104 protein-coding genes, 1 other RNA gene and 1 pseudogene (1 of these 106 running past the window's edge) are annotated in these 113,662 nt (G+C 59.4%); 70 read left to right on the top strand and 36 right to left on the bottom strand.

Annotation, left to right across the window (positions count from 1 at the left end; all coding sequences use genetic code 11):
* The 6 genes from ACP7E4_RS12350 to nadC all read right to left on the bottom strand — a co-directional run.
* Positions 1 to 1,211, bottom strand: the 5' portion of a protein-coding gene (locus ACP7E4_RS12350; protein WP_426113611.1) for a lipopolysaccharide biosynthesis protein. Its footprint begins 193 nt before the window's first position; only the first 1,211 of its 1,404 coding nucleotides appear in the window; its start codon is at positions 1,209 to 1,211; the stop codon falls past the left edge of the window.
* A 13-nt stretch (positions 1,212 to 1,224) separates the two neighbouring features.
* Complete coding sequence (locus ACP7E4_RS12345; RefSeq protein ID WP_426113613.1) at positions 1,225 to 2,610, bottom strand: undecaprenyl-phosphate glucose phosphotransferase; 1,386 nt, start codon at positions 2,608 to 2,610, stop codon at positions 1,225 to 1,227.
* A 148-nt stretch (positions 2,611 to 2,758) separates the two neighbouring features.
* Entirely contained in the window at positions 2,759 to 4,978 is a 2,220-nt protein-coding gene (locus ACP7E4_RS12340; protein ID WP_426113615.1) for a GumC family protein, read from the bottom strand.
* A gap of 1 nt (position 4,979) precedes the next feature.
* Entirely contained in the window at positions 4,980 to 5,507 is a 528-nt protein-coding gene (locus tag ACP7E4_RS12335; RefSeq protein ID WP_426113617.1) for a polysaccharide biosynthesis/export family protein, read from the bottom strand.
* 36 nt (positions 5,508 to 5,543) lie between these two features.
* Positions 5,544 to 6,698, bottom strand: coding sequence for an outer membrane beta-barrel protein (locus ACP7E4_RS12330; RefSeq protein ID WP_426113619.1), 1,155 nt, complete (start codon positions 6,696 to 6,698; stop codon positions 5,544 to 5,546).
* 506 nt (positions 6,699 to 7,204) lie between these two features.
* Complete coding sequence (nadC, locus tag ACP7E4_RS12325; RefSeq protein WP_426113621.1) at positions 7,205 to 8,053, bottom strand: carboxylating nicotinate-nucleotide diphosphorylase; 849 nt, start codon at positions 8,051 to 8,053, stop codon at positions 7,205 to 7,207.
* 345 nt (positions 8,054 to 8,398) lie between these two features.
* Between nadC and ACP7E4_RS12320 the strand changes: the two genes are divergently transcribed.
* The 3 genes from ACP7E4_RS12320 (at position 8,399) to ampE (ending at position 12,268) form a co-directional block, all read left to right on the top strand.
* A complete protein-coding gene (locus ACP7E4_RS12320; protein ID WP_426113623.1) occupies positions 8,399 to 10,645 on the top strand; it encodes a DUF1631 domain-containing protein in 2,247 nt (748 codons plus the stop codon).
* Between the two features lie 223 nt (positions 10,646 to 10,868).
* Positions 10,869 to 11,432: a 1,6-anhydro-N-acetylmuramyl-L-alanine amidase AmpD gene (gene ampD, locus ACP7E4_RS12315; RefSeq protein WP_426113939.1), complete on the top strand. Its 564-nt coding sequence runs from the start codon at positions 10,869 to 10,871 to the stop codon at positions 11,430 to 11,432.
* Positions 11,432 to 12,268 (top strand): regulatory signaling modulator protein AmpE, encoded by an 837-nt coding sequence (gene ampE, locus ACP7E4_RS12310; protein WP_426113625.1) that lies wholly within the window; start codon positions 11,432 to 11,434, stop codon positions 12,266 to 12,268. The genes ampD and ampE overlap by 1 nt, the downstream gene beginning before the upstream one ends.
* Positions 12,269 to 12,389: 121 nt before the next feature.
* On the opposite strand, the gene ACP7E4_RS12305 is transcribed toward ampE, so the two are convergent.
* Together ACP7E4_RS12305 and cra are read right to left on the bottom strand one after the other, a co-directional pair.
* Positions 12,390 to 13,169: a TatD family hydrolase gene (locus ACP7E4_RS12305; RefSeq protein ID WP_426113627.1), complete on the bottom strand. Its 780-nt coding sequence runs from the start codon at positions 13,167 to 13,169 to the stop codon at positions 12,390 to 12,392.
* A gap of 3 nt (positions 13,170 to 13,172) precedes the next feature.
* The gene (gene cra / locus ACP7E4_RS12300; RefSeq protein ID WP_426113629.1) at positions 13,173 to 14,168 is read right to left on the bottom strand and encodes a catabolite repressor/activator; all 996 of its coding nucleotides are present in this window, start codon (positions 14,166 to 14,168) and stop codon (positions 13,173 to 13,175) included.
* Positions 14,169 to 14,515: 347 nt separating this feature from the next.
* Here cra and ptsP point away from each other — a divergent pair, with 347 nt between their 5' ends.
* From ptsP to ACP7E4_RS12275, 5 genes are all read left to right on the top strand, one after another.
* Positions 14,516 to 17,383 carry a phosphoenolpyruvate--protein phosphotransferase gene (gene ptsP / locus ACP7E4_RS12295; RefSeq protein ID WP_426113631.1) on the top strand — a complete coding sequence of 956 codons (2,868 nt, stop codon included), beginning with the start codon at positions 14,516 to 14,518 and terminating at the stop codon, positions 17,381 to 17,383.
* Positions 17,383 to 18,324, top strand: a complete 942-nt coding sequence (gene pfkB / locus ACP7E4_RS12290) for a 1-phosphofructokinase (RefSeq protein WP_331150980.1) — start codon at positions 17,383 to 17,385, stop codon at positions 18,322 to 18,324. Before ptsP ends, pfkB begins: the two co-directional genes overlap by 1 nt.
* 13 nt (positions 18,325 to 18,337) lie before the next feature.
* Positions 18,338 to 20,080 carry a PTS fructose-like transporter subunit IIB gene (locus ACP7E4_RS12285; protein WP_426113633.1) on the top strand — a complete coding sequence of 581 codons (1,743 nt, stop codon included), beginning with the start codon at positions 18,338 to 18,340 and terminating at the stop codon, positions 20,078 to 20,080.
* Between the two features lie 180 nt (positions 20,081 to 20,260).
* Positions 20,261 to 21,826 carry an alkaline phosphatase D family protein gene (locus tag ACP7E4_RS12280; protein WP_426113635.1) on the top strand — a complete coding sequence of 522 codons (1,566 nt, stop codon included), beginning with the start codon at positions 20,261 to 20,263 and terminating at the stop codon, positions 21,824 to 21,826.
* 187 nt (positions 21,827 to 22,013) lie between these two features.
* Positions 22,014 to 22,955, top strand: a complete 942-nt coding sequence (locus ACP7E4_RS12275) for an AEC family transporter (protein ID WP_426113637.1) — start codon at positions 22,014 to 22,016, stop codon at positions 22,953 to 22,955.
* 3 nt (positions 22,956 to 22,958) lie between these two features.
* Here the strand turns inward: ACP7E4_RS12275 and ACP7E4_RS12270 are convergent, their stop codons facing one another.
* The 5 genes from ACP7E4_RS12270 to gatC form a co-directional block, all read right to left on the bottom strand.
* On the bottom strand, positions 22,959 to 24,011 hold the full coding sequence (locus ACP7E4_RS12270; RefSeq protein ID WP_426113941.1) for a calcium/sodium antiporter: 1,053 nt from the start codon (positions 24,009 to 24,011) through the stop codon (positions 22,959 to 22,961).
* A 44-nt stretch (positions 24,012 to 24,055) separates the two neighbouring features.
* A complete protein-coding gene (locus tag ACP7E4_RS12265; protein ID WP_426113639.1) occupies positions 24,056 to 24,424 on the bottom strand; it encodes a septal ring lytic transglycosylase RlpA family protein in 369 nt (122 codons plus the stop codon).
* A gap of 132 nt (positions 24,425 to 24,556) precedes the next feature.
* Positions 24,557 to 26,005, bottom strand: a complete 1,449-nt coding sequence (gene gatB / locus ACP7E4_RS12260; RefSeq protein ID WP_426113641.1) for an Asp-tRNA(Asn)/Glu-tRNA(Gln) amidotransferase subunit GatB — start codon at positions 26,003 to 26,005, stop codon at positions 24,557 to 24,559.
* 12 nt (positions 26,006 to 26,017) lie between these two features.
* Positions 26,018 to 27,469 (bottom strand): Asp-tRNA(Asn)/Glu-tRNA(Gln) amidotransferase subunit GatA, encoded by a 1,452-nt coding sequence (gene gatA / locus ACP7E4_RS12255; protein WP_426113643.1) that lies wholly within the window; start codon positions 27,467 to 27,469, stop codon positions 26,018 to 26,020.
* A 15-nt stretch (positions 27,470 to 27,484) separates the two neighbouring features.
* Positions 27,485 to 27,772 (bottom strand): Asp-tRNA(Asn)/Glu-tRNA(Gln) amidotransferase subunit GatC, encoded by a 288-nt coding sequence (gene gatC / locus ACP7E4_RS12250; protein ID WP_020292893.1) that lies wholly within the window; start codon positions 27,770 to 27,772, stop codon positions 27,485 to 27,487.
* Positions 27,773 to 27,980: 208 nt separating this feature from the next.
* Here gatC and mreB point away from each other — a divergent pair, with 208 nt between their 5' ends.
* From mreB to tldD, 8 genes are all read left to right on the top strand, one after another.
* Positions 27,981 to 29,018 (top strand): rod shape-determining protein MreB, encoded by a 1,038-nt coding sequence (gene mreB / locus ACP7E4_RS12245; RefSeq protein WP_020292894.1) that lies wholly within the window; start codon positions 27,981 to 27,983, stop codon positions 29,016 to 29,018.
* A 168-nt stretch (positions 29,019 to 29,186) separates the two neighbouring features.
* Positions 29,187 to 30,344 (top strand): rod shape-determining protein MreC, encoded by a 1,158-nt coding sequence (gene mreC / locus ACP7E4_RS12240; RefSeq protein WP_426113943.1) that lies wholly within the window; start codon positions 29,187 to 29,189, stop codon positions 30,342 to 30,344.
* Positions 30,337 to 30,828 carry a rod shape-determining protein MreD gene (gene mreD / locus ACP7E4_RS12235; protein ID WP_426113646.1) on the top strand — a complete coding sequence of 164 codons (492 nt, stop codon included), beginning with the start codon at positions 30,337 to 30,339 and terminating at the stop codon, positions 30,826 to 30,828. Before mreC ends, mreD begins: the two co-directional genes overlap by 8 nt.
* 66 nt (positions 30,829 to 30,894) lie before the next feature.
* Positions 30,895 to 31,509, top strand: coding sequence for a Maf family protein (locus ACP7E4_RS12230; protein ID WP_426113648.1), 615 nt, complete (start codon positions 30,895 to 30,897; stop codon positions 31,507 to 31,509).
* Complete coding sequence (rng, locus tag ACP7E4_RS12225; RefSeq protein ID WP_426113650.1) at positions 31,506 to 32,963, top strand: ribonuclease G; 1,458 nt, start codon at positions 31,506 to 31,508, stop codon at positions 32,961 to 32,963. Before ACP7E4_RS12230 ends, rng begins: the two co-directional genes overlap by 4 nt.
* 182 nt (positions 32,964 to 33,145) lie before the next feature.
* The gene (locus tag ACP7E4_RS12220) at positions 33,146 to 36,958 is read left to right on the top strand and encodes a YhdP family protein (RefSeq protein WP_426113652.1); all 3,813 of its coding nucleotides are present in this window, start codon (positions 33,146 to 33,148) and stop codon (positions 36,956 to 36,958) included.
* Between the two features lie 45 nt (positions 36,959 to 37,003).
* Complete coding sequence (locus ACP7E4_RS12215; protein WP_426113654.1) at positions 37,004 to 37,855, top strand: carbon-nitrogen hydrolase family protein; 852 nt, start codon at positions 37,004 to 37,006, stop codon at positions 37,853 to 37,855.
* Between the two features lie 2 nt (positions 37,856 to 37,857).
* The gene (tldD, locus tag ACP7E4_RS12210; protein WP_426113656.1) at positions 37,858 to 39,297 is read left to right on the top strand and encodes a metalloprotease TldD; all 1,440 of its coding nucleotides are present in this window, start codon (positions 37,858 to 37,860) and stop codon (positions 39,295 to 39,297) included.
* An 85-nt stretch (positions 39,298 to 39,382) separates the two neighbouring features.
* On the opposite strand, the gene yjgA is transcribed toward tldD, so the two are convergent.
* Positions 39,383 to 39,904, bottom strand: a complete 522-nt coding sequence (yjgA, locus tag ACP7E4_RS12205; protein WP_426113658.1) for a ribosome biogenesis factor YjgA — start codon at positions 39,902 to 39,904, stop codon at positions 39,383 to 39,385.
* 107 nt (positions 39,905 to 40,011) lie between these two features.
* Between yjgA and pmbA the strand changes: the two genes are divergently transcribed.
* The 7 genes from pmbA (at position 40,012) to ACP7E4_RS12170 (ending at position 45,870) form a co-directional block, all read left to right on the top strand.
* Entirely contained in the window at positions 40,012 to 41,358 is a 1,347-nt protein-coding gene (pmbA, locus tag ACP7E4_RS12200) for a metalloprotease PmbA (RefSeq protein WP_426113660.1), read from the top strand.
* Positions 41,359 to 41,645: 287 nt separating this feature from the next.
* Positions 41,646 to 42,044, top strand: a complete 399-nt coding sequence (locus ACP7E4_RS12195; protein WP_426113662.1) for a FagA protein — start codon at positions 41,646 to 41,648, stop codon at positions 42,042 to 42,044.
* Positions 42,037 to 43,413: a class II fumarate hydratase gene (locus ACP7E4_RS12190; RefSeq protein WP_426113664.1), complete on the top strand. Its 1,377-nt coding sequence runs from the start codon at positions 42,037 to 42,039 to the stop codon at positions 43,411 to 43,413. Before ACP7E4_RS12195 ends, ACP7E4_RS12190 begins: the two co-directional genes overlap by 8 nt.
* 32 nt (positions 43,414 to 43,445) lie before the next feature.
* On the top strand, positions 43,446 to 43,907 hold the full coding sequence (locus ACP7E4_RS12185; protein ID WP_426113666.1) for a hypothetical protein: 462 nt from the start codon (positions 43,446 to 43,448) through the stop codon (positions 43,905 to 43,907).
* Between the two features lies 1 nt (position 43,908).
* Complete coding sequence (locus ACP7E4_RS12180) at positions 43,909 to 44,520, top strand: superoxide dismutase (protein ID WP_426113668.1); 612 nt, start codon at positions 43,909 to 43,911, stop codon at positions 44,518 to 44,520.
* 27 nt (positions 44,521 to 44,547) lie between these two features.
* The gene (locus ACP7E4_RS12175) at positions 44,548 to 45,435 is read left to right on the top strand and encodes a ZIP family metal transporter (protein ID WP_426113670.1); all 888 of its coding nucleotides are present in this window, start codon (positions 44,548 to 44,550) and stop codon (positions 45,433 to 45,435) included.
* A 96-nt stretch (positions 45,436 to 45,531) separates the two neighbouring features.
* Positions 45,532 to 45,870, top strand: coding sequence for a zinc ribbon domain-containing protein YjdM (locus ACP7E4_RS12170; RefSeq protein WP_331150860.1), 339 nt, complete (start codon positions 45,532 to 45,534; stop codon positions 45,868 to 45,870).
* Positions 45,871 to 46,005: 135 nt separating this feature from the next.
* Here the strand turns inward: ACP7E4_RS12170 and ACP7E4_RS12165 are convergent, their stop codons facing one another.
* The 10 genes from ACP7E4_RS12165 to ACP7E4_RS12120 form a co-directional block, all read right to left on the bottom strand.
* Positions 46,006 to 46,278: an HPr family phosphocarrier protein gene (locus tag ACP7E4_RS12165; protein WP_426113672.1), complete on the bottom strand. Its 273-nt coding sequence runs from the start codon at positions 46,276 to 46,278 to the stop codon at positions 46,006 to 46,008.
* 16 nt (positions 46,279 to 46,294) lie between these two features.
* The gene (gene rapZ / locus ACP7E4_RS12160; protein WP_020292915.1) at positions 46,295 to 47,152 is read right to left on the bottom strand and encodes an RNase adapter RapZ; all 858 of its coding nucleotides are present in this window, start codon (positions 47,150 to 47,152) and stop codon (positions 46,295 to 46,297) included.
* A 2-nt stretch (positions 47,153 to 47,154) separates the two neighbouring features.
* Positions 47,155 to 47,619: a PTS IIA-like nitrogen regulatory protein PtsN gene (gene ptsN, locus ACP7E4_RS12155; RefSeq protein WP_426113674.1), complete on the bottom strand. Its 465-nt coding sequence runs from the start codon at positions 47,617 to 47,619 to the stop codon at positions 47,155 to 47,157.
* A gap of 11 nt (positions 47,620 to 47,630) precedes the next feature.
* Positions 47,631 to 47,939: a ribosome hibernation-promoting factor, HPF/YfiA family gene (hpf, locus tag ACP7E4_RS12150; RefSeq protein ID WP_426113676.1), complete on the bottom strand. Its 309-nt coding sequence runs from the start codon at positions 47,937 to 47,939 to the stop codon at positions 47,631 to 47,633.
* A gap of 131 nt (positions 47,940 to 48,070) precedes the next feature.
* The gene (locus ACP7E4_RS12145; RefSeq protein WP_426113678.1) at positions 48,071 to 49,564 is read right to left on the bottom strand and encodes an RNA polymerase factor sigma-54; all 1,494 of its coding nucleotides are present in this window, start codon (positions 49,562 to 49,564) and stop codon (positions 48,071 to 48,073) included.
* A gap of 184 nt (positions 49,565 to 49,748) precedes the next feature.
* A complete protein-coding gene (gene lptB / locus ACP7E4_RS12140) occupies positions 49,749 to 50,474 on the bottom strand; it encodes an LPS export ABC transporter ATP-binding protein (protein WP_426113680.1) in 726 nt (241 codons plus the stop codon).
* A complete protein-coding gene (gene lptA / locus ACP7E4_RS12135) occupies positions 50,475 to 51,017 on the bottom strand; it encodes a lipopolysaccharide transport periplasmic protein LptA (protein WP_331150856.1) in 543 nt (180 codons plus the stop codon). It lies immediately after the preceding gene.
* Complete coding sequence (gene lptC / locus ACP7E4_RS12130) at positions 51,004 to 51,576, bottom strand: LPS export ABC transporter periplasmic protein LptC (RefSeq protein WP_020292921.1); 573 nt, start codon at positions 51,574 to 51,576, stop codon at positions 51,004 to 51,006. Before lptC ends, lptA begins: the two co-directional genes overlap by 14 nt.
* Before the next feature lie 9 nt (positions 51,577 to 51,585).
* Positions 51,586 to 52,110, bottom strand: a complete 525-nt coding sequence (gene kdsC, locus ACP7E4_RS12125) for a 3-deoxy-manno-octulosonate-8-phosphatase KdsC (protein WP_426113683.1) — start codon at positions 52,108 to 52,110, stop codon at positions 51,586 to 51,588.
* A 14-nt stretch (positions 52,111 to 52,124) separates the two neighbouring features.
* Positions 52,125 to 53,099 carry a KpsF/GutQ family sugar-phosphate isomerase gene (locus tag ACP7E4_RS12120; RefSeq protein WP_341521244.1) on the bottom strand — a complete coding sequence of 325 codons (975 nt, stop codon included), beginning with the start codon at positions 53,097 to 53,099 and terminating at the stop codon, positions 52,125 to 52,127.
* Between the two features lie 290 nt (positions 53,100 to 53,389).
* Here ACP7E4_RS12120 and ACP7E4_RS12115 point away from each other — a divergent pair, with 290 nt between their 5' ends.
* The 10 genes from ACP7E4_RS12115 to hisC all read left to right on the top strand — a co-directional run bounded on the left by ACP7E4_RS12115 (position 53,390) and on the right by hisC (position 61,399).
* Positions 53,390 to 54,199, top strand: coding sequence for an ATP-binding cassette domain-containing protein (locus ACP7E4_RS12115; protein WP_426113685.1), 810 nt, complete (start codon positions 53,390 to 53,392; stop codon positions 54,197 to 54,199).
* Positions 54,199 to 54,996 carry a lipid asymmetry maintenance ABC transporter permease subunit MlaE gene (mlaE, locus tag ACP7E4_RS12110; protein WP_426113687.1) on the top strand — a complete coding sequence of 266 codons (798 nt, stop codon included), beginning with the start codon at positions 54,199 to 54,201 and terminating at the stop codon, positions 54,994 to 54,996. The genes ACP7E4_RS12115 and mlaE overlap by 1 nt, the downstream gene beginning before the upstream one ends.
* On the top strand, positions 54,996 to 55,463 hold the full coding sequence (gene mlaD, locus ACP7E4_RS12105) for an outer membrane lipid asymmetry maintenance protein MlaD (protein ID WP_020292926.1): 468 nt from the start codon (positions 54,996 to 54,998) through the stop codon (positions 55,461 to 55,463). Before mlaE ends, mlaD begins: the two co-directional genes overlap by 1 nt.
* Positions 55,464 to 55,474: 11 nt before the next feature.
* Complete coding sequence (locus tag ACP7E4_RS12100) at positions 55,475 to 56,128, top strand: MlaC/ttg2D family ABC transporter substrate-binding protein (protein ID WP_426113689.1); 654 nt, start codon at positions 55,475 to 55,477, stop codon at positions 56,126 to 56,128.
* Positions 56,125 to 56,430 carry an STAS domain-containing protein gene (locus tag ACP7E4_RS12095; RefSeq protein WP_426113691.1) on the top strand — a complete coding sequence of 102 codons (306 nt, stop codon included), beginning with the start codon at positions 56,125 to 56,127 and terminating at the stop codon, positions 56,428 to 56,430. Before ACP7E4_RS12100 ends, ACP7E4_RS12095 begins: the two co-directional genes overlap by 4 nt.
* A 115-nt stretch (positions 56,431 to 56,545) precedes the next feature.
* The gene (locus ACP7E4_RS12090; RefSeq protein ID WP_065832898.1) at positions 56,546 to 56,785 is read left to right on the top strand and encodes a BolA family protein; all 240 of its coding nucleotides are present in this window, start codon (positions 56,546 to 56,548) and stop codon (positions 56,783 to 56,785) included.
* 22 nt (positions 56,786 to 56,807) lie between these two features.
* Positions 56,808 to 58,073, top strand: a complete 1,266-nt coding sequence (gene murA, locus ACP7E4_RS12085; protein ID WP_065832899.1) for a UDP-N-acetylglucosamine 1-carboxyvinyltransferase — start codon at positions 56,808 to 56,810, stop codon at positions 58,071 to 58,073.
* Between the two features lie 179 nt (positions 58,074 to 58,252).
* Positions 58,253 to 58,888, top strand: coding sequence for an ATP phosphoribosyltransferase (hisG, locus tag ACP7E4_RS12080; protein WP_426113694.1), 636 nt, complete (start codon positions 58,253 to 58,255; stop codon positions 58,886 to 58,888).
* A 125-nt stretch (positions 58,889 to 59,013) separates the two neighbouring features.
* The gene (gene hisD, locus ACP7E4_RS12075) at positions 59,014 to 60,345 is read left to right on the top strand and encodes a histidinol dehydrogenase (protein ID WP_426113696.1); all 1,332 of its coding nucleotides are present in this window, start codon (positions 59,014 to 59,016) and stop codon (positions 60,343 to 60,345) included.
* A 1-nt stretch (position 60,346) separates the two neighbouring features.
* Entirely contained in the window at positions 60,347 to 61,399 is a 1,053-nt protein-coding gene (gene hisC, locus ACP7E4_RS12070; RefSeq protein WP_426113698.1) for a histidinol-phosphate transaminase, read from the top strand.
* Between the two features lie 157 nt (positions 61,400 to 61,556).
* On the opposite strand, the gene algW is transcribed toward hisC, so the two are convergent.
* Positions 61,557 to 62,714, bottom strand: coding sequence for a Do family serine endopeptidase AlgW (algW, locus tag ACP7E4_RS12065; RefSeq protein ID WP_426113701.1), 1,158 nt, complete (start codon positions 62,712 to 62,714; stop codon positions 61,557 to 61,559).
* Positions 62,715 to 62,884: 170 nt separating this feature from the next.
* On the opposite strand from algW, the gene ACP7E4_RS12060 reads away from it, so the two are divergent.
* The 4 genes and pseudogenes from ACP7E4_RS12060 (at position 62,885) to cysN (ending at position 67,069) form a co-directional block, all read left to right on the top strand.
* Positions 62,885 to 63,643 (top strand): Nif3-like dinuclear metal center hexameric protein, encoded by a 759-nt coding sequence (locus ACP7E4_RS12060; protein WP_426113703.1) that lies wholly within the window; start codon positions 62,885 to 62,887, stop codon positions 63,641 to 63,643.
* 154 nt (positions 63,644 to 63,797) lie between these two features.
* Positions 63,798 to 64,715, top strand: coding sequence for a sulfate adenylyltransferase subunit CysD (gene cysD, locus ACP7E4_RS12055; RefSeq protein ID WP_426113706.1), 918 nt, complete (start codon positions 63,798 to 63,800; stop codon positions 64,713 to 64,715).
* A 59-nt stretch (positions 64,716 to 64,774) separates the two neighbouring features.
* Positions 64,775 to 65,117, top strand: a pseudogene (locus ACP7E4_RS12050) (four helix bundle protein).
* Between the two features lie 53 nt (positions 65,118 to 65,170).
* A complete protein-coding gene (gene cysN / locus ACP7E4_RS12045) occupies positions 65,171 to 67,069 on the top strand; it encodes a sulfate adenylyltransferase subunit CysN (RefSeq protein WP_426113708.1) in 1,899 nt (632 codons plus the stop codon).
* 233 nt (positions 67,070 to 67,302) lie between these two features.
* On the opposite strand, the gene ACP7E4_RS12040 is transcribed toward cysN, so the two are convergent.
* Positions 67,303 to 67,740 carry a YhcB family protein gene (locus ACP7E4_RS12040; RefSeq protein WP_426113710.1) on the bottom strand — a complete coding sequence of 146 codons (438 nt, stop codon included), beginning with the start codon at positions 67,738 to 67,740 and terminating at the stop codon, positions 67,303 to 67,305.
* A 145-nt stretch (positions 67,741 to 67,885) separates the two neighbouring features.
* Here ACP7E4_RS12040 and ACP7E4_RS12035 point away from each other — a divergent pair, with 145 nt between their 5' ends.
* The 3 genes from ACP7E4_RS12035 (at position 67,886) to zapE (ending at position 71,045) form a co-directional block, all read left to right on the top strand.
* The gene (locus ACP7E4_RS12035) at positions 67,886 to 68,515 is read left to right on the top strand and encodes an alpha/beta hydrolase (RefSeq protein ID WP_426113712.1); all 630 of its coding nucleotides are present in this window, start codon (positions 67,886 to 67,888) and stop codon (positions 68,513 to 68,515) included.
* Positions 68,516 to 68,539: 24 nt separating this feature from the next.
* The gene (locus ACP7E4_RS12030; protein ID WP_426113714.1) at positions 68,540 to 69,889 is read left to right on the top strand and encodes a tryptophan--tRNA ligase; all 1,350 of its coding nucleotides are present in this window, start codon (positions 68,540 to 68,542) and stop codon (positions 69,887 to 69,889) included.
* Positions 69,890 to 69,950: 61 nt separating this feature from the next.
* A complete protein-coding gene (gene zapE / locus ACP7E4_RS12025) occupies positions 69,951 to 71,045 on the top strand; it encodes a cell division protein ZapE (protein WP_426113716.1) in 1,095 nt (364 codons plus the stop codon).
* A gap of 92 nt (positions 71,046 to 71,137) precedes the next feature.
* Here zapE and ACP7E4_RS12020 read toward each other — a convergent pair whose 3' ends face one another.
* Positions 71,138 to 72,058, bottom strand: a complete 921-nt coding sequence (locus ACP7E4_RS12020; protein WP_426113945.1) for a GlxA family transcriptional regulator — start codon at positions 72,056 to 72,058, stop codon at positions 71,138 to 71,140.
* Between the two features lie 217 nt (positions 72,059 to 72,275).
* Here ACP7E4_RS12020 and ACP7E4_RS12015 point away from each other — a divergent pair, with 217 nt between their 5' ends.
* Positions 72,276 to 73,412 carry an acyl-CoA dehydrogenase family protein gene (locus tag ACP7E4_RS12015; RefSeq protein ID WP_426113718.1) on the top strand — a complete coding sequence of 379 codons (1,137 nt, stop codon included), beginning with the start codon at positions 72,276 to 72,278 and terminating at the stop codon, positions 73,410 to 73,412.
* 150 nt (positions 73,413 to 73,562) lie between these two features.
* On the opposite strand, the gene ACP7E4_RS12010 is transcribed toward ACP7E4_RS12015, so the two are convergent.
* A complete protein-coding gene (locus ACP7E4_RS12010) occupies positions 73,563 to 74,600 on the bottom strand; it encodes an NADP(H)-dependent aldo-keto reductase (protein ID WP_426113720.1) in 1,038 nt (345 codons plus the stop codon).
* A 246-nt stretch (positions 74,601 to 74,846) separates the two neighbouring features.
* Here ACP7E4_RS12010 and rplM point away from each other — a divergent pair, with 246 nt between their 5' ends.
* The 7 genes from rplM (at position 74,847) to ACP7E4_RS11975 (ending at position 79,818) form a co-directional block, all read left to right on the top strand.
* Positions 74,847 to 75,275, top strand: a complete 429-nt coding sequence (gene rplM / locus ACP7E4_RS12005; RefSeq protein ID WP_020292945.1) for a 50S ribosomal protein L13 — start codon at positions 74,847 to 74,849, stop codon at positions 75,273 to 75,275.
* Positions 75,276 to 75,289: 14 nt separating this feature from the next.
* Positions 75,290 to 75,682, top strand: coding sequence for a 30S ribosomal protein S9 (rpsI, locus tag ACP7E4_RS12000; RefSeq protein ID WP_426113723.1), 393 nt, complete (start codon positions 75,290 to 75,292; stop codon positions 75,680 to 75,682).
* Between the two features lie 269 nt (positions 75,683 to 75,951).
* Positions 75,952 to 76,545 carry a ubiquinol-cytochrome c reductase iron-sulfur subunit gene (gene petA / locus ACP7E4_RS11995; protein WP_020292947.1) on the top strand — a complete coding sequence of 198 codons (594 nt, stop codon included), beginning with the start codon at positions 75,952 to 75,954 and terminating at the stop codon, positions 76,543 to 76,545.
* Positions 76,545 to 77,756 (top strand): cytochrome b, encoded by a 1,212-nt coding sequence (locus ACP7E4_RS11990; protein ID WP_426113725.1) that lies wholly within the window; start codon positions 76,545 to 76,547, stop codon positions 77,754 to 77,756. The genes petA and ACP7E4_RS11990 overlap by 1 nt, the downstream gene beginning before the upstream one ends.
* Complete coding sequence (locus tag ACP7E4_RS11985; protein WP_426113727.1) at positions 77,756 to 78,538, top strand: cytochrome c1; 783 nt, start codon at positions 77,756 to 77,758, stop codon at positions 78,536 to 78,538. The genes ACP7E4_RS11990 and ACP7E4_RS11985 overlap by 1 nt, the downstream gene beginning before the upstream one ends.
* Positions 78,539 to 78,769: 231 nt before the next feature.
* Positions 78,770 to 79,387, top strand: coding sequence for a glutathione S-transferase N-terminal domain-containing protein (locus tag ACP7E4_RS11980; protein WP_426113729.1), 618 nt, complete (start codon positions 78,770 to 78,772; stop codon positions 79,385 to 79,387).
* 17 nt (positions 79,388 to 79,404) lie between these two features.
* Entirely contained in the window at positions 79,405 to 79,818 is a 414-nt protein-coding gene (locus ACP7E4_RS11975) for a ClpXP protease specificity-enhancing factor (RefSeq protein ID WP_065832916.1), read from the top strand.
* A 60-nt stretch (positions 79,819 to 79,878) separates the two neighbouring features.
* On the opposite strand, the gene ACP7E4_RS11970 is transcribed toward ACP7E4_RS11975, so the two are convergent.
* The 4 genes from ACP7E4_RS11970 to ACP7E4_RS11955 form a co-directional block, all read right to left on the bottom strand.
* Positions 79,879 to 80,457: a BON domain-containing protein gene (locus ACP7E4_RS11970; RefSeq protein ID WP_426113731.1), complete on the bottom strand. Its 579-nt coding sequence runs from the start codon at positions 80,455 to 80,457 to the stop codon at positions 79,879 to 79,881.
* Positions 80,454 to 81,047, bottom strand: coding sequence for a phosphoheptose isomerase (locus tag ACP7E4_RS11965; protein WP_426113733.1), 594 nt, complete (start codon positions 81,045 to 81,047; stop codon positions 80,454 to 80,456). Before ACP7E4_RS11965 ends, ACP7E4_RS11970 begins: the two co-directional genes overlap by 4 nt.
* 160 nt (positions 81,048 to 81,207) lie before the next feature.
* A complete protein-coding gene (locus ACP7E4_RS11960; protein ID WP_426113734.1) occupies positions 81,208 to 81,579 on the bottom strand; it encodes a YraN family protein in 372 nt (123 codons plus the stop codon).
* Entirely contained in the window at positions 81,579 to 83,393 is a 1,815-nt protein-coding gene (locus ACP7E4_RS11955) for a penicillin-binding protein activator (RefSeq protein WP_426113735.1), read from the bottom strand. Before ACP7E4_RS11955 ends, ACP7E4_RS11960 begins: the two co-directional genes overlap by 1 nt.
* 284 nt (positions 83,394 to 83,677) lie before the next feature.
* Here ACP7E4_RS11955 and rsmI point away from each other — a divergent pair, with 284 nt between their 5' ends.
* The 18 genes from rsmI (at position 83,678) to lpxC (ending at position 103,096) form a co-directional block, all read left to right on the top strand.
* Positions 83,678 to 84,550, top strand: a complete 873-nt coding sequence (gene rsmI / locus ACP7E4_RS11950; RefSeq protein WP_426113737.1) for a 16S rRNA (cytidine(1402)-2'-O)-methyltransferase — start codon at positions 83,678 to 83,680, stop codon at positions 84,548 to 84,550.
* Positions 84,551 to 84,646: 96 nt separating this feature from the next.
* Positions 84,647 to 85,004, top strand: an RNA gene (gene rnpB, locus ACP7E4_RS11945) — RNase P RNA component class A.
* A 308-nt stretch (positions 85,005 to 85,312) separates the two neighbouring features.
* Positions 85,313 to 85,768: a division/cell wall cluster transcriptional repressor MraZ gene (mraZ, locus tag ACP7E4_RS11940; protein ID WP_003406034.1), complete on the top strand. Its 456-nt coding sequence runs from the start codon at positions 85,313 to 85,315 to the stop codon at positions 85,766 to 85,768.
* Positions 85,765 to 86,712, top strand: coding sequence for a 16S rRNA (cytosine(1402)-N(4))-methyltransferase RsmH (rsmH, locus tag ACP7E4_RS11935; protein ID WP_426113740.1), 948 nt, complete (start codon positions 85,765 to 85,767; stop codon positions 86,710 to 86,712). Before mraZ ends, rsmH begins: the two co-directional genes overlap by 4 nt.
* Positions 86,709 to 87,002 carry a cell division protein FtsL gene (gene ftsL, locus ACP7E4_RS11930; protein WP_426113742.1) on the top strand — a complete coding sequence of 98 codons (294 nt, stop codon included), beginning with the start codon at positions 86,709 to 86,711 and terminating at the stop codon, positions 87,000 to 87,002. Before rsmH ends, ftsL begins: the two co-directional genes overlap by 4 nt.
* Complete coding sequence (locus tag ACP7E4_RS11925) at positions 87,002 to 88,735, top strand: peptidoglycan D,D-transpeptidase FtsI family protein (protein ID WP_426113947.1); 1,734 nt, start codon at positions 87,002 to 87,004, stop codon at positions 88,733 to 88,735. Before ftsL ends, ACP7E4_RS11925 begins: the two co-directional genes overlap by 1 nt.
* Positions 88,735 to 90,198: a UDP-N-acetylmuramoyl-L-alanyl-D-glutamate--2,6-diaminopimelate ligase gene (locus ACP7E4_RS11920; RefSeq protein WP_426113744.1), complete on the top strand. Its 1,464-nt coding sequence runs from the start codon at positions 88,735 to 88,737 to the stop codon at positions 90,196 to 90,198. Before ACP7E4_RS11925 ends, ACP7E4_RS11920 begins: the two co-directional genes overlap by 1 nt.
* Positions 90,191 to 91,561 (top strand): UDP-N-acetylmuramoyl-tripeptide--D-alanyl-D-alanine ligase, encoded by a 1,371-nt coding sequence (locus tag ACP7E4_RS11915; protein WP_426113746.1) that lies wholly within the window; start codon positions 90,191 to 90,193, stop codon positions 91,559 to 91,561. Before ACP7E4_RS11920 ends, ACP7E4_RS11915 begins: the two co-directional genes overlap by 8 nt.
* Complete coding sequence (gene mraY, locus ACP7E4_RS11910; protein WP_426113748.1) at positions 91,561 to 92,643, top strand: phospho-N-acetylmuramoyl-pentapeptide-transferase; 1,083 nt, start codon at positions 91,561 to 91,563, stop codon at positions 92,641 to 92,643. Before ACP7E4_RS11915 ends, mraY begins: the two co-directional genes overlap by 1 nt.
* 5 nt (positions 92,644 to 92,648) lie before the next feature.
* Positions 92,649 to 93,995, top strand: a complete 1,347-nt coding sequence (gene murD / locus ACP7E4_RS11905) for a UDP-N-acetylmuramoyl-L-alanine--D-glutamate ligase (RefSeq protein WP_426113750.1) — start codon at positions 92,649 to 92,651, stop codon at positions 93,993 to 93,995.
* Positions 93,992 to 95,206: a putative lipid II flippase FtsW gene (ftsW, locus tag ACP7E4_RS11900; RefSeq protein ID WP_020292965.1), complete on the top strand. Its 1,215-nt coding sequence runs from the start codon at positions 93,992 to 93,994 to the stop codon at positions 95,204 to 95,206. Before murD ends, ftsW begins: the two co-directional genes overlap by 4 nt.
* The gene (murG, locus tag ACP7E4_RS11895; protein WP_331149144.1) at positions 95,196 to 96,266 is read left to right on the top strand and encodes an undecaprenyldiphospho-muramoylpentapeptide beta-N-acetylglucosaminyltransferase; all 1,071 of its coding nucleotides are present in this window, start codon (positions 95,196 to 95,198) and stop codon (positions 96,264 to 96,266) included. Before ftsW ends, murG begins: the two co-directional genes overlap by 11 nt.
* A complete protein-coding gene (murC, locus tag ACP7E4_RS11890; protein WP_331149145.1) occupies positions 96,259 to 97,719 on the top strand; it encodes a UDP-N-acetylmuramate--L-alanine ligase in 1,461 nt (486 codons plus the stop codon). The genes murG and murC overlap by 8 nt, the downstream gene beginning before the upstream one ends.
* Positions 97,716 to 98,675 carry a D-alanine--D-alanine ligase gene (locus ACP7E4_RS11885; RefSeq protein ID WP_426113753.1) on the top strand — a complete coding sequence of 320 codons (960 nt, stop codon included), beginning with the start codon at positions 97,716 to 97,718 and terminating at the stop codon, positions 98,673 to 98,675. Before murC ends, ACP7E4_RS11885 begins: the two co-directional genes overlap by 4 nt.
* Positions 98,676 to 98,678: 3 nt before the next feature.
* A complete protein-coding gene (locus ACP7E4_RS11880) occupies positions 98,679 to 99,542 on the top strand; it encodes a cell division protein FtsQ/DivIB (RefSeq protein WP_426113755.1) in 864 nt (287 codons plus the stop codon).
* A gap of 14 nt (positions 99,543 to 99,556) precedes the next feature.
* Positions 99,557 to 100,816 (top strand): cell division protein FtsA, encoded by a 1,260-nt coding sequence (gene ftsA, locus ACP7E4_RS11875; protein WP_065832933.1) that lies wholly within the window; start codon positions 99,557 to 99,559, stop codon positions 100,814 to 100,816.
* 68 nt (positions 100,817 to 100,884) lie between these two features.
* On the top strand, positions 100,885 to 102,072 hold the full coding sequence (gene ftsZ, locus ACP7E4_RS11870) for a cell division protein FtsZ (RefSeq protein ID WP_020292971.1): 1,188 nt from the start codon (positions 100,885 to 100,887) through the stop codon (positions 102,070 to 102,072).
* Between the two features lie 112 nt (positions 102,073 to 102,184).
* On the top strand, positions 102,185 to 103,096 hold the full coding sequence (lpxC, locus tag ACP7E4_RS11865; RefSeq protein WP_426113758.1) for a UDP-3-O-acyl-N-acetylglucosamine deacetylase: 912 nt from the start codon (positions 102,185 to 102,187) through the stop codon (positions 103,094 to 103,096).
* Between the two features lie 171 nt (positions 103,097 to 103,267).
* On the opposite strand, the gene ACP7E4_RS11860 is transcribed toward lpxC, so the two are convergent.
* On the bottom strand, positions 103,268 to 103,723 hold the full coding sequence (locus ACP7E4_RS11860) for a DUF721 domain-containing protein (protein ID WP_020292973.1): 456 nt from the start codon (positions 103,721 to 103,723) through the stop codon (positions 103,268 to 103,270).
* Positions 103,724 to 104,042: 319 nt separating this feature from the next.
* Between ACP7E4_RS11860 and secA the strand changes: the two genes are divergently transcribed.
* From secA to ACP7E4_RS11840, 4 genes are all read left to right on the top strand, one after another.
* Positions 104,043 to 106,781, top strand: a complete 2,739-nt coding sequence (secA, locus tag ACP7E4_RS11855) for a preprotein translocase subunit SecA (protein ID WP_426113760.1) — start codon at positions 104,043 to 104,045, stop codon at positions 106,779 to 106,781.
* A 115-nt stretch (positions 106,782 to 106,896) separates the two neighbouring features.
* Positions 106,897 to 108,114 (top strand): bifunctional glutamate N-acetyltransferase/amino-acid acetyltransferase ArgJ, encoded by a 1,218-nt coding sequence (argJ, locus tag ACP7E4_RS11850; protein WP_426113762.1) that lies wholly within the window; start codon positions 106,897 to 106,899, stop codon positions 108,112 to 108,114.
* A gap of 94 nt (positions 108,115 to 108,208) precedes the next feature.
* On the top strand, positions 108,209 to 108,841 hold the full coding sequence (locus ACP7E4_RS11845; RefSeq protein WP_426113764.1) for a glutathione S-transferase family protein: 633 nt from the start codon (positions 108,209 to 108,211) through the stop codon (positions 108,839 to 108,841).
* Complete coding sequence (locus tag ACP7E4_RS11840) at positions 108,838 to 109,785, top strand: Nudix family hydrolase (RefSeq protein WP_426113766.1); 948 nt, start codon at positions 108,838 to 108,840, stop codon at positions 109,783 to 109,785. The genes ACP7E4_RS11845 and ACP7E4_RS11840 overlap by 4 nt, the downstream gene beginning before the upstream one ends.
* Positions 109,786 to 109,912: 127 nt before the next feature.
* Here ACP7E4_RS11840 and ACP7E4_RS11835 read toward each other — a convergent pair whose 3' ends face one another.
* The 3 genes from ACP7E4_RS11835 to ACP7E4_RS11825 all read right to left on the bottom strand — a co-directional run bounded on the left by ACP7E4_RS11835 (position 109,913) and on the right by ACP7E4_RS11825 (position 113,526).
* Positions 109,913 to 110,488, bottom strand: a complete 576-nt coding sequence (locus ACP7E4_RS11835) for a cob(I)yrinic acid a,c-diamide adenosyltransferase (protein ID WP_426113768.1) — start codon at positions 110,486 to 110,488, stop codon at positions 109,913 to 109,915.
* Positions 110,489 to 110,501: 13 nt separating this feature from the next.
* Positions 110,502 to 112,538 carry a sensor histidine kinase gene (locus ACP7E4_RS11830; RefSeq protein ID WP_426113770.1) on the bottom strand — a complete coding sequence of 679 codons (2,037 nt, stop codon included), beginning with the start codon at positions 112,536 to 112,538 and terminating at the stop codon, positions 110,502 to 110,504.
* A 67-nt stretch (positions 112,539 to 112,605) separates the two neighbouring features.
* Entirely contained in the window at positions 112,606 to 113,526 is a 921-nt protein-coding gene (locus ACP7E4_RS11825) for a putative 2-dehydropantoate 2-reductase (protein WP_426113772.1), read from the bottom strand.
* Positions 113,527 to 113,662: the final 136 nt, after the last annotated feature.

Raw genomic sequence — 113,662 nt, 5'->3', positions numbered from 1 at the left:
GCGACGACTCGCAACGTGGTGCTGACAATCTCGAAGAGCAGAAAGCGTTTTTGCAGGCCCAGCGCCGGGATTGCCACCGCGCAGGGGCCAGCCATAAAGCCAGCGAACTCTGCCAGGGCCAGCCAGCGGGCGTATTCTCCGGCGGCCGCCCATTGCGCGCCGAATACCAGGCCGAATAGCCAGGGTCCGGCCAGCGCCAGTGTGGCGAACGGCACGATCCCCACCAATGCCATGCCGGCCACGCCGCGCACCAACAGCCCGGTGACCGGTTCGTCGGCATGAATCGCCTGGGTGATTCGTGGGTAATAAACGCTGCCAACCGCCTTGCCGATAAAGTTGCTCGGCATGCTCAATACTTGCTGGCACAAGGCGAAGAATCCTGCGGAAACCGCACCGAATGACGCCGCCAGAACCAGCGTCGGCATGTGTACGGAAAGTGCATTGATCAGCACCTGCGGCGCGCGAAATAGCGGGAAATCCCGATACTGTGCCGCCAGTTTCGGCAGGCTGACGAGCGTTGGCGGGTTGGCCGGGGCGAGGTTGTTTACGGCGGGTTTGAAGGTCATGCCCAGCAACAGCAATGCGCTGTGGATCAGGTAATACAGCGCGCTGGTCACCACCAGTACCGGCGCCGAGGCCTGCACGAGTCCGGCCAGGCTGCGCGTCGCGTTATAGACCAGCGCATGCAAGGTTGCGCCGCGCGCGGTCAGGCTGAAACGCTGGGTTCGATACAACCATTGCTGGGTGATTTCCAGCACGGCGGCGCTGAACATCACGATGGGCAGCAGCATCAGGTAAGGCGTCAGCATATCGATGCCCAGCGCGCCGGCCATCGCTGGCCCCTGAAAATACAAAAGCAGCGCGGACAAGCTCGCGATGCTCAGCGCCACCCACAGCGAAAGCCGGATCAGGCCGCAGGCGTCGGTGTCGCTTTTGGGCAGGACGATCGCCATGGGATACGTCAGCGCACACGCCGGAATCAGGATGATGGTCAGGCTCTGGAACGTGCCGACCACACCGAACGCCTCCGGCCCATAGATACGCATGATGACTGGAATCAGCGCCAGGTTGATCGCCTGCGCCCCGGCACTGCCGGACACCGTCGTGGCGATGTTGCGCAGCAGGCGCGCGCGGGTCACCTGCTGCCATCGCCCGCGCCAGCCGCTGCCTCGGTCTGGCAATACGGCGCTGCCGGATTCCTGATCAGCCATTTCCGTCTCCATCTCAATAGATATTGCGCGAGAACAGCGTGAACGGCGTCTTGAGCAGGATTTTGATATCCAGCCAAAGCGACCAGTGATTAATGTAGTCCAGGTCTTTTGCCAGGCGTTCTTGCATCTTTTCCAGGGTTTCGGTTTCACCTCGACAGCCGCTGACCTGCGCCAGGCCGGTGATCCCCGGCTTGATTCGGTGGCGTGCGGTGTAAGCGAGGATTCTCGCGCCGTAATACTGGTTATGAGCAATCGCGTGCGGGCGCGGGCCAACCATGGCCATTTCTCCGCGCAGCACATTGATCAGCTGGGGCAGTTCGTCCAGCGAGGTGCGGCGCAGAAAAGCGCCAACCGGCGTGACCCGTGGATCATCGCGGGTCGCCTGTTGCACCTGGTTGTCCTCATGCACGCGCATCGAGCGAAATTTCCACACCTGGATGACCTCGCCGTTGCAGCCATGCCGGGGCTGGCGAAAAAACACCGGGCCTCGCGACGACAGCTTCACCGCCAGGGCAATGACCGACATCACCGGCAGCAGCACCAGCAAGGCGAGCAGCGCCAGGCTGCGGTCGAACATTTCCTTGCCCAGAGTGGCGGCGGGATGAGAGCTGCGCGGCGTCTCATTGAGATAAATCGCCGGGAACTGCTCGATCTGCGAAACCGACTGGTTAAGCAGCAGCATGCTGCCGAAATCCGGCACCCAGACCACGTCCACATTCAGGTCCAGCAGGCTCAGGTAGATGGCTTCAATCTGGGTGATCATGTTCAGTGCCAGAGCGATGTAAACCCGCCGCACGTGATCGTCTATGACCATATCGCGCAGCTGCGCCAGTTCGCAAAGAACCGGAGGCTGACCGCCTATCGAGGAAACGCCGGGTTCGGTCGCCACCAGCCCAAGCACCGGAACCCGCTGCCGCAGCTGTTCAGCCAGGGTGTAAGCCATGGGGCTGGTGCCGATGATTACCGAGACACGCTCCCTGCGCAGCCAGCGCGAATGCAGGCTGACCAGATAGCGCAAGGGCAGGTACGTCGCACCTTGCGCCAGATAACCCGCGACTGCGGCCTCGAACAGCAAGCTGTTGTCCAGATCGCCATGGTCGAGGCAAACCAGGGACAGCACCGCCAGCGCGACGACCAGCAGCAGCCAGCCGGCGAACAGGCGCAGCAACCCCATCAGATAGCCGAAGCGCTTGTGATAGACATGCAGCAGGCCATAGATCGGCACCGAGGCGAGCACGCCGACGATCATCAGCACCCGGTAGGCGTAGGGCACCGCGCCGATTGCATGATAGACGATGGCGCAGGTCACGAGCGTGGTCAGGCCCATGGCGCAGATCCATTGCGCCCAGAACGTCAGGCCGCGTCGATTGACCGACGGATGTAGGCGTTGAGCAAGCATGGTGGACATCTCCCCGATGGGTGGCATCGCGCAGTTGCTCGCCCTCGGCATCGGCGAGTCAAACAACGCATGCAGCGGCCAGAATGTGCAGGCGATAACGTGCGCAGCCGCGCCACGATGACAGCGGCCCATCACGCGCAATTACGCCTTACTGGGTGGTTTCACGAGGCAGATAGCGGTAGTGCTGGCTGTATCCCTGGCGTCCTTTCAACGGGGTGATTTGGTTGAGCACCACGCCGGTCAGCGGAGCGCCGTTTTGCAGAAGTTGGTCGATGCACTGATGGACGAGCGGAGCGGGCGTGCTGTCGGACTTGATCACGTAGATCGCCGCGTCGGCCATGGCGCACAGCACCGCTGCATCGCTGACCGCATCACTGGCCGGAGAGTCGAGAATGATCCGGTCGTAATGCTGCCGGGCCCACTCGATGAAGCGTCCGAAGTTGGCCGAGGCCAGCAGCTCCAGCGGGTTAGGCGGCACTTCGCCCGCAGTGAGAATGTCCACCTGGCCGACGCGGTGGATGCACGCATCGATTTTCGCCTGGCCGGTAATCAGGCTGGCGAGGCCAGGCTGCGCAGCGTTCATGCCGAGACTGCGCGCCAGGTTGGGACGGCGCAGATCGGCCTCGATCAACAGCACCCGTTCCAGTTGGCCCAACGCAAACGCCAGATTGACTGCGATGGCGCTCTTGCCTTCGCCGGGCAGGGTCGAGGTGATGACCAGCAGGCCGCGCCGCTTCTGGGTATCGCCCAACATGATCGCGGTGCGCAAGGTGCGGATGGCTTCGGTAAAGCCTGCGTCGTCGTTGCGTTCGAACTGCCGGGAAATGCTGCTGCGACTTTTCTTCTGCAACAGTGGCACCAGGCCAAGCACTGGCAGGTTGAGTTTCCTGGCGATGTCGTCGCCGGATTTGAAGCCATTGTGCAACGTGTCGCGCAGCAGGAAAAACACGCAGCCGAGTACCAGCGCCAGCAGCGCAGTGATCGACGCGATCAGGGATTTCTTCGGTGCGCTGGGTTCGCTGGGCACGATGGCGGGGTCCACGATGCGTGCGTTACTGACGCCGATATCAGCGGTCGCCGTGGTCTCGCGCAGCCGGGTGACGAAGGTGTCGTACAAGGTGCGATTGCTGTCCACGTCCCGTTGCAGCTCGCGCAGTTTGAATTCCTTGCGAGAGATGTCCTGAATTTGCGCCCGGCTGGTATCCACCGATGAGCGCAAGGATTCTTCATTGGCGCGCGCCAGCTGGTAATTGCGCTCAAGGCCCGCCACGACCTGATCGACCTGGCCGCGCAGACTCGCCTGGGCGGCCGCGAGGTCCGAACGCGCGGCGATCATTTTCGGATGGCGATCCCCGTAACGGCGCGACAGTTCGTCGACCTTGGCCCTGGCCTGCGCCTCGTTGGCCTGGAATTGCTGGATCACCGGATTGCCGATCACTGCTGGCACGCTGGACAGGTCGGCCAGGCTTTTTGAGCCGAGCATCGCCTTTACCTGCGCGTACTGGCTTTGCGCTTCAGCACGCTGGCGGCGCGCATCGATCATGCGGTCACTGGTTTTCGACAGTTCGTTGGCGCTGAGCGTGACCACGCCGTCCACGTCCACCAGGCCTTCGGCATCGCGGTAGCGTTGCAGTTTGTTTTCCGACTCCTGCAGTTGCGTGCGCAACTCTATCATCCGGCTGTTCATCCATTTCGACGCGTTCAATGATTCATTCATTTGCGCATCGAGCCGGCTGTCCAGATAGCCGTGGGCCAGCGCGTTGGCCGCCAGCGCGGCGGTTTCCCGGTCGGCCAGGCTCACGCTGATATTGACCAACTGACTCTTGCCCTGGGCACCGACGCTGGTGCGTTCCATCAATTCCCGCACCGTGGCGTCAAAGACTTCGGTCGGGGTCATGCTGTGACTGGCAAGCCAACTGGCGGGAAAGGCGCTCGGGTAAAGCCTGGCAATCTCCGCGCGCGCCTTTCGCATCAGATGCAGACGCTGGCGTGGATCGAACTCGGGGTGTTCGGTCAGGTGCAACTGGCGCACCACACGCTCGGCCACCGCTCGACTCTGGATCAGCGTGATCTGGGTTTGCAGGTAGTCGACGGCGGCGTTCGGCGAATCGTAGGTCGGCTGCTGAAACGTGATCAACGTGGCGCCCTTGGGCTCGATGACCAACGATGCCGTGGCGCGATAGACCGGCGTGATGTTTTGCAGAATCAGTACCATGGCCAGGGTCGCGGCCACCGCCAGTGCGGCGATGCGCCATTTTTGCGTCCAGAGGATCAGGCCCAGCTTGCGCGAGTCGATGAAGTCGCGGTCATCGGCGATGGGCGCGTAATGCTGCGGCAACCTTGGGTTGCTCAACGTCATTTGGTCCATGTCAGAAGAACCCCTGTTCGATGGTGATGGTGTCGCCAGGTTCGACCAGCGTGTTCAGGCTCGCCTTCTGGCTGCTGCGCCGCGTATCGGCACCGCGCACGATGTAGATACGCCGGTCCGAAGCGCGCTCGGTCAGGCCGCCGGCCAGGGCAATCGCCCGATCCAGGGTCAGGCCCGGTTCGAATGGGTAGCCACCGGGCAACTTCACCTCGCCGCTGATGTAGAACGGCCGATAAGCCAACACGCTGACCGAGACGCGGGGCGCAACCAGATAGCCGTCCTTGAGTTTGTTCGTCAGCAAGGCCTCGACTTCACCTGGCGTCTTGCCTTTGGCGTTGACCTCACCGATGAAGGGGTAGGAAAAGGTGCCGGCATCATTCAGACGGATTTCCGCGAAGCTGAGGTCCGTTTCACCAAAGACATTGATCCGCAGAATATCGCCTGAGTTGAGTTGGTACTGGGGCGCAGCGAATACCGGGCCGCTGACGATGAGCAACAGCGCAATGCGACAGAACTGGCTTAGAGACATGTTTTTTTCCTCCAGATGCTCCAGTTGCGTCAGGGCTCAAAGGCTCAGGTCGAGACTCAACAGGTAAACATTGCGCGTGTAGCGCTCGTCGATGACGTTGGAATCGTTGTGCCAGTGCCGATAACCGAGGCTGACTTCGGCCCAGCGGTTCACGGCATAGATCAGCGACGCGCCGTAGGTGTCCAGCGTGTCGTCGCGGCTCAGTCCCAGGTATTCGCGCTCGGCGTGGCGGTAGTCGAGCTTCGAGGAAATCCAGCCCGACCATTTGTGGGTCCAGCTCAAACGGGTGCTGGTGGTATGGACCGTGCTGGCACCGTCGTCACCTTCATCGAAGGCCTTGCGCATGTCCAATTCGAAGGTGGAGTAGGTGCGCGGTTTCCAGGCCAGGCCGACTTCCCAGGTCGGGCTGCTGCGGTCGCTGACCGCGCCACTGTCGAAATCCTTGCGTTCATAGCCGACGCGCAGACTGCCGCTGGTTTTGGCCGTTACATCCCGAGTGAAGCCGATCAGTGCCGCGCTGCCGGTGCTGTTGCGCGGACTGCCCGGCATCACGTAGTCATAGTCGCTGCGCCGTAGTTCAAACAATCCTCGGGTGCGCCCGCCAAGCCGGTGATACCAGGTCGCGACATAAGCGCGGGTGTCGTGTTCTTCATCTTCGTTGAGATTGCCGCTATTGCGATAACGCAATTCTTCGTACTCGGCGGAAACATCGATCTGGTTCATGCCGCTCTGCGTGCCGAAGCTATAACCGAGCAGCGCGTTCTTCAGGGTGTACTTATCGTTTTCCAGCGGGTCGGCGGTATCCGCTGTTTCCTCGGCGCGCTTATAACCCAGTTCCCATTTCAATCGGTTGCGTGAATCGAATTCCAGCACGCTTCTGAGTGCTACTTGCTGGTCTACATGGCTGGCGTCGGCGTGATCCTGAAAGGTCTCGCTGTCCACGGTGTATTCAAGTTGATAAGCACTTTTGCGTGTTTGCGCTTCCAGCAGGAAAGTGGGGCGCAGCGAAGTAATCCATGATGACAAGGCGCCGTTGTGGAGGGTGCGGAAGTTATCGTCATACCGTTCACCCACCTTCAGCGTCGGCGTGAACTCGAAACCACCGACTTCAATGCTCTGTGGTTTACCGGCCATGGCTGACATCGGAAAGGGCGAAAGGACAAGCAGTGCCAGCCAGTTTTGCCTGTTCATTTGCATGATCCGTTGGCGCCGCACGAGAACGCGCTGCGCAAGGCGATTGCCGGTTGCGCGGTCGTGTTCACCACGACGAGCTTGTCTGGGGGAGAGGTCTGGAGTTGCCGAATAACGGGTAGGCTACCGCCCGAGTTTTACTTTACTCGACTCTATCTAACGGCTAAAACTTTTGGCGATAACAGTAAGTTCGCTTTTATTAAATATTCGGAATGCAAGACAAGCGCAACCGTTCAGAGTCGTGCAGTGACAAACGGTATGGGAGGGTTTTAATATTGAAACAGTGGATCAATTTGTTATGCGTGGATAAATAAAGTTAATGAGTTGTTTGGCGCTTTCCAGCTATGTAGACGATTTCTATAAATAGAGATTTTACAGTGTTAATTATTCGTAACCCGGACATTGGGTAGACGGGCTTTTGTGGGAGAGGACTGTCCTCTCCCACAAATCACCGCGGTGTTTGACTCGCGGGCAAGTCGGAAGGCCGCCCGCTCGTTCCAACGAATTTAAAGACTCAACCGCATCGACAGATCCACCGCTTTTACATCCTTGGTCAGTGCGCCGATGGAGATGTAATCCACGCCGGTTTCGGCGATCACCCGCAATGTCTGGTCATTGATACCGCCACTGGCTTCGAGTTTGGCGCGACCGGCATTGATCGTCACTGCCTCGCGCATATCGTCCAGGCTCAGTTCATCGAGCATGACAATGTCCGCACCGGCATCCAGTGCCTGACGCAGTTCGCTGAGGCTTTCCACTTCGATTTCCACCGGTTTGCCGGGCGCAATCTTGTGCGCGGCGTTGATCGCTTCAGCGATACCGCCGCTGGCGGCGATGTGGTTTTCCTTGATCAGGAAGGCATCGAACAAACCAATGCGATGGTTATGGCAGCCGCCGCAGGTAACCGCGTACTTCTGCGCCATCCGCAGGCCGGGCAGCGTTTTGCGGGTGTCCAGTAACTGCACTTGAGTGTCAGCGACCATGTCGGCGTAATGCTGCGCTTTGGTGGCCACGCCCGACAGCATCTGCAGGAAGTTCAGCGCGCTGCGTTCGCCCGTCAGCAGTGAGCGGGCCGGACCTTCCAGATGAAACAACGCCTGGTCCGGTTTGACCCGATCACCGTCGACCACTTGCCAATGCACCGCGACACGCGGGTCCAGTTGGCGAAACACGGCATCGACCCAGGCGGTGCCGGCGATGACCGCCGCATCCCGGGAGATCACCGTGGCCTTGGCCAGACGCTCAGCCGGAATCAGTTGGGCGGTGATGTCGCCACTGCCGACGTCTTCCAGCAACGCCCGGCGCACGTTGGCCTCGATTTCGGTGCTCAGGGCGGCGAGTTGTAAATTCGGCATATCGGACTCCACTAACAAAGTGGCGCGAGTATAAGGCAGGTTTTCCCTGCGACCCACCTACCCAGGGCTCCCGTGTAGCGAACCAGGACTGCTGTTGGTCGGTTTTTTCAGCGCGTTTGCGATGGAATGGCTTTTCTGCGGTCTATGGCTGTAGCGGTCAATCTATCGATTGTTCAAAACGGCAAAACCAGTGCTGGCGCCGTGGACATGATTTGAAAGATAATCCGACTTGTATTTGACGTCATGACTTTGACGTCTCTTCAGCGCATACGTATTACCCCGCAAAAACGGTGCTTTGAGCCCGGATTGTGAAGAGGTCGCGGCTGTTTCCTGGTAGGGGGCTTGATGCAAAACGACGAAAAAGTTGTGCCGTTGAACAAAGTGACCCCTGAACTGGCCGCCAATTCGCCGCTTGCCCGTTTGCCGGTCGTGCTCCTGCAAGTCAGGGACAAGGCTGCGCAACAGCTCAAGGAAGCCTTGCAGGCGTTATTCGATAACGCTGACGACACGCTTTTCGAGATGGCGGATCGCGCGCACAACAACACCGAACAGAACACGTTTTTCGAAGCCATGCGCGACCTGCGTCTCAAGCGCAAAAGCATCGAGCGAGCCTTTCTCGACAAGTTTTATGAGGCGTTCCTGCGCCTTGGTCAGTATCAGATCACCGAGCCAGTGATCCCGGGGGCGATGTCGTTTGACAAGCTGGCCCTGGTGCACAACGACGACCTGGAAAAAACCGTCGCCGTGGATGCCATGGTTGCCAAGGTTCTGAGCCGCGATGGCGTTGCCCTTGGGCAGCTGACCACGCGTCTGAACCAGCTGATCACCCAGCCATTGAGCGACAACTCCAACCCGATGGGCCCGGCAATGCTCTGCGATTTCTTCCTGCAGGCTGGCCGCAGCCTGGGCGTCGAGATCAAGGTCAAGCTGATCATTCTCAAACTTTTCGAAAAATACGTACTGGCCGATGCCGATCATTTATATGCCGAAGCCAATCAGCTATTGATTGCCACCGGCGTGCTGCCCGAACTCAAAGCCTTGCCGGCTCGTCGCGCGTCAGATCGCGTGACCCGCCAGGCCCGCACCAGCGACCTGGCCGATCCTGACCTGGCCCAGGCTGCGGATAAGCTCGACAAAGGCGTGCAGGAAGTTTTTTCTGCCTTGCAGGAATTGCTGTTGCAGGTGCGCGGCAATCTCGCGCCACGCCATGAGCCCAATGCCGAAGCCCGGCCGATTTCCAGCCAGGACCTGCTGCGCCTGCTGTCGCACTTGCAGCAATACGTGCCTTCGCCGGAAGCGCAGGACGATTTCGATCTGCGCAATCAGCTTGAGCAATTGCTGACCCGCGTCAGCGTGAAAAGCGGCAAGTTCCGCGTGGTTGGCGGTGGCGACGAAGACGTGATCAATCTGATCGCCATGCTCTTCGAATTTATCCTTGATGATCGCAACTTGCCGTCGTCGCTGCGGGCCTTGATCGGACGCCTGCAAATCCCGATGCTCAAAGTCGCGGTCATCGACAAAAGCTTTTTCAGTCGCGGCAGTCATCCTGCGCGACGGCTGCTCAACGAAATTGCCTCCGCAGCCTTGGGCTGGGGCGGACGGGACGACTACCAGCGCGACTCGCTGTATGTGCGCGTCGAACAGATCGTGCAGCGCCTGCTCAATGATTTCGTCGACGATCCAGCGATCTTCTCCGAGCTGTTGGTGGATTTCCTGGCGTTTACCAGCGATGAGCGACGCCGTAGTGAACTGCTCGAACAACGTACCCGTGACGCCGAGGAAGGCCGCGCTCGTGCCGAAATGGCCCGTCTGCGCGTGCAGCACGAATTAAACGATCGATTGGTCGGCAAGACCTTGCCGGAAGTGGTGGTGCGCTTGCTTCAGGAAGCCTGGAGCAAAGTGTTGCTGCTGATGTGTCTCAAGCACGGTGACGAGTCCGGCGAGTGGGAAGCGGGTCTGGCTGCCATGGATGACCTGATCTGGAGCGTCGAACTGCACGAAGAACCCGAAGCCCGCCAGCGCTTGCTGGATCTGGTGCCGGGTTTGCTCAAGGCGCTGCGTGAAGGCCTGGCCAGCGCGGCGTTCGATCCGTTCGCCACCAGCGAATTCTTCAGTCAGCTCGAAGTGCTGCATGTGCAAGCGTTCCAGCACTTCTCGAAAATGCAGGACGAGGCTGCCGAAGGCGTTTCGTTGGAAGCTGAAGGCGAGGGCGGGACAGGCCTGTCGATGATCGAAGTGGTTGAAGAAATCGTACTGGTCGCGCCCGGTGATCAGTTGATCAGCGAACCTGTTCAACGCCTTCCGGACGATGACGCAGGCCTGTTGCAAGTCGACCAGTTGCGCCTGGGTTGCTGGGTCGAGATTCAGGAAGACGAAGAGCACCGCTTGCGCTGCAAACTGGCGGCAATCGTCGAACCGAGCGGTCGTTATGTGTTCGTCAACCGCACCGGCATGAAAGTCCTGGAAAAAACCCGCATGGGTCTGGCCGTGGAATTCCGTCGCGGCGCCATCCGCATGCTCGATGACGCGCTGTTGTTCGACCGCGCCCTGGAATCAGTGATCGGCAACCTGCGCAAGCTCAAGGGCGTTTGACCGACGCGGCCGGCCTCCCACGGTTGCATTCCGTGGGACCGGATTTATCCGGGAAGAGGTCGTTTCGTTCACTGCATTTTCGTCGTCAGAAATGCCGTCTTCCCGGATAAATCCGGTCCCACAGTTGAAAATTGATACATTCGCGCCGCCAATTTACTCCCCCACACCATCCCCCACAGCGGGCATACTTGCGGCTATCGATTTGTCCGTTCAAGGAACACTCATGCATCTGGACCCCGCAAGCGGTTGGTGCCAAGGCGTGCAGCACTGCCCATCGCCCAATTTCAACGCGCGCCCGGCGAATGAAATCTCGTTACTGGTGATCCACAACATCAGCCTGCCCCCAGCCCGGTTCAAGACCGGCAAGGTGCAGGCTTTTTTTCAGAATCAGCTGGACGTTAATGAGCACCCTTATTTCGCGGGCATTGCCGATTTGCGCGTATCGGCGCATTTTCTGATTGAGCGTGATGGCGACGTCATCCAGTTCGTATCCTGTCTGGAACGGGCCTGGCACGCAGGTGTGTCGAGCTTTCAGGAACGGGACACCTGCAACGATTTTTCCATCGGCATTGAGCTTGAGGGCACCGATGATCAACCGTTCACAGACGCGCAGTACACTGCCCTGATTGAATTGACCCGCCAGTTGCAGGCCGCGTTCCCGGACATCACCGGCGAGCGAATCTGCGGGCACAGCGACATTGCACCCGGCCGCAAGACGGATCCGGGGCCGTTTTTTGACTGGTCGCGCTTTCGGTCGGCCCTGCTGGACGAAGTGAGGAGTAAATAATGAGTTTCCTGGTGTTGCTGCTGGCTGTCTGGATAGAGAAGTTTTCCGCCCTGCGTCAGCGCGTGCAGCGTGACTGGCCTTGGTTGAGCGAAATGTCCCGGCTTGAAACGAACCCGCGTTTCGCCTCGCGGCCCTGGCTGATCCTGAGCGTGCTGGTCTTGCTGCCAGTTGTGCTGCTGGCGTTGATGCTGGTGGTGTTGGGCTCGGTGTTCAACGGCTGGCTGGCTTTGCCGGTGCATCTGCTGGTGTTGATTTACAGCCTGGGTCGCGGCGATCTGATTGCCGCGCTCGGGCCGTTTCGCGATGCTTGTCGGCGCGGTGACGCAGAGGCCGCCGTGCTGGTGGCCGAACGTGACATGCAGGTCGAGGCCGATAACAGCGAGCAGTTGCTCGAAGGTGTTCAGGGTTATCTGTTGTGGCAGGCTTATCAAAGCTTCTTTGCGGTGATTTTCTGGTATTTCCTGCTCGGTCCGGTGGCTGCGCTGGCCTATCGCCTGTTGGCCCTGGCCGCTGAAAACGGCAAGACCCCTGGATTACGAGACGCTGCCGGGCAACTGCGGCACGCTTTCGACTGGGTACCGGTGCGCCTGTTGGCGGCCAGCTTCGCTCTGGTCGGCAACTTCGTCGCCGTCAGCCGGGTGATGCTGCACGAGCTGCTCAACTGGAACATCAGCGCCGCTCAGCTGATCGCGAAAATCGGCTGCGTCGCCAGTGAAGTCCCTGCGCCGGTGATGGGCGCCGACGGCGTGACCAGCCTGGACGTGCTCTGGGAATTGCTGATCCGCGCGGCGATTGTCTGGTACGCGGGTTTTGCGTTGTGGACGTTGTTTGTCTGATCTTTGATATGCGCACGCGCATTCCGTGGGAGCAAGCTTGCTTGCGAAGGCGATATTTCGGTCGATGAAGATAGGGCGGATGTGCTTGCCTATTCGCGAGCAAGCTCGCTCCCACAAATATTCATTGCCACCCAAACAACTCCCGCGCATTACGCGTGCTGGCCTCGGCCAGTTGCCCGGCGGAAATATTCATCAGCTCGGCCAATGCCGCACAAATCTGCGGCAGGTGTTCCGGGCTATTGCGTTGGCCTGGGAACATGGCGGGTGCCATATCGGGTGAATCGGTTTCCAGCACCACGCTGTCCAGTGGCAGTTCGGCAATCACCCGATGCATGCGCAAGGCTTGCGGCCAGGTCGCAGCGCCGCCCAGGCCGAGTTTGAAACCCAGCTTGATGTACTCCCGCGCCTCTTCGCGACTGCCGGCAAAGGCGTGAATGATCCCGCAGCGCTTGAGCTTGAAGCGTTTCAAACTTGCGATCACGTCGGCATGGCTGCGCCGCACATGAATCAGCGCGGGCAGATTGAAGTCCACAGCGAGTTGCAGTTGGGCGTCGAACAATTGCTGCTGGACCTGACGATCCAGCGTCTCTATGTAGTAATCCAGGCCGATTTCACCCACGGCACACAGTTGCGGATGGCCTTGCAGCCGAGACAGCCAATCACCCAGCTCAACCAGATGCTCGGGGCGATGCTCATCGATGTATACCGGGTGCAGGCCGAACGCCGCATGTAGAGCCGAATCGCTCAGGGTCAAATCCCAGAGCCGTTGCCAGTAACGCTGATAAACCCCCAGCGCCACCAAACGCTCGACACCCAATCTCTGGCAGTTGGCGAGGATAGTTGCGCGATCCGCGTCGAAGTCCGGAAAATCCAGATGCGTGTGGGTATCGATCAGCGTCAACGATCAGCCCTCGTGAATACGTTGCTTGAAGGTGCGCGCAATCGCGTGAACTCCCGGTTCGTACTGCTCCTTTTCAATCGCGGTCAAGGCCAGTTCCAGAGCCATGCTGGCAATGACCTGATGCTGTTGCGCCATGGCGTTGACCGGCAACGGCAGGAAATCCAGCAGTTGCGTGTCACCGAATGTCCCCAGGTGAAACTGCTGCGGATTCACCGCGTGGCTCTGCAAGACGTCGAAAATCCCCTGCAACAAGACGTAGGACGTGGTGATCAGCGCGTCGGGGAAATGCCCCAGGCGTTCCAGCACCTCATTCATCAAGCGCTGGCCGCACTGGCGACTGAACGCTTCGCCATGCTCCAGAATGACTTTTCCGGAAAAATCGGTGAGGGCGTGTTCGAAACCATCGGCACGGGCGCGGCTGATGATCAGTTCCGGGCGTGCGCCGATCAGGGCGAAGTGCGCCGGCTTGGAGGCCAACAAGCTTTGGGTCAGGCGCAGGCTGGCGTCATGGTCGTCGCTGACCACCGAACAGAAATGTGCCGGGTCCATTTCCCGGTCGATGGCAATGATCGGCAGGCCTTTGCTTTGCAGCTCGCGGTAACTGTCATCGCTGGCGGGCAGGCAACTGGCGACGAACAGTGCGTCGCAGCGACGGGCGCGAAACAATTGCAGCAGTTGCAGCTCGCTGATGGGATCGTCGTCGGAACTGGCGATCAGCAACTGGTAGCCCTGCGCCCTTGCGCCTTGCTCCAGCAACTTGGCGATGCGCGCAAAACTGGGGTTTTCCAGGTCCGGCAGGATAAAGCCCAGAGTGCGCGTGTGGCGGCTGCGCAGCCCGGCGGCTTGCGGGTTGGGCCGGAAACCATGCTCCTCGACCACGGCGCGAACGCGCTCGACGGTGGCGTTGCTGATGCGCTGCTGTTCGGCCTTGCCGTTGATCACGTAACTGGCGGTGGTCACGGAGCACCCGGCCAGGCGCGCAATATCACTGAGTTTCAACGCTGGAATTCCTTTTGTTATTGAGCGCTTCGAAACGGCGTGGGGGGATTTTCGCCCATCCCGGCCGATCATGACAGCAGACCTTTACCGACAAGCAAACGCTCAGATTTATTTGCCTTCGGCGCCAGGCATCAGACCGAGTGGGCTTCAACCGGCGCGGATAATCAAGTAACGTGCCGGGCATTGTAGATTAAACGATTCAGCTATTTTTTTTGAGTGGCCGTCATTACGGTGAAAAACGCTGTCAGATGGTTATCGTTTTCATCACCTAAGCTGTCGATCAACCTTTACTGATCGTTCTTAAAACAAGAATCCAGGCGCTATACCGCGCTGCACAGGAGTTAGGCATGCTCGAGCTTACCGTAGAGCAAATTTCCATGGCCCAGACGGCTGTGGATAAGTCCGCCGCATTGCAATTGCTTGCTGATCTGCTGGTCGCCGATGGTCTGGTTGCCGAAGGCTATCTGACCGGTTTGCAGAACCGCGAACTGCAAGGCTCGACCTTTCTCGGTCAGGGCATCGCGATTCCCCACGGCACTCCCGAAACCCGCGATCAGGTGTTCGCCACCGGCGTGCGCCTGATGCAGTTCCCCGATGGGGTGGATTGGGGTGACGGGCACATCGTGTACCTGGCCATTGGTATCGCCGCCAAGTCCGATGAGCATCTGCGCTTATTGCAATTGCTGACCCGCGCTCTGGGCGAAACCGACCTGGGCGAAGCCCTGCGTCAGGCGCAAACCCCTGAAGCGCTGCTGCAACTGCTGCAAGGTGCGCCGCAAGAGCTGGCGCTGGATGCGCAGATGATCAGCCTGGGTGTGTCGGCGGATGATTTCGAAGAGTTGGTCTGGCGCGGCGCCCGGCTGTTGCGCAAGGCCGAATGTGTCAGCAATGGCTTCGCCGCAGTGTTGCAGCAAGTCGAAGCGCTGCCGCTGGGCGATGGATTGTGGTGGCTGCACAGCGAGCAAACCGTCAAGCGTCCGGGCCTGGCTTTTGTTACGCCGGACAAGCCGATCCGCTATCTGGGCCAGCCGCTGAACGGTCTGTTTTGCCTGGCCAGCCTTGGCGAAGCCCACCAGGCCTTGCTTGAACGTCTGTGTTCATTGCTGATTGAAGGTCGCGGCCATGAATTGGGCCAGGCCACCAGCAGTCGCGCGGTGCTTGAAGCGCTGGGCGGCGAGTTGCCAGCTGAGTGGCCAACCCAGCGCGTGCCGCTGGCCAACGCTCATGGATTGCACGCCCGTCCGGCGAAGATTCTTGCGCAACTGGCGAAAAATTTCGAAGGCGAGATTCGTGTCCGCGTGGTCGATACTGGCGAAAGCGCGGTGTCGGTGAAGAGCTTGAGCAAGTTGCTCAGCCTTGGCGCGCGACGCGGTCAGGTGCTGGAGTTCATCGCCGAGCCGAGCATCGCCGCCGACGTCCTGCCCGCATTATTGGCCGCCGTGCTGGAAGGGCTGGGCGAGGAGATCGAGCCGCTGCCGTCGGCATCGTCCCCCGCGCCAGCCTCCCTTGAAGCGGTGATCAGCAAAGCAGTCGTCGCACCGCTGGACGGCAGCCAGTTGCAGGCTGTGCCCGCGTCGCCGGGCATCGCCATTGGTCCGGCCCATATTCAAGTGTTGCAAGAATTTGATTACCCGCTGCTGGGCGAGTCGGTTGCCATCGAACAGCAGCGCTTGCAGGGTGCTCTGGCCGAAGTGCGCCAGGATATCGAAGGCCTGATCCAGCGCAGCAAGGCCAAGGCCATTCGCGAGATTTTCATTACCCACCAGGAAATGCTCGACGATCCTGAGTTGAGCAACGAAGTCACCTTGCGCCTGAAGCAGGGCGAAAGCGCGGCGGCGGCCTGGGCCAGCGTGATCGATAGTGCCGCGCGTCAGCAGGAGCAGTTGCACGATGCGTTGTTGGCCGAGCGTGCGGCGGATCTGCGCGATGTGGGTCGTCGGGTGCTGGCGCAGATTTGCGGCATCGAAACCCTGGTCGCGCCGGACGAACCCTACATCTTGGTGATGGACGAAGTCGGGCCATCCGATGTTGCGCGTCTGGACCCGCTGCAGGTTGCGGGGATTCTCACCGCGCGCGGCGGTGCCACGGCGCACAGCGCAATCGTCGCCCGTGCCCTGGGCATTCCGGCGCTGGTTGGTGCGGGTGATTCCGTGCTGCTGATCAAGCCGGGCACGGTGTTGTTGCTCGACGGCCAGAAAGGCCGCTTGAGCGTCGCGCCGGATGTCGCAACCTTGCAACGCGCCGCTCAGGAGCGCGACACCCGCGAGCAGCGTCTGCAAGCCGCTGCCGAAAAACGCATGGACCCGGCGGTGACCCGCGACGGCCATGCGGTGGAAGTCTTCGCCAACATCGGCGACAGCGCCGGTACGCCTGCTGCCGTTGCTCAAGGTGCGGAAGGTATTGGCCTGCTGCGTACTGAATTGTTGTTCATGGCCCATTCCCAGGCGCCGGATGAAGCGACCCAGGAAGCCGAATATCGCCGCGTGCTCGACGATCTGCAAGGTCGGCCGCTGGTGGTACGCACGCTGGATGTCGGCGGTGACAAGCCGCTGCCGTACTGGCCCATCGACAAGGAAGAAAACCCGTTCCTCGGCGTTCGTGGTATCCGCTTGACCCTGCAACGTCCCGAGATCATGGAAGGCCAGTTGCGCGCCTTGTTGCGCGCGGCCGATAACCGCCCGCTGCGCATCATGTTTCCCATGGTCGGCACCGTAGAAGAATGGCGTCAGGCGCGAAACATGACCTTGCGCCTGCTGGAAGAAATTCCGGTCGCTGACTTGCAGATCGGCATCATGATCGAAGTGCCGTCGGCAGCCTTGCTGGCGCCGGTGTTGGCCAAAGAAGTGGATTTCTTCAGCGTCGGCACCAACGACCTGACGCAATACACCATGGCCATCGACCGTGGTCATCCAACGCTGTCGGCTCAGGCTGACGGCCTGCACCCGGCTGTGCTGCAATTGATCGACATCACCGTGCGCGCGGCCCATGCCCATGGTAAATGGGTCGGCATCTGCGGCGAGCTGGCCGCTGATCCATTGGCGGTTCCGGTGCTGGTGGGGCTCGGTGTCGACGAGTTGAGCGTTTCGGCGCGCAGCATTGGCGAAGTCAAAGCCTGCGTGCGTGAACTGAACCTGAGTACCGCGCAACAACTGGCGCAAACCGCGCTGACCTTAGGCAGCGCCAGCGAAGTTCGCGCGCTCGTGGAGGCTTTGTAATGGCGAAAATTCTTACCCTGACCATGAACCCGGCGCTGGACCTGACCGTGCAACTCGGTCCTTTGCAGCTGGGGCAGGTCAATCGCAGTGAAGCCATGCTCAGCCATGCGGCGGGCAAAGGCTTGAACGTGGCGCAGGTGCTGGCCGATCTCGGCCATCAACTGACCGTTGCCGGATTTCTCGGCATTGATAATCAGCAGCCCTTCGAAGCGCTGTTTGCCCGGCGCGGATTTGTCGATGAATTTGTCCGGGTGCCCGGCGAGACCCGCAGCAACATCAAGCTGGCCGAGCACAGTGGACGCATCACCGACTTGAACGGGCCAGGCCCGATGGTCAGCGAAGAGGCGCAGCAAGCCTTGTATGCGCGAGTCGAGCAGATCGCTTCCGGTTTCGACGCGGTCGTGGTTGCTGGCAGCCTGCCGCGCGGGGTCAGCCCGGAATGGCTGCACAAGCTGCTGGTGCGTCTGAAGGATCTGGGCCTGAAAATCGCCCTGGACAGCAGCGGCCTGGCGTTGCGCGCCGGAATTGCGGCTGGCCCGTGGTTGATCAAGCCCAACACCGAGGAGCTGGCCGACGCGCTGGACGCGCCGATCATCTCCATCGCCGCCCAGGCCGAAGCCGCTGCCGGTCTGCGCGCCAAGGGCATCGAACATGTGGTGATTTCCCAGGGATCAGAAGGTGTTCACTGGTTCAGCTCCAGTACCGCACTGCAATCCTTGCCACCCAAAGTCACTGTGGCCAGCACTGTCGGCGCGGGCGATTCGCTGTTGGCGGGCATGGTCCACGGCCTGCTCAGCGGCCACTCGCCGCAACAAACCTTGCGCACCGCGACCGCGATTGCGGCCATGGCCGTGACCCAGATCGGCTTTGGCATCAGCGATGCGGCGCAACTCAAACGGCTTGAAAGCGGCGTCAATGTGCGCACTCTGGCAGAACAATAAGAGAGGATTTGTGATGAAGTTAGCCATTGTGACGGCCTGCCCGAACGGCAAGGTCAGCAGCGTCCTCAGCGCCCGTTTGCTGGATGCCGCTGCGCAGCGTCAGGGTTGGAGCACCAGCGTCGAGGTCCATGATCCACGCGATCCTGGCCAGCAATTGTCGGCTCAGCAAATCGAAGCCGCCGACTGGGTGTTGGTGGTCAACACCGGCGCCATCGACCTCAATCGTTTCGTCGGCAAGCGTGTGTTTCAGGACACGCCAGCCCACGCGTTGCAGGATGTCGACGGCTTTCTGCGCCGTGCGTCCGAGCAGGCCAAGGTGCATGTCGCCTCTGAGGTGAAGCCGACAGCCGCTGCGCCGGTTTCCAGCAGCGTGCCGCGCATTGTGGCGGTAACGGCCTGTCCAACCGGGGTTGCGCATACGTTCATGGCCGCCGAAGCCATTCAACAAGCGGCCAGGCGCCTGGGTTATGAGTTGCAGGTCGAAACCCAGGGCTCGGTGGGCGCACGCAATCCGCTTGGTGATCAGGTGATTGCCGATGCCGACGTGGTGTTGCTGGCCGCCGACATCGAGGTCAATACCGAGCGCTTTGCCGGCAAGCGGATTTATCGCTGCGGCACGGGTATCGCCCTCAAACAAGCCGAAGCGACCCTGAAAAAGGCCTTGGCCGAAGGACAGGTTGAATCCACCGCTGGCTCGACCAAAGCCCCGGCCAAGCAGGAAAAAACCGGCGTCTACAAGCATTTGCTGACCGGCGTTTCGTACATGCTGCCGATGGTGGTCGCCGGTGGTCTGTTGATTGCCCTGTCGTTCGTATTCGGGATTACCGCGTTCAAGGAGCAAGGCACCCTGGCGGCGGCCTTGATGCAGATTGGCGGCGACGCAGCGTTCAAATTGATGGTGCCGTTGCTGGCCGGGTACATCGCTTACTCCATCGCCGACCGTCCGGGCCTTGCGCCGGGGATGATCGGCGGATTGCTGGCGAGCACGCTGGGCGCGGGTTTCATCGGCGGGATCGCGGCCGGGTTCATTGCCGGTTACAGCGCCTGGGCGGTCAACCGTTATGCGCGTTTGCCGGCCAGCGTCGAAGCGCTCAAGCCGATTCTGATCATCCCGTTGCTGTCGAGCCTGTTCACCGGGCTGGTGATGATTTACGTGGTCGGCAAACCGGTGGCGGGGCTGCTGGAAAGCCTCACGCAGTTCCTCGACAGCATGGGCACCACCAACGCGATTCTGCTCGGCGTGGTGCTCGGCGCCATGATGTGCGTCGATCTGGGCGGGCCGATCAACAAGGCGTCCTACGCGTTTTCGGTGGGCCTGCTGGCCTCGCAGAGCTACGCGCCGATGGCTGCGGCCATGGCGGCGGGCATGGTGCCACCGATTGGCATGGGCATCGCCAGCTTCATCGCCCGTCGCAAGTTTGCGCAAAGTGAGCGCGAAGCGGGCAAGGCGGCGTTTGTGCTGGGTTTGTGTTTCATCTCCGAAGGCGCGATTCCCTTCGCCGCCAAAGATCCGTTGCGGGTGATTCCGGCCAGTATCGCCGGTGGCGCGTTGACCGGCGCGCTGTCGATGTATTTCGGCTGCAAACTGATGGCGCCTCACGGCGGTTTGTTCGTGATGCTGATCCCCAACGCGATCAACCACGCGTTGCTGTATCTGCTGGCGATTGTTGCGGGCAGTCTGCTGACGGGCGTGGCGTATGCGCTGCTCAAAAGGCCGGAAGTGGTGGAGATGGAGGTTGTGCCGGCTGGCGCCTGAGCCGGGAATCTGTGGGACCGGCTTTAGCCGGGAAGGCGGCATTCCTGACAACAAAAATACTGCGAATGCACTGGACTCTTCCCGGATAAATCCGGTCCCACAAAAAACTTCGCTGTCACATTCACCCAACATTGCCCTGCTAGCTTTGCCCTTTTGGCTAAATCACCAACGGGGCCCACCATGACTCAGTTCGATCTCACGCGTCGTCGCATCATCCAGGTCGCAGGCGCGGGTTTGTTGCTGCCGGGCCTCGCTCCGGCGGTCATCGCGGCGGTTCAGGATCGTCCGAAAATCACCGATGGTGTGCAGTCCGGCGACTTGCTGGGCGACCGGGCCGTGGTCTGGAGCCGCAGCGACCGGCCTTCGCGGATGGTCGTCGAGTGGGACACGCGCAGCATGTTCACCAATCCCCGGCGCGTGGTTTCCGCCTTGGCTGATCAACGCACCGACTTCACGGCACGTGTTGAACTCAGCGAACTGCCCAGCGATCAGGCGATTTTCTATCGGGTGCAATTCGAAGACGCCCAGTCCGGCGTCACCAGCGAACCCTGGTTCGGTCACTTGCGCAGCGCGCCACAACAGCGCCGGGATTTGCGCTTCGTCTGGAGCGGCGATACGGTCGGGCAAGGCTTTGGCATCAATCCGGACATCGGCGGCATGCGCATCTACGAAGCCATGCGTCTGCGTCTGCCGGACTTCTTCATTCACAGCGGCGACACCATCTATGCCGATGGCCCGGTTCCGGCGCAAGTCGTCACGGAAGGCGGACGCATCTGGCGCAACATCACCACCGAAGCGAAAAGCAAGGTCGCGGAAACCCTCGATGAATATCGCGGCGCTTACCGCTACAACCTGCTGGACGACAACCTGCGGCGCTTCAATGCCGAAGTGCCGCAGATCTGGCAATGGGACGATCACGAAGTCACCAACAACTGGTCGCCGAGCAAGCAACTGGATGATCGCTACAAGGAAAAGGATATTCGGCTGTTGGCCACGCGCGGTCGTCAGGCGTTTCTTGAGTACGCACCGATGCGCTTGCAGCAGGCCGACAACGGTGGTCGCATCTATCGCAAGCTCAGCTATGGCCCGCTGCTGGATGTGTTCGTGCTGGATATGCGCAGCTATCGCGGTGGCAACGACGCCAACCTGGACGAGAAGCCGGGACCGAACACGGCGTTCCTTGGGCGTCAGCAACTGGATTGGCTCAAGGTCGAGCTCAAGACTTCCGGCGCGCAATGGAAGGTGATTGCCGCCGATATGCCGATCGGCCTCGGCGTGCCGGATGGCGAGGTGAGTCCGGGCGTCGGGCGTTGGGAAGCCATTGCCAATGGCAACGACGGCCCGGCAGTCGGGCGCGAACTGGAAGTCGCCGAGCTGCTTGGCTTTCTGCGTGCGCAAAAGGTCCGCGATTGCGTGTGGCTGACCGCCGATGTGCATTACTGCGCGGCGCACCACTATCAGCCGGACCGGGCGGTGTTTCAGGATTTCGACCCGTTCTGGGAGTTCGTCGCCGGACCGTTGAACGCAGGCAGCTTCGGGCCCAATCCACTGGACAAGACCTTTGGCCCCGAGCTGGTCTTTCAGAAAGCCCCGCCCGCGCAGAACACCTCGCCCTTCGCAGGATTTCAGTTTTTTGGCGAAGTGAACATCGACGGCCAGAGCGCCGAGCTGACCGTGACGTTGCGCGATCTGGACGGGGTTTCGGTGTTCGAGAAGAAGCTGGTGCCTGCCGCTGAAGTGGCCTGAAACGGTGGGAGCGAGCTTGCTCGCGAAGAGTCCGGTCCATCCAAAGCTTCTTGGTGAGGCTGTGGAAGTCTTCGCAAGCAAGCTTGCTCCCACAAATACCGGGAAACCGTCATGCGCAATTCCCTGTAACACTCACGTCATCGGTGGCTTATCATTAGCTACCTAACGACGGGACAGGGTTCTGGGCATGCTTTCCATTTTTCTCGAAACCCTGAACATCACTGCGCCGGTGTTCGCCATGTTGTTCCTGGGCGTGATTCTCAAGCGCATCGGCTGGATTGATGACGGCTTCATCATGACGGCATCAAGCCTGGTGTTTAACGTCACCATGCCGGCCTTGCTGTTCCTGGGGATCATCCATGCGGACCTGCATGCGGCCTTGCAGCCATCGCTGCTGATATTTTTCACCGCCGCCACGCTGTTCGGCTTTGCGTTTTCCTGGGGCTGGGCTATTTGGCGAGTGCCGCTGGTGGAGCGCGGCATCTTCGTGCAAGGCGCGTTTCGGGGCAATAACGGCGTCATCGGCCTCGCGCTGGCGGCCAGCATGTACGGCGATTACGGCATTTCGCTGGGGGCGATCCTCGCGGCGCTGGTGATTCTGTTCTACAACACGCTGTCGACCATCGTGCTGGCGGTGTACAGCCCGGTGATCAAATCCGATCCCTGGAGCGTGTTCAAAAGCGTGCTGTGCAATCCGCTGATCATCAGCGTGCTGTTGGCCTCGCCGTTCGCTTATTTCAAGATTGGCTTGCCGCACTGGTTCGAAACGTCGGGTAATTACCTGGCGCAGATGACCTTGCCGCTGGCGTTGATCTGCATCGGCGGCACGCTGTCGCTGACGTCACTGCGCAAAAGTGGCAGCCTGGCGGTCAGCGCCAGCATGATGAAAATGGTCACGCTGCCAGTGATTTGTACACTGGCGGCCTGGCTGTGCGGCTTTCGCGGTGCGGAACTGGGGATTCTCTTCCTGTACTTCGGCAGCCCCACCGCAGCAGCCAGTTACGTCATGGCCCGTGCCGCCAATGGCAATCACGAGCTGGCGGCAGCGATCATCGTCATCACCACGCTGGCAGCGGCGGTGACGACCAATATCGGCATCTTTATTTTGCAGTGGGGCGGCTGGATCTAGCGTCTAGTGCTGGCGTCGCCACGCTTTGATCGTGCTGTACGCCACGAAGACCGCCAGCACGGGAAGGACGAAGCGCAGCATTAGGCTTTCAAGCGTATCGGCCAGCGGCATGCCGGTGGTGAACGACACGATATGCAGCCCGTAGGCCAGGTACAACGCCAGCAACAGCAGGCCTTCGAAGCGCGTGATGCGATAGCCCGAATAGAACAGCGGCAGGCACAAGGCTGCAACGCCGAGCATTACCGGCAGATCGAAATCCAGCGCATTGGGCGACACCGACAGCGGCACTGGCGTGAGCAGTGCAGTGACCCCGAGAACCCCAAGCAGATTGAACAGGTAACTGCCGATCACGTTGCCCACGGCGATGTCACGCTCGCCGCGAAACGCGGCCATCAATGAGGTGGTCAGCGCCGGTAGCGAGGTGCTCACCGCGATCACCGTCAAGCCGATGATGCGCTCGGACAAACCCAGGTCGAGGGCGATGACCACTGACGCGGCCACCAGCAGATGGCTGCCAAACACCAGCAACGCAATGCCGCAGACCAATGCCGTCATGCGCAGCAGAATTGGCCAGGCCTTGGGCGTGCGACCTTTGCTGGCTGACTGCCGGTAAGCAAAGCCCTGGCCGGACTGGCGCAGCACGATCAACAGATAGGTCAGCAATCCCAACAGCAGCGTCACGCCGTCGATCACGCCCAGCTCGCCGTTCAACGACAGGACGAAGACCACGGCGCTGGCGGCGACCATCATGGGGATTTCCAGGCGCACCAGTTGCCGGGTGACGCGCAATGGAATGATCAGCGCGCATAAGCCCAGTGTAACCAGCACATTGAAAATATTGCCACCCACCACACTGCCCACGGCGATGTCCGGGCTGGAAGTGAAGGCGGCTTGCAGGCCCACCGCCATTTGCGGCGCGCTGCTGCCCAGGGCGACAAAGGTCAGGCCGATGAACAGCGGCCGGATGCCAAGGGTGGTGGCGAGGCTGACGGCGGCGCGCACCGACAGCTCTGCGCCGATGATCAGCAGCACAAGGCCGCTGATCCATTGGATCAGGCTCGGTAGCGGCAGGGTTGAGAGCTGAAGAATTCCGGGCGTCCTTATTCGAGGGCTTGCACGCGGACCTGAGCGGTTCCGCTGCGCAGCATACCCAGTTGTGCAGCCGCTGCGCGTGACAAATCGATCAATCGGCCACGGGTATGCGGACCGCGATCATTGATGCGCACCACGACGGATCGGTCATTGTTGAGGTTGGTAACTCTTACGCGAGTGCCGAATGGCAACCGCCGATGTGCTGCGGTCAGTGAGTTCTGATCGAAGCGCTCGCCACTGGCCGTGCGACTGCCGTGATGTTGCGAGCCGTAATACGAAGCGCCGCCGGTTTCATCGTAACCGTGAGGATCGATAAGCCCCGTCGCGCAACCGGTGAGCAGGAGGAACAGGGTGCAAGAGGCCGGAAGCCGCAGCATGGTTTGGTCCTTGGAGGAGGGAGCCAACACAAACCTGTGGGAGCAAGCTTGCTTGCGAAGACAATGTATCAGGCATAAAAAAATGCGCCGTTTACACGTATTCGCGAGCAAGCTCGCTCCCACTGGCTGTGATCAGCCTTCCAGCTTCTTCTTCAGCAGTTCATTGACCTGCTGCGGGTTGGCCTTGCCTTTGGAGGCTTTCATGGCCTGGCCGACGAAGAAACCAAACATCTTGCCGCGCTTGGCTTCGTCCGCTGCCCGATAATCCACGACCTGCTGCGCATTGGCGGCGAGCATCTCGTCGAGCATCGATTCAATGGCGCCGCTGTCCGTGACCTGTTTCAGGCCGCGGGTTTCGATGACTTGATCCGCAGTGCCTTCGCCGTTGGCCATGCCTTCGAAGACCATCTTGGCGATCTTGCCCGAGATAGTGTTGTCGGTGATGCGCAACAGCATGCCGCCCAGTTGCTCGGCGCTGACCGGGGACTGTTCGATTTCCAGGCCAAGCTTGTTCAACAGGCTGCCCAGTTCGACCATGACCCAGTTGGCCGCCAGTTTGGCGTCGCCACCGATGCTGACCACTTGCTCGAAGTAGTCGGCTTGCTCGCGGCTCGAAGCCAGCACGCTGGCGTCGTAGGCCGACAGACCAAACTGTGCCTGGAAACGCTCGCGTTTTTGCGGCGGCAATTCCGGCAGCGTGGCGCGGGTTTCTTCGATGAACGAGTCTTCGATGATCACCGGCAGCAGGTCAGGATCGGGGAAGTAACGGTAATCGTTGGCTTCCTCTTTGCTGCGCATGGCGCGGGTTTCGTCTTTGTTCGGATCGTACAGGCGGGTCTGCTGGATGACCTTGCCGCCGTCTTCGATCAGATCGATCTGACGCTGGATTTCGCTGTTGATCGCCTTCTCGATGAAACGGAACGAGTTGACGTTCTTGATCTCGCAGCGAGTGCCGAACTCGACCTGGCCTTTTGGACGAATCGACACGTTGCAGTCGCAGCGCAGCGAGCCTTCGGCCATGTTGCCGTCGCAGATGCCCAGGTAGCGGACCAGCGCGTGCATGGCTTTGACATACGCCACCGCTTCCTTGGCCGAACGCATGTCCGGGTCGGAAACGATTTCCAGCAGCGGGGTGCCGGCGCGGTTGAGGTCGATGCCGGTCATGCCGCTGAAGTCTTCGTGCAGGCTTTTGCCGGCGTCCTCTTCAAGGTGCGCGCGGGTAATGCCGACGCGCTTGACGGTGCCGTCTTCAAGGGTGATGTCCAGGTGGCCCTTGCCGACGATCGGCAGCTCCATCTGGCTGATCTGATAACCCTTGGGCAGATCCGGATAAAAGTAGTTCTTGCGGGCGAACACGTTGTGCTTGCCGATTTCGGCATCCACCGCCAGGCCGAACTTGACGGCCATGCGCACGGCTTCTTTATTGAGCACCGGCAAGACACCCGGCATGCCCAGGTCGACCAGGCTGGCTTGAGTGTTGGGCTCGGAGCCAAACGTGATTGAGCTACCGGAGAAAATCTTCGATTGGGTCGAAAGCTGGGTGTGAATCTCCAGCCCGATGACAACTTCCCATTGCGACATGTGTGTTTCTCCTTAGAAGCCTGTCGGCGCGCGCAAATGCCAGTCGGTGACTTGCTGGTATTGATGGGCAACGTTGAGCAGGCGGCCTTCCTGGAAGTACGGGGCAAGCAACTGCACGCCGACCGGCAAACCTTCGACAAAACCCGCCGGCATGGACAAGCCCGGCAGACCCGCGAGGTTGGCGGTGATGGTGTAGAAGTCTTCCAGGTACTCGGAAATCGGATCGTTGTTCTTCGCGCCGATTTTCCAGGCCGGGTTAGGCGTGGTTGGGCCGAGAATCACGTCGACTTCGGTGAAGGCGCTCATGAAGTCGTTCTTGATCAGGCGACGGATCTTCTGCGCTTGCAGGTAATACGCGTCGTAATAACCAGCGGACAGTGCGTACGCACCGACCAGAATCCGGCGCTGCACTTCCGGGCCGAAACCCTCGGCGCGGGAGCGCTTGTACAGATCGGTCAGGTCTTTCGGGTCTTCGCAGCGATAGCCGAAACGCACTCCGTCGAAACGCGACAGGTTGGACGAGGCTTCAGCGGGCGCGATTACGTAATAGGCCGGGATGCCGTGTTGCAGGTTCGGCAGACTGACTTCCTTGACCACGGCGCCGAGTTTTTCCAGCTCCTTGACGCTTTCCAGAACCAGCTCTGCGATACGCGGGTCGAGACCTGCACCGAAGTATTCTTTCGGGATACCGATGCGCAAGCCTTTGAGCGACTGATTGAGGCTGGCGCTGTAATCGGGCACAGGCTCGTCAATGCTGGTGGAATCCTGCGGGTCGAAACCGGCCATGCCTTGCAGCAGCAGCGCGCAGTCTTCGGCCGAGCGGGCCAGTGGGCCGGCCTGATCGAGGCTCGACGCATAAGCGATCATGCCCCAGCGGGAAACCCGACCGTACGTCGGTTTCAGGCCGGTGAGGTTGGTCAGCGCGGCGGGCTGGCGAATCGAGCCGCCGGTGTCGGTGCCGGTTGCAGCGGGCAGGAATCGGGCAGCAACAGCTGCAGCCGAACCACCGGACGAACCGCCGGGCACGTGTTCGAGGTTCCACGGGTTTTTCACCGCGCCATAGTGGCTCGACTCGTTGGCCGAACCCATGGCGAATTCGTCCATGTTGGTCTTGCCAAGGGTCACGGTGCCCGCTGCTGCCAGTTTGGCAACCACGGTGGCGTCGTAGGGCGCCTTGAAGTTGTCGAGCATCTTCGACGCGCAGCTGGTGCGGATGCCTTTGGTGCAGAACAAATCCTTGTGGGCCAGCGGAGCGCCGAGCAACGGATTATTTTCACCGGCGGCGCGACGTGCGTCAGCGGCCTGCGCCTGGGTGATGGCCAGGTCTTCGGTGAGGGTAATGAAGCTGTTGATCTGCGGGTCGAGCTGCGCGATGCGCGAGAGCAGGACGCGGGTCAATTCTTCAGAAGAAAACTTTTTTTCGGCGAGTCCGCGGGCGATCTCGGCCAGAGTCATTTGATGCATTGCAGGCTCATTCCCTTACTCGATGACTTTCGGAACCAGATAAAGGCCGTGTTCGACCGCTGGTGCGATGGCTTGGTAAGTCTCGCGATGATTTTGCTCGGTAACAACGTCTTCGCGCAGGCGTTGCGACGCTTCCAGCGGGTGCGCCAGCGGCTCGATACCGGTCGTATCGACCGCTTGCATCTGATCAACCAGCGCAAGAATATTATTTAATGCTTCGGTAGTACGCGGGATATCGGCGTCATTCAGGCCAAGTCGGGCCAGATGAGCGATCTTTTCCACGTCAGAGCGATCAAGCGCCATGGGGTTCTCCAGTGGAATGCTTACGAAATGGATCCGTGTGTTAGATTGGCGAACACTATCGCATTTCTACGGTCATAAGGCCGCGAACGTCTAGGGTCATGCTCGGAAAAGCCGCTAATTTAGCATATTGGCTCCTTGCCCAAAATCCCTGTCGTTGTTAGAGTTTGCCGCACTTTTTTACCCACGCGTTCCCTAGGGTCCCTTTCCCATGTTCAAGAAACTGCGTGGCATGTTTTCCAGCGATCTGTCTATCGACCTGGGCACTGCCAACACCCTTATTTACGTGCGTGAGCGCGGTATCGTTCTGAATGAACCATCAGTTGTGGCCATTCGGACCCACGGAAACCAGAAAAGCGTCGTTGCTGTCGGGATGGAAGCCAAGCGCATGCTCGGCCGGACTCCTGGCAACATCGCAGCCATTCGCCCTATGAAAGACGGCGTGATCGCCGATTTCAGCGTGTGCGAAAAGATGCTGCAGTACTTTATCAACAAGGTTCACGAAAACAGTTTTCTGCAGCCAAGCCCTCGGGTGCTGATTTGCGTTCCATGCAAATCCACCCAGGTTGAGCGTCGCGCCATTCGCGAATCGGCGCTCGGTGCCGGTGCTCGTGAAGTATTTTTGATCGAAGAGCCAATGGCTGCTGCTATCGGTGCCGGTCTGCCGGTTGAAGAAGCACGCGGTTCGATGGTTGTCGATATCGGTGGTGGTACCACTGAAATCGCCCTGATCTCCCTGAACGGTGTGGTTTACGCCGAATCCGTACGGGTTGGCGGCGACCGTTTCGACGAAGCGATCATCACCTATGTTCGTCGTAACTACGGCAGCCTGATCGGTGAATCGACTGCCGAACGCATCAAGCAGGAAATTGGTACCGCCTATCCGGGCGGCGAAGTGCGTGAAGTCGACGTACGCGGCCGCAACCTGGCCGAAGGCGTTCCACGTGCCTTCACACTGAATTCCAACGAAGTGCTCGAAGCGTTGCAGGAATCCCTGGCGACCATCGTTCAGGCCGTGAAAAGCGCCCTGGAACAATCGCCGCCGGAACTGGCTTCGGACATCGCCGAGCGCGGTCTGGTATTGACCGGTGGTGGCGCCTTGCTGCGCGACCTGGACAAACTGCTGGCCCAGGAAACCGGTTTGCCGGTGATCGTTGCCGAAGACCCGTTGACCTGTGTAGCGCGTGGCGGTGGCCGTGCGCTGGAAATGATGGATAAGCACACCATGGATCTGCTTTCCAGCGAGTGATTGCTGGCAGCACTTCAGGCAGCCTTATGTTTACAGGTAGCGCTTTGGCTACCTGTATGCGTTAGGCTGACGCCGAAATCCGGTGTTCACTTTCTCATCTGTCCAGGCCGGTTCAATGCCGCATGAATAAGCACAGCCAATTGAAATCTTGCCCTGGAGGAGCGGCCTATTAAACCGCTTTTCACAAAAGGCCCGTCGCTGGGCGTGCGCCTGCTGGTGCTGGTCGTGTTATCGGTAGCGCTGATGGTGGTCGATGCCCGGTTTACCGTGCTCAAACCGCTGCGTAGCCAGATGTCGCTGGTCCTGATGCAGTCCTACTGGGTAGTCGATTTGCCGCAACGCCTGTATCAAGGCGTCGCCAGCCAGTTTGGCAGTCGCACCGAACTGCTCGCCGAAAATGAAAAACTCAAGACCGAGGCTTTGCTTCTGCAAGGGCGCCTGCAAAAACTGGCAGCCCTGACCGAGCAGAACGTGCGTCTGCGCGAGTTGCTCAATTCCTCGGCGCTGGTCAACGAAAAAGTCGAAGTCGCCGAGCTGATCGGCATGGACCCGAACCCGTTTACCCATCGAATCATCATCAACAAAGGCGAGCGCGATGGCGTGGTCCTCGGCCAGCCGGTGCTCGATGCCCGTGGCCTGATGGGGCAAGTCGTCGAACTGATGCCGTACACCTCTCGCGTCCTGTTGCTGACCGACACCACCCACAGCATTCCCGTGCAGGTCAACCGTAACGGCCTGCGCGCGATTGCCAGCGGCACCGGTAATCCGGAGCGCCTGGAACTGCGGCACGTGGCAGACACGGCGGATATCAAGGAAGGCGATCTGTTGGTGAGTTCTGGCCTCGGCCAGCGTTTCCCGGCCGGTTATCCAGTGGCGACGGTCAAGGAAGTGATTCACGATTCCGGCCAGCCGTTTGCCATTGTTCGTGCCGTGCCGACCGCTGCCTTGAATCGCAGTCGTTACCTGCTGCTGGTGTTCTCCGACGGGCGTTCGCCGGAAGAGCGCGCCGCCGAAGCCGCCCAGGCTCAGGAGTCCGCCGAAAAAGCTGCCGAGCCTGCAGCCACCCAGGGTTCCGGGACCACAGCTCCCGCTGCCACTGCACCAGTCAAACCGGGCGCCGCTCCAGCCGCGACCACGCCAGTGAAGCCAGGCACTGCTGCGCCGACGCATTCGCCGACAACTCCTGCGACTACCGCACCGAAGCCGGCCAGCAAACCCGCCAGCAAGCCGCCGGCCAAGCCTGCCTCAACGCCGGCTACCCCTCCTGCCGTTACAAAACCACCGGCTGCCGCGCCCGCCGCCACTCGGGAGAGAATCGATGGTTAGTCATGCTCCGGCCCGCAATGGGTGGGTCGTCTGGCTCACTTTCGCGATTGGCCTGCTGCTCAGCGTTTCGCCGCTGCCGCAATTCATGGAAATCTTCCGGCCGTTGTGGCTGGCGCTGCTGCTGACCTTCTGGATCCTGGCGCTGCCCCATAAAATCGGCATGACCACCGCCTGGATGCTGGGCATGATGGAAGACGTCTTGTACGGCACGCTGCTCGGTCAGAATGCATTGATCCTGAGCCTGATTGCCTTTCTGGTGATGACCTTGCATCAACGCCTGCGAATGTTCCCCATCTGGCAGCAATGTCTGGTTCTCCTGGTCGTGTTCGGTCTCGCGCAACTGGCGCAATTGTGGCTCAGCGCCCTGACCGGCAATCGCCAGCCGACGCTTGCTTTGGTGCTGCCAGCCTTGGTCAGCGCTCTGTTGTGGCCTTGGGTCAGTTATGGCCTGCGCGGGTTGCGCAAGCGTTTGAGAATCAACTAACGAGCCATTGGGCGAACGCGGTTGTATCAGGATGGCGTTCACCATCATCGACACGGAGATGTCCTCATGCCCCAGCTTCATCTGGCTTCTGGCTCACCGCGCCGCCGTGAATTACTCACTCAGATCGGCGTGCCCTTTACTGTGCTCAGCGCGCAGATCGACGAAACCCCATTCCCCAACGAGTCGGCCGTGGCCTATGTCGAGCGTCTGGCGCGGGGCAAGGCCGAGGCCGGGCTTGCACAGCTGAGCGATGATGGTTTGGCTGACGATGGCGCTTGCGTCATGGGCGCCGACACCGCCGTAGTGCTCGATGGCCAGATTCTCGGCAAGCCGGTGGACGAAGCCGATGCGCTGGCCATGCTGGGGGCGCTGTCCGGGCGCGAGCATGAAGTGCTTACGTCCATAGCGGTGCTCGACCGGCAACGCTGCGAAACCCGAACCGTCAGCAGCCGCGTACGTTTTCGCAGCATCGCGACACATGAAGCAAAAGCTTACTGGGCCAGCGGCGAACCTCGGGACAAGGCTGGCAGCTATGCTATCCAGGGTCTGGCGGCGATCTTCGTCGAGGGCTTGCAAGGCAGTTATTCCGCTGTGGTTGGGCTGCCGCTGTGCGAAACCGCAGAACTGCTTGGCCGTTTCGGCATACCCTGTTGGCAATGCCTGGAAGGTGACAAGTCATGAGTGAAGAGATCCTGATCAACATCACGCCGATGGAGTCGCGCGTGGCGGTGGTGGAAAACGGTGTTCTGCAGGAGGTCCACGTCGAGCGGACCCAGCGTCGCGGCATCGTCGGCAATATCTACAAAGGCAAGGTCGTGCGGGTATTGCCCGGTATGCAAGCCGCATTCATCGATATCGGCCTGGACCGGGCAGCGTTCATTCACGCCTCGGAAATATCCATGCGCGAAGGCCCGTCCGTGGAGAGCATCAGCTCGCTGGTCCACGAAGGTCAGAGTCTTGTGGTGCAGGTCACCAAGGACCCGATTGGCAGCAAAGGCGCGCGTCTGACCACGCAGTTGTCGATCCCTTCGCGGTATCTGGTGTACATGCCGCGCACGGCCCACGTCGGCATTTCCCTGAAGATCGAGGATGAAGCCGAACGCGAGCGACTCAAAAAAGTCGTGACCGATTGCGTTGCCCTCGAAGGTATCAAGGAAGCGGGCGGGTTCATTCTGCGCACAGCTGCCGAAGGTGCCGGTGCCGACGAAATCCTCATGGATATTCGCTACCTGCGCAGGCTTTGGGACCAGATCGGCGAGCAGATCAAGTCCGCCTCGACACCCAGCGTGATCTACGAAGATCTCGGCCTGGCGCTGCGCACCTTGCGCGATCTGGTCAGCCCGCGCATCGAGAAAATTCGTATCGACTCGCGGGAAACTTTCCAGAAGACCACGCAATTCGTTGCCGAACTGATGCCGGAAATCGCTGATCGCCTGGAACACTATCCGGGTGAACGGCCGATTTTCGATCTGTACGGTGTCGAGGATGAAATCCAGAAGGCCCTGGAGCGCAAGGTCCCGCTCAAGTCCGGCGGCTATCTGGTGATCGATCCGGCCGAGGCCATGAGCACCATCGACGTCAATACCGGTGCGTTCGTCGGCCATCGCAACCTCGAAGAAACCATTTTCAAGACCAACCTGGAAGCGGCAACCGCGATTGCCCGCCAGCTGCGCCTGCGTAATCTGGGCGGCATCATCATTATCGATTTCATCGACATGGAAGACGGCGAGCACCAACGCCAGGTTCTGCGTACGCTGGAAAAACAGCTTGAACGGGATCACGCCAAGACCAATATCATCGGCATTACCGAGCTGGGTCTGGTGCAAATGACCCGCAAGCGCACCCGGGAAAGTCTCGAACAGGTTTTGTGTGAACCGTGCAGCAGTTGTCAGGGTCGTGGCAAGCTGAAGACCCCGGAAACCGTCTGCTACGAAATCTTCCGCGAGATCCTGCGCGAAGCGCGGGCCTATCAGGCGGTGGGTTATCGGGTGCTGGCCAACCAGCGTGTCGTGGATCGACTGCTCGATGAAGAGTCGGGAAACGTCGCGGAACTGGAAGGCTTCATTGGCCGTACCATTCGTTTTCAAGTAGAAACCATGTATTCCCAGGAACAATACGACGTGGTGTTGCTCTGACCTTGCACGTAGTGAACATGTATCGAGAACAGTGCCTCAGGGCCAGTGGCAAGGACGCCCTAATAACGAGAATTATGCGTGGCAAATGAGCAAAACCCGGACGTACTCGCACCTGCACGATTGAGCCGGGCCCATTTCACGCAAGCTGAACTTTGCGGACCCCGGCGCGGAGGCTCTTGGACATGGAGCGTCTGACACGTTTTTTTGCCACCCTGACGCGTTGGGGGCTGATGCTGTGCGCGCTGGTTCTGGTGCTGGCGGCGCTTTACGTCAGTGTTGGCCGTCAACTCACGCCGCTGATCTCCGAATACCGCGCTGAAGTCGAGAGCAAGGCTCGCGCCGCGCTGGGCATGCCGTTGGCAATCGGCAGGCTGGAAGGCAGCTGGAGTGGTTTTGCGCCCATTTTCGTCGCTCACGATGTGATGCTGGGCGAGGGTGCGGCTACGGTTCGCCTGGATCAGATCCGCGCGGTGCCTGACTTGTGGGCGAGCCTGCTGGCCCGGGAAGTACGCATCGCGCATCTTGAAGTCAACGGCCTGCAAGTGAGCTTGAAACAGGATCAGGATGGGCGCTGGGCGCTGCAGGGTTTGCCGGTCAGCAATGACAAGCCGTTCGATCCGCAACAGGTCCTGACCCAGATGCAGATGGTGTCGCGTCTGTCGTTGCTCAATAGTCAGATTACCTTGCAGCCGTTCGGACAGGCGCCACTCACGCTGACTTACGTGAACCTCAGCCTCGCCACCGGCAGTTATCACCAGCGTCTCGATGCGCGGCTGACGTTGCCGGACGGCCAGCCCGTGGCCCTGAACCTGCGTTCGCGCATTCAGGCCGACAAATGGCAACAAGGCGAGGCCGATGTTTATCTGAGCTTGCCGCAGAGCGAATGGGCGCAATGGCTGCCGAAAACCCTGACCCGTGAGTGGAAAGTCTCCACCCTCAAGGCGGGCGGCGAATTCTGGTTGAGCTGGGGCAAGGGTACGATTCAGAGCGCGGTGGCGCGGCTCAACGCTCCGCAGGTCAAGGCAGGCTACGCCGAACGCAAGGCTTCGACGATCAACAATCTGGCCCTCAATGCCTGGTTCAAACGCAATGAAACAGGTTTCGACGTGACCCTGGGTTCCCTCGCCATGGACCTCGGTGCCAAGCGCTGGGAAAGCCGGATTCAGCTCAACCAACAGGCGGCCGCGGCCGACAAGGAAGAACTCTGGCATGTTCAGGCCGATCGTCTGGACCTGACGCCGGTCACGCCGTTGATTGATTCACTGGCGCCGCTGCCGGACAAGCTGATGGTCGTCATCGACAGCCTCAAGGTCACCGGCGGTCTGCGCAACGTATTGCTGGATTTCCGCCCGCAAGCCACCGGCGACAAACGCCTGAGCTTCGCCGCCAATCTGGACAAGGTCGGTTTCAACGCCTACCACGGCGCACCCGCCGCCGGGAATGTCAGCGGCGCGATCAGCGGCGATCTCGGTCAGGGCGAACTGCGGCTGGCCAGCGAAGATTTCATGCTGCATCTGGACCCGATCTTCGCCAAACCCTGGACCTACCCGAAAGCCAATGCGCGTCTGACCTGGCGTCTGGATGAGCAAGCGTTCACGTTAATTGCGCCGTACATCAAGGTGCTCGGCGACGAAGGCAAGATTGCGGCGGATTTCCTGATTCGCATACATCTGGATCACAGCCAGGAAGATTACATGGACCTGCGGGTCGGTATGGTCGATGGCGACGGCAGCTATACCAGCAAATACCTGCCGGCGGTCCTCAGCCCTGCGCTGGACGAATGGCTGCGCACGGCGATTCTGGCTGGCAAGGTCGACCAGGGTTTCTTTCAGTATCAAGGCTCTCTGAACAAGGGCGCGCCAGACACCGCGCGGGTGATCAGCCTGTTCTTCAAAGTGCGTGACGCGACCCTGGCGTTCCAGCCGGGCTGGCCGCAGCTGACCGGCGTCAACGGCAAGGTCTACGTGGAAAACAGCGGCGTGCGCATCAAGGCCAGCAAAGGCCAGTTGCTCAATACCCAGGTCAGCAACGTGTTGGTGAATATCCCGCATGTGCCAGCCGGGCAGGACAGTCATTTGCTGGTGGACGGTGACTTTGCCGGTGGTCTGGCTGATGGCGTGAAGATTCTCCAGGAAGCGCCCATCGGTACCGCCAGCACTTTTGCCGGCTGGCAAGGCGAGGGCCCGCTGCAAGGCAAGCTGAAGCTGGATATTCCGCTGGTCAAAGGCCAGGAGCCGAAGATCGCGGTGGATTTCAGTACCGACGGGGCGCGGCTGAAACTTAGCGATCCAGTCCTGGAACTGACTCGGCTCAAGGGTGAATTTCGTTTTGACAACGCCAAGGGCCTGAGCGGCAAGGGCGTGCGGGCGCAAGCCTTTGATCGTCCGGTGACGGCGGAAATCGCTGCCGAGGGCAAACCGGGGGCAAACATTACCCGAGTGGTCGCCAATGGCCAGATCACGCTGCCCAAACTTACCGAATGGCTGGGCGTGACCCAGGCGCTGCCGGTGTCGGGCGATCTGCCGTATCAGCTGCAACTGACGCTGGGCAATGACAGCCAGTTGAAGATCAATTCCAGCCTCAAAGGCGTGGTTATCGATTTGCCGGCACCGTTCGGCAAAGCCGCCGATGAAAGCCGTGACAGCGAATTTCGCATGACCTTGCAAGGCGCCGAGCGCCGTTATGGCTTCGCCTACGCGAACCTCGCCAATCTGGCGTTTGCCTCTCCCGTGGGGAAACTGGCGGACGGGCGCGGTGAATTGTTCCTCGGCAACGGCGGCGCCATCGTTCCCGATGCCAAGGGGCTGCGCGTGCGCGGTTCTCTGTCGGAACTGGATGTGGCGCCATGGCAAGCGGTTGTCGAACGTTACGCTGGCAATGATCCGGGCGGCAGCGCCAAACAGTTGGTTAACAATGTGGACCTGCAAATCGGCAAGCTCACGGCCATGGGCACCACCCTCGATCAAGCCAGTGTCCAGCTCAAGCGCAGCGACACCGCGTGGGGGTTGTCGCTGGACAGTCAACTGATCAAGGGCGGCGCGAGCATTCCCGATGCGAAAACTGCGCCCATCGGTATTGACCTGCTTTACGTGCGTCTGCCCGCTGCTGATCCGAATGCCGCAGTCATCGAAAACGCGCCGGACCCATTGGCCGATGTCGACCCGACCAGGATTCCAGCGATGAATATCAAGATCACCCAGGTGTTTCAGGGTGAGCAGCTGGTCGGCGCGTGGTCGCTGAAAACCCGGCCGACCGCCACCGGCATCCGCTTCCTGGATATGGACATGGGCCTCAAAGGCATGCTGTTGCAAGGCGAGGGCGTCTGGGAAGGCGCGCCGGGTTCCAGCAGCAGTTGGTACAAAGGCCGTCTGGATGGCAAGAATCTCGCCGACGTCCTCAAAGGCTGGGGATTTGCGCCAACGGTCACCAGTGAAGATTTCGAATTGAACGTTGATGGCCGCTGGCCCGGCTCTCCGGCGTGGGTCGCCCTCAAGCGCTTCTCCGGCAGCCTGGACGCAACCTTGCGCAGCGGCCAGTTCGTCGAAGTCGAAGGTGGCGCCGCAGCGCTGCGGGTCTTCGGTCTGCTTAACTTCAACTCCATTGGTCGTCGTTTGCGTCTGGATTTCTCGGATTTGCTCGGCAAAGGCCTGAGCTACGACCGGGTCAAAGGGTTGCTGGTGTCCAGTGATGGCGTCTACGTGACGCGCAAGCCGATCACCTTGACCGGGCCTTCAAGCAACCTGGAGCTGGACGGCACACTGGACATGGTCAAGGACCGGGTCGACGCCAAGCTGTTGGTGACCTTGCCGGTGACCAACAATCTGCCGATTGCAGCGCTGATCGTCGGCGCTCCGGCCATTGGCGGCGCGCTGTTCCTGGTGGACAAGCTGCTGGGTGACCGGGTCGCGCGGTTTGCCAGTGTGCAGTACAAGGTCGAAGGGCCGTGGAAAGAACCGAAGATCACCTTCGACAAGCCTTTTGAGAAACCTCAATAACACGCCATGGAGTACAGTGGTGGCCTGTCATCAGCGGAGTGCGCCATGTCTTTTGCCGTGATTCAAATGGTCAGTCAGAGCGATGTCCTGGGCAATCTGGACCAGGCGCGCCGCTTGCTGGAGCAGGCTGCGGCATCCGGCGCACGGCTTGCGGTATTACCGGAAAACTTCGCTGCCATGGGCCGTCGCGACGTCGCCGATATCGGTCGCGCCGAGGCTCAAGGACAAGGTCCTATCCTGCCATGGTTGAAACTGGCCGCTCGCGACCTCAACTTATGGATAGTTTCCGGCACTTTGCCGCTGCCGCCCGGTGATCAGCCGAACGGCAAAGTCACCGCCTGCTCGCTGTTGATCGATGAGCACGGCGAACAGGTGGCGCGTTACGACAAGCTGCACCTGTTCGATGTGGACGTGGCGGACAATCGGGGTCGTTATCGGGAATCGGATGACTACGCTCATGGCAATAACGTGGTGGTTGTCGACACGCCCGTGGGTCGGCTGGGTTTGAGCGTCTGTTATGACCTGCGCTTCCCTGAGCTGTACAGCGCCTTGCGTGAAGCGGGCGCCGAATTGATTACCGCACCGTCGGCCTTCACCGCCGTTACCGGTGCGGCGCATTGGGACATTTTGATTCGTGCGCGAGCCATTGAAACCCAGTGTTATCTGCTGGCGGCCGCGCAAGGCGGGGTTCATCCGGGACCTCGGGAAACTTATGGGCACGCCGCGATCGTCGACCCCTGGGGTCGAGTGCTGGCCGAGCAGGCGCAGGGTGAAGCGGTGCTGCTGGGCGAACGCGACATTGATGAACAGGCGTCCATACGGGCGCGGATGCCGGTGTCCAGTCACCGGCGCTTTTTTTCGCAGGACGCATTGCGGCCTGTGCAGACCTCGGAGTGAATATGAGCGACTTGTCCTCAGTCAGCGAACACCTTCTGGCCCCCGGCGGCGTGACCCTCGACAGCCTGCAATCGGTGCTGGGCGAGCTGGCCGGCCCGGGCATCGACGCGGCTGACCTGTATTTCCAGGGGCAGATTTCCGAGTCATGGTCGCTGGAAGACGGCATCGTCAAGGAAGGCAGTTTCAATCTCGATCAAGGCGTTGGGGTGCGGGCGCAATCGGGTGAGAAAACCGGCTTTGCCTACAGCAATGCGATTACCCATGAAGCCTTGAGCACGGCGGCGCGCGCGGCGCGTTCGATTTCCCGTGCCGGGCAAAATGGCACCGTTCAGGCGTTCACGACCCAGGATGTTGCCCAGTTGTACGCGCCGGACAACCCGCTGGAAGTCATGACGCGCGCGGAGAAGGTCGAACTGCTCAAGCGTGTCGATGTTGCCACCCGCGCTCTGGATACGCGTATCCAGCAGGTGACCGTCAGCATGGCCGGGGTTTGGGAGCGCATTCTCGTCGCCTCCACTGATGGCAGCCTGGCCGCCGATGTACGACCGCTGGTGCGCTTCAACGTCAGCGTGATCGTCGAGCAGAACGGCCGTCGTGAGCGCGGCGGGCATGGCGGCGGCGGGCGTACCGATTACCGTTATTTCCTCAGCGACGACCGCGCCATGGGTTATGCGCGGGAAGCGCTGCGTCAGGCGCTGGTCAACCTGGAAGCCATTCCGGCACCGGCCGGCACTTTGCCAGTGGTGCTGGGCTCCGGTTGGTCGGGCGTGTTGCTTCACGAAGCCGTGGGTCACGGTCTGGAAGGCGACTTCAACCGCAAGGGCAGTTCCGCATACAGCGGACGCATGGGTGAAATGGTCGCGTCCAAACTGTGCACCATCGTTGATGACGGTACGCTGGCCGGTCGTCGCGGTTCGCTGAGCGTCGATGACGAAGGTACGCCGACCGAATGCACCACGCTGATCGAAAACGGCGTTCTCAAGGGCTATATGCAAGACAAGCTCAACGCACGGCTGATGGGCGTGGCGCGGACGGGTAACGGTCGCCGCGAATCCTATGCGCACTTGCCGATGCCGCGCATGACCAACACGTACATGCTGGCCGGGCAGAGCGACCCGCAGGAAATCATTGCATCGGTGAAGCGCGGGATCTATTGCGCCAACCTCGGCGGTGGCCAGGTCGACATCACCAGCGGCAAGTTCGTGTTTTCCACCAGCGAAGCGTATTTGATCGAAGACGGCAAGATCACTGCCCCGGTCAAAGGCGCGACCTTGATTGGCAACGGCCCGGAGGCGATGAGCAAGGTGTCGATGGTGGGTAATGACTTGTCGCTGGACAGCGGCGTCGGCACCTGTGGCAAGGACGGCCAGTCGGTTCCGGTAGGCGTGGGTCAGCCGACCCTGAAGATCGATGCGATCACGGTAGGCGGCACGGGCGGTTGATAGGTAGAGGTTGCGGGACCGGCTTTTGTGGGACCGGCTTTAACCGGGAAGACATCTTCCCGGCTAAAGCCGGTCCCACAGGAAGCTAGCGCAAGCCGCGTACCTTCTCATCCAGTTCACGAATGTATTTGAAGATTTTACGGCTGGAGGCCGGCGGCTTGTTTTGCGCAAGCTCGTGTTGAGCCTGGCGAATCAAGGAGCGCAGTTGCTGGCGATCCGCTTCCGGGTATTCGCCGACGAACTTCTCCAGAACGGCGTCGTCACCGGCGATCAAACGATCACGCCAGCGTTCCAGACCATGAAAACGTTCGTTGTATTGGCGAGTGGAGGCATCGAGTTGATCAAGCAACACCAGAATGGCGTCCTGATCCTGATCGCGCATCAGCTTGCCGATGAACATGATGTGCCGTTTTCGCGCAATGTTGGCCGTGTGCTTGGGCGCATCGGCCAGGGCCTTGCGCAAGGCGTCGGTCAACGGCAGCTTGGCCAGCAAGTCAGGCTTGAGCGTCGTCAGGCGTTCGCCAAGATCAACCAGAGCATGCAGCTCGCGTTTGACCTGAGTTTTGCTTTTCTCCCCGTCGAGGGAGTCGTCGTAAGAATCAACCATGGGGGCAGTCCGCAAATAAACGCCGCCATGATAACCAGTCGGGGGCCGCTTGTCCGGCCCGGTCGGTACTCGGCCTGTGCCGAAAGCAGAATTTGATGGAGAAAGTCATGAGTGCATCACAAAGCGTTGGCCCACAGGCCTTGCCCGCACTGCAGGAACAAGTGGAACAAATCATCGCCGAAGCCAGGCGCCAGGGCGCCAGCGCCTGCGAAGTGGCGGTGTCGCTGGAGCAGGGCCTGTCGACCTCGGTTCGCCAGCGAGAAGTGGAAACGGTCGAGTTCAATCGCGACCAGGGTTTCGGCATTACCTTGTACGTTGGTCAGCGCAAAGGCTCAGCCAGCACCTCGGCCAGCGGCGCGGATGCCATTCGCGAAACCGTCGCGGCAGCGCTGGCGATTGCCAAGCACACTTCGGAAGACGAAAGCTCAGGCCTGGCTGATGCCGCGCTGATGGCCAGGGAGCAGATGGATTTCGACCTGTATCACGCCTGGGACATCACCCCGGAACAGGCCATCGAGAAAGCGTTGGTATGCGAAGCAGCCGCTTTCGATGCCGACAGCCGGATCAAGAATGCCGATGGCACCACGCTCAGCACGCATCAGGGCTGTCGTGTCTACGGCAACAGTCATGGTTTCATCGGTGGTTATTCGTCGACCCGGCACAGCCTTAGCTGCGTCATGATCGCTGAAGGCGAAGGCCAGATGCAGCGCGATTACTGGTACGACGTGAGCCGCCAGGGCGAACTATTGGCCGACGCGCAAAGTATCGGACGCAAGGCCGCAGAGCGTGCAGCGAGCCGTCTGGGCGCGCGGCCGGTGCCGACCTGTGAAGTGCCGGTGCTGTTTTCCGCAGAATTGGCCGGTGGTCTGTTCGGCAGTTTCCTCGCGGCCATTTCCGGCGGCAACCTGTACCGCAAGTCTTCGTTCCTCGAAGGCGCCATGGGCCAGCGGCTGTTTCCGGAATGGATGACCATCGACGAGCGTCCGCATTTGATGCGCGCGATGGGCAGTTCAGCCTTTGACGGTGACGGTCTGGCGACGTACGCCAAGCCTTTCGTCGAAGGCGGCGAGTTGGTTTCCTACATCCTCAGCACCTATTCGGGCCGTAAACTGAATCTGCCAAGCACGGCCAACGCTGGCGGCGTACACAACCTGTTCGTCACTCACGGCAGCGAAGATCAGGCTGCGCTGGTGCGTCGCATGGGGCGCGGCCTGCTGGTCACCGAGCTGATGGGCAGCGGCTTGAACATGGTCACGGGCGACTATTCCCGTGGCGCGGCGGGTTTTTGGGTCGAGAACGGCGAAATCCAGTTCCCGGTTCAGGAAGTCACCATTGCGGGCAACATGCGCGACATGTTCAAACAGATCGTCGCCGTCGGTAACGACCTGGAACTGCGCAGCAACATTCGCACCGGCTCGGTATTGATCGAAAAAATGACGGTTGCGGGTAGCTGATCCACTTTTCCAGAGCCGCTGTAGCAGCGAACTTGTTGGCGAGGCAATATTCGTCTCGCCAACAAGTTGGCTCTCATCAATCAACACCTAACCTTTTGAATTGAAACGTGTTCGTTGGAGCGAGGCTTGCCCGCGAAGAACGATAACGCGCCAGATCTGGTCACCGAGGTGCCTGATTCGCGGGCAAGCCTCGCTCCAACAGATCTATATCCGCGTCCTCTCTATGGTTGTTTTGATTCTCAATATCATTTAATAATGAATATCATTACGTAAATGAGACGGGTTTCATGCGTCCTGCCTTGCACGCGTTGCCGCCGCACCTGGAGAACTGGCGCGGCTTGAGTCTGAGAGTCCGTTGCGCCCTCGATCCTGACGAGCCGCGGCTGATCGACCATTACCTGGCTGAAGGCCGCTATCTGGCGCGTTTCACGGCCACGCCTCGCGCAATGATTGCTGAAACTTCCTTCCGCACCTTGCTGGATACCGCCCGCGACACGGTTCTGCCCTGGCATTGGCGCTGCTTATGCGTCGATCAGGCCTGGCGACCGTTGCGCGATCTTCAGGCGCTTGCCACGTCCTGCGCGGAGCAGCAACGCGTGCACGCGCTGGCCCGGCAACTGGCGACCTGCGTGCTGCAACCCTCGATTTCTCTTACTGAACTGGTGCAAGGATATTCCGATGAGTAATACCCGTGGCGAACGCGACAGCATGGGCGAATTGCAGGTGCCGGCCGAGGCTCTGTATGGCGCGCAGACTCAGCGTGCGGTGAATAATTTTCCCATCAGCAATCTGCGCATGCCGGCGCAATTCGTCCGGGCATTGCTGCTCGCTAAAGCGGCTGCGGCCCAGGCCAATCTGGAACTGGAGCAGATTTCTCAAGCGCAGAGCTCGGCCATCGTCACCGCTTGCCAGGATCTGCTGGCGTCGGATTACATGGCGCACTTCCCGGTGGATGTATTTCAGACCGGGTCCGGCACCAGCACCAACATGAATGCCAACGAAGTCATCGCGACCTTGGCAAGCCGTGTGCTGGGCGAGGCGGTCAATCCGAACGATCACGTGAATTGCGGGCAAAGCAGCAACGACATCATTCCCACCACGATTCATGTCAGCGCGGCGCTGGCGCTGCACGAGCAACTGCTGCCGGCGCTGAGCCATCTGGTTGAGGTGATCGAGCGCAAGGCTGTCGAGGTTTATCCCTTCATCAAGACCGGCCGCACGCACCTGATGGATGCCATGCCAGTACGCATGAGCCAGGTGTTGAACGGCTGGGCGCAGCAGATCCGCGCCAATATCGAACACCTGCAAGGTTTGTTGCCGAGCCTGCAAGCTCTGGCGCAGGGCGGCACGGCGGTGGGCACCGGGATCAACGCGCATCCTGAGTTCGCCAGGCGTTTCAGCACCCACCTGAGTCGCCTGAGCCATGTTGAGTTCGTGCCGGGCAAGGATTTGTTCGCGCTGATCGGCTCGCAAGACACCGCCGTCGCGGTATCCGGCCAGCTCAAGGGCACCGCGGTGTCGCTGATGAAAATCGCCAATGACCTGCGCTGGATGAATTCCGGACCACTGGCGGGTTTGGGTGAGATCGAACTTGAAGCCTTGCAGCCGGGTTCGTCGATCATGCCTGGCAAGGTCAATCCAGTGATCCCGGAAGCCACCGCCATGGTTGCCGCGCAAGTCATCGGCAACGACGCCGCCATCACTGTCGCTGGCCAGTCGGGCAATTTCGAACTGAATGTGATGTTGCCGATCATCGCCCACAACCTGCTGAGCAGCATCGAGTTGCTGGCCAACTCCAGCCGTCTGCTGGCCGACAAAGCCATCGCCACCTTCAAGGTCAACGAAGCCAGGCTCAAGGAAGCGCTGTCGCGCAATCCGATCCTGGTGACCGCCTTGAATCCGATCATCGGCTACCAGAAGGCCGCCGAGATCGCCAAGACCGCCTACCAGCAAGGGCGGCCGATTATTAATGTCGCCCTTGAACACACCGACTTGCAGCGTAGCCAGCTGGAAACGCTGCTCGATCCGGAAAAACTGACCGCTGGCGGGATCTGACGCTTGCCAGCCACTGCTTGAGGAGTCGCGCCATGGAGCACTGGAAACGCACTATCGAACGTGCCAATCGCTGTTTCAATCTCGGTGAGCTGGTTGACGCCCGTGAGTTGTATCTACAGGCGCTGGCGCTGGCCCAAGTGTTGTTCGACCGCTGGCCGAACCCTGACGAAGCCGTGGCGGCGTGCGTCATTTCCCATCACAACCTGGCCGACCTGCATCTGAGCCTGAAGCAGCCGGAGGAGAGCGCGGAATACCTCTGCGCCATCCACCAGCGTTTGCTACACGTCATGCAGGACGCGCATTTCACGCCCGCGCTACGCAAAGCGGCGCTACGGCACAGCAGCAAAACCTACGCCGAATTGCTGACGTTCATCAGTGAACACGGCGAATACCCCCGGACCCATCGGCTGCTGAGCAGCGGCGGCGAGCACGCGCGGGTGTCATTGCAGCGCAACGCCGCCACCACTTTCGGCCATTCCCACGGAGTACATTGATATGCCGTTTACCTTGCCTGCCTTGCCTTACGCCTACGACGCCCTGGAACCGCACATCGATGCGCAGACCATGGAAATCCACTACACCAAGCATCACCAGACCTACATCAACAACCTCAACGCTGCCGTCGAAGGCACTGAATGGGCTGAGTGGCCTATCGAGAAGCTGGTGGCCGCGGTGCAGCAGTTGCCGGAAAAACTGCGCCCGGCGGTCATCAATCAGGGCGGCGGGCACGCCAACCATTCGCTGTTCTGGGCGGTCATGACGCCAAAAGGTGGTGGTTTGCCTGAGGGCGAAGTGGCCAAGGCCATAGATGAACAACTGGGCGGTTTCGAGCAGTTCAAGGATGCGTTTACCAAAGCGGCGTTGACCCGCTTCGGCAGCGGCTGGGCCTGGCTGAGTATCACCCCGGAAAACAAGCTGGTGGTCGAAAGCAGCGGCAATCAGGACAGCCCGTTGATGAACGGCAATACGCCAATCCTGGGCCTGGATGTATGGGAGCACGCTTACTACCTGCGCTATCAGAACCGCCGTCCGGAATACATCAACGCGTTTTATAACGTCATCCACTGGGCCGAAGTCTCCCGGCGTTACCAGGCCGCTCTGGCCTGATTTTCCACCACCGATCCAAGGCAGTTTATGCGCACGGAAATAGTCACGATCAGCAGCGGGCGTTTGTTTCGCCTGGCATTGGGTTCGATTCTGCTGCTGGCCGGCACTGCGCTGTTGGTCTCGCAAGGTCTGAGCTGGCTCAGCCTGGAGCCGCGCTTGATGCGCGCGCTGGAAGGCGGCGCGATATGCGCCTTGGGGACCGCGTTGGGCGCAGTGCCGGTGCTGGTTATTCGCAATATGCCAGTGGCAGTTTCCGATGGTCTGCTGGGCTTCGGCGCCGGAGTGATGCTGGCCGCGACGGCGTTTTCGCTGATCGTGCCGGGCCTTAGCGCCGCTGAAGGCCTTGGATTTTCGCCTTGGGGCGCTGGCGGACTGGTCAGTCTGGGGATTTTTCTCGGTGCGATTGGCTTGTTCGTGGTCGACCACAGTGTCTCCAAAGGCTCGCCGCTCAGTGGCTCCTCCGAGTTGCCGGTCATTGCGCCACGCATCTGGCTATTCGTCATCGCGATTATTGCCCACAACATTCCGGAAGGCATGGCCATTGGTGTTTCTGCGGGGGGCGGTCTGCCCGATGCCGACAGCCTGGCCATGGGGATCGCCCTTCAGGACGTGCCGGAAGGGCTGGTCATCGCATTGGTATTGGCGGGCGCAGGGATGTCGCGTTTCAAGGCGTTCCTCATCGGTGCCGCATCCGGTCTGGTGGAGCCGGTGTTCGCCTTGCTGTGTGCCTGGCTGGTCGCCATCGCCGAGCTGTTGCTTCCGCTGGGCCTGGCCTTTGCGGCAGGTGCGATGCTGCTGGTGGTGACCCAGGAAATCATCCCGGAATCCCGTCGTAACGGGCATGACAAGATTGCCAGCCTTGGGCTGATTTCCGGTTTTTGCCTGATGATGGTGATGGATACCGCGCTGGTCTGAGCGCGCGTTCGACGAATGCTTGCGGGGATTCGTCCACCGGCATCGGGAAAAACCCCTTATAATCCATGGTTTTTATCCTTTGACGCGAGAATCACCGTGAGCTTACCTGCCTGCCCGAAATGCAATTCCGAATACACCTACGAAGACGGCGCGATGCTGATCTGCCCGGAATGCGCGCACGAATGGTCCGCCGAAGGAACTGCCGAAGCTGCCGACGACGTCAAGGTGATCAAGGACTCAGTAGGTAACACGCTGCAAGACGGCGACACCGTTACCGTCATCAAGGACCTGAAAGTCAAAGGCTCCTCGCTGGTGGTCAAGGTCGGCACCAAGGTCAAGAACATCCGCCTGGTCGACGGCGATCACGACATCGACTGCAAGATCGACGGCATCGGCGCGATGAAGCTGAAGTCGGAGTTTGTGAAGAAGGGTTGATTCCTGAATCAAGTCTGACCGGTGCGCTGCATCCCGAATTCGGAACCTGAATAAGGTTTCGGATTTTTTCCCGGACGGACGGACAGATAAAAATCGAAAATTTTGCGAGTTGAGCTGAGTGCGCTGAGGCGCTAATCACTCACCCTCATCAAACTTGTTGTCAATCAGCTCGACGAGGCCATCCAGCGCAGCGTCTTCTTCCTCGCCTTCGGTCGACAGGTAGATTTCGGTGCCTTTGCCGGCGGCGAGCATCATGACGGCCATGATGCTTTTACCATCGACCATGCTTTCAGGCGAACGGCCGACTCTGATCTGGCAAGGGAATCTTCCGGCTACGCCGACGAATTTGGCGGCGGCGCGGGCGTGCAGGCCGAGCTTGTTGATGATTGTTATTTGACGAGCGGGCATCGCAGTGGAAGTCCTTTCAGCTTAGGTCGCGGTGACGGACCTGAACGTTCTTGAGAGATTGATGCAGGACCTGGCCGAGGCGCTCGGTCAGGTAAACAGAGCGGTGGTGCCCGCCGGTGCAGCCAATGGCAATGGTGACATAGGAGCGATTGCTGGCAGCGAAGCGGGGTAGCCATTTGTTGAGGTAGGTGAAAATGTCCTGGAACATTTCCTCGACGTCGGGCTGCGCAGCAAGGTAGTCGATAACCGGCTGGTCGAGGCCCGATTGTTCGCGCAGTTCCGGCTTCCAGTAGGGGTTGGGCAGGCAGCGGACATCGAAAACCAGATCAGCATCCACCGGCATGCCACGCTTGAAGCCAAACGACTCAATCAAGAATGCAGTGCCCGGTTCCGGCTTGTTCAGCAGGCGCAGTTTCAGCGTGTCGCGCAACTGATAGAGGTTCAGGTGCGTGGTGTTGATCTTCAGGTCGGCCAGATCGATGATCGGGCCCAATAACGTGGTTTCGTCGCGGATCGCCTCCGCAAGCGAGCGATTTGCGGTGCTCAGCGGATGGCGGCGGCGGGTTTCCGAGAAGCGCTTGAACAGGGTTGCTTCGTCGGCATCGAGGTAAAGCACATCGCACTGAATGTTGCGCGAGCGTACTTCCTCAAGCATCTGCGGGAAGCGGGTCAGGTGGCTTGGCAGATTGCGCGCGTCGATGGAAACCGCAAGCAGTGGCTCGGCCAGTTCCGTGTTGATCAGCGCGCGTTCGGCAAGCTCAGGCAGCAGGCCGGCGGGGAGGTTGTCAACGCAATAGAAGCCGCTGTCCTCCAGTACATCCAGGGCCGTGCTCTTGCCGGAGCCTGAACGGCCACTGACGATAATCATGCGCATGGTTAATGCCCGTTCTGCTCGTCCAGTACCACCTGATAAAGCGCTTCATTGCTTTCAGCGCTGCGCAGACGGTCACGCACTTCTTTGCGATCAAGCATGCTGGCGATTTGGCGCAGGAGCTCCAGGTGTGCATCGGTGGCAGCTTCCGGAACCAGCAGGACAAACAGCAGGTCCACAGGCGCGCCATCAATGGCATCGAAATCAACCGGTGAGTTCAGGTGCAGCAACGCACTGATGGGCGAGTGACAACCCTTCAGGCGACAATGCGGGATGGCGATGCCGTTACCAAAGCCGGTAGACCCGAGTTTTTCGCGGGCAACAAGGCTTTCGAACAGGGTTTGCGAGTCCAGATCAGGCACTTCTCTGCCGATCAGATTGGCAATCTGTTCAAGTACGCGTTTCTTACTGCCGCCCGGCACGTTCACGAGTGAACGGCCGGGGGTCAGGATGTTTTCGAGTCGGATCATGTGTGGGGGTATCAGCGAGCCGTCGCACCCTGGAGGTGGCCGATCTGCTTTTCCTTATGCTTGAGCAATTGTCTGTCTAGCTTGTCGGTCAGAAGGTCAATCGCCGCGTACATGTCGTCATGTTCCGCATTGGCGACTACCTTCGCGCCGGGGATGTGCAGGGTGGCTTCGATTTTCTGTTTCAGCTTCTCGACCTCCATGATGACCTGCACATTGGTTATCTTGTCGAAGTGGCGCTCCAGTCGTCCGAGTTTTTCGGTGATGTAGTCGCGTAGGGCGTCGGTCACATCCAGTTGATGTCCACTGATGTTGACTTGCATACCGCTTTCTCCTTATTGCCAGTGCATAAAGAGGCAGGCTTTTGCCTACCACTGGAACGCTTTGGCCTGCAGCTGGGGCTTGGGTAAAAACGACTGCGGAGTGTGCGCGCCACGTCTTTACCCTTGCCGGGTCACATCAGTCGCTTGCGTTCGCTAGATGGCGCAATGCCCAGTGATTCGCGGTATTTAGCAACTGTGCGACGAGCTACCTGAATGCCTTGTGCCTCCAGTAAACCAGCGATCTTGCTGTCACTCAACGGCTTTTTCTGATTTTCCGCGGCAACCAGTTTTTTGATGATCGCGCGAATCGCTGTGGACGAACACTCACCGCCCTCGGACGTGCTTACGTGGCTCGAAAAGAAATATTTCAGTTCGTAGATGCCACGTGGCGTATGCATGAATTTTTGCGTGGTCACGCGGGAAATCGTCGATTCGTGCATGCCGACCGCTTCAGCGATGTCATGAAGGACGAGCGGCTTCATCGCCTCGTCGCCGTATTCCAGGAAGCCGCGCTGATGCTCGACGATCTGGGTCGCGACCTTCATGAGCGTTTCATTGCGGCTCTGCAGGCTCTTGATGAACCAGCGGGCTTCCTGCAACTGATTGCGCATGAAGGTGTTGTCGGCGCTGGTGTCGGCACGCCGCACGAATCCGGCGTATTGCGGGTTCACGCGCAGGCGAGGGACCGACTCCTGATTGAGCTCGACCAGCCAGCGCTCGTTATCCTTGCGCACAATGACGTCCGGGACGACATATTCGGCTTCGGCGGATTCGATTTGCGAGCCCGGCCGTGGATTGAGGCTCTGGACCAGTTCGATGATCTGGCGCAGTTCGTCTTCCTTGAGCTTCATGCGGCGCATCAGCTGGCCGTAATCGCGGCTGCCCAACAAGTCAATGAAGTCGCTGACCAGGCGCTGGGCTTCGGCGAGCCAGCGGGTCTTGGCAGGCAGTTGGCGCAGTTGCAGCATCAGGCACTCACTGAGATTGCGCGCGCCGATACCGGCGGGTTCAAACTGCTGGATGCGGTGCAGAACGGCTTCGATCTCGTCGAGCTCAATGTCCAGCTCAGGATCGAAGGCGTCGAGAATTTCTTCGAGTGTTTCGTCCAGATAACCCTGGTTGTTGATGCAGTCGATCAGCGTCACGGCTATCAGACGATCGGTGTCCGACATCGGCGCCAGATTCAGCTGCCAGAGCAAATGGCTCTGCAGGCTTTCACCGACGGATGTGCGGGTGGTGAAGTCCCATTCATCGTCGTCATTGCTGGGCAGACTACTGGCGCTGGTCTGATAGACGTCTTCCCAGGCGGTGTCCACCGGCAATTCATTGGGAATGCGCTCGTTCCATTCGCCTTCTTCCAGGTTGTCGACCGTCGGGGCGGATTCCTGATAAGTCGGCTCCTGAACATCAGGATTGGGCTTTTGCTCGATATTGTCAGCCAGTGGATCGGCGTTGTCGAAATCGTCGCCTTCTTCCTGGCGTTCCAGCATAGGGTTGGATTCCAGCGCCTCTTGAATCTCCTGTTGGAGATCCAGAGTCGAAAGCTGGAGTAAGCGGATGGCCTGTTGCAGCTGCGGCGTCATCGTCAGCTGCTGGCCCATTCTCAGGACTAGCGATGGTTTCATGGCTGGGGCTAACACCTTATTCGCCGGCGCACATGCGCCATCCACTATCAGGGCGCCGGGGCGCCTACATAAGCAAATTATATGCCTGAAACCGAAGTGTTTGCCTAGAGTGTGATGGCAATTAATGCTGCATCATTGAAACACTCGGGCATTGCCCGCTTGGGGAAGCGAGACACCGCAGCAATTACAGGCGGAACTCGTGACCGAGGTAAACCTCTTTCACCAGCTGGTTAGCCAGAATGGTTTCCGAATCGCCTTCGGCGATCAGTTGCCCATCGTTGACGATGTAAGCGGTTTCGCAGATATCCAGGGTTTCGCGGACGTTGTGATCGGTGATCAGAACGCCGATACCCTTGGCTTTCAGGTGATGAATGATCTGCTTGATATCACCTACCGAAATCGGGTCCACGCCGGCGAAAGGTTCGTCGAGCAGGATGAATTTCGGCGAGGTGGCCAGGGCGCGGGCGATTTCCACCCGGCGACGTTCACCACCGGACAGGCTCATGCCCAGGTTGTCGCGGATATGGCTGATGTGGAATTCCTGCAGCAGGCTTTCCAGTTCCTTGCGGCGCGCGGCGCTGTCCAGCTCCTTGCGGGTCTCAAGGATCGCCATGATGTTGTCGGCTACCGAAAGCTTGCGGAAGATCGAGGCTTCCTGGGGAAGATAACCGATGCCTGCGCGCGCACGGCCGTGCATCGGCTGGTGGCTGACGTCCAGGTCATCGATCAGGACGCGGCCCTGATCGGCCTGAACCAGGCCGACGATCATGTAGAAGCAGGTTGTCTTGCCGGCACCGTTAGGCCCAAGCAGGCCAACGATTTGCCCACTGTCGATAGACAGGCTCACATCGCGTACGACCTGACGGCCCTTGTAGCTTTTAGCCAAATGCTGGGCTTTCAGCGTCGCCATTTACTGGGCCTTCTGCTGGTCGGTTTTCTTTTTCGGCTGGATCACCATGTCGATACGCGGACGCGGTGCGGTGACCTTGTTGCCATTGGCACGGCCGGCGCTAACGATCTGCTTCACGGTGTCGTAAACGATTTTCTCGCCTTCGGACGTGTTGCCGTCATTGATGACCTTGGCCTTGTCGATCAATACGATGCGATCCTGCGCCGCGTAGTATTGAATGGTAATGGCGTAGGCCTGAACGATAGGCTTGTCCACCGAGGGCTTCTGCTCGTAATAAGCCAGGTTGCCAACGGAGGTGAACACGTCGACTTCGCCCTGAGCGTTACGGGTGATGGTCACGGTGTTGCCGGTGATCTTCATCGAGCCTTGCGTGATGATGACGTTGCCTTTGTAGGTGGCCACGCCTTTTTTATCATCAAGCTGCGCATCGTCAGACTGAATGTGGATCGGTTGATCGCGGTCAGTCGGCAGGGACCAGGCGCTCGCGCTTCCCAGTGCTGCGCCCAGGCCGAGCAATAAAGGAAGGGTTTTAACGAGCCTCATACTGTCCTCTTACGTTGGACAGCAGGTCCATCCTGCCGTCGTTCAAATACGCTTTCATTCCCTTGGCCGTGGTCACACCGCCCGCGCCGTCGATTCTAACGGCTTGCTCGGTCTGCGCATATTGCTTCTGTGGGAATACGGTCATTCGACTACTGGTGATAATGGTCGTACGGTTTTTATCATCGGTTCGTGCTACGCGAACCGAATCGATCAATTCGACCTGAGTGCCGCCAGGGGAAACTTCACCTTGCTTGCTCTGGATATGCCACGGATAAAGCGTGCCGCGAAACATTTGCAGGTCCGGTGTGGTCAGCAGCGTTACGTCGGTAGCCTTCAGGTGCTCGACCTTGTCCGCCGTCATTTCGTATTGCAGCTTGCCATCCGGCAGGTACTGAACGCTGTGGGCGTTGATTGCGTAGAAATCGATAGCGCTTTCGTCCACCGACGTCACGGGCTGATCCATGAAGCTTTCAGGGCTGATATTCCAATAGCCGGCAGCGGCGAGCAGCACCGCCAACACGCCGAAGATCAGAAACGAGCGAATTTTTTTACTGAACATAAATGGCTTCTATAAGTAGGCGGCGTGGGCTGCTTCAAGGTTGCCCTGGGCGCTGAGAATCAGTTCGCAGAACTCGCGAGCCGCGCCTTCGCCACCGCGTGCCTTGGTAACGCCATGGGCATGTTGCTGTACGAAACCGTTGGCATTGGCAACTGCCATGCCCAGTCCGACACGACGGATGACTGGCAAGTCTGGCAGATCATCCCCCAGATAAGCGACCTGTTCGTAACTCAGATTGAGCTGGCCGAGCAATTGATCCAGCACAACCAGCTTGTCTTCACGACCCTGATACAGGTGCGCGATGCCCAGATTGCTGGCTCGGCGCTCGACAATCGGAGTCTTGCGGCCGCTGATGATAGCAGTGGTGACGCCGGAGGCGATGAGCATCTTGATGCCCTGGCCGTCCAGCGTGTTGAAAGCCTTGAACTCGCTGCCGTCTTCCAGAAAGTAAAGGCGGCCGTCAGTCAGCACGCCATCGACGTCGAAAATCGCCAGCTTGATGTTCTTGCCGCGTTGCAGCAAATCAGTGGTCATGGTCACGTCTCCCATTACATGACGCCCGCGCGCAGAAGATCCTGCAAGTTGAATGCGCCGACGGGGTGGTCGTTTTCGTCGACGACGATCAACGCACCAATCTTGTGGTCTTCCATGATTTTCAAGGCTTCGGCCGCCAGCATTTCGGGGCGCGCAGTCTTGCCATGGAGCGTCATGACTTCATCGATGGTGGTCAGGCGGATGTCTATAGGGCGATCCAGCGTGCGGCGTAAGTCGCCATCGGTGAATATCCCCGCCAGTCGTCCATCGGCCTCGAGAATTGCGGTCATGCCCAGACCCTTGCGGGTCATTTCCATCAATGAGTCACGCAGCAGTGCGCCTCGTTGCACCTTGGGCAGTTCGTCGCCGGTATGCATGACATGCTCGACTTTGAGCAACAGCCGTCGGCCCAGAGCGCCGCCCGGATGGGAGAAGGCAAAATCCTCGGCAGTGAAGCCGCGTGCTTCCAGCAAGGCGACGGCCAGCGCGTCACCCATCACCAATGCCGCCGTCGTCGATGACGTCGGGGCCAGGTTCAGCGGGCAGGCTTCGTGCTCAACGCGGGCGTTCAGATTGATGTCGGCGGCCTTGGCCAGCGTCGATGCCGGATTGCCCGTCAGGCTGATCATCTTGATGCCAAGGCGCTTGATCAGCGGCAGCAAGGTCACGATTTCGGCGGTGGTGCCGGAGTTGGACAGCGCCAGGATGATGTCATCGGCGGTGATCATGCCCATGTCGCCATGGCTGGCTTCAGCCGGATGCACGAAGAATGAGGTCGTGCCGGTACTGGCCAGCGTGGCTGCGATTTTCTTGCCGATGTGCCCGGACTTGCCCATGCCGACCACGACAACGCGCCCTTTACTGGCAAGAATCATCTCGCAAGCGCGGACGAAATCCGCATCGATATGACTGAGCAAGCCTTCTACGGCTTCCAGTTCGAGGCGAATGGTACGTTGTGCAGACTGGATCAGGTCGCTGGACTGGCTCATGGGTAAATTGTTCAGCCTTCTAAAAGGCGGCGATTATAGCGGTAATGCGCGATTCCCTCACGCTTGATCGTCACACTTTGTTTTCAAACCCGTGAACCTATCCGCAACTGCCTACAACTTTGTGGGAAATGGCGCAAATTATTTGTCGTGATATTGATTCATCCGGTTCTCGCTTGGGCGGCGTGATATTGCAGTGGTATAGTTCGCGGCCTGTTCGGCCCACCTAGACAGCATGCCTCCCGCCAAGGGATCAGGCAGCTGAGAGTGAGTCTGTAGCGCAAGGAGCTTTGATGAGTGCCGATAACGCCTACGCGATCGAGCTGAAGGGCGTTTCCTTCAAGCGCGGTACGCGCAGCATCTTCGAAAATGTCGATATTCGTATTCCCCGTGGCAAAGTCACCGGCATCATGGGGCCTTCGGGCAGTGGCAAGACAACCCTGCTGCGCCTGATGGGCGCACAACTGCGTCCGTCTGCCGGCGAAATCTGGGTCAACGGCCAGAACCTGCCCAGGCTGTCGCGCAGCGATCTGTTTGACGCACGCAAGCACATGGGCGTGCTGTTTCAAAGCGGCGCCTTGTTCACCGACCTCGATGTGTTCGAAAACGTGGCATTTCCTTTGCGCGTTCATACCGAACTGCCCGAAGAAATGATTCGTGACATTGTTTTGCTCAAGTTGCAGGCCGTTGGGCTGCGCGGTGCGATCGAATTGATGCCGGACGAGCTTTCCGGCGGCATGAAGCGCCGTGTAGCGCTGGCGCGGGCAATCGCACTGGACCCACAGATTCTCATGTACGACGAGCCTTTCGTGGGCCAGGACCCGATTGCAATGGGCGTCCTGGTTCGGCTGATCAAGCTGCTCAATGATGCGTTGGGGATTACCAGCGTGGTCGTTTCCCATGATCTGGCCGAGACCGCCAGCATTGCCGATTACCTTTATGTGGTAGGCGATGGTCAGGTACTGGGGCAGGGGACTCCGCAAGAGCTGATGGGCTCGGACAACCCTCGTATCCGTCAATTCATGACCGGCGATCCAGACGGCCCCGTGCCGTTTCATTATCCGGCGCCGGATTATCGCGAAGATCTTTTGGGGAAGCGCTGATGCGCAGCAAGTCATTAATAGAGCGGATACGCCTGCTTGGGCGTTCCGCTATCGATATCCTCACCGTGTTGGGACGATCAGGGATTTTTCTGGTCCATGCCTTGTTCGGTCGTGGCGGGATCGGTGGCAGCTTTCAATTGCTGGTCAAACAATTGCATTCGGTCGGTGTCATGTCCCTGGCGATCATCGTCGTCTCCGGCATGTTCATCGGCATGGTTCTGGCACTCCAGGGTTTCAGTATCCTCTCCAGCTACGGCTCGGAGCAGGCCGTTGGCCAGATGGTAGCATTGACCCTGCTGCGTGAGCTGGGGCCGGTAGTGGCGGCATTGCTGTTCGCTGGTCGTGCGGGTTCCGCGCTGACCGCCGAGATCGGCAACATGAAGTCCACCGAGCAGCTGTCGAGCCTGGAAATGATTGGTGTCGATCCACTCAAGTACATCATTGCACCGCGTTTGTGGGCCGGATTCATCTCCTTGCCGATCCTGGCCATGATCTTCAGCGTGGTCGGCATCTGGGGCGGCTCCTGGGTCGCCATCGACTGGCTCGGTGTTTATGAAGGTTCGTTCTGGTCGAACATGCAGAACAGCGTTTCTTTCACCGGTGACGTGGTCAACGGTGTCATTAAAAGCATGATTTTTGCGTTTGTGGTGACCTGGATCGCCGTGTTCCAGGGTTACGATTGCGAGCCCACGTCAGAAGGGATCAGTCGCGCCACTACCAAAACAGTCGTATACGCCTCGTTGGCCATACTGGGCCTGGACTTTATCTTGACCGCCTTGATGTTTGGAGATTTCTGATGCAAAACCGCACCATCGAAACCGGTGTCGGCCTGTTCCTGCTGGCCGGGATACTGGCTTTGCTATTGCTGGCCCTGCGCGTCAGCGGTCTGAGCGGCAGCGCCACCAGCGAAACGTATAAACTTTATGCAAATTTCGACAATATTGCCGGTTTGACTGTCAGAGCCAAGGTCAGCATGGCGGGTGTCACGATTGGCAAGGTGACTGCGATCGATCTTGATCGCGATACCTTCACCGGTCGGGTGACCATGGAGCTGCAGAAGAAGGTTGATAACCTTCCGGTGGATTCCACGGCGTCGATCCTGACGGCCGGCTTGCTGGGTGAAAAATATGTGGGTATCAGCGTGGGCGGCGATGAAAGCCTGCTCAAGGATGGCGGTACTATCCATGACACGCAGTCGTCGCTGGTGCTGGAAGACCTGATCGGAAAATTCCTGCTCAATACCGTGAGTAAAGACGCCAAATGAGGAGCTTTTACATGATCTCGACCTTGCGCCGTGGCCTGCTGGTATTACTGGCGTTGCTACCGATGCTGGCCAATGCGGCCACTACGCCGTCCGCGCATGACCTGGTGGATCGCACCACCAAGGAATTGCTCGCTGACCTGGCAACCAACAAAGAACAGTACAAAACCAATCCCAGCGCCTTCTACGATGCACTCAACCGCATTGTCGGGCCCGTGGTGGATGCCGATGGCATTTCCAGGAGCATCATGACCGTCAAGTATTCACGCAATGCTTCGCCGGCCCAGATGCAGCGCTTCCAGGAAAACTTCAAGCGCAGCCTGATGCAGTTCTATGGCAATGCCTTGCTGGAATACAACAACCAGGGCATCACTGTTTCCCCGGAAAAGCCTGAAGGTGACGACCGCACCAGCGTCGACATGCTGGTCAAGGGCAACAACGGGGCGAACTACCCAGTGTCCTACACCCTCGTCAAGCTTGGCGGCGAGTGGAAAGTGCGCAACGTGATCATCAATGGCATCAACATCGGCAAGCTGTTCCGCGATCAGTTCTCCGACGCCATGCAGCGCAACGGCAACAACCTGGATGCAACCATCAATAATTGGGCTGGCGAAGTTGCCAAGGCCAAGGAAAAGGCACCTGACGCCGCCGGTCAGGCTGCGCAATGACTGAGTCCGCCATTCGACTTGGCGCACCGGGTGAGTTGCAATTGACTGGTGTGCTCGACTATCGGTCCGGCCCGGCCCTGCGCAAGCAGGGTGCGGCACTGATCAAGTCGAGCGAGCTGCCAACCGTGGTACTGGATTGCGCTGGCGTCGAGAAGTCCAGCAGTGTCGGCCTCGCGTTGTTGCTCGCATTCATGCGGGACGCCAAGGACGCAGGCAAGTCGGTCACCGTTCGCGCGATGCCTGAAGACATGCGCAAGATTGCCCAGGTGTCAGAGCTGACCGAGCTGCTTGGCAACCATTGAATGATGTCCATTGAATGAGCCCCTCGTCCGGGTCCCGCGTTGCGGGGTTCGCATTGAGTGGGCTTTTTTGTATGATGGCCGACCCGCGCGCGTAGGTCGCCAATCGAGGTTAAGCATGCACGCCGTAGAAGTTAAGAGCTTCCTTGAAGGGAAGTTGCCTGAGATCCAGGTCGAAGTTGAAGGCGAAGGCTGCAACTTCCAGCTCAACGTGATCAGTGACGAGATGGCTACGCTTAGCCCCGTCAAGCGTCAGCAGCAGATCTATGCTCATCTGAACCCGTGGATCGCCGATGGCAGCATCCATGCGGTCACTATGAAATTTTTCAGCCGCGCTGCATGGGCCGAGCGCACCTGAGCCAATTGGCGTCGAGATTCTTATGGATAAACTGATTATTACTGGCGGCGTTCGTCTCAATGGCGAAATCCGCATCTCCGGGGCGAAGAACTCTGCCCTGCCGATTCTTGCCGCTACGTTGCTGGCCGACGGACCGGTCACCGTGCAGAACCTGCCACACCTGCACGACATCACCACCATGATCGAGCTGTTTGGTCGCATGGGCATCGAGCCTGTAATCGACGAAAAGCTCAGCGTTGAAATTGACGCCCGCACCATCAAGACCCTGATCGCCCCGTACGAACTGGTGAAAACCATGCGTGCCTCGATTCTGGTGCTGGGTCCGATGGTTGCCCGTTTCGGTGAAGCCGAAGTTGCGTTGCCTGGCGGTTGCGCCATCGGTTCGCGTCCGGTCGACCTGCACATCCGTGGTCTTGAGGCCATGGGCGCGATCATTGACGTGGAAGGCGGCTACATCAAGGCCAAGGCGCCTGAAGGCGGCCTGCGCGGCGCCCATTTCTTCTTCGATACCGTCAGTGTGACCGGTACCGAGAACATCATGATGGCCGCGAGCCTGGCCAACGGTCGCAGCGTTCTGCAGAACGCCGCCCGCGAACCTGAAGTAGTCGACCTCGCCAACTTCCTGATTGCCATGGGTGCCAAGATTCACGGTGCCGGCACTGACACCATTACCATCGATGGCGTGAAGCGTCTGGGTTCGGCGACTTACAAGGTCATGCCGGATCGCATCGAAACCGGTACTTACCTGGTTGCCGCCGCCGCTACTGGCGGTCGCGTCAAGCTCAAGGACACCGATCCAACGATCCTCGAAGCGGTGTTGCTCAAGCTTCAGGAAGCGGGTGCCGAAGTCACCACCGGCGTTGACTGGATCGAACTGAACATGCACGGCAAGCGGCCAAAAGCCGTCAACATCCGGACCGCACCGTATCCTGCGTTCCCGACTGACATGCAGGCGCAGTTCATTTCGCTCAATGCCATCGCTGAAGGCACTGGCGCCGTGATCGAAACCATCTTCGAAAACCGCTTCATGCACGTGTACGAAATGCATCGCATGGGCGCGCAGATCCAGGTTGAGGGTAATACCGCAATCGTGACCGGCACCGAGATTCTCAAAGGCGCGCCAGTGATGGCGACCGACCTTCGTGCATCGGCCAGTCTGGTGATCTCGGCGCTGGTTGCCCAGGGCGACACCCTGATCGACCGCATCTACCACATAGATCGTGGTTACGAGTGCATCGAAGAGAAGCTGCAAATGCTGGGCGCGAAGATCCGTCGCGTTCCGGGCTAGTAGACTTCAAGTATCCCGACAGCCCGGCCGAATCAGTTCGGTCAGGCTGTAGGATATGTACTTCGACACTTGTGTGATTTCTGAATCGTTCCACCTCATGCCTGGTGTTCTTCGCGTGAGGGTTGTTCGGCGCCGTTTGCGTCCGGGCAAAAGTTTCCTGATAAGGACTGACGTTTCCCATGTTGACCATCGCACTGTCCAAGGGCCGTATTCTTGACGACACATTGCCGCTTCTCGCTGAAGCGGGCATCGTGCCGACCGAGAATCCGGACAAGAGCCGCAAGCTGATCATCCCGACGACCCAGGCCGATGTGCGCCTGTTGATCGTGCGTGCCACCGATGTGCCGACTTACGTCGAGCATGGCGCTGCCGACCTGGGTGTTGCTGGTAAAGATGTGTTGATGGAATACAGCGGCCAGGGCCTGTATGAGCCGCTGGATCTGCAGATTGCCAAGTGCCGGCTGATGACCGCCGGTGCCATTGGCGCCGTGGAGCCCAAAGGGCGCCTGCGCGTAGCCACCAAATTCGTCAATGTTGCCAAGCGTTATTACGCCGAGCAGGGCCGTCAGGTTGACATCATCAAGCTCTACGGCTCGATGGAACTGGCACCGCTGATTGGCTTGGCCGACAAGATCATCGACGTGGTCGACACCGGCAATACGCTGCGCGCCAATGGCCTGGAGCCTCAGGAATTGATCGCCACGATCAGTTCGCGTCTGGTAGTCAACAAGGCTTCCATGAAAATGCAGCACGCCCGCATTCAGGCGCTCATCGACACCCTGCGCAATGCAGTGGAGTCACGACACCGCGGCTGACTTACCCGCGCGACCTTGAGTCGCGCCCGTCTATCCGCCTCATAGCCAGAATTCTCAGGTGCCCAAGCGGATCGACTGCTAGTTTAGGGCGCCTGAGTTTTTGCCATTCCTATGAGGCTCTCGCTATGACCGCACCGACTGCAATTCGCCGACTCAATGCTGCTGACCCTGATTTCGCACATCATCTGGATCATCTGCTGAGCTGGGAAAGTGTGTCTGATGATTCGGTCAACGAGCGCGTACTGGAGATCATCAAAGCCGTGCGTGAACGTGGCGATGCGGCATTGGTCGAGTACACGCAGCGCTTTGACGGATTGCAGGTCGCTTCGATGGCGGATCTGATCCTGCCTCGCGAGCGTCTGGAGCTGGCCCTGACACGCATCACCCCGGCCCAGCGCGAAGCACTGGAAAAGGCAGCGGATCGGGTGCGCATGTACCACGAAAAGCAGAAACAGGATTCTTGGACCTACACCGAGGCTGATGGCACGGTGCTGGGCCAGAAAGTCACGCCGCTGGATCGTGCCGGGCTGTACGTGCCGGGCGGCAAGGCGTCTTACCCTTCATCGGTGCTCATGAACGCCATTCCCGCGAAAGTGGCGGGCGTCACCGAAGTAGTCATGGTTGTGCCGACTCCGCGTGGCGAAATCAACGAATTGGTCCTGGCCGCTGCCTGTATTGCTGGCGTCGACCGGGTATTCACCATCGGCGGCGCACAAGCGGTTGCTGCATTGGCCTATGGCACTGAAAGCGTGCCCAAGGTCGATAAAGTCGTCGGCCCCGGCAACATTTATGTGGCAACGGCCAAGCGCCACGTGTTCGGTCAGGTCGGTATCGACATGATCGCCGGGCCTTCGGAAATTCTCGTGGTCTGCGATGGCCAGACCGATCCGGACTGGATCGCCATGGACCTGTTTTCCCAGGCTGAGCACGATGAAGACGCCCAGGCGATTCTGGTCAGCCCGGATGCCGAATTCCTCGATAAAGTCGCGGCGAGCATCGCCAGATTGCTGCCGACCATGGAGCGTGCCGAAATCATCGACAAGTCGATCAATGGCCGTGGTGCGTTGATCAAGGTGGTGGATATGCAGCAGGCGATTGAAGTCGCCAACCGTATCGCGCCGGAACACCTGGAGTTGTCGGTAGCCGATCCGGAAACCTGGTTGCCGCTGATCCGTCACGCGGGCGCGATCTTCATGGGTCGCCACACTTCCGAAGCTCTCGGTGATTATTGCGCGGGGCCGAACCACGTCCTGCCAACCTCGGGCACCGCGCGCTTTTCATCGCCGCTCGGTGTATACGATTTCCAGAAGCGCTCCTCGATCATCTATTGCTCGGAGCAGGGCGCGTCTGAACTGGGCAAAACGGCTTCAGTGCTGGCCCGAGGCGAGTCTCTGACCGCTCACGCGCGCAGCGCCGAGTATCGAATCATTGACAGTACTGAAGGGCAGGGGAACTGAAATGAGTAAATTCTGGAGTGCGTTCGTCAATGATCTGGTGCCTTATGTGCCGGGCGAACAGCCGAAGCTGACCAAGCTGGTCAAACTCAACACCAATGAAAATCCGTACGGCCCGTCGCCCAAGGCCCTGTCGGCGATGCGTGCCGAACTGACCGATGACTTGCGCCTGTATCCGGACCCCAACAGCGATCTGCTCAAGCAGGCCGTGGCCAGTTATTACAGCGTGCCGGCCAGCCACGTTTTTCTGGGTAATGGTTCCGACGAGGTTCTGGCGCACATCTTCAACGCGTTTTTCCGTCACGATAAACCGCTGCTGTTTCCGGACATCAGCTACAGCTTCTATCCCGTGTATTGCGGGCTGTATGGCATCGATTTCGACGCCGTGCCGCTGGACGACCAGTTCCAGATTCGCGTCGAGGATTACGCCAAGCCTAACGGCGGCATCATTTTCCCCAATCCGAATGCGCCAACGGGCTGCCTGCTGGCCCTTGAGGCTGTGGAGAAATTGCTCAAGTCGAGCCCGGATTCAGTGGTCGTAGTGGACGAAGCGTATATCGACTTTGGCGGCGAAACCGCGATCAGTCTGGTACAGCGTTATCCGAACCTGCTGGTAACGCAAACCCTGTCCAAGTCACGCTCGCTGGCGGGCTTGCGGGTTGGTCTGGCGGTTGGCCATCCAGATCTCATCGAGGCGCTGGAGCGGGTCAAGAACAGCTTCAACTCCTATCCGCTGGATCGTCTGGCGATTGTCGGCGCGACGGCGGCGTTCGAGGATCGCGAACACTTCGACGCCACCCGCAATGCAGTGATCGCCAGTCGTGATGCGCTGAGTGTGGGGTTGCAAGGTAAAGGGTTCGAGGTATTGCCGTCGGCGGCGAACTTCATCTTCGCCCGTCACCCCGAGCACGACGCGGCAGGGCTGGCGGCGCAGCTGCGTGAACAAGGCGTGATCGTGCGGCACTTCAAGCAGGAACGCATCGCGCAATTCCTGCGCATCAGCATTGGCACGCCAGAACAGAATCAGGCGCTGCTGGATGGGTTGGCGGGGTTGTAACCGAAAAGTGCTGCGCAGTTTCGCTTTGTGGGACCGGCTTTAGCCGGGAAGAGGCCGATGCATTCGCTGCATCGGTGTCGTTATAACTGACGCCTTCCCGGCTAAAGCCGGTCCCACAGATTTTGCATATTCATGTGATAAACGATTGTCCGCAGAATTACTCCTGCTCAACCGGCGTCACCGCCGGTGGCGGGCGCATGCCGACTTCGGCGCTGAGCTTCATTTCCTTGCCGTTACGCATGACCTGGATGTCGATCTTGTCGCTGGGCTTGGTGCGGGCCACCTGATTCATCGAGCGTCGTCCGTCGCCGGCGGGCTCGCCATTGATGCTCAGGATTACATCACCCAGTTGCAAACCGGCTTTCTGCGCTGGTCCGTCGCGGAAAATACCCGCGACCACGATGCCTGGACGATCCTTTAAACCGAACGACTCTGCCAGTTCCTGGGTCAAGGGTTGCACTTCAATGCCCAGCCAGCCGCGAATGACCTGACCGTGCTCGATGATCGACTTCATCACGTCCATCGCCAGCTTGGTCGGAATGGCGAAGCCAATGCCCTGTGAACCGCCGGACTTGGAAAAGATCGCGGTATTGATGCCGGTGAGGTTGCCATTGGCGTCGACCAGTGCGCCGCCGGAGTTGCCCGGATTGATGGCGGCATCGGTCTGGATGAAGTCTTCGTAAGTGTTCAGGCCAAGCTGATTGCGGCCCGTGGCGCTGATAATGCCCATGGTCACGGTCTGGCCGACGCCGAACGGGTTGCCGATAGCCAGCGCGACATCGCCGATGCGGATGCTGTCCGAGCGGCCAATGGTGATTGCCGGCACGTTCTTCAGATCAATCTTGAGCACTGCAAGGTCGGTCTCGGGGTCGCTGCCGATCACCCGGGCGATGGTTTCCCGACCGTCCTTGAGCGCCACGACGATCTGGTCCGCGCCGGTCGTCACGTGGTTGTTGGTCAGAATGTAGCCTTCCGGACTCATCATCACGCCCGAGCCAAGGCTGGATTCCATGCGTTTCTGCTTGGGCAGGTTGTCGCCGAAAAAGCGCCGGAATTGCGGGTCTTCGAAGAGCGGATGACTGGTCTTGTTAACCATCTTGGTCGTGTAGAGATTGACGACCGCCGGCGCAGCGATGCTGACGGCGTCGGCATAGGACACCGGTCCTTGCTGGACTTTGGTGGTCTGTGGGGCCTGTTGCAGATTCACATCGAGGCTGGGCAAGCCGACCAATTGCGGGTAGCGCTGAATAATCAGTAGAGCGATGAGCACACCGGCCAGCAACGGCCAGCCGAAAAACCGCAGTGCTTTGAACATTGAGCAGTCCTGAAAGTTGTTCGACGCTGCGGCTGGTCGCCCATCTGCGCCATAATGGGCGGCATTATACGAGCAGTTGCTGTCCTGTCTCGGAAATAAGCTGTACGAAAGTGTACGTTTTCCCGAGTCAGGACACTATCCGCTCTGAACCGAATATTCAGGAGTCTTTCATGGCTGTTGCGCTGAGCACCCTAGTAGAAGAAGCCGATCGCTATCTGAACAGCGCCCGCATCCAGGACTACTGCCCCAATGGCCTGCAAGTCGAGGGCCGCCCGCAAGTCATGCGTATCGTCAGCGGCGTCACCGCCAGTCAGGCGTTGCTGGATGCAGCGGTAGAAGCCCAGGCCGATCTGATCCTGGTCCACCACGGTTATTTCTGGAAGGGCGAAAACCCCTGCGTGACCGGCATGAAGCAGCGCCGCCTGAAAACCTTGCTCAAGCACGACATAAGTCTGCTGGCGTATCACTTGCCCCTGGATCTGCATCCGGACGTCGGCAATAACGTGCAGTTGGCGCGGCAGTTGGACATCACTGTCGAAGGGCCACTCGATCCGGAAAACGCGAAGGTTATCGGTTTGGTCGGTTCCCTGGCCGAGCCGATGATGCCTCGGGATTTTGCCCGGCGTGTCCAGGAAGCTTTGGGCCGCGAGCCTTTGCTGATCGAAGGCAGCGAGATGATCCGGCGCGTCGGCTGGTGCACCGGCGGCGGGCAGGGTTATATCGATCAGGCGGTGCTGGCCGGGGTCGATCTGTTCCTCAGCGGCGAAGCCTCGGAGCAGACCTTTCACAGCGCCCAGGAGAACAACATCAGCTTTATCGCCGCCGGGCATCACGCGACCGAGCGCTACGGGGTTCAGGCGTTGGGCGATTATCTGGCCCGGCGCTTTGCGCTGGAGCATCTGTTCATCGACTGTCCCAATCCGATCTGATCACCCAAACGAGGCGGTATATCCATAGATCGTTTCGATCTATCCCGGCTCCTGAATAGAAGCAGGCGCTGTGCTAGAGTGCCGCCTCGAACACGGCCCGCTGGCCGTCCCGGGTCTTTGCCCGGTCAATAACGAACGCAATCCGTGAGTAACCATGGTCGATAAACTGACGCATCTGAAACAGCTGGAGGCGGAAAGCATCCACATCATCCGCGAGGTCGCCGCCGAGTTTGATAACCCGGTGATGCTGTACTCCGTCGGTAAAGACTCTGCCGTCATGCTCCACCTGGCGCGCAAGGCGTTTTTCCCGGGCAAGTTGCCGTTTCCGGTAATGCACGTGGATACCCGCTGGAAATTCCAGGAAATGTATCGTTTCCGCGACCGCATGGTCGAGGAACTGGGCCTGGACCTGATCGTTCACGTCAATCCCGATGGCGTCGCGCAGGGTATCAACCCGCTGACCCACGGCAGCTCCAAGCACACTGACATCATGAAGACCGAAGGTCTCAAGCAGGCCCTGGACAAATACGGCTTCGATGCCGCGTTTGGTGGCGCGCGTCGTGATGAAGAAAAATCCCGAGCCAAAGAGCGCGTGTACTCGTTCCGCGACAGCAAGCATCGCTGGGACCCGAAAAACCAGCGTCCCGAGCTGTGGAATGTGTACAACGGCAACGTCAACAAAGGCGAGTCGATCCGCGTATTCCCGCTGTCCAACTGGACCGAGCTGGATATCTGGCAGTACATCTACCTCGAAGGCATCCCGATTGTGCCGCTGTATTTCGCCGCCGAGCGCGACGTTATCGAGATGAACGGCACCTGGATCATGATCGACGACGAGCGCCTGCTCAATCACCTCAGCGATGAGGACAAGGCACGCATCGTCAAGAAGAAAGTCCGGTTCCGCACACTTGGCGACTACCCGTTGACGGGCGCAGTCGAGTCCGAGGCCACCAGCCTCACCGACATCATTCAGGAAATGCTCCTGACGCGAACTTCCGAACGCCAGGGCCGGGTCATCGATCACGATGGCGCAGGCTCGATGGAAGAAAAGAAACGTCAGGGTTATTTCTAGAAAGCAGCTGAAAGCTTTAAGCGGCAAGCTGCAAGTGAATCAAAAAGCAGGCGATCGAAATGGATTTCGAGAAACTCTTGGTTTGGCAAAGGGCCAAGGCTTTGGCGGTCGATCTGTACAAGGAGATGGCTTCCTGTCCCGATCTGGCTTTCCGGAGTCAAATTACGCGCTCTGGGCTGTCGGTACCGAGCAATATTGCGGAAGGCATGGAGCGTTTCACTGCCAAGGAAAAACGTCGCTTTTTGTGGATTGCGAAGGCGTCCTGCGGCGAGCTGAGAACTCAGCTTATGATCGGCAGTGAAATTGGATATATCGCTGAGCCACTTGCAGCAGCCTGGATTATCGAGACCCGCGAGCATTTCAAAAATGCTGTGCGGGCTGATCAACAAAATTTCTGACTAGCTGTACGCTGACAAGCTTGCCGCTTGAAGCTTACAGCTCGGAGCTCGAATGCAATGAGTCATCAATCTGATTTGATCAGCGAGGACGTCCTCGCCTATCTGGGCCAGCACGAACGCAAGGAAATGCTGCGCTTTCTTACCTGTGGCAACGTCGATGACGGCAAGAGCACGCTGATCGGCCGCTTGCTACACGACTCCAAGATGATCTACGAAGATCACCTGGAAGCCATCACCCGCGATTCGAAGAAATCCGGCACCACCGGCGATGACGTGGATCTGGCGCTGCTGGTCGACGGCCTGCAGGCCGAGCGCGAGCAGGGCATCACCATCGATGTGGCTTACCGCTATTTCTCTACCGCCAAGCGCAAGTTCATCATTGCCGATACCCCGGGCCATGAGCAGTACACCCGCAACATGGCCACCGGCGCTTCAACGTGCGACCTGGCAATCATTCTGGTGGACGCCCGTTACGGCGTGCAGACCCAGACGCGGCGGCACAGCTTCATTGCCTCGCTGCTGGGCATCAAGCACATCGTCGTGGCGATCAACAAGATGGACCTCAACGGCTTCGACGAAAGCGTTTTCGAGTCGATCAAGGCTGATTACCTGAAGTTCGCCGACGGCATTGCCTTCAAACCGACGACCATGGCCTTCGTGCCGATGTCGGCGCTCAAGGGCGATAACGTGGTGAACAAGAGCGAGCGTTCGCCCTGGTACACCGGCCAGTCGCTGATGGAAATCCTCGAAACCGTCGAGATCGCCAACGACCGCAATTACACCGACCTGCGTTTCCCGGTGCAGTACGTCAATCGTCCGAACCTGAACTTCCGTGGTTTTGCCGGCACTCTGGCCAGTGGCATCGTGCATAAGGGCGATGAAGTCGTCGTGCTGCCGTCGGGCAAGAGCAGCCGCGTGAAATCCATCGTCACTTTTGAAGGCGAGCTGGAGCACGCAGGTCCTGGTCAGGCGGTAACCCTGACCATGGAAGACGAGATCGACATTTCCCGTGGCGACCTGTTGGTGCATGCCGACAACGTGCCGCAGGTTTCCGACGCGTTCGACGCCATGTTGGTGTGGATGGCCGAAGAACCGATGCTGCCGGGCAAGAAATACGACATCAAGCGCGCGACCAGTTACGTGCCGGGTTCGATCACCAGCATCGTGCATCGCGTGGATGTGAACACCTTGGCAGAAGGTGCAGCCAGTTCGTTGCAGCTGAACGAGATTGGTCGCGTCAAGGTCAGCCTTGATTCGCCTATCGCGCTGGACGGTTACGACAGCAACCGCACCACCGGTTCGTTCATTGTCATTGATCGCTTGACCAATGGCACCGTCGCGGCGGGCATGATCATCGCCAAAGCGGTGGGCAGCAGCAGCGCCAATCATCATGGCAAGCTCGCCCATGTAGCGACCGAAGAGCGTGCCCAGCGCTTCGGCCAGCAACCGGCCACCGTGTTGTTCAGCGGCCTGTCGGGCGCTGGCAAAAGCACCCTGGCCTATGCGGTCGAGCGCAAGCTGTTCGACATGGGGCGCGCGGTGTATGTACTTGACGGCCAGAACCTGCGTCACGACCTGAACAAGGGGCTGCCGCAGGATCGTGCCGGGCGTACCGAGAACTGGCGTCGTGCCGCTCACGTGGCGCGTCAGTTCAACGAGGCGGGCCTGCTGACGCTGGCGGCGTTCGTCGCGCCGGATGCCGAAGGTCGCGAGCAAGCCAGGTCGCTGATCGGTGCTGATCGTCTGCTGACCGTTTACGTCCAGGCTTCGCCAGCCGTCTGCCGCGAACGTGACCCACAAGGGCTGTATGCCGCCGATGGCGACAACATTCCAGGCGAGTCCTTCCCGTACGACGTGCCGCTCAACGCCGATCTGGTCCTCGACACGCAGGCGCTGAACCTTGAAGACAGCGTCAAGCAAGTGCTGGAGCTGCTGCGCAGTCGCGGCGCGATCTAAGCCTCTTGGCCGCAACAACAAAACCCGCCAGTGATGGCGGGTTTTTTTGTTGATTGCCTTAATTAACCCCGTGGGAGCGAGCTTGCTCGCGAAGCTTCTTCAGATTCGAAACGTGTGGCAGATGGACCGGCCTCTTCGCGAGCAAGCTCGCTCCCACACCACACCACACCACACACAAAAAACCCCGCCATTCATTCCAATGGCGGGGTTTTTTGTGGGCGGCGTGTCGCGAATTACTTTTTCAAGCCGTAGTGCTCATCCAGCATGCCTGGGGAGTTCGGCATTTTCGGAGCGTAGTCCTTCGGCGGCTCTGCTGCGGTACGTGGCGGCGTCAGACGATCACGCTGGATCGTATTGGCTTCCGGGTGCAGGGCAGCGAGCAGGCGCTGACGGGTCTGTTCATCGAGGGCCAGACGATTGGCGCCCTCGGCGAGGTGTTCCTGAACTTCCTGATAGCTCTGGGACAGCTTTTGCACCAGATTAGCCGTACTGTTGAAGTGAGTGACCACCTCGTTCTGATAATTGTCGAAACGCTCCTGAACGTCGTCCAGCTGGCGCTGGGTTCCATTGGGGGCGGTATTGGGCAGCAGACGTGCGACCAGGAAACCGATAGCCACACCGGCGACCAGCGCAAGAGTCGGCAACAACCAAACTAAGAGCGAGTGTTCCACGAGTCCTTCCTCTATAAACGGCTTTGCTTTACGTTAACGGCTCGAACCTGCTCTGTATACCGCGACACGCTCACGGATACGTAACCGGCAGACAATCAGCTAGACGAGTCGACCCAATTCGAGGTCACGGAGTTCATTTTTGCTCATGCGCGAAACCCCTGTTTTGATTGATGGCCCCGTGGGCCAGCTCGAAGCCCTTTACCTGGATCTGGCGGATGCCAAAGGCCTGGCGCTGATTTGCCATCCTAACCCGATACAGGGCGGCACCATGCTCAATAAAGTCGTCTCGACCCTGCAGCGCACGGCTCGCGACGCGGGTTTGAGTACCCTGCGCTTCAATTATCGCGGCGTCGGTGCCAGTGCCGGTACGTCCGAGGCCAATGCGGGCGAAGTCGAAGATGCCGTTGCCGTGGCCCGCTGGTTGCGCGAGCAACAGCCTGACCTGCCAATCACTTTGTTCGGGTTTTCCTTCGGCGGCTACGTCGCGGCAACTCTGGGAGGGCGTCTTGAGGTCGGTGGCGAACAGCTGAAACATCTGTTCATGATCGCGCCTGCGGTGATGCGTCTTGGCGAACGGGATCAACTCCCGCAGAACTGCCCGCTGACCCTGATCCAGCCGGAAACCGACGAAGTCATCGATCCGCAAGTGGTGTATGACTGGTCCGCAGCGCTGACGCGTCCACATGAGCTGCTGAAAGTGGCAGAATGCGGACACTTTTTTCACGGCAAGCTGACCGATCTCAAGGATCTGGTCATGCCGCGCCTTTCGAATTGATGACAGCCCGATAAGCGACCCGCCATGACCACTCGTATCCTGACCGGTATCACCACCACCGGCACACCTCACCTGGGCAACTACGCGGGCGCGATTCGCCCGGCCATCGTTGCCAGCCGCGAGAGCGGCGCCGATTCTTTCTACTTTCTGGCCGATTACCACGCCCTGATCAAATGCGATGACCCGCTGCGCATCCAGCGCTCGCGTCTGGAAATCGCCGCGACCTGGCTGGCTGCCGGCCTTGACGTGGATCGTGTGACCTTTTATCGCCAGTCCGATATCCCGGAAATCCCCGAGCTGACCTGGCTGCTGACCTGCGTCGCGGCCAAGGGCCTGCTCAACCGCGCTCACGCTTACAAGGCGTCGGTGGACAAGAACGTCGAGACCGGCGAAGACCCGGACGCCGGCATCACCATGGGCTTGTACAGCTACCCGGTGCTGATGGCAGCGGACATTCTGATGTTCAACGCCCACAAGGTGCCGGTCGGCCGCGACCAGATCCAGCACGTGGAAATGGCCCGTGACATCGGCCAGCGCTTCAATCACCTGTTCGGCCAGGGCAAGGAGTTCTTCGTCATGCCTGAAGCCCTGATCGAGGAAAGCGTTGCCACGCTACCGGGTCTGGACGGGCGCAAAATGTCGAAAAGCTACGACAACACGATTCCGTTGTTCAGCAGCGCCAAAGAGATGAAAGAAGCGATTTCGCGCATCGTCACCGACTCCCGCGCGCCGGGCGAAGCCAAGGACCCGGACAACTCGCACCTGTTCACCCTCTATCAGGCGTTCGCAACGCCTGAGCAGAACGCTGAGTTCCGTTCCGAGTTGTTGCAGGGGCTGGGCTGGGGCGAGGCGAAGAATCGCTTGTTCACCCTGCTGGACAGTCAGCTGGGCGAAGCGCGCGAAAACTACCATCGCCTGATTGAACGTCCGGCCGATCTGGAAGACATTCTGCTCGCCGGTGCTGCGAAAGCCCGCAGCGTCGCGACGCCGTTCCTCGGCGAACTGCGCGAAGCCGTCGGCCTGCGCTCGTTCCGCAGCAACGTCCAGGTAGCGACCGCCGGGAAGAAAAAAGCCGCCAAGGGCGCACGCTTCGTCAGCTTCCGTGAAGACGACGGCAGCTTCCGCTTCCGCCTGCTCGCTGCCGATGGCGAACAGCTGTTGTTGTCGCGCAACTTTGCCGACGGCAAGGCTGCAGGTGCTGCCAGCAAACAGTTGCAGCAGGGCGGCGCACTCGATATTCGCGCTGAAGGCGATAGCTTCACGCTGTGGCTTGATGGCCAATGTGTGGCCGATAGCCCGGCATTTGCCGACGCCACGGGCCGGGATGCAGCCATCGAAAGCCTGAAAACGGCTCTGGCGCCGCAACAGGACTGATTGCCATTCTGCCGGGCCGTCGCTACAGTGACGGCCCGTTTTTGTTGCCTTGCTAACGAATATGACCCCCCTAGAACGATATCAAGCAGATCTGAAGCGCCCCGACTTTTTCCATGACGCCGCGCAGGAAACTGCCGTGCGCCACTTGCAGCGTTTGTACGACGACCTGGTCGCCGCGCACACCAGCAAGCCGGGCATGTTCGGCAAGCTGTTCGGCAAGAAAGAACAGGCACCGGTCAAGGGTTTGTACTTCTGGGGCGGCGTCGGGCGGGGCAAGACCTATCTGGTCGACACCTTCTTCGAAGCCTTGCCGTTCGAGGACAAGGTCCGCACGCACTTCCACCGCTTCATGAAGCGCGTGCACGAAGAGATGCGCACCCTCAAGGGCGAACGGAATCCGCTGACGATCATCGCCAAGCGGTTTTCCGACGAAGCGCGAGTCATCTGTTTCGATGAGTTTTTCGTCTCGGATATCACCGATGCCATGATTCTTGGCACGCTGATGGAAGAGCTGTTCAAGAATGGCGTCACCCTGGTCGCCACCTCGAACATCGTGCCGGACGGTCTTTATAAAGACGGCCTGCAACGTGCGCGTTTCCTGCCGGCGATTGCCCTTATCAAGCAGAACACCGAAATCGTCAACGTCGACAGCGGCGTGGATTATCGGTTGCGGCATCTTGAGCAAGCCGAGCTGTTCCACTTCCCGCTTGATCCAGCCGCTGAAGAAAGTCTGCGCAAAAGCTTCCGCGCCCTGACGCCGGAATGCACCAAAGCCATCGAAAATGATGTGCTGATGATCGAGAACCGCGAAATCCGCGCCGTTCGTACCTGTGACGACGTGGCCTGGTTTGATTTCCGCGAGCTGTGCGACGGGCCGCGCAGCCAGAACGATTACATCGAACTCGGCAAGATTTTCCACGCCGTGCTGATCAGCGGTGTCGAGCAGATGAACGTCACCACCGACGACATCGCTCGCCGCTTCATCAACATGGTCGACGAGTTCTACGACCGCAACGTCAAGCTGATCATCTCGGCTGAAGTGGAACTCAAGGACCTGTACACCGGCGGACGCCTGAACTTCGAGTTCCAGCGGACCCTGAGTCGCCTGCTGGAAATGCAATCCCACGAATTCCTGTCGCGGGCGCATAAGCCCTGACGGGAGTTGCAAGCTTCAAGCTATAAGCTGCAAGAGAGGTGCGCGCATATCTTCTTGCCGCTTGAGGCTTGAGGCTTGTAGCCAGGCAGCTTTCAGGCTGCCTGCTGAAACTGCTGCCGATACTGATTCGGTGACAATTCAGTGTGTTGGCGAAACAGTCGCGCAAAGAAGCTCGCATCGTCGTAGCCCACCTCATAACTGATGGTCTTGATGCTCTTGCGAGTCCCGGAGAGCAGGCCCTTGGCGGTTTCGATGCGCAGGCGCTGCAGGTAATGCAGCGGCTTGTCGCCAGTAGCGCTCTGGAAACGGCGCATGAAGTTGCGAATGCTCATGCCGTGTTCCCGGGCGACATCCTCAAAGCGAAACTTGTCGGCGAAGTGCTCTTCCAGCCAATGCTGAATCTGCAGGATCATCACGTCCTGATGTAGTTTCTGACCGCCAAATCCCATGCGTCCCGGCGAATAGTTGCGCTGCACTTCATACAGAATGTCCCGGGCCACCGCCTGGGCGACGTTGGCGCCGCAGAAGCGCTCGATCAGGTAAATATAAAGATCACACGCCGATGTCGTCCCGCCTGCGCAATACAGGTTGTCGGCGTCTGTCAGGTGTTTCTCCTGATTGAGCAAGACATTGGGAAAGCGCTGACTGAATTGTTCGAAGAAGCGCCAGTAAGTGGTCGCCTCCTTGCCATCCAGTAAACCCGACTCGGCCAGCCAGAACACGCCACTGGCTTCGCCACACAAGACCGCGCCATTGGCGTGTTGCTCACGCAACCAGGGAAGGATTTGCGGATAACGCTCACGCAACGCATCAAAATCATCCCAGAACGCCGGGATCACGATCACATCGCTTTGGGCAAGATCGCCGTCTACCGGAAGGATGACGTCGCTGAAGCTGCGCACGGACTTGCCATCCGGGCTGACCAGGCGGGTTTCGAACGCGGGGGTCCGGCCCAGACCCAGCTGTTTGCTGTAGCGCAGGCTGGCGAGATGGAAAAAATCCTTGGCCTGCATCAGGGTCGAGGCGAACACCCCGTCAATGGCCAGGATGCTGACGCGTCGCAGCGGCGCGGAAGATTGGGTCGACATATTCTGTTGTTCTTATATGGGAAAGTGGTCAAGCAGCGGCTGGATCGTCTTATTTTTTGTCGGATGTGTCCAGTGTCCTCACGCACGTCAACAGCATAGGCTCTGCAAGCCAATCACGGCTTTCTCATCCTTCAGGTGCCGCATGATTCCCAGAACCCTGTTCAGCTCAGAGCACGAACTTTTTCGCGACAGCGTGCGCAAGTTTCTTGAGCAGGAGGCGGTGCCTTTTCATGCTCAATGGGAAAAACAGGGCCACATCGACCGCCAGCTCTGGAGCAAGGCGGGCGAGCAGGGGATGCTGTGCTCGCATCTGCCTGAAGAGTACGGCGGCATGGCCGCGGATTTTCTGTACAGCGCCGTGGTGATCGAAGAGATCGGGCGCCTGGGTTTGACCGGCATCGGATTTTCCCTGCATTCGGACATTGTCGCGCCTTACATCCTGCATTACGGCAGCGAAGCGCTGAAGCTGAAATACCTGCCGAAACTGGTATCGGGCGAAATGGTCACGGCCATCGCCATGACTGAGCCCGGCGCGGGCTCCGACCTGCAAGGCGTGAAAACCACCGCTGTGCTGGACGGCGATGAATACGTGATCAACGGCTCGAAAACTTTCATCACCAACGGCTATCTGGCGGATCTGGTCATCGTTGTCGCCAAGACCGACCCCAAGGCTGGCGCGAAGGGCACCAGCCTGTTTTTGGTGGAAGCCGACACGCCGGGTTTTGCCAGGGGCAAGCGCCTTGAGAAAGTCGGCATGAAGGCCCAGGACACGTCGGAATTGTTCTTTCAGGATGTTCGCGTGCCCAGGGAAAATCTGCTGGGTCAGGCCGGGATGGGCTTTGCCTATCTGATGCAGGAATTGCCTCAGGAGCGTCTGACCGTGGCGGTTAGCGCGTTGGCGTCAGCCGAAGCCGCGCTGCAATGGACGCTGGAATACACCCGTGAGCGCAAGGCCTTCGGTAAGGCAATTGCCGATTTCCAGAACACTCGCTTCAAGCTGGCGGAAATTGCTACCGAGGTGCAGATCGGCCGGGTATTTGTCGACCGTTGTCTGGAATTGCATCTGCAAGGGAAGCTGGATGTGCCAACGGCGGCGATGGCGAAATACTGGACCACCGACCTGCAATGCAAAGTACTCGACGAATGCGTGCAGCTGCATGGCGGCTACGGTTTCATGTGGGAATACCCGATCGCCAGGGCGTGGGCTGATGCAAGGGTGCAGCGGATCTATGCGGGCACCAACGAGATCATGAAAGAGATTGTGGCGCGCAGTTTGTAGGTGTTCTTGCCTGGGCTAGCACCTTTGTGGGACCGGCTTTGGTGGGACCGGCTTTAGCCGGGAAAACGGCATGCCAAGCGATACAAATGCATCAAATGTGCCGAGCTATTCCCGGCTAAAGCCGGTCCCACGAGATTAACTGGCTGTCACTCAAGGCGCAGGATTCGAATGGTCCTTATGGATCGCCTCGATGCCGGCCAGTACTTCTTCGGACAGTTGCAGCTCGAAACTGGCGATATTGCTGTCCAGTTGCTCAAGCGTGGTGGCGCCGATGATGTTGCTGGTCACGAAAGGCTGGCGGGTCACGAATGCCAGCGCCATCTGCGCCGGTTCCAGGCCGTGCTCACGGGCCAAAGCCACGTAACGACTGCACGCTGCCTCGGACTGCGGGTTGAAATAGCGCGTGAAGCGGCTGTAGAGGCTCAGGCGCGCCTTGGCCGGACGCGCGCCACCTTCGTATTTGCCTGACAGCATGCCGAACGCCAGCGGCGAATAAGCCAGCAGGCCGCACTGTTCGCGGATGGCGACTTCCGCCAGGCCGACTTCGAAGCTGCGGTTGAGCAGGTTGTATGGGTTCTGGATCGACACCGCACGAGGCCAGCCGCGGCTTTCCGCCAGTTGCAGAAACTTCATGGTGCCCCACGGCGTTTCGTTCGACAGGCCGATATGGCGAATCTTGCCGGCCTTGACCTGTTCGTCCAGCGCTTCGAGGGTTTCTTCCAGCGGCGTGAAGTTTTCATCGGTGTGGGTGTAACCCAGTTTGCCGAAGAAATTGGTGCTGCGTTCCGGCCAGTGCAGCTGGTACAGATCCAGGTAATCGGTCTGCAAGCGAGCCAGGCTGGCGTCGAGGGCGGCAACGATGTGTTCGCGGTTGTGTTTCAGGTTGCCGCCACGAATGTGCTCGATAGCATTGCCGGGGCCGGCGATCTTGCTGGCCAGGATCCAGTCGGCGCGGTCGCCCTGCTTCTTGAACCAGTTGCCGATGATGCGCTCGGTGCTGGCGTAGGTTTCCGGTTTTGGCGGGACGGGGTACATCTCGGCGGTATCGAGGAAATTGATCCCCGCCGTTTTGGCACGTTCGATCTGGGCAAAGGCTTCAGCTTCACTGTTTTGCTCGCCCCAGGTCATGGTGCCGAGGCAGATCGCACTGACGTTGAGATCGGTTCTGCCAAGTTGGCGATAATCCATTTGCGTCTCCTTTGGTAAGGGAAACATAAAAGCAGGTTGAAATTTTTTTCGCAATCGGCATAATTCCGCGGCTCTTTGCAGTGGAAGTGATGCGCCATTTGCCTGAGAAATCTTGCCGAAAACCGAACGTGTCGACCCGAGCCCTCGATAACGGCTGTTTTCGGCTGCCTTTGACCTTGTCAAAGTACGCACTATTCAGTAAGATCCGCCGTCTCAATTTATCAGGGCGGCCCCTGAGGCTAATTAATGAAAACTTATACTGCTAAACCGGAAACAGTTAAGCGCGACTGGTTCGTCGTCGACGCTGCTGGCCAGACCCTCGGTCGTCTGGCTACTGAAATCGCCAGCCGTCTGCGTGGCAAGCACAAACCGGAATACACTCCGCACGTTGACACTGGCGATTACATCGTCGTTATCAACGCTGAGCAAATCCGCGTTACCGGTGCTAAAACCACCGACAAGATCTACTACTCACACTCCGGTTTTCCGGGCGGGATCAAGTCGATCAACTTTGAAAAGCTGATCGCCAAAGCTCCTGAGCGCGTGATCGAGACCGCGGTCAAAGGCATGCTGCCTAAGAACCCGCTGGGTCGCGACATGTATCGTAAGCTGAAAGTCTATGCGGGCACTGCACACCCTCATACTGCTCAGCAGCCCCAAGAACTGAAGTTTTAACGGAATAGTTGATTATGTCGGCGACTCAAAATTACGGCACTGGCCGTCGCAAGACCGCAACCGCACGCGTTTTCCTGCGTCCGGGTACTGGCAATATCTCCATCAACAACCGTTCGCTGGAAAATTTCTTCGGCCGTGAAACTGCCCGCATGGTAGTTCGTCAGCCGCTGGAATTGACTGAGACTGGCGACAAGTTCGACATCTACGTCACCGTCATTGGCGGTGGTGTGAGTGGTCAAGCTGGCGCAATCCGCCACGGTATCACCCGCGCTCTGATGCAGTATGACGAAACCCTGCGTGGCGCTCTGCGCAAAGCTGGCTTCGTTACTCGCGATGCTCGCGAAGTTGAACGTAAGAAAGTCGGTCTGCGTAAAGCGCGTAAGCGTCCGCAGTACTCGAAGCGTTAATTCGCACTTCGTTCAAAAAGAACGCCCAGTCTCCTCACGGAGCTGGGCGTTTTTTTATGGGCGGCTATTATGTAGGTGGCTATTAGGTGTGACAACGTGACTCATCCGTGAAAGCCGCGAAATACAAGGGCTGCGGCTTTTTGTCCAAACGCAATTCCCTTGTGTAATGAAGGGTTTTTCATTACCATTCGGCAAAATTTATAACAGCTAAATTTTATTTAAGTAGACGCCTGATTTAACAGGCCACAAAGCTGATGGGAGAGGACGGAATGAGCAATGACGGCGTGAATGCAGGCCGGCGTCGCTTCCTCGTGGCGGCCACATCTGTGGTTGGCGCAGCAGGAGCGGTGGGGGCTGCGGTCCCGTTCGTGGGGTCATGGTTTCCCAGTGCCAAGGCGAAAGCCGCGGGTGCACCGGTCAAGGTGAATATCAGCAAGATCGAAGCAGGACAGCAGATGATTGCTGAATGGCGCGGTCAACCTGTTTTCATCGTCCGTCGCACCCAGGAGATTCTTGGAAATCTTGGCAAAATTACAGGGCAGTTGTCCGACCCCGAATCCAAGAGTTCGGTCCAACCCACTTACGTCGATCCTGTTGTGCGATCAATCAAGCCGGAAATCCTGCTGCTGATCGGTATCTGTACACACCTTGGATGCTCCCCGACTTTCCGTCCCGAAGTAGCCCCTGCCGACCTGGGCAAGGATTGGGTCGGTGGTTATTTCTGTCCTTGCCATGGTTCGCACTATGACCTGGCAGGCCGCGTCTACAAATCGCAACCCGCACCTTTGAATCTGCCAGTGCCGCCGCATTCCTATGAGTCGGACAATATTATTGTCATTGGCGTTGATCAGGAGAAAGCGTGATGAGCAAGTTCATGGATTGGGTAGATGCCCGCTTCCCTGCCACAAAAATGTGGGAAGACCATCTCAGCAAATATTACGCTCCAAAAAACTTCAACTTCTTCTACTTCTTCGGCTCCCTGGCGCTGCTGGTCCTGGTCAATCAGATCGTGACCGGCGTATGGCTGACCATGAGTTACACGCCGTCGGCTGAAGAGGCGTTTGCTTCCGTCGAATACATCATGCGCGATGTCGAGTACGGCTCGATTCTGCGCCTGCTGCACTCGACCGGCGCCTCGGCGTTCTTTATCGTGGTCTATCTGCACATGTTCCGTGGTCTGCTCTACGGTTCCTACCAGAAGCCTCGCGAGCTGGTGTGGATCTTCGGCATGTTGATCTATCTGGCGTTGATGGCTGAAGCGTTCATGGGGTATCTGCTGCCGTGGGGGCAGATGTCTTACTGGGGTGCCCAGGTGATCATTTCGCTGTTTGGCGCCATTCCGGTGATCGGCGACGACCTGACGCAGTGGATCCGCGGTGATTACCTGATTTCCGGCATCACCCTGAACCGCTTCTTCGCCCTGCATGTGGTCGCCTTGCCGATCGTGGTGCTGGGTCTGGTGGTTCTGCACATCCTGGCGCTGCACGAGGTTGGCTCGAACAACCCGGATGGGGTCGATATCAAGAAGCACAAGGATGAAAACGGCGTGCCGCTGGATGGCATTCCTTTCCACCCTTACTACACCGTCAAGGATATTGTCGGCGTGGTGGTGTTCCTCTTTGTCTTCTGCTCGATTGTGTTCTTCTTCCCCGAAATGGGTGGGTACTTCCTCGAAAAACCGAACTTCGAGGTGGCGAACGCATTCAAGACGCCTGAGCATATTGCCCCGGTCTGGTACTTCACGCCATTCTACGCAATCTTGCGGGCTATTCCCGACAAGCTCATGGGTGTAATCGCCATGGGTGCGGCGATTGCGGTGCTGTTTGTGCTGCCCTGGCTTGACCGCAGCCCCGTCAAGTCGATGCGCTACAAAGGCTGGCTGAGCAAGATCTGGTTGCTGGTGTTCTGTGTGTCCTTCGTGATTCTGGGTGTGTTGGGCGTTCTGGCGCCGACCCCGGCTCGTACGTTGCTGTCGCAGGTGTGTACCTTCCTGTACTTCGCCTACTTCATTCTGATGCCGTTTTATACCCGGCTCGAGAAGACCAAACCGGTTCCAGAAAGGGTGACTGGCTGATGAAAAAGCTATTTGCTGTATTGATTCTTGCTGCTCTGCCAGTGCTTTCGTTTGCTGCCGAACACGGCGCGGAACTGGAAAGCGTCGATATCGACGTGTCTGATAAAGCTGCCATGCAGGACGGTGCGCGGACCTTCGCCAACTATTGCATGGGCTGCCACAGCGCCAAGTTCCAGCGCTATGAGCGCGTTGCGGATGACCTGGGCATTCCTCATGAGCTGATGCTGGAGAAGCTGGTGCTCACTGGTGCCAAGATCGGCGATCACATGAGTATTGGCATGCAGTCCAACGATGCCAAGGCCTGGTTCGGTGCTGCGCCGCCGGATCTGACGCTGGTTGCCCGGGTTCGTGGCACGGACTGGCTCTACGGCTACCTGCGTTCGTTCTATGAAGATCCGGCGCGTCCATGGGGCGTGAACAACAAGGTCTTCCCGAACGTCGGCATGCCGAACGTGCTGGTGGGTCTGCAGGGGCGTCAGGTTGTAGGCTGCAAGCAAGTGCAGGTGGTGGAAGACGGGAAGAAACAATACGACCCGCTGACCGGTTCGCCACTGACTCACGAAGCGTGCGATCAACTGACCATCGTGCCGAAAACCGGCAGCCTGAACGAAGAGCAGTTCGACGAGAAGATCAAGAATCTCGTGACCTTCCTCGCTTATTCGGCTAACCCGGTGAAGTTGCAGCATCAACGTATCGGTACCTACGTGCTGCTCTATCTGGCGTTTTTCTTTGTGTTCGCCTACCTGCTCAAACGCGAGTACTGGAAAGACATTCATCACTGATAATTGCTGCACTGACTGTTGACGATACGCGCCCTCGGGCGTCTCTTTTAGGTAGTGAACGCGGGGCGGGTATAGTAGCGGCGGCAAAGATTGCAGAATTTACTTTGCGTAAATGAGCTATCTTGTCGCCCGCGACGACCACCAGCTTCAAAAGCGGTCGTTATCGGAGGCGCCTCAGGGCGCGTTCGTTTTTTTTGTATTCGATAAATTCAACAAGCGAGGAGGACCGCCATGGGCGTGACCAACCGGTTGGCCTGTTACTCCGACCCCGCCGACCACTATTCCCATCGCGTGCGCATAGTGCTCGCCGAGAAAGGTGTCAGCGCCGAGATCATTGATGTTGTTGCGGGTCGTCATCCGCCGAAGCTGATCGAGGTGAATCCGTACGGCAGCGTGCCAACCCTGGTTGATCGTGACCTGGCGTTGTACGAGTCGACGGTGGTAATGGAATATCTGGATGAGCGTTATCCGCATCCACCCCTGTTGCCGGTTTACCCGGTGGCGCGTGCCAACAGTCGGTTGCTGATCCATCGGATCCAGCGTGACTGGTGCGCACTGGTGGATCTGATTCTGGAGCCGCGCAGCAAAGAAGCCGCCCGTGTTCAGGCGCGTAAAGAGCTGCGCGAGAGCCTGACCGGGGTTTCGCCGTTGTTCGCGGAAAAAGCTTTTTTCCTGAGTGACGAGCAAAGTCTGGTTGATTGCTGTCTATTGCCAATACTCTGGCGTTTACCCGTCCTGGGTATCGAGTTGCCGCGGCCTGCCAAGCCGTTGCTTGATTATATGGAGCGCCAGTTTGCGCGCGAGGCATTTCAGGCGAGTCTGTCTGGTGTTGAGCGTGACATGCGCTAAGGCTTAAGGAGCCGTTGATGAACTCCAGTCGCCCTTATCTGATTCGTGCTCTTTATGAGTGGATCGTCGATAACGATTGCACCCCGCATATGCTGGTCAATGCGGAATACCCATCGGTTCAGGTCCCTCAGGGCTTTGCCAACGATGGGCAGATTGTCCTGAACGTTTCACCGTCCGCCGTGCGTCACTTGCACATGGATAACGAAGCAGTCAGTTTTGAAGGTCGCTTCGGCGGCGTGCCGCACACCCTGTACGTCCCTGTGGCGGCGATTCTGGGCATTTACGCTCGGGAGAACGGCCAAGGTATGGTTTTCGATCTGGAGCCTCCCTTCGAGGATGATGACGAGATCGAGCAGGATGATGACAGTCCGCCACCGGAAACCGAGCCGCCGCGCCCCAGCGGTCGGCCGAGCCTGAAAGTGGTGAAATAAAAAAGGCGATCCTTCGGGATCGCCTTTTTCATGGTGAATGTCCTGTGGGAGCGGTGTGTATCAGTCGATGTACTCAAACAACTTCACGATCTTCTGCACGCCGGACACGCCCTGAACCAGATTGGTCGCCTGTGTGGCTTCCTGCTGGGTCAACAGGCCGAGCAGGTAGACGATGCCGTTCTCGGTAATCACCTTGATTCGTGTGGCAGGAATGGCGCTGTCAGTCAGCATCTGGCTTTTGATCTTGGTGGTCAGCCAGGCATCGTTGTTGCGCGCCAGCAATGAGGAGGGGCCCATTACCTGGATTTCGTTATTGACCTTCTTGACCTTCTGCACGGCGGCAGCGGCTTGTTCGGCCATCTGCTTGAGGTCGGCGCGCGGCGTCTGGCCAGCCAGCAACACGATGCCGTTGAAGCTGGACACCACGATGTGCGAGTTCTGGTCCAGGTCAGGGCTGGCCTTGGCGACGTTGACCGCGACTTTGGTTTCGATCAACGAGTCATCGATCTTGCTGCCGAAGGTACGAGTGCCACGATCATCTTCGATGGGCTTTTCGCGGCTGGCGTTGATTACCGAGCTGCATCCGCTGAGGCCAAGGCACAGGGTCAGAGCCAGCAGGCTGAGGCGATTAAGGGTCATTCTTCACTCCCGAACAGTTGGCTGTCGATCAGATCGCATAAGCAATGGATCGCCAGCAGGTGGACTTCCTGAATTCGCGCGGTGACTTTTGCCGGTACGCGGATTTCCACGTCCTCCGGCAAGAGCAGCGAGGCCATGTCGCCGCCATCGCGTCCCGTCAATGCTACGACAATCATTTCGCGATCATGTGCGGCCTGGATGGCTTGAATTATGTTCGCCGAGTTGCCGCTGGTGGAAATTGCCAGCAATACATCGCCCGGCTGGCCGAGTGCGCGGATCTGTTTGGAGAAAATCTCGTTGTAGCTGTAATCATTGGCAATCGAGGTGATCGTCGAGGTATCGGTGGTCAATGCAATCGCCGGAAGGCTCGGGCGCTCGCGCTCGAATCGATTGAGCAGTTCGGACGAGAAGTGCTGAGCGTCACCCGCCGAGCCGCCATTGCCACAAGAAAGCATTTTGCCTTCGTTGAGCAGGGCATTGACCATGACCTGGCTGGCTTGCTCGATGTGGGGTGCAAGGACTTCCATCGCCTGTTGCTTGGTATCGATGCTGGCCTGAAAAAGCTGGCGAATTCGGGATTGCATGTCCATCTGGGTGACCTTAATTAGAGCGTATGGCGGCTGGTCGGGCGCTGACCAGAAGATTCTGGAGGCTTCCCGGCACACATCTGTGCAGCCCGCAAATCGAAGAGCGAAATCGGTATTGGGTGTGTGGTGCGTGCTTCAGAGTCGTCATTGTGGGCGTTGCAACTCAGCTGTCGAAAGCGCTTTTAAGCCAGTTCAGAGAGGCACCGGAACCCGGTTGACCCTCGATGGCTACCACGTCGAAACGGCAGGGTGCATCCACCCAGCGAGTGTCGTCCTGCAAAAACAGCTGTGCTGCCAGAATGACTTTTTGCTGCTTGCGAAAATCCACACTGTGCAACGCTCCGCCCCAGCCGGAATGGCGCCGGTAGCGAACTTCGACGAATACTACTGTATCTCCGTCGAGCATGACCAGATCGAGCTCGCCACGTTTACATAACCAGTTTTGTGCAATCAGCTGCATTCCCTGCTGCTGTAAATACAGCAGGGCGCTGGCCTCAGCCTCGCGCCCTGCTTGTTTGCCGGTGCCGCCTTGCATCAGGGGGCAGTGTCCGGCAGGCGCTGGATTTTGCCGTCAACGAACTCGGCCCAAGGCAATTGACGTTCGATACGACGCGCCGGGTTCATGCTCAGGCTGCCGGAGAGGCCGTCGATGCGGCTTTCAGGCAGGGTCTTGAGTTGGCCCAGGCGTGGCGCCAGGCGATAAGCGTCGACACCCATGGCGTAGAGGCGGCCCAGGCTGCCGGCTGCCTGCGGCCATTGTGCGATCACTTGCTGGCGCAGCGGGTCATTAGCGTTGAGCAACCAAGGCGTTTCACAGAAGCGCACGCCGTTGAGGTCCATGTACTGCGCCTGATCGTTGCTGTTGGTGAACAGGTGCGAAGTGGCGTAGACCGGAACGTCGCCAGCGTACTGGAAGACCATGGTTGGCTTGATCTGCTGGGCTTGTTGCGGCGTGGCAGCGAGGAACATGAAATCAATGTCCTGGCGACGCGACGGCTGGGCAGCGACGTCGGCACCTACCGTGCTTTGCAGGCGCTTGGCGCGACCTTCGCTATTGCGCAGCTGGAACAGCTCGGCGACTTGCTGGGCAAGCGCAACCGGCTGATCAACGTGTTCGGCAGCAATCAATGTGCCGCCCTTGGCCTGCCAGCTCTGACGGAAAGCTTCCAGGACGCGGTCGCCCCATTCGCCTTTGGGCACCATGGCGACCGCGCTGCGCTTGCCATCAGCCCAGGCACGACGAGCCACTTCACGGGCTTCGTCTTCTGCGGAAAGGCCGAACTGGAACAGCTGCTGCGGGCCTTCAGATCCTGCGTCGCTGTAGTTCAGCGCCAGGGTAGTGATCGGTAATTGCTCGCGACCATTGAGTTGCTTGACCAGTGGTTTTTCCAGCGGACCGACCACCAGTTGCACGCCAGCGGCTTTGGCCTGGCGGTAGAACTCGTCCATGGAAGTCAGCCGTGAACTGTCGAAGACTTGGATCGACGGCGGGTTCTGACCGGCTTGCTGCGCCTGGTAATGCGCAGCCATGAAGCCTTCGCGCAACGCCTTGGCAACTGCGGCCAACGGGCCCTCTTGAGGCAGCAGCAGAGCGATTTTGGTCAGCGGTTCGCTGGTCAGGGCGCGCAGTTGCGCCAGTGTCGCTGGCAATTGCACGGCGGCCGGGTGTTTCGGGTTCTGTGCTTTCCAGCTGTCGATGGCAGCTTGTTGCTGTTCCAGCGTGCCGGCACCTTTGACGGCGCGCGCCAGACTCAGCCAACCACCGACGTCATCGTTGGCAGTGCTTTGCAGTTGCTCAGGTGGCAGGGCGGCAACCAATGCCCAGATGGCATCGTTGTTGGCGCTCAGCTCGGCGCCTTGCAGCAGCGGGCCGACGAAGACCCGCTCGCTGATCGCGGCCATGGTCTGGCCGTCAGCTTCCAGTGCTCGTGCCCGAACCGTGTGGGTGCGCACTTGCTGCTCGACGGACAGCTCGCCAAGGCGTTGCAGGCTAGGATGGTTCAGCGCGGTCAGCGCGGCTTTGGGCTGGTTGCGGCCCATCGCCAGTTCGGCGGCCAATGTGCTGGCGTAAACCTGCTGGCCTGGCTTCAACAGTTCCAGCTGCACTTGCGCAAGAATCTGCGCGGCGCGACCTGGATCATTCTGCCGACTGGCCAGATCCGCTGCGCTGAGTCTCAGCAAGGCAGCCTGGTCCGGAGTTTTCGCCTGTGCAGCCTGGTCGAGCAGTTGCTCGATACTGGCATCAGGGGTACGTGGAAGTTCGCCAAGGCTGGACGAAGGCGAGCTGGCACAAGCCGCCAACAGGGCAGCGAGGCAGAGGGCAGAGAACAGCCGCAGGCAAGCGATCATGTGTATGTTCCTGATACTCGAGCAAATTAGCGGGGAATTGTACCCAAGCGCTGGCAAGGGTGCGACGTCGATGGCGTTAAAGCGGTGATATAGATTGCCGAACGGGCTTTTTAACAGCCAAAGCGGCGGATGTGCGGGTATTGAAATAGCGAATCGCGATGCATCTCATTAATTTTCCATCCTTTTTCAGGTTCTTCCATGAGCGCGCTACCCATGCAGTGGAGTCGTAGTCTGTACAATGCCGACTCTTCACCCATCACGGGTAACCAAATGAGGTCTGCGCTTTGACTGCTGACGTTGCTTCAAATTCCGCTGCTGGCTCGCTTTATGTAGTGGCCACGCCTATCGGCAATCTGGATGACATGAGCGTGCGGGCGTTGAAGGTGTTGCGCGACGTTGCGCTGATCGCTGCCGAAGATACGCGTCATTCATTGCGACTGATGCAGCACTTCGGCATTCCGACGCCGCTGGCTGCCTGCCACGAGCATAACGAACGCGATGAAGGCAGCCGCTTCATCGCACGATTGCTGGCGGGCGATGACGTCGCGCTGATCTCCGATGCAGGCACGCCGCTGATCTCCGATCCAGGTTATCACCTGGTTCGTCAGGCGCGAGCGGCGGGCATCAAGGTGGTTCCGGTGCCTGGCGCCTGCGCATTGATTGCCGCGCTGTCTGCAGCCGGTTTGCCGTCGGATCGTTTTATCTTCGAAGGATTCCTGCCCGCCAAGGCGGTGGGCCGTCGGGCGCGTCTTGAATTGCTCAAGGAAGAACCGCGCACACTGATCTTCTACGAAGCGCCGCACCGGATTCTCGAATGCCTGCAGGATCTTGAGCTGGTATTCGGGCCGGAGCGTCCGGCATTGCTGGCTCGTGAGCTGACGAAAACGTTTGAAACCCTCAAAGGCCTGCCATTGGCGCAATTGCGGGCATTCGTGGAAGACGACAGCAATCAGCAGCGCGGCGAGTGCGTGGTGTTGGTTGCCGGTTGGAGCGAGCCCGAAGGCGAGGACGTGATTGGCACTGAGGCCCGGCGGATTCTGGATCTGCTGCTAGAGGAAATGCCGCTCAAGCGGGCCGCCGCACTGGCGGCGGAAATTACCGGTGTGCGCAAAAACCTGCTCTATCAAGTGGCGCTGGACAAGCAAAAAGGCGAGTAGGACGCGTCGTTTTGCCCAGAATGCGCGCTAAGTGATTGAGCTTCGGACTTTTTAAAGCTTGTTCTCAGGCATCCGTGTCGTTAACCTTGGCGGCGGAGAGTCGATTGGACAGTCGCTGCCTCTTATTGTTCGCAATTAAGGGGGGGAGGAAAGTCCGGGCTCCATAGGGCGGAGTGCCAGGTAACACCTGGGAGGCGCGAGCCTACGGAAAGTGCCACAGAAAATAACCGCCTAAGCACTTCGGTGCCGGTAAGGGTGAAAAGGTGCGGTAAGAGCGCACCGCGCGTCTGGCAACAGTTCGTGGCAAGGTAAACCCCACTCGGAGCAAGACCAAATAGGGTTCCTAGGCGTGGCCCGCGCTGGAACCGGGTAGGTTGCTAAAGACGTCCGGTGACGGCCGTCGTAGAGGAATGACTGTCCTCGACAGAACCCGGCTTACAGATCGACTCTCCACCTTTTTCCCCCCTTGTGCGTTTCAGCCGCACAACACCCCTCGTAATACCGAAAAAATCTTAAACTTAATAAAACACATTAACTTCTGCGCGTAGCTCCTTGAGCTGTGTCGGAAATATCTGAAAGAACCCTCGCAAAATTAGCGCTTCTCATCCGAAACCACTCCTAAATCTCAGTAATGTAAGGGTTTTCCTTAGGACCGTGCCTTGACGGTGTGGTGGGCGCGTTCCTATAGTGTGCACAAGTGGCAGAAAGTGGCATGAAGTGGGTTTTTTCAGCGCAAAAAGTTAGTATTTGGAGAATGCGCCTGTGTTTCGTGGTGCCAACGCAATCAATCTCGATGCAAAAGGCCGTCTCGCTATGCCGAGTCGGTACCGTGACGAGTTGGATTCGCGTAGCGCCGGGCAATTGATCGTAACCATTGACGCTGTTGACCCTTGCTTATGTCTTTACCCGCTTTCTGAATGGGAACTGATTGAAGCCAAGTTGCGAGATCTCGCGACGTTTCGCGAGGAAAACCGGCGTCTTCAAAGGCTTTTGATCGGTAACGCTGTCGATCTGGAACTTGATGGCAGTGGGCGTTTTCTGGTGCCACCGCGTCTTCGCGAATATGCCAAGTTGGATAAGCGCGTGATGTTAGTTGGCCAGCTCAATAAGTTTCAATTGTGGGACGAGGACGCCTGGAACGCTCTTGCTGATGCGGATCTGGCGGCCATTCAAAAACCTGGCGCGATGCCTGATGAATTACGTGACTTGATCCTGTGACTATTACTAGCGGCTTTACCCACATCACCGTACTGCTCGAAGAAGCCGTCGAGGCTCTCGCGGTGCGCGCGGATGGCTGCTATCTGGACGGAACCTTCGGGCGTGGCGGACACAGTCGCCTCATATTGCAGAAGCTGGGGCCTGATGGCCGATTGCTAGGATTCGACAAAGATCCCCAGGCAATTGCCACCGGGCAATCGCTAGCGGCCGAAGACGGCCGCTTTGTTATTGTGCAACGCAGCTTTGCCGAACTGGGTTCCGAGGCTCAAAGCCGCGGGATTGCGGGCAAAGTCAGCGGCGTCCTGCTCGACCTGGGCGTGTCCTCGCCGCAGTTGGACGATCCTGAGCGCGGCTTCAGTTTCATGAACGACGGTCCGCTGGACATGCGCATGGACCCGACTCGCGGCGTCAGTGCTGCCGAGTTCATCGCCACCGCGCCGGTCGAAGAAATCGCCCGTGTCTTCAAGGAATACGGCGAAGAGCGTTTTTCCAAGCGCATGGCGGCTGCGGTGGTTGCGCGTCGTGAGGTGCAACCTTTCGAGCGCACAGCCGATCTGGCTGAAGTGCTCAAGGTCGCCAATCCGGCCTGGGAGAAGGGCAAGAATCCTGCGACGCGCGCCTTTCAAGGCTTGCGCATCCATGTGAACAACGAACTGGGCGATCTTGAAGCCGGTCTCGAAGCCGCGCTGGACGTGCTGGAAATCGGCGGACGTCTGGTGGTGATCAGCTTCCACTCCCTGGAAGACCGCATCGTCAAGCTGTTCATGCGCAAGCTCGCCAAAGGCGAAGCCGACACCATGCCGCGTGACCTGCCGATCCAGTTCAAGGCGTTCGATCCGAAAATAAAGATTCACGGCAAGGCGCAGTTCGCCTCCGATGTCGAAACCAAGGCCAATCCGCGCTCCCGTAGCGCTGTCATGCGTGTAGCGGAGAAGCTCAAGTGAGCCGGCTGTTCCTCAAGCCTCTCCCAGGCGGCAGTTTCATCATGCTGCTGCTGTTCATCGCCGTCCTGGTTTCGGCGATTGGCGTGTCGTACAGCGCCCACTGGAACCGCCAGTTGCTCAATTCCCTCTATTCCGAACTCAGCGTGCGCGACAAGGCGCAGGCTGAATGGGGTCGTCTTATCCTTGAACAAAGCACCTGGACAGCCCATAGCCGTATTGAAACCCTGGCTTCAGAACAGCTGAAAATGCGCATCCCGAGTGCCGCCGAAGTTCGAATGGTGGCGCCATGATGAAGCTGGAGGGGGCTCTGTATCCGTGGCGTTTCCGCGTGGTTGTGGGTCTGCTCGTCATTCTGGTGCTCGCCATTTGCTGGCGCATCGTCGACCTGCAAGTCGTGGATCACACGTTCCTCAAGGAACAGGGCGATGCACGCAGTGTTCGTCATATCCCGATTCCTGCGCACCGTGGCCTGATTACCGACCGTAACGGCGAGCCTCTGGCCGTCAGCACGCCGGTTACCACCCTGTGGGCCAACCCCAAGGAAATGGCGCTGGACAAGGCCAAATGGCCAGCTCTGGCTGCCGCGCTGGGCCAGGACGCCAAGGCACTGACCGAGCGTCTTGATTCTCAGGCTTCCAAAGAATTCATCTATCTGGTTCGTGGCCTGACCCCGGAGCAGGGCCAGTCAGTGCTGGATCTGAAAGTCCCCGGCGTATACGGCATCGAAGAATTCCGCCGGTTTTATCCGGCGGGCGACGTGACTGCGCACATGGTGGGCTTCACCGATCTCGACGACCATGGTCGCGAAGGTGTCGAGCTGGCATATGACGACTGGCTTGCCGGCGTGCCCGGCAAGCGGCAGGTCATCAAGGATCGGCGCGGACGACTGATCAAGGATGTCCAGGTCACCAAAAACGCCAAGGCCGGGAAGACCTTGGCTTTGTCTATTGATCTGCGCCTGCAATACCTGGCAACCCGCGAGCTGCGCAACGCTATCGTCGAGAACGAAGCGAAGGCCGGCAGCATGGTGATCATGGACGTGAAGACCGGCGAAGTGCTGGCCATGGTCAACTCGCCGACCTACAACCCGAACAACCGTCGCACCATGGTGCCCGCCGCCATGCGTAACCGGGCAATCATCGACGTGTTCGAGCCGGGCTCGACCATGAAGCCGATCTCCATGACCGCCGCGCTCGACAGCGGCCGCTGGAAGCCAACCGACAAGGTCGAGGTTTATCCCGGCACTTTGCAGATCGGCAAATACACCATTCGTGACGTGACCAAGACCGAAGGCCCGATCCTCGACCTGACCGGCATCCTGATCAACTCCAGTAACGTCGGCATGAGTAAAGTGGCGTTCGACGTGGGCGGCGAAGCTATTTTCCGCGCCATGCAGCGCGTTGGCCTCGGCCAATACACCGGCCTTGGTTTCCCGGGCGAGCGTGTCGGCAACCTGCCTAACTATCGCGAATGGCGCAAAGCCGAGACGGCGACCTTGTCCTACGGTTACGGCCTGTCGGTGACCGCGTTGCAGCTGGTTCACGCCTACGCCGCACTGGCCAACAATGGCCGCATCGTGCCGCTGACCATTCTGAAAAGCGACGCGGCGCCGACGTCGGTTCAGGCGATTCCCGAAGCTACCGCAAAAACCTTGCAGGGCATGTTGCAACAAGTGATTGAGGACCCGCGTGGCGTGTATCGCGCTCGTGTGCCGTCCTATCACGTTGCAGGCAAGAGCGGTACAGCACGTAAGACGTCGGTGGGCACCAAGGGTTATGCCGAAAACTCCTACCGTTCGCTGTTCGCCGGTTTCGGACCGATGAGCAATCCGCGTTACGCCATCGTTGTGGTCATCGATGAGCCGAGCAAGGGCGGTTATTACGGTGGTCTGGTTTCCGCGCCGGTATTCAGCAAAGTGATGTCCGGCACATTGCGCCTGATGAACGTCACCCCCGATAACCTCGTTGCAACGCCGCCAGAGCAAGTCAATGCAGCGCCAGCCGTAAAAGGAGGGCGTGGTTGATGTCTTCCAGCCTGAACAAGATTTTCGCCCATGCCGACCGCGATCTGATGATTCGCGAGTTGACCCTCGACAGCCGTAATGTGCGTGGCGGCGATCTGTTTCTCGCCGTGCCGGGTGGCAAGTTCGACGGTCGCGATCACATCGCCGACGCCTTGAAGCGTGGTGCTGCGGCCGTTGCCTACGAAGTCGAAGGCGCCAAGGTTCTGCCGATCACCGACGTGCCGCTGATTCCGGTCAAAGGCCTCGCGGCGCAGTTGTCGGATATTGCCGGACGTTTTTATGGCGATCCGAGCCGCAGTCTGAATCTGGTTGGCGTTACCGGCACCAATGGCAAGACCAGCGTTACCCAGCTGGTTGCCCAGGCGCTGGACCTGCTCGGTCAACATTGCGGCATTGTCGGCACGCTGGGCACTGGCTTTTATGGTGCGCTGCAAAGCGGTCGCCATACCACGCCAGACCCGATTTCCGTGCAGGCAACGCTGACTGACTTGAAGAAAGCCGGCGCGCGCGCGGTGGCCATGGAAGTTTCTTCCCACGGTCTGGATCAGGGGCGCGCCACGGCGCTGGCCTTTGATGTTGCCGTGCTGACCAACCTGTCTCGCGATCATCTGGATTATCACGGCACCATGCAGGCTTACGGCGAGGCCAAGGCCAAGCTGTTTGCGTGGTCAGATCTGCGCTGCCGTGTGCTAAATCTCGACGACGATTTCGGGCGCAAGCTGGCGGCGGACAAACATGAATCACGCCTGATTACTTACAGCCTCGAAGACTCCAGTGCCTACCTGTTTTGCCGGGAAGCGCGTTTCGACGACGACGGCGTGCGCGCCACACTGGTGACGCCGCAAGGCGAGCATCTGTTGCGCAGCAGCCTGCTGGGCCGCTTCAATCTGAGCAACGTGCTGGCTGCGGTCGGCGCATTGCTGGGTCTGGATTACGCACTGGACGAAATCCTCAACGTACTGCCCAAGCTCGAAGGGCCGATTGGCCGCATGCAACGGTTGGGTGGCGGCGCCAAGCCGTTGGTGGTGGTCGATTACGCCCACACGCCGGACGCGCTGGAAAAAGTTCTGACTGCTCTGCGCCCGCACGCCAAAGGCCGTTTGCTGTGCCTGTTCGGTTGTGGCGGTGATCGTGATCGCGGCAAGCGTCCATTAATGGCCGAAGTGGTCGAGCGTCTGGCCGATAGCGTGCTGGTCACCGATGACAATCCACGCAGCGAAGCGCCAAGTCAGATTTTCGCCGACATCCGCGCGGGTTTCGCCCATGCCGATGACGTGCGCTTCCTTGAAGGTCGCGGCCCGGCGATCAGCGAAATCATCGCCAGCGCCAAAGCCGACGATGTGATTGTGCTGGCTGGCAAAGGTCACGAGGACTATCAGGAAATCCACGGCCAGCGCCTGGCCTTCTCCGACCTGGAAGAAGCCGCCAAAGCGCTGGCTGCCTGGGAGGTCGCACATGCTTAAGCCGCTTTCATTTACTGAAGTGATCGCAGCCCTCGACGCCCGTCAGGTTGGTGAGGATTGCACGTTCGACGGCGTCAGCATCGACAGCCGCGCGATTGTGCCGGGTCAGCTGTTCGTGGCTTTGACCGGTCCGCGCTTCGACGGTCACGATTATCTGGATCAAGTCGCCGCCAAAGGTGCCGTTGGCGCCTTGGTCGAGCGTGAAGTTGCCGGTTCGACCTTGCCGCAACTGGTGGTGCTGGATACTCGCAGGGCACTGGCGCAACTGGGTGCCATGAACCGCAACGCGTTTGTCGACAAGCCGGTGGCGGCGATTACCGGTTCCAGCGGCAAGACCACCGTCAAGGAAATGCTCGCCAGCATCCTGCGCACCCGTGGGCCAGTACTGGCGACGCGTGGCAATCTGAATAACGAACTGGGCGTGCCGCTGACCCTGCTTGAACTGGCCCCGCAATACACGGCTGCCGTCATCGAACTGGGCGCATCGCGTCTGGGCGAAATCGCGTTCACCGTCAGCCTGACCAAGCCGCACGTCGCACTGATCACCAACGCAGGCACCGCTCATGTCGGCGAGTTCGGCGGGCCGGACAAGATTGTCGAGGCCAAGGGCGAGATTCTCGAAGGGCTCGATAACTTCGGCATCGCCGTGCTGAATAAAGAAGATAAAGCGTTCCAGATCTGGAGCGCCCGTGCCGCAGATCGGCAGGTAATCAGCTTTGCTGTCGCTGACGCAACGGCCGACTTCCATGCGCAAGACCTCAAGCTGGATGCGCGCGGCTGTCCGGGTTTCACCCTGCAAAGCCCATTGGGTTCGGCGCGGGTGCAGCTCAATCTGCTCGGCGTGCACAACGTCGGTAACGCTTTGGCTGCGGCTGCTGCGGCGCATGCCCTTGGCGTCACGCTGGACGGGATCGTCATCGGTCTCAATACCGTGCAGCCCGTCAAAGGTCGAACCGTATCGCAAATTGCTCCAAATGGCGTGCGGGTCATTGATGACAGCTATAACGCCAACCCGACGTCAGTGAACGCCGCCGTAGACATCCTCACCGGTTTTACCGGCCGTACCGTGCTGGTGCTCGGCGATATCGGTGAGCTGGGCGATTGGGCCGAACAAGGCCATCGCGATGTCGGCGCTTACGCTGCAGGCAAAGTGTCAGCACTTTATGCCGTTGGTCCGTTGATGGTTCACGCCGTCAACGCGTTCGGCGAGCATGCGCGCCATTTTGCCAATCAGACCGACCTGATCGCTGCGCTGGGCGCCGAGCAGGACAATCAAACCACTATCTTGATCAAAGGCTCGCGTAGCGCGGCGATGGAAAACGTCGTCGCCGCGCTGTGCGGTTCTAGCCTGGAGAAACATTAATGCTGCTGCTGCTGGCCGAGTATCTGCAACAGTTCCACAAAGGCTTCGCGGTCTTTCAATACCTGACCTTGCGCGGGATCCTTGGCGTGCTCACGGCATTGTCGCTGTCCCTGTGCCTGGGCCCGTGGATGATCCGCACCTTGCAGATGCGGCAGATCGGCCAGTCCGTGCGCAACGACGGCCCGCAATCGCACCTGTCCAAATCCGGCACGCCGACCATGGGTGGCGCGTTGATTCTGTCGTCCATCGCCATCAGTACGCTGCTCTGGGCCGACCTGACCAACCGGTATGTCTGGGTGGTGCTGATCGTTACATTGCTGTTTGGCGGCATTGGCTGGATCGACGATTACCGCAAGGTCATCGAGAAAAACTCCAAAGGCTTGCCGAGCCGCTGGAAGTATTTCTGGCAATCGGTGTTCGGTCTGTGCGCGGCGATCTTCCTCTATATGACCGCGCCATCGGCAGTGGAAACCACGCTGATCATCCCGATGTTCAAAGACGCGAGTATCGCGCTGGGCATCGGTTTCGTGGTCCTGACCTATTTCGTCATCGTCGGCTCCAGCAACGCGGTCAACCTGACCGATGGCCTCGACGGTCTGGCGATTCTGCCGACTGTGCTGGTCGGCGGCGCGCTGGGCATCTTCTGCTACCTGTCGGGTAACGTGAAGTTCGCTGAATACCTGCTGATCCCTTACGTGCCGGGCGCCGGTGAGCTGATCGTGTTCTGCGGCGCACTGATTGGCGCCGGGCTTGGCTTCCTGTGGTTCAACACCTATCCAGCCCAGGTGTTCATGGGTGACGTCGGCGCGCTGGCGCTGGGCGCGGCATTGGGCACCATCGCGGTCATCGTCCGTCAGGAAATCGTGCTGTTCATCATGGGCGGTGTGTTCGTGATGGAAACCCTTTCAGTCGTCATTCAGGTTGCGTCCTTTAAGTTGACCGGTCGTCGCGTATTCCGCATGGCGCCGATCCACCACCACTTTGAACTCAAGGGCTGGCCCGAGCCGCGCGTGATCGTCCGTTTCTGGATCATCACCGTGATTCTCGTGTTGGTCGGCCTTGCCACGCTGAAACTGAGGTAGAACGAGTGTCTCTAATCGCTTCCGACCACTTCCGCATCATTGTCGGCCTCGGCAAGAGCGGCATGTCCCTGGTTCGCTTCCTCGCGAACCGGGGCGTGTCGTTTGCCGTGGCTGACACGCGGGAGAATCCGCCGGAACTGGCGACCTTGCGTCGGGACTATCCTCAGGTCGAAGTGCGCTGTGGCGAGCTGGACGTGGAATTTCTCTGCCGTGCCGACGAGCTCTACGTGAGCCCCGGCCTGGCCTTGGCGACTCCTGCGTTGCAGCTAGCTGCTGCCCGTGGCGTGAAACTGTCTGGCGATATCGAGCTGTTCGCGCGTCACGCGAAAGCACCGATCATCGCGATCACCGGTTCCAACGCGAAAAGCACCGTCACCACCCTGGTGGGCGAGATGGCTGTGGCGGCAGGCAAGCGTGTCGCCGTCGGCGGCAATCTCGGTACACCAGCGCTGGATCTGCTTCGCGACGATGTCGAGTTGTATGTCCTCGAGCTGTCGAGCTTCCAGCTGGAAACCACTGATCAGCTCGGCGCAGAAGTGGCAACCGTGTTGAACATCAGCGAAGACCACATGGACCGCTACAGCGGCCTGCCGGCTTATCACCTTGCCAAGCACCGGGTATTCCGTGGCGCTCGGCAAGTGGTGGTCAATCGCCAGGACGTGTTGACCCGTCCGTTGATCGGCGAAGGTTTGCCATGCTGGACCTTCGGTTTGAATACCCCCGATTTCCATGGCTTCGGTCTGCGCGAAGAGAATGGCGAGAAATTCCTCGCGTTCCAGTTCGAGTGTCTGATGCCGGTGCGCGAACTGAAGATTCGTGGAGCTCACAACCAGTCCAATGCCCTGGCGGCATTGGCGTTGGGGCATGCGGTCGGTTTGCCGATGGCCGCGATGCTCGCCAGCTTGCGCAGCTTCGGCGGTCTGGAACATCGCTGCCAGTGGGTTCGCGAGCGTGAAGGCGTCAATTATTACGATGATTCCAAGGCGACCAACGTCGGTGCCGCACTGGCGGCAATCGAAGGCCTGGGCGCGGATATCAGCGGCAAGCTGGTGCTGATCGCCGGTGGCGATGGTAAAGGCGCTGATTTCAGTGGTCTTGCTGCACCGATAGCTGCCCATTGCCGCGCTGTTGTTCTGCTGGGTCGTGATGCCGAGCTGATCGCGCAAGTGCTGGGCGACAGCGTGCTGCTGATTCGTGCCCCGTCGCTGGATGAAGCCGTGCAGCGCTGCGCAGAAACCGCGCAGCCCGGCGATGCCGTGTTGCTGTCGCCAGCCTGCGCCAGTTTTGACATGTTCAAAAATTACGAAGAGCGCGGTCAGCTGTTCGCGCAAGCCGTGAGGGACTTGTCATGATCTTTGGCGTAATCAAGCCGTATCCGTCGCCACTGATCAGTGGCCGTGGCATCGATGTCGACTTCCCGATGCTGGCCGGTTGCCTGGCGTTGCTGGGCCTCGGTCTGGTGATGATCACTTCCGCTTCGTCTGAAGTGGCTGCGGTGCAGTCGGGCAACACTCTTTACATGATGACCCGCCACTTGATCTACATGATCATCGGCATCGGTGCCTGCGGCGTGACCATGATGATTCCGGTCGCCACCTGGCAACGTCTGGGCTGGCTGATGCTGCTTGGCGCGTTCGGCTTGCTGGTGATGGTGCTGATTCCCGGGGTCGGGCGCGAGGTGAACGGTTCGATGCGCTGGATCGGCTTCGGCGCGTTCAACGTGCAGCCGTCGGAAATCGCCAAGCTGTTCGTGGTGATCTTCCTCGCGGGCTATCTGATTCGTCGCCAGACCGAAGTGCGTGAAAGCTGGATGGGCTTCTTCAAGCCTTTCATCGTTTTGCTGCCAATGGCTGGCCTGTTGCTGATGGAGCCCGACTTCGGCGCCACCGTTGTGATGATGGGCGCTGCGGCGGCGATGTTGTTTCTCGGCGGCGTCGGGCTGTTCCGTTTCAGCCTGATGGTGGCGCTGGCGGTGGGTGCGGTGTTCGTACTCGTCCAGGCGCAGCCGTATCGCATGGCGCGTCTGATTACCTTTACCGACCCGTGGTCCGATCAGTTCGGCTCCGGCTACCAGTTGACCCAGGCGCTGATTGCGTTTGGGCGAGGTGAGTGGCTGGGAGTGGGGTTGGGCAACAGCGTGCAGAAGCAGTTTTATCTGCCGGAAGCGCATACCGACTTCGTATTTTCCGTGCTTGCCGAAGAGTTGGGCGTGGTCGGCTCGTTGCTGACTGTCGGCCTGTTCCTGTTCGTCAGCATTCGCGCGATGTACATCGGCATGTGGGCCGAACGCGCCAAGCAGTTCTTTGGTGCCTACGTGGCTTACGGTCTGGCCTTCCTGTGGATCGGTCAGATCCTGATCAACATCGGTGTGAACGTCGGCCTGCTGCCAACCAAAGGCCTGACTTTGCCCTTCCTCAGCTACGGCGGCAGCTCGCTGGTGATCTGCTGCGCAAGCCTGGGCTTGTTGCTGCGCATCGAGTGGGAATCGCGCAACAACATGGGCAGTGAAGAAGCCGAGTTCAACGAAAGCGACTTCGCCGAGGAGCCGCCCCATGGACGCTAACGTGCTGATCATGGCCGGCGGCACCGGCGGACATGTATTCCCGGCGCTGGCTTGCGCCCGCGAGTTTCAGGCGCGCGGTTACAAAGTGCACTGGCTCGGCACGCCCCGTGGCATCGAAAACGAACTGGTGCCGCAGGCGGGTTTCGCCCTGCACCTGATCAACGTGACCGGTCTGCGCGGCAAAGGCCGTTTGTCCTTGCTCAAGGCGCCGTTGATGCTGATCAAGGCCTTGCTGCAGGCGCGCAAGATCGTGCGTCAGCTCAAGCCGGTGTGCGTGGTCGGTTTCGGCGGATATGTCACAGGTCCCGGTGGTCTGGCGGCAGCGCTGGCCAAAGTGCCGTTGATCGTTCACGAGCAGAACGCCGTGGCCGGTACCGCCAATCGCAGTCTGGCGTCGTTTGCCAGCCGTTTGTGCGAGGCCTTTCCGAATACGTTTCCCGCGTCCAGCAAGCGCCGCACTACCGGCAATCCGGTGCGCGTCGAGCTGTTCCTGGAAACCCCGCGTCAGGCCTTGGCCGGACGCCGGGCGCGTCTGTTGGTGCTGGGTGGCAGCCTGGGTGCCGAGCCGCTGAACAAATTGTTGCCCGAGGCGCTGTCGCAAGTGCCTGCGGATGTGCGGCCCGAGGTGTTTCATCAGGCCGGCAAGAATCACGATGAAATCACCGCAGAGCGCTATCGCACTGCCGGTGTCGAGGCGCAAGTGGCGCCTTTCATTCAGGACATGGCTCAAGCGTATAGCTGGGCCGACCTGGTGGTCTGTCGCGCAGGCGCGCTGACCATCAGTGAACTGGCGGCGGCCGGACTGCCGTCGCTGCTGGTGCCGTTGCCCCATGCGATCGACGACCACCAGTCCCGTAACGCCGACTATTTGGCCCTCGAAGGCGCTGCCTTCGTGATGCCACAAGCGACAACTGGTGTAGCCGAGATGGCGGCGCGCCTGAAAGAGGTTCTGATGCAACCCGAACAACTGAACAACATGGCTCGTACCGCTCGCCGACTGGCCAAGCCTGACGCAACCAATACCGTGGTCGATATCTGCCTGGAGGTGGCTCATGGTTGAAAATCAACGCGCGATGCCACAACCGGAAATGCGCCGTATCCGTCGCATCCACTTCGTCGGCATCGGCGGCGTGGGCATGTGCGGTATCGCTGAGGTGTTGCTGAACCTGGGTTATGACGTCTCCGGTTCCGACCTCAAATCGTCCCCGGTTACCGAACGTCTTGAATCGTTCGGCGCGCATATCTTTATTGGCCACCGTGCCGAAAACACCGTGGGCGCTGACGTGCTGGTGGTATCCAGTGCCGTCAACACCTCCAACCCGGAAGTGGCGACTGCTCTTGAGCGCCGCATTCCTGTGGTGCCACGCGCCGAGATGCTCGCCGAGCTGATGCGTTATCGCCACGGCATCGCGGTAGCCGGTACTCACGGCAAGACCACTACCACTAGTCTGATCGCCTCGGTGTTCGCGGCCGGTGGCCTGGACCCGACCTTCGTGATCGGTGGCCGGTTGAACGCTGCCGGTACCAACGCGCAGCTGGGCACCAGCCGTTACCTGATCGCCGAAGCCGACGAAAGCGATGCCAGCTTCCTGCATCTGCAGCCGCTGGTTGCCGTGGTCACCAACATCGACGCCGATCACATGGCGACCTACGAAGGTGACTTCAACAAACTGAAGAAGACCTTCGTCGAGTTCCTGCACAACCTGCCGTTCTACGGTCTGGCGGTGGTGTGCATCGATGATCCGGTGGTGCGGGAAATCCTGCCGCTGGTCAAACGTCCGACCCTGACTTACGGCTTCAGCGAAACCGCCGACGTACGCGCCATCAATGTGCGCCAGGACGGCATGCTGACGTTCTTCACCGTGCTGCGTCGCGATCACGAGCCGCTGGATGTTTCGGTCAACATGCCGGGCAATCACAACGTGCTCAACTCGCTGGCAACCATTGCCATCGCCACCGACGAAGGCGTCAGCGACGAGGCCATCGTTCAGGGCCTGTCGGGATTCCAGGGCGTGGGTCGCCGCTTCCAGGTGTACGGCGAACTGCCAGTCGAGGGCGGCAACGTCATGCTGGTCGATGACTACGGCCACCATCCGCGCGAAGTTGCCGCAGTGATCAATGCCGTACGCGGCGGCTGGCCGGATCGTCGTCTGGTCATGGTTTACCAGCCGCATCGTTTCAGCCGCACCCGCGACCTGTACGACGATTTCGTCCAGGTGCTCACCGAGGCCAACGTGCTGTTGCTGATGGAAGTCTATCCGGCCGGCGAAGAGCCGATCCCGGGTGCGGACAGCCGCAACCTGTGCCACAGCATTCGTCAACGCGGCCAGCTGGACCCGATCTACATCGAGCGTGGCGTTGAACTGGCGCCACTGGTCAAACCGCTGCTGCGTCCGGGCGATATCCTGCTCTGCCAGGGCGCCGGTGACATTGGCGGCCTTGCTCCGCAATTGCTGCGCAGCCCGCTGTTCGTCGGCGCTGTCGTTGCGTCCACTGAAGGGAAGTTGAAATGACTGCCCTGACGCAAGCGTCACTCTTCAGCACGCTGGAGCCGCAAGCCTTCGGCCGCGTCGCCGTGCTGTTCGGTGGCAAGAGCGCTGAGCGTGAGGTTTCGCTGAAGTCCGGTCAGGCAGTGCTGCATGCCCTGCAAAACGCTGGCGTCGATGCGTTCGGTATCGATGTCGGCGACGATTTCCTGCAGCGTCTGGTCAGCGAGAAAATCGATCGCGCTTTCATTGTCCTGCATGGCCGGGGCGGCGAAGACGGCACCATGCAAGGTCTGCTGGAGTGTCTGGAAATCCCTTACACCGGCAGCGGTGTACTGGCTTCGGCACTGGCGATGGACAAGCTGCGTACCAAGCAAGTCTGGCAGAGCCTGGGCCTGCCGACGCCGCTGCATGCGGTACTTGGCAGCGAAGCGGATTGTATTTCGGCCGTCACGGAACTGGGCCTGCCTTTGATCGTCAAACCGGCTCATGAAGGTTCCAGTATCGGTATGGCCAAGGTGACCAGCGTCGACGAATTGATCGCCGCATGGAAATCCGCCAGCACCTACGATTCGCAAGTTTTGGTCGAGCAATGGATTCAAGGTCCGGAGTTCACCATCGCTACGCTGCGTGGCCAGGTTTTACCGCCGATTGGTCTGGGCACGCCGCACACTTTCTATGATTACGATGCCAAGTACATCGCGGACGATACGCAGTATCGGATCCCGTGCGGTCTCGAAGAAAGCAAGGAACAGGAGCTCAAGCAGCTGACAGCGCGTGCTTGCGAAGCCGTGGGCATTGCCGGCTGGGCGCGCACCGATGTCATGCAGGACGTGAATGGCAAGTTCTGGCTGCTGGAAGTGAACACAGTGCCGGGCATGACCGATCACAGTCTGGTGCCGATGGCTGCACGCGCAGCAGGTCTGGATTTCCAGCAACTGGTGTTGGCGATTCTCGCTGACAGCGTCCAGGCGCGAGGTTAAGCCATGAACGCGACGGCACGTCATCAGCCTCCAGCTCCCGGCCGCAAGCCGGTGCCGCGTGGTGCCAGTCGCATGGTGGCCAAGGAACCGCTGTCGGTGCGTCTGCCGAAAGCGAATTTCGGTTTTCTCAAGGTGCTGTTCTGGCCGGTGATGTTGGTGGTGCTGGGCTTTGGTACGTATGAGGCAGCGCAACGCTTGCTGCCTTATGCCGACCGGCCGATCACCAAGATCAACGTCCAGGGCGACCTGAGCTACATCAGTCAGCAAGCGGTGCAGCAGCGGATCGCGCCTTACGTGGCGGCGAGCTTCTTCACCATCGATCTGGCCGGCATGCGTTCCGAACTGGAACAGATGCCCTGGATCGCCCACGCAGAAGTGCGTCGCGTCTGGCCGGATCAGGTAGTGATCCGCCTTGAAGAACAGCTGCCGGTGGCGCGCTGGGGTGATGAAGCCTTGCTCAATAACCAGGGCCAGGCCTTTACCCCGCGCGAGCTGGCCAATTACGAACACCTTCCGCAGTTGTTTGGCCCGCAGCGGGCTCAACAGCAGGTGATGCAGCAGTACCAGGTTTTGAGTCAGATGTTGCGCCCGATGGGTTTCTCCATCGTCAGGCTGGAATTACGTGAACGTGGCAGCTGGTTTTTGACCACGGGCGCGGGCAGTGCCGGTCCCGGTATCGAGTTGTTGCTGGGACGCGATCACCTGGTGGAAAAAATGCGCCGCTTTATCGCCATTTACGAAAAAACGCTCAAAGAGCAGATCACGAATATTGCGCGCATCGACCTGCGCTATTCCAACGGCCTCGCCGTCGGATGGCGTGAGCCGGTAGCGACTCCGACGGACAAACCCGCCGTCGCGAAGAATTGATAAGAGGCAGGACCATGGCAAACGTGCAAAGCGGCAAAATGATCGTCGGCTTGGATATCGGTACCTCCAAGGTGGTGGCACTGGTAGGCGAAGTCGCGGCCGATGGCACGCTGGAAATCGTCGGTATCGGTACCCATCCGTCCCGCGGTCTGAAAAAAGGCGTGGTGGTGAATATCGAATCCACCGTGCAGTCGATCCAGCGCGCAGTGGAAGAGGCCCAGCTGATGGCCGGCTGCCGTATTCACTCGGCGTTCGTCGGCGTGGCCGGCAGTCACATCCGCAGCCTGAATTCCCACGGCATCGTGGCCATCCGCGACCGTGAAGTCAGCTCTGCGGACCTGGAGCGCGTGCTCGACGCCGCCCAGGCCGTGGCGATTCCTGCCGACCAGCGCGTGCTGCACACCTTGCCCCAGGATTACGTGATCGATAACCAGGAAGGCGTTCGTGAGCCACTGGGCATGTCGGGCGTACGCCTGGAAGCCAAGGTTCACGTGGTGACCTGCGCGGTGAACGCGGCGCAGAACATCGAAAAATGTGTGCGTCGCTGCGGTCTGGAAATCGACGACATCATTCTGGAACAACTGGCTTCGGCGTACTCGGTACTTACCGATGACGAGAAAGAGCTGGGCGTGTGCCTGGTGGACATCGGCGGCGGTACTTCCGACGTTGCGATCTTCACCGAAGGCGCGATTCGTCACACCGCCGTGATCCCGATTGCCGGTGATCAGGTGACCAACGACATCGCCATGGCGCTGCGTACACCGACGCAATACGCCGAAGAAATCAAGATTCGCTACGCCTGCGCCCTGGCCAAACTGGCCGGCGCCGGCGAGACCATCAAAGTGCCAAGCGTGGGCGACCGTCCACCGCGCGAACTGTCGCGCCAAGCCCTGGCTGAAGTGGTCGAACCACGCTACGACGAACTGTTCACCCTGATTCAGGCTGAACTGCGTCGCAGCGGCTACGAAGATCTGATCCCGGCCGGCATCGTGCTGACCGGTGGTACCTCGAAGATGGAAGGAGCGGTCGAACTGGCCGAGGAAATCTTCCACATGCCGGTGCGCCTTGGCGTCCCGCATAGCGTCAAAGGGCTCGCCGATGTTGTGCGAAACCCCATTTATTCCACTGGTGTCGGGTTGTTGCTGTACGGGCTGCAAAAGCAGTCTGACGGTATTTCGCTTTCCGGCATCAGCAGTAGCAGTAATGGCTACGGAGATGAACCTAAGGCTCCAGTGCTTGAACGTATCAAGCGCTGGGTCCAGGGCAATTTCTAGGTTTCAAAAGTAGTAATGGCAGGCAGTGGGCACCAGGCACAAAACTAGAGAATGAAAGGAGAGGGAAAATGTTCGAACTCGTAGACAACGTCCCGCAAAGCCCGGTAATCAAAGTTATCGGCGTCGGTGGTGGTGGCGGCAACGCTGTCAATCACATGGTCAAGAGCAACATCGAAGGTGTGGAATTCATCTGCGCCAACACCGATGCTCAGGCACTTAAAAACATTGGTGCGCGTACCATCCTGCAACTGGGGACGGGCGTGACCAAAGGGCTCGGCGCTGGCGCCAACCCTGAAGTCGGCCGTCAGGCTGCACTGGAAGATCGTGAGCGCATTGCAGAAGTTCTGCAGGGCACCAACATGGTCTTCATCACCACGGGCATGGGCGGCGGTACCGGTACCGGTGCAGCGCCGATCATCGCTGAAGTGGCCAAGGAAATGGGCATCCTGACCGTTGCGGTCGTGACGCGTCCGTTCCCGTTCGAAGGCCGCAAGCGCATGCAGATCGCCGATGAAGGCATCCGCATGTTGTCCGAAAGCGTCGACTCGTTGATCACCATTCCCAACGAGAAGCTGCTGACCATCCTCGGTAAGGACGCCAGCCTGCTGTCGGCTTTTGCCAAGGCTGACGATGTACTCGCCGGTGCCGTTCGCGGTATCTCCGACATCATCAAGCGTCCGGGCATGATCAACGTCGACTTTGCCGACGTACGTACCGTGATGAGCGAAATGGGCATGGCGATGATGGGCACTGGCTGCGCCAGCGGTCCGAACCGTGCACGTGAAGCAACCGAAGCAGCCATTCGCAACCCGCTGCTCGAAGACGTGAACCTGCAAGGGGCGCGCGGCATCCTGGTCAACATCACTGCCGGTCCTGACCTGTCTCTGGGTGAGTACTCGGACGTGGGTAGCATCATTGAAGCGTTCGCTTCCGAGCACGCCATGGTCAAGGTCGGTACTGTTATCGATCCGGACATGCGTGACGAGCTGCACGTGACTGTGGTTGCCACCGGCCTGGGCGCGAAAATCGAGAAGCCGATGAAGGTGATCGACAACACCCTGCAGACCACCCAGCAAGCCTCGGCTCAGCCTTCTGCCCGTCAGGAGTTGCCGTCGGTGAACTACCGTGATCTGGATCGTCCTACCGTGATGCGCAATCAGGCTCACGCAGGCGCAACCGCAGCGGCGAAGATGAATCCGAACGATGATCTGGATTACCTGGACATCCCGGCTTTCCTGCGTCGTCAGGCTGATTGATGAAATGTATCAGGGGTATTAGGGTGATTGGTGTTCAGCAAAGGCCGGGTCTGCTATTATCGCCAGCCTTTGTTGATACCAGTTCGCAACTTGCGCTGAAGCGGCCAATGCCATGATTAAACAACGCACCCTGAAAAATATCATCCGTGCCACAGGCGTCGGCCTGCACTCGGGGGAAAAGGTTTACCTGACCCTGAAGCCTGCTCCTGTGAATACCGGTATCGTGTTTTGCCGTGCTGACCTCGATCCCGTCGTGCAGATTGCTGCGCGGGCGGAAAATGTCGGTGACACCACCCTGTCGACCACTCTGGTTAGCGGTGATGTCAAAGTCGACACGGTAGAACATTTGCTCTCGGCCATGGCTGGCCTGGGCATCGATAACGCCTACGTCGAACTCTCTGCCTCCGAAGTTCCTATCATGGACGGCAGCGCGGGACCCTTCGTATTCCTGATTCAATCGGCTGGCCTGGAAGAACAGGACGCGCCGAAGAAATTCATCCGTATCCTGCGTGAAGTGTCAGTGGAAGAGGGCGGTAAACGCGCTACTTTCGTGCCTTTTGAAGGATTCAAGGTCAGTTTCGAGATCGATTTCGATCACCCCGTCTTTCGCGACCGCACCCAAAGTGCAAGCGTGGACTTTTCCAGCACTTCTTTCGTGAAAGAAGTCAGCCGTGCCCGGACCTTCGGGTTCATGAGTGATATCGAGTACCTGCGCAAGCACAATCTCGCACTCGGCGGCAGTGTGGAAAATGCCATCGTGGTCGACAAGGATGGCGTACTGAACGAAGACGGCCTGCGGTACGAGGACGAATTCGTCAAACACAAGATTCTTGATGCAATCGGCGATCTCTACCTGCTGGGCAATAGCCTGATTGGTGAGTTCCGCGGCTTCAAATCGGGGCATGCTCTGAACAATCGTCTTTTACGCACGTTGATCGAGCAAAAAGATGCCTGGGAAGTCGTGACTTTCGAAGATGCCAGCACTGCACCGATTTCTTACATGCGCCCTGTAGCGGCCGTGTAAGGTCAGTTTTACTCTCTTTCCTTTTATTTTTTAAAGGCTGCCTTCGGGTGGCCTTTTTTTATGCGTGAAATCGGTAGGAGGGGACTTGTCCCCGAATGCGATTGGACGGTCAGCGAGATTATCCAGAGGTTATCGTGGCTGGAGCCTCTGCTTTCGGGGACGAGTCCCCTTCTATTCTTTCGGCTTGGCATGCGCCGCCAAGCGCTCCAGCGCGGCGCGCAATTTCGGATCGGCGATACCGTCGGCGGTGGCCTGGATGCTTTCGGCGGCTACAGTGGATAAATCCATCGTATGCCCCGCAGCGCCCTGAGGCACAGTGGGCGGTTGGACCTTGAACAGAATGCGCGTGAGGCTGGCGAACTCGTCGAATGCGACCAGTTGTCGCTGCAGGCGTTTCTGTTGATAACGCAGACGAGTGGCCCAATGACCGTCGGTGACGATCAACAACAGGCTGCCTTCACGCCACGACGCAACATGGCAATGCTCGCGCGCGGCCGGTTGCAGCTGGCTTTCCAGCAGTCGTTGCAGATGACCAAGACGCTGAGCGTGATGAAAAATGGCCTTGAGCGGTTTCGCTTCGCGCAGCAAGACAGCCGGTGCCCGAGCCGTGAGGGGACGAAATGCCATGGAGATGCAACCTAGGGTGACAAGGTCGCCATGTTAGCAGAAATGCTTCTTCCCTCCGCGTTCAGGGCGCTTTCGCAGCTTTTATATGCAAAATCAACAAGTAACTTCTCCTTAACTTCTGCCTTTTGTGGGTTGAAGTCCGGGAAAAAGCCCCTATCTAGAAACAGCCCCGTCACAGCGCTGTGCCAGCATCGTGGAATAACGCCACTTTCCTCACCACCGTTTCCGGGTAGAATGCTCGTTCGCATGCGGCCATAAGGGCTGCACGGGCGACTCACGGGGCCGCCCTCCATCCCTATGTGTGGAAGATCCTGTCGATATGTTTGCGCCTTTGTTAAAAAAACTTTTTGGAAGCAAGAACGAGCGTGAAGTAAAACGCATGCTCAAGACGGTGCAACTCGTCAATGCCTTCGAAGAGCAAATGGTGGCCCTTTCGGACGAGCAATTGCGTGCCAAGACCGAAGAGTTCAAGGCCCGCTTAGCCAAAGGTGAGACCCTCGATAAGCTCCTTCCTGAAGCTTTCGCAGTGGCTCGTGAAGCCGGCAAGCGCGTCATGGGCATGCGCCACTTCGATGTGCAGCTCATCGGTGGCATGACCCTGCACGAAGGCATGATTGCCGAAATGCGTACCGGTGAAGGCAAGACCCTGGTGGGTACGCTGGCGGTCTACCTCAATGCGCTGTCCGGCAAGGGCGTGCACGTTGTAACCGTGAACGACTACCTGGCACGTCGAGATGCCAACTGGATGCGTCCGCTGTACGAATTCCTCGGCCTGAGCGTAGGCATCGTCACGCCTTTCCAGCCGCCTGAAGAAAAGCGCGCCGCTTATGCCGCCGACATCACTTACGGCACCAACAACGAATTCGGTTTCGATTACCTGCGCGACAACATGGCTTTCAGCATGGAAGACAAGTTCCAGCGCGAGCTGAACTTCTCGGTCATCGACGAAGTGGACTCGATCCTCATCGACGAAGCCCGTACGCCGCTGATCATCTCCGGCCAGGCCGAAGACAGCTCCAAGCTGTACACCGAAATCAATCGTCTGATTCCGCAACTCGAGCAACACATCGAGGAAGTGGAAGGCGAAGTCACCAAGGCCGGCCACTACACCGTTGACGAGAAAACCCGTCAGGTCGAGCTTAACGAAGCCGGTCACCAGTTCATCGAAGAAATGCTCACCGAAGTTGGCCTGCTGGCCGTCGGTGAAAGCCTGTATTCGGCGCACAACCTGGGCCTGTTGACACACGTTTATGCCGGTCTTCGTGCCCACAAACTGTTCCATCGCAACGTGGAATACATCGTCCAGGACGGTCAGATTCTGCTGGTCGACGAGCACACCGGCCGCACCATGCCGGGTCGTCGTTTGTCCGAAGGCCTGCACCAGGCTATCGAAGCCAAGGAAAACCTGAACATTCAGGCCGAGAGCCAGACCCTGGCGTCGACCACGTTCCAGAACTACTTCCGTCTGTACAACAAACTGTCCGGCATGACCGGTACAGCTGACACCGAAGCGTTCGAATTCCACCAGATCTACACCTTGTCCGTCGTGGTCATCCCGCCGAACAAGCCGCTGGCGCGTAAAGACTTCAACGACCTGGTCTACCTGACGGCAGAAGAGAAGTACGCCGCCATCGTCACCGACATCAAGGCCTGTATGGCCGAGAATCGTCCGGTGCTGGTAGGTACTGCGACCATCGAAACTTCCGAACACATGTCGAGCCTGCTCAACAAGGAAGGCATCGAGCACAAGGTTCTGAACGCCAAGTTCCACGAAAAAGAAGCCGAGATCATCGCGCAAGCCGGTCGTCCGGGTGCGCTGACCATCGCCACCAACATGGCCGGTCGTGGTACCGACATCCTGTTGGGCGGTAACTGGGAAGTGGAAGTCGCTGCCCTGGAAAATCCAAGCCCGGAGCAGATTGCGCAGATCAAGGCCGATTGGCAGAAACGCCATCAGCAAGTGATCGAAGCGGGCGGCCTGCACGTGATTGCCTCCGAGCGTCACGAATCGCGCCGTATCGATAACCAGTTGCGTGGTCGTGCCGGCCGTCAGGGTGACACCGGTTCCAGCCGTTTCTACCTGTCCCTGGAAGACAGCCTGATGCGCATCTTCGCCTCTGATCGGGTGAAGAACTTCATGAAGGCTTTGGGCATGCAGTCCGGCGAAGCGATCGAGCACCGCATGGTGACCAACGCTATCGAGAAGGCACAGCGCAAGGTTGAAGGCCGCAACTTCGATATTCGTAAGCAACTGCTTGAGTTCGATGACGTTTCCAACGAGCAGCGTAAAGTGATCTACCACATGCGTAACAGCCTGCTGGCTGCGACGAACATTGGTGACACCATCGCCGACTTCCGTCAGGACGTCCTCAACAGCCTGATCAGCCAGCACATTCCGCCGCAATCCCTGCCTGAGCAGTGGGATGTTGCCGGTCTGGAAGCTGCGCTGGACACCGATTTCGGCGTGAAGCTGCCGATTCAGCAATGGCTCGACGAAGACGATCACCTGCACGAAGAAACGCTTCGCGAGAAGATGCTCGAAGAGCTGCTTTCTGCGTACAACGAGAAAGAAGAGCAGGCCAGTGCCGAAGCGCTGCGTTCGTTCGAGAAACAGATTCTGCTGCGCGTGGTAGACGATTTGTGGAAAGACCACCTGTCGACCATGGATCACCTGCGTCACGGCATCCACTTGCGCGGCTACGCCCAGAAAAACCCGAAACAGGAATACAAGCGCGAGTCGTTTACCCTGTTCCAGGAACTGCTGGACTCGATCAAGCGCGACACCATTCGTGTGCTGTCCCACGTACAGGTTCGTCGCGAAGATCCGGAAGAAGAAGAGGCCCGCCTGCGTCGCGATGCCGAAGAACTGGCGCAACGCATGCAGTTCGAACACGCCGAGGCTCCAGGGCTGGATCAGCCAGAAGCATTGGCTGAAGAGGACACAGGTGTAGCCGTCGCCACCTTGCCGGTTCGCAACGATCAGAAGCAAGGTCGTAACGAGTTGTGCTGGTGTGGTTCGGGCAAGAAGTACAAACACTGTCACGGTCAGATCAACTGATCCCAGTGATCTGAACCCGTAATGCCAACGCCGCGACCGGCTTAGCCGTCGCGGCGTTTTTCAATCGATTGCCGTACCGATGCGGGCGGCGCAGAAATCTTTCAAGGAGTGCCTCATGGCTGTTGGTCTTGGTCCTTTGCCGACATTGCACCCGGTTCCAGGTTTTGAACTGGGCATTTCTTCTGCCGGCATCAAACGTCCGGGTCGCAAGGACGTCGTGGTTATGCGCTGCGCCGAAGGCTCCAGCGTTGCCGGCGTTTTTACCCTCAATGCGTTTTGCGCCGCGCCGGTTATCCTCGCCAAACAGCGCGCTCAGGGCCCTGTGCGTTATCTGTTGACCAACACCGGCAACGCCAATGCCGGTACCGGTGAGCCAGGTCTGGTCAATGCCGCGCGTACCTGCGCCAGGCTTGCCGAGCTGACCGGCGTTGATGCCAACGCAGTATTGCCGTTCTCCACCGGTGTGATCGGTGAGCCATTGCCAGTGGAAAAAATCGAAGGCGCGCTGCAAGCCGCTCTCGACGATCTGTCTGTGGATAACTGGGCCGCTGCGGCGACCGGCATCATGACCACCGACACGCTGCCCAAAGGCGCGAGCCGCCAGTTCCAGGTAGACGGCGTGACCATCACGGTGACCGGCATCAGCAAGGGCGCGGGCATGATTCGGCCGAACATGGCGACCATGCTGGGTTACATCGCCACCGACGCCAAGGTTGCGCAAAGCGTATTGCAGGACCTGATCCGCGACGGCGCCAACAAGTCGTTCAACCGCATCACCATCGATGGCGATACCTCGACCAACGACTGCTGCATGCTGATCGCCACCGGTCAGGCTGATTTGCCGGAAGTCACCGAAGCCAGGGGCCCGTTGTTCGATGCGCTGAAAAAAGCCGTATTCGACGTGTGCATGGAAGTCGCCCAGGCTATCGTGCGTGACGGCGAAGGCGCAACCAAGTTCGTGACGGTTGAAGTCAACGGCGGCGGCAACCATCAGGAATGTCTGGATGTCGGTTACGCCGTGGCGCATTCGCCGCTGATCAAGACCGCGCTGTTCGCCTCCGACCCGAACTGGGGCCGTATTCTGGCTGCCGTGGGCCGTGCTGGCGTGCCGGATCTGGATGTCAGCAAGATCGACGTGTTCCTCGGCTCGGTGTGCATCGCCAGCAAAGGCTGTCGTGCAACCACCTATACCGAAGAGCAAGGTTCGGCGGTGATGGCTGAGGCCGAAATCACCATTCGCATCGAGCTGGGCCGTGGTCAGTGCAGCGAAACCATCTGGACCACCGACCTGTCTCACGAGTACGTGAAAATCAACGCGGAATACCGCACCTGAGTTGTTGATGGTCTGATCTGTCTGGATCCTTGTGGGACCAGCTAAAGCCGGTCCCACGGGTTTTTTACAGGCCCACTCCCTCTGGAGAAATCCCATGACCCTGCACCTGATCATCGGCGACAAACGTATTTCCTCCTGGTCGCTGCGGCCGGCATTGGCGCTGTACATGACTGGCGCGCCTTACACTGAACAGGTCATTCGGCTCGATCAGCCGAATACCCGGCAACTCATTCTTGAGCATTCGCCCACCGGCAAAGTGCCAATCCTGAAAACCGAACACGGTTCTATCGTCGATTCCCTGGCGATCATCGAATACCTCGCTGAACAATTTCCTGCTGCCGGTCTGTGGCCTGCTGATACCGCCGCGCGTGCCCAGGCGCGTTCGGCCTGTGCGCAAATGCACAGCGGCTTCCCGGCGCTGCGCTCCACCATGCCGATGGATCTGCGCCGCGATGAAGCGCTGGAAATCATTCCGGTTGACGTTCAGGCCGATATCGAACGCATGTGTGCGCTGTGGGCCGAGTGCCAGGCTGCGGCGGTCGAGAGTGGGCCGTTCCTGTTCGGCAAGGCCAGCGCTGCCGATGCGTTCTTCGCCCCCGTGGCGATCCGCATGCGTACCTATCAGGTGCAGTTGCCGCCGCAGGCCCAGGCCTACGTCGATACGATCTACCAATGGCCGATCTTCCAGCGCTGGCAGCAGGCTGCCCTGGAGGACGTTGCACCGTGAAACGCGTACATGTGGCTGCGGCGGTGATTCGTGGCGTCGATGGCAAGATTCTCATCGCCCGCCGTGCGGACACTCAGCATCAAGGTGGCTTGTGGGAGTTTCCCGGCGGCAAGGTCGAGCCCGATGAGACGGTGCAAACCGCGCTGGCTCGCGAGCTACAGGAAGAACTGGGCATTGTCGTCACGCAGGCACGTCCGCTGATCAAGATTCAGCACGATTACCCGGATAAGCAGGTGTTGCTGGATGTCTGGGAAGTTGCAGCGTTCAGCGGTGAGCCGCATGGTGTCGAAGGTCAGCCATTGGCCTGGGTGTCGAATCGCGAACTGGCTCAGTATGAATTCCCGGCGGCCAATCAACCCATCGTCGCCGCAGCACGCTTGCCGGGTGAGTATTTGATCACGCCGGGCGAGCTGGAAACTCCGGAATTACTGCGCGGCCTGCGCAAGGCCATTGCCGGCGGCATCAAGCTGGTTCAGCTGCGCGCTCCCAACGGCTACGACCCGCAGTATCGCGATCTCGCGGTAGACGCCGTGGGTTTGTGTGCTGGCAAGGCGCAACTGATGCTCAAAGGGCCGCTGGAGTGGCTGGGGGACTTTCCGTCTGCGGGTTGGCACCTGACGTCGGCGCAATTGCGCAAGCTGGCCAGTCGCGGCCGTCCGTTCCCCAAAGAACGCTGGCTGGCGGCGTCCTGCCATAACGCCGAGGAATTGAGCCTTGCCGAGCAGATGGACGTCGATTTCGTCACCCTGTCGCCTGTTCAAGCGACGCAGACACATCCGGATGCCGAGCCGCTGGGCTGGGAACAGGCAAGTCAGTTGATTGCCGGTTTCAGCAAGCCGGTTTACCTGCTGGGCGGCGTCGGGCCCGATGAACGGCAACGTGCGTGGGAAAGCGGCGCGCAAGGTGTGGCGGGGATCAGGGCGTTCTGGCCTGCGGATCAGTGAAACATACACATTGTGGGAGCGAGCTTGCTCGCGAATAGGCCAGTTCAGGCGATAGAGATTTAGCGCCTGATAAGCAGCCTTCGCGAGCAAGCTCGCTCCCACAGTTTCGCTCCTGCTGAAAGTTGGTTCACGGCTTCTTCGCCGCCTCCCACAATATCTCCGCAATGCCCTGCCGCTTGGCGATCATTCGTGCGGCGACGAACAGCAGGTCTGACAGCCGGTTGATATACGCCAGCCCGACGCCCGCCAATGGCTCCACTGCGTTGAGATGCTGACAGCGACGTTCGGCACTGCGCGCGACGCTGCGGCACACGTGGGCCTGGGCAATGAGCGCAGAGCCGCCGGGCAGGATGAAGTTTTCCAGCGGACCCAGTTCTTCATTCCAAAGATCAATCGCGGCTTCAAGCTTGTCGATCTCTGCCTGATTCAGCGCTTGATAGGCGGGCATGGCCAGTTCACCGCCGAGGTCGAACAGGCGGTGCTGGCAAGGTGTCAGCACTTCGATCACTTCATTCAAGCCAGGCTTTACCCGCGCTTCCTCAATCAACCAGGCCAGCAGCAAACCCAACTGGCTGTTGAGCGTGTCGACCTCGCCGATGGCTTCGATCCGCGGATGATCCTTTGGCACGCGACGGCCGTCGCCCAGGCCGGTTTCGCCTGTATCGCCGGTGCGTGTGTAAATCTTCGATAAACGAAAGCCCATGTTTGTTACTCCTTTATAGCGGCGAGATCACCGCTTCCGGCACGCTGACCTGGCTGCCCTGCAAGGGCAGTCGCAAGGTAAAGCACGTCCCGTTGCCGACCGAGGAATGCACCTCCATCTGGCCTTTGTGGTTATTGGTGATGATGAAATACGACACCGACAGCCCGAGCCCGGTGCCCTGGCCGATCTCCTTGGTGGTGAAGAACGGCTCGAAAGTGCGCTTGCGCACGTTCTCGGACATGCCGACGCCGTTGTCTTCCACCTGGATTTCCGCCCACGGTGGATTGAGTTTCGTGCGCAGGATGATTCGCCCCGGTTCGGCGTCGTCCGGGCGCTGATGAATCGCCTGTGCAGCGTTCTTCAGCAGATTGAGCAGGACCTGTTCCAGTTCATTCGGGATGGCCGGCACCGGGCCAAGCTGCGGATCGAACTGGCGAATGATCGCCTGGCCCTTGAAGTCGAAGCCGATGGTCAGGTCAAAATCGTTGCTGGCGATCTCCAGCGCTTGATCAATCAATGCCGGTAAATCGCATGCCGTCATCTGCCGATTGCTGAGGCGGCTGAAGCTGAGCATGTGGCTGACGATCTTCGCCGCACGGGCCCCGGCCTGCTGGATACCGTCGAGCAATTGCGGCACTTCCCGGCTATCGAGGTAACGATTGACCTTGTCCAGCTCGATGCCCTCGACTTCGGCCTGTTCCAGGTTTTTTGGCAAGTCCGGGGAAAGACGTCGCCGAATGTTCTGCACGTTATGCAGGATCGCGCCCAGCGGGTTGTTGATCTCGTGGGCCATGCCCGCTGCCAGACCGCCTACGGACAGCATCTTCTCGGACTGCACCATCATTTCCTCCAGCGACAGGCGCTGGGTGATGTCATCGATGCGGATCACCACGCCACGTCCGGCACCGCCGGTCAACGGGTAAAACGTCAGGGCATAGTGGCGTCGCTCTTCGTCCTTGATCCAGGTCACCCGTTCGATCTTGGTGACACTGTGCCGTTCGACGGTCAACTTGAGCTGCGGCAGAAACGCTTTCATGGGCGGGAAGGCGAGGAATATCGGCTGATTCAGCGCCTCGTCCAGCGGCGTGCCGGACAAGGCGCTGGCCTCCTGATTCCACTGCGTGACGTACAGCTGCTCGTCCAGGGCAATCAACGCCGAAGGCATCGAGTCGATAATGCTGTTGAGGTAATTCTGAAAACCGGTGAGCTTCTTCTCGATCTTGCTGCGCACCTGCACTTCGAGTTCCAGCTTGCGGTTGGTGTGACGGGTTTCTTCGGCCAGCCCTTGCGCCTGATCGTAGGCTTCCTGTGAGTCGTCACGGGCGCGTTTGAGCTGCTGCTCGCGAGCCTCGATACGCGACAGCATGGTGTTGAACGCTTCGGCCAGGCTGCCGATTTCGTCTTTGTTGCCGGGCTCGGCGCGCAGTGCGTAGTTTTCTTCGCGGGTAACCTGGCGTGACAATTCTTCGAGCTGATAAATGGGTTCGGTAATCAGGCGGCGGATCTGCCGGGCAATGACCAGCCAGAGCAGGATGCTGAACGCCAGGATGCCAAGGCTCGCAGTGAGTGTGCCGGTATAAAACGCCGCTGGCAGTTCGCTGCTGGCCACCAGCAACAAATGCCCGGGCGCCTGACCGGTCTTGGGCACGGGAATAACCTGGGTGCTGCGAAACTCCGTTATCCGCCAGTTTTCAACGTGATCGAAGCGTTCAGGCAGCTTGAGTTTGTCGCCCTGCTGCAATTGCCCCAGGCGCTCGCCGTTGTTGTCGTACAGCGCCGCAGCGCGCAGCGGGCCATAATTTTTCAGTTCCCGCAGTAACGCTTGGGCGTTGCTCGGCGACCTGAGCGCTTGTTGCGCCAGATTCGGGTTGCTGATCAACCGACCGATGGTTTGCAGCGCCTGTGGCGCCATGGCTTCCTGGGAAATGTAATAGGCCGCGCTGATGAACGTCAGGTTGGCGACCAACAATACGGTGGTCAGCAGAACCAGCAAGGCGGCGAGGATCTTTTGACCTACCGGTAGATTTTCCAGGCGCTGGCGCAATGGCATGAGGCGAGTCACAGGCTAATGATGAAAGGGCAGGGTAGCGCGGCGCTTGGCCATTGCAAACCCTGGCCTAATCGGTGCGCAAACCGCGTGCGGCGAGATGCTGAACCAGCCGCTCCTGTAACTGGGTCAAATGCGGCACCGGGCAGCGATGGCGGATGGCTGCGGCGCACGCATAACCCAGCAGATAGCTGATCTCGGTGCGGCGGCCTTGCGTCACGTCTTGAAGCATCGATGAGTAATTGGCCGCCGTGGCCTGGATCACGCGCTGGACTTCACTGTGCAGTTCCAGCGCCGCCGCCGGCTGGCCGCAGCAGGCGAGCAACGCGTCGAGTTCACTGCACAGCGTCGCGACCTCGCAGGGATGTTGCTGCAGACCGCCATTGCGGCAGTCATGCAGCACGGTCAGCGGGTTGATTGCACAATTGAGCGCCAGCTTGCGCCACAGGCGGGTGAGAATATCCGGCGTCCATTCATAGGGGATGCCGCTGCTGTGCAGGTCCGGCAGCCATGACGGCGGTGCTGCATTGCGCGGATCGCCCAGCCAGGTAAACCCGTGACCAGCGAAGACCACCCGCCAATCCTGCTCGCGAAAGGCACCTTCGGTGCTGGAGGCAAAAATACAGCGGGCGTGCGGCGCCTTGGCGGCCACGGCATCCTGACTGCCCAGGCCGTTTTGCAGCAGGATCAACTCTGCATTCGGGCTCAGCCGGGGCAACAGATTCGCGACCGCCTGTTCTGCGTCATAAGCTTTGCAGGCAACCAGCAGACGCTCGATCGGTTCGGGGCTTTCAACAATCTGCGCGCTGACCGGCACGCGCTGCTCGACGCCGTGCTCAACCAGCGTGATAACGGCACCGTTGGCCTCATACGCCGCCAGCCGCTCGGCGTTGCGCAGGACAAGTTTTACCGGCAAACCCGCTCGCGCCAGCCGCGCCGCCCACAGACTGCCGAGGCTGCCCGCGCCCAGAACATGCCAGGTAACCGCCATCAGCCGATCACTGAAGGGCAAATGAAGCGGAGTAACCAGGGAAAAACGGCAGTCGACATGGAAGGCTCGCAGTGAACGCGGGAAAGTCTCGTTATAATGACCCGGCTTTCATCACGTCAATATTTAGATAACACCT

Origin of the sequence: Pseudomonas sp. DSP3-2-3, from assembly GCF_049898225.1 — a bacterium.
In the GTDB taxonomy this organism is placed as follows: domain Bacteria; phylum Pseudomonadota; class Gammaproteobacteria; order Pseudomonadales; family Pseudomonadaceae; genus Aquipseudomonas.
The sequence above is the reverse complement of the archived record's forward strand: the minus strand, read 5'-3'. Positions and strand labels throughout refer to the sequence as shown.

Bases quoted from the DNA above. Each gene is read 5' to 3' on its own strand.
- ACP7E4_RS12345 (WP_426113613.1), bottom strand. From the start codon at position 2,610: ATGCTTGCTCAACGCCTACATCCGTCGGTCAATCGACGCGGCCTGACG.
- ACP7E4_RS12340 (WP_426113615.1), bottom strand. From the start codon at position 4,978: ATGGACCAAATGACGTTGAGCAACCCAAGGTTGCCGCAGCATTACGCG.
- ACP7E4_RS12335 (WP_426113617.1), bottom strand. From the start codon at position 5,507: ATGTCTCTAAGCCAGTTCTGTCGCATTGCGCTGTTGCTCATCGTCAGC.
- ACP7E4_RS12330 (WP_426113619.1), bottom strand. From the start codon at position 6,698: ATGAACAGGCAAAACTGGCTGGCACTGCTTGTCCTTTCGCCCTTTCCG.
- nadC (WP_426113621.1), bottom strand. From the start codon at position 8,053: ATGCCGAATTTACAACTCGCCGCCCTGAGCACCGAAATCGAGGCCAAC.
- ACP7E4_RS12320 (WP_426113623.1), top strand. From the start codon at position 8,399: ATGCAAAACGACGAAAAAGTTGTGCCGTTGAACAAAGTGACCCCTGAA.
- ampD (WP_426113939.1), top strand. From the start codon at position 10,869: ATGCATCTGGACCCCGCAAGCGGTTGGTGCCAAGGCGTGCAGCACTGC.
- ampE (WP_426113625.1), top strand. From the start codon at position 11,432: ATGAGTTTCCTGGTGTTGCTGCTGGCTGTCTGGATAGAGAAGTTTTCC.
- ptsP (WP_426113631.1), top strand. From the start codon at position 14,516: ATGCTCGAGCTTACCGTAGAGCAAATTTCCATGGCCCAGACGGCTGTG.
- pfkB (WP_331150980.1), top strand. From the start codon at position 17,383: ATGGCGAAAATTCTTACCCTGACCATGAACCCGGCGCTGGACCTGACC.
- ACP7E4_RS12285 (WP_426113633.1), top strand. From the start codon at position 18,338: ATGAAGTTAGCCATTGTGACGGCCTGCCCGAACGGCAAGGTCAGCAGC.
- ACP7E4_RS12280 (WP_426113635.1), top strand. From the start codon at position 20,261: ATGACTCAGTTCGATCTCACGCGTCGTCGCATCATCCAGGTCGCAGGC.
- ACP7E4_RS12275 (WP_426113637.1), top strand. From the start codon at position 22,014: ATGCTTTCCATTTTTCTCGAAACCCTGAACATCACTGCGCCGGTGTTC.
- ACP7E4_RS12265 (WP_426113639.1), bottom strand. From the start codon at position 24,424: ATGCTGCGGCTTCCGGCCTCTTGCACCCTGTTCCTCCTGCTCACCGGT.
- gatB (WP_426113641.1), bottom strand. From the start codon at position 26,005: ATGTCGCAATGGGAAGTTGTCATCGGGCTGGAGATTCACACCCAGCTT.
- gatA (WP_426113643.1), bottom strand. From the start codon at position 27,469: ATGCATCAAATGACTCTGGCCGAGATCGCCCGCGGACTCGCCGAAAAA.
- gatC (WP_020292893.1), bottom strand. From the start codon at position 27,772: ATGGCGCTTGATCGCTCTGACGTGGAAAAGATCGCTCATCTGGCCCGA.
- mreB (WP_020292894.1), top strand. From the start codon at position 27,981: ATGTTCAAGAAACTGCGTGGCATGTTTTCCAGCGATCTGTCTATCGAC.
- mreD (WP_426113646.1), top strand. From the start codon at position 30,337: ATGGTTAGTCATGCTCCGGCCCGCAATGGGTGGGTCGTCTGGCTCACT.
- ACP7E4_RS12230 (WP_426113648.1), top strand. From the start codon at position 30,895: ATGCCCCAGCTTCATCTGGCTTCTGGCTCACCGCGCCGCCGTGAATTA.
- rng (WP_426113650.1), top strand. From the start codon at position 31,506: ATGAGTGAAGAGATCCTGATCAACATCACGCCGATGGAGTCGCGCGTG.
- ACP7E4_RS12220 (WP_426113652.1), top strand. From the start codon at position 33,146: ATGGAGCGTCTGACACGTTTTTTTGCCACCCTGACGCGTTGGGGGCTG.
- ACP7E4_RS12215 (WP_426113654.1), top strand. From the start codon at position 37,004: ATGTCTTTTGCCGTGATTCAAATGGTCAGTCAGAGCGATGTCCTGGGC.
- tldD (WP_426113656.1), top strand. From the start codon at position 37,858: ATGAGCGACTTGTCCTCAGTCAGCGAACACCTTCTGGCCCCCGGCGGC.
- yjgA (WP_426113658.1), bottom strand. From the start codon at position 39,904: ATGGTTGATTCTTACGACGACTCCCTCGACGGGGAGAAAAGCAAAACT.
- pmbA (WP_426113660.1), top strand. From the start codon at position 40,012: ATGAGTGCATCACAAAGCGTTGGCCCACAGGCCTTGCCCGCACTGCAG.
- ACP7E4_RS12195 (WP_426113662.1), top strand. From the start codon at position 41,646: ATGCGTCCTGCCTTGCACGCGTTGCCGCCGCACCTGGAGAACTGGCGC.
- ACP7E4_RS12190 (WP_426113664.1), top strand. From the start codon at position 42,037: ATGAGTAATACCCGTGGCGAACGCGACAGCATGGGCGAATTGCAGGTG.
- ACP7E4_RS12185 (WP_426113666.1), top strand. From the start codon at position 43,446: ATGGAGCACTGGAAACGCACTATCGAACGTGCCAATCGCTGTTTCAAT.
- ACP7E4_RS12180 (WP_426113668.1), top strand. From the start codon at position 43,909: ATGCCGTTTACCTTGCCTGCCTTGCCTTACGCCTACGACGCCCTGGAA.
- ACP7E4_RS12175 (WP_426113670.1), top strand. From the start codon at position 44,548: ATGCGCACGGAAATAGTCACGATCAGCAGCGGGCGTTTGTTTCGCCTG.
- ACP7E4_RS12165 (WP_426113672.1), bottom strand. From the start codon at position 46,278: ATGCCCGCTCGTCAAATAACAATCATCAACAAGCTCGGCCTGCACGCC.
- rapZ (WP_020292915.1), bottom strand. From the start codon at position 47,152: ATGCGCATGATTATCGTCAGTGGCCGTTCAGGCTCCGGCAAGAGCACG.
- ptsN (WP_426113674.1), bottom strand. From the start codon at position 47,619: ATGATCCGACTCGAAAACATCCTGACCCCCGGCCGTTCACTCGTGAAC.
- hpf (WP_426113676.1), bottom strand. From the start codon at position 47,939: ATGCAAGTCAACATCAGTGGACATCAACTGGATGTGACCGACGCCCTA.
- ACP7E4_RS12145 (WP_426113678.1), bottom strand. From the start codon at position 49,564: ATGAAACCATCGCTAGTCCTGAGAATGGGCCAGCAGCTGACGATGACG.
- lptB (WP_426113680.1), bottom strand. From the start codon at position 50,474: ATGGCGACGCTGAAAGCCCAGCATTTGGCTAAAAGCTACAAGGGCCGT.
- lptA (WP_331150856.1), bottom strand. From the start codon at position 51,017: ATGAGGCTCGTTAAAACCCTTCCTTTATTGCTCGGCCTGGGCGCAGCA.
- lptC (WP_020292921.1), bottom strand. From the start codon at position 51,576: ATGTTCAGTAAAAAAATTCGCTCGTTTCTGATCTTCGGCGTGTTGGCG.
- kdsC (WP_426113683.1), bottom strand. From the start codon at position 52,110: ATGACCACTGATTTGCTGCAACGCGGCAAGAACATCAAGCTGGCGATT.
- ACP7E4_RS12120 (WP_341521244.1), bottom strand. From the start codon at position 53,099: ATGAGCCAGTCCAGCGACCTGATCCAGTCTGCACAACGTACCATTCGC.
- ACP7E4_RS12115 (WP_426113685.1), top strand. From the start codon at position 53,390: ATGAGTGCCGATAACGCCTACGCGATCGAGCTGAAGGGCGTTTCCTTC.
- mlaE (WP_426113687.1), top strand. From the start codon at position 54,199: ATGCGCAGCAAGTCATTAATAGAGCGGATACGCCTGCTTGGGCGTTCC.
- mlaD (WP_020292926.1), top strand. From the start codon at position 54,996: ATGCAAAACCGCACCATCGAAACCGGTGTCGGCCTGTTCCTGCTGGCC.
- ACP7E4_RS12100 (WP_426113689.1), top strand. From the start codon at position 55,475: ATGATCTCGACCTTGCGCCGTGGCCTGCTGGTATTACTGGCGTTGCTA.
- ACP7E4_RS12095 (WP_426113691.1), top strand. From the start codon at position 56,125: ATGACTGAGTCCGCCATTCGACTTGGCGCACCGGGTGAGTTGCAATTG.
- ACP7E4_RS12090 (WP_065832898.1), top strand. From the start codon at position 56,546: ATGCACGCCGTAGAAGTTAAGAGCTTCCTTGAAGGGAAGTTGCCTGAG.
- murA (WP_065832899.1), top strand. From the start codon at position 56,808: ATGGATAAACTGATTATTACTGGCGGCGTTCGTCTCAATGGCGAAATC.
- hisG (WP_426113694.1), top strand. From the start codon at position 58,253: ATGTTGACCATCGCACTGTCCAAGGGCCGTATTCTTGACGACACATTG.
- hisD (WP_426113696.1), top strand. From the start codon at position 59,014: ATGACCGCACCGACTGCAATTCGCCGACTCAATGCTGCTGACCCTGAT.
- hisC (WP_426113698.1), top strand. From the start codon at position 60,347: ATGAGTAAATTCTGGAGTGCGTTCGTCAATGATCTGGTGCCTTATGTG.
- algW (WP_426113701.1), bottom strand. From the start codon at position 62,714: ATGTTCAAAGCACTGCGGTTTTTCGGCTGGCCGTTGCTGGCCGGTGTG.
- ACP7E4_RS12060 (WP_426113703.1), top strand. From the start codon at position 62,885: ATGGCTGTTGCGCTGAGCACCCTAGTAGAAGAAGCCGATCGCTATCTG.
- cysD (WP_426113706.1), top strand. From the start codon at position 63,798: ATGGTCGATAAACTGACGCATCTGAAACAGCTGGAGGCGGAAAGCATC.
- cysN (WP_426113708.1), top strand. From the start codon at position 65,171: ATGAGTCATCAATCTGATTTGATCAGCGAGGACGTCCTCGCCTATCTG.
- ACP7E4_RS12035 (WP_426113712.1), top strand. From the start codon at position 67,886: ATGCGCGAAACCCCTGTTTTGATTGATGGCCCCGTGGGCCAGCTCGAA.
- ACP7E4_RS12030 (WP_426113714.1), top strand. From the start codon at position 68,540: ATGACCACTCGTATCCTGACCGGTATCACCACCACCGGCACACCTCAC.
- zapE (WP_426113716.1), top strand. From the start codon at position 69,951: ATGACCCCCCTAGAACGATATCAAGCAGATCTGAAGCGCCCCGACTTT.
- ACP7E4_RS12020 (WP_426113945.1), bottom strand. From the start codon at position 72,058: ATGCAGGCCAAGGATTTTTTCCATCTCGCCAGCCTGCGCTACAGCAAA.
- ACP7E4_RS12015 (WP_426113718.1), top strand. From the start codon at position 72,276: ATGATTCCCAGAACCCTGTTCAGCTCAGAGCACGAACTTTTTCGCGAC.
- ACP7E4_RS12010 (WP_426113720.1), bottom strand. From the start codon at position 74,600: ATGGATTATCGCCAACTTGGCAGAACCGATCTCAACGTCAGTGCGATC.
- rplM (WP_020292945.1), top strand. From the start codon at position 74,847: ATGAAAACTTATACTGCTAAACCGGAAACAGTTAAGCGCGACTGGTTC.
- rpsI (WP_426113723.1), top strand. From the start codon at position 75,290: ATGTCGGCGACTCAAAATTACGGCACTGGCCGTCGCAAGACCGCAACC.
- petA (WP_020292947.1), top strand. From the start codon at position 75,952: ATGAGCAATGACGGCGTGAATGCAGGCCGGCGTCGCTTCCTCGTGGCG.
- ACP7E4_RS11990 (WP_426113725.1), top strand. From the start codon at position 76,545: ATGAGCAAGTTCATGGATTGGGTAGATGCCCGCTTCCCTGCCACAAAA.
- ACP7E4_RS11985 (WP_426113727.1), top strand. From the start codon at position 77,756: ATGAAAAAGCTATTTGCTGTATTGATTCTTGCTGCTCTGCCAGTGCTT.
- ACP7E4_RS11980 (WP_426113729.1), top strand. From the start codon at position 78,770: ATGGGCGTGACCAACCGGTTGGCCTGTTACTCCGACCCCGCCGACCAC.
- ACP7E4_RS11975 (WP_065832916.1), top strand. From the start codon at position 79,405: ATGAACTCCAGTCGCCCTTATCTGATTCGTGCTCTTTATGAGTGGATC.
- ACP7E4_RS11970 (WP_426113731.1), bottom strand. From the start codon at position 80,457: ATGACCCTTAATCGCCTCAGCCTGCTGGCTCTGACCCTGTGCCTTGGC.
- ACP7E4_RS11965 (WP_426113733.1), bottom strand. From the start codon at position 81,047: ATGGACATGCAATCCCGAATTCGCCAGCTTTTTCAGGCCAGCATCGAT.
- ACP7E4_RS11960 (WP_426113734.1), bottom strand. From the start codon at position 81,579: ATGCAAGGCGGCACCGGCAAACAAGCAGGGCGCGAGGCTGAGGCCAGC.
- ACP7E4_RS11955 (WP_426113735.1), bottom strand. From the start codon at position 83,393: ATGATCGCTTGCCTGCGGCTGTTCTCTGCCCTCTGCCTCGCTGCCCTG.
- ACP7E4_RS11925 (WP_426113947.1), top strand. From the start codon at position 87,002: ATGAAGCTGGAGGGGGCTCTGTATCCGTGGCGTTTCCGCGTGGTTGTG.
- ACP7E4_RS11920 (WP_426113744.1), top strand. From the start codon at position 88,735: ATGTCTTCCAGCCTGAACAAGATTTTCGCCCATGCCGACCGCGATCTG.
- ACP7E4_RS11915 (WP_426113746.1), top strand. From the start codon at position 90,191: ATGCTTAAGCCGCTTTCATTTACTGAAGTGATCGCAGCCCTCGACGCC.
- mraY (WP_426113748.1), top strand. From the start codon at position 91,561: ATGCTGCTGCTGCTGGCCGAGTATCTGCAACAGTTCCACAAAGGCTTC.
- ftsW (WP_020292965.1), top strand. From the start codon at position 93,992: ATGATCTTTGGCGTAATCAAGCCGTATCCGTCGCCACTGATCAGTGGC.
- murG (WP_331149144.1), top strand. From the start codon at position 95,196: ATGGACGCTAACGTGCTGATCATGGCCGGCGGCACCGGCGGACATGTA.
- murC (WP_331149145.1), top strand. From the start codon at position 96,259: ATGGTTGAAAATCAACGCGCGATGCCACAACCGGAAATGCGCCGTATC.
- ACP7E4_RS11885 (WP_426113753.1), top strand. From the start codon at position 97,716: ATGACTGCCCTGACGCAAGCGTCACTCTTCAGCACGCTGGAGCCGCAA.
- ACP7E4_RS11880 (WP_426113755.1), top strand. From the start codon at position 98,679: ATGAACGCGACGGCACGTCATCAGCCTCCAGCTCCCGGCCGCAAGCCG.
- ftsA (WP_065832933.1), top strand. From the start codon at position 99,557: ATGGCAAACGTGCAAAGCGGCAAAATGATCGTCGGCTTGGATATCGGT.
- ftsZ (WP_020292971.1), top strand. From the start codon at position 100,885: ATGTTCGAACTCGTAGACAACGTCCCGCAAAGCCCGGTAATCAAAGTT.
- lpxC (WP_426113758.1), top strand. From the start codon at position 102,185: ATGATTAAACAACGCACCCTGAAAAATATCATCCGTGCCACAGGCGTC.
- ACP7E4_RS11860 (WP_020292973.1), bottom strand. From the start codon at position 103,723: ATGGCATTTCGTCCCCTCACGGCTCGGGCACCGGCTGTCTTGCTGCGC.
- secA (WP_426113760.1), top strand. From the start codon at position 104,043: ATGTTTGCGCCTTTGTTAAAAAAACTTTTTGGAAGCAAGAACGAGCGT.
- argJ (WP_426113762.1), top strand. From the start codon at position 106,897: ATGGCTGTTGGTCTTGGTCCTTTGCCGACATTGCACCCGGTTCCAGGT.
- ACP7E4_RS11845 (WP_426113764.1), top strand. From the start codon at position 108,209: ATGACCCTGCACCTGATCATCGGCGACAAACGTATTTCCTCCTGGTCG.
- ACP7E4_RS11835 (WP_426113768.1), bottom strand. From the start codon at position 110,488: ATGGGCTTTCGTTTATCGAAGATTTACACACGCACCGGCGATACAGGC.
- ACP7E4_RS11830 (WP_426113770.1), bottom strand. From the start codon at position 112,538: ATGCCATTGCGCCAGCGCCTGGAAAATCTACCGGTAGGTCAAAAGATC.
- ACP7E4_RS11825 (WP_426113772.1), bottom strand. From the start codon at position 113,526: ATGGCGGTTACCTGGCATGTTCTGGGCGCGGGCAGCCTCGGCAGTCTG.